The organism is Psychrobacter sp. 1U1 (genome assembly GCF_051847535.1).
GTDB classification, from domain to species: Bacteria; Pseudomonadota; Gammaproteobacteria; order Pseudomonadales; family Moraxellaceae; genus Psychrobacter; species Psychrobacter saeujeotis.
Window position 1 is genome coordinate 461370 of record NZ_JBPYDD010000001.1, and the last position, 115343, is coordinate 576712.

Consider the following 115343-nt stretch of genomic DNA (forward strand, 5'->3'; position numbering starts at 1 on the left):
TGAAGTGATCAAACAAAGCCGTTAGCAGAGGCTAACATTAAGAAGATATAGCAAGCGTAATCATCAGCTAGCTGAGCGATAAAGTACTAAGTTGCGTATTTATCAGTGAGCATTTATTAATAAACATTTGGCTTTTATTTAGCGTTAGAGGATAGGTAATCATGGCGAAAAAACGAGGATTGGCTGCCAATCGAGGTTTAGATGCCTTATTAGGATCAATCAAAAAAGAAAAGCAAATTACCGCCTCTGCTTTGCAAGACGATTCTGTTACACATGATGGTGACGATACGGTTACTGCCAGCTCTAGTGCTCAGACATCAGAATTATCTACTGCGCAGAGCAAAATTCAGACGACAAAAAATAATAAAAAAGTAGCTACGGACACAAGTGAGCCTACCACGCCGCGTACTACCCGTAATAGCGTAAAAACCCGTCATAATTCTAAACACAATACTAGAACCACAAGCGATGGAATAGATAGTGGTGCCTCTGAGGACCAAATCAGTTTGGTACAAATTGCAGTAAGCCAACTGCAAGCAGGTAAATACCAACCTCGCCGTGATATGAGTGAAACGGCGTTAGCGGAGCTGGCATCTTCTATCGAACAACATGGAGTGATGCAGCCTATTGTCATCCGGCCGCTACTTGCAAATGAGGATAAAAGTACAGTCGATGTGACTCACGAAATCATCGCAGGCGAGCGTCGTTGGCGTGCAGCAAAAATGGCAGGTAAGCCTGTAATTCCAGCGATTGAGCGTGCTTTATCTGATGAGCTGGCGATTGCACTTGCTTTAATTGAGAATATTCAACGCGAAGATTTGTCAGTCATCGAGCAAGCAGCAGCATTACAGCGCTTTCATACTGAGTTTGGCATGAGTCATGCAATGATTGCAGATGTGGTAGGCAAAGCGCGAACGACGGTATCAAATTTACTACGTCTTAATCAGTTACATGACGCGGTAAAAGATCATCTGGCAAACAACGCTTTAGACATGGGACATGCGCGTACGTTATTGGCGTTATCCTCTGAGCAGCAGCCTATCATTGCACAAAAAATTATTGATGGTGGAATGACTGTAAGAGAGGCTGAAAAGCTGGTCAAGTCAATCTTAAATCCTGTATCCAAAGCCGATCGTACTGAAAAATCACAGTCTCACGATGCTGAGCGTTTAACGCAGCACCTCACAGATATGCTAGGGGCAGAAGTAAAACTTAAGCATAAAAAAGATGGTCAGGGTAGTGTGGAGATATTTTTTCACAATCAAGATGAGCTTGCAGCGTTAATCAAACAGCTAGAAGCGCAGCGCTAATGCACTCATTGAAACTGACGTATTAAAAACAACATACTTAATCAGTGTGTCAATGTTGTACTGTGGTACATGCTGCGCTAATAATGAATTTCATTACATAATGGTCGTAAGCTTTTGGACGTTTTAGATAAGATATAAGAGAGTCATTATGTGGGAGTTGGTAAAAGCAGGTGGTTGGCTGATGATGCCAATCGTCATATGTTCGATAGTTGCGCTTATCATTATCATTGAGCGCAGCAGTACGCTACAGTTTAGTAAAATCGTACCTGGCAGATTACGTGAACAACTAATAACGCGCCTACGTGAAAATGGCGATATTAGTCGCACTCAGTTAATGAATGTTAAAGAAAAAACCCCATTGGGCGATATCTTGGCGACAGGATTGGTATATCGTCAGTATGGTCTAGACTCAATGACTATGCACATGCAAAATAGAGCCAGTGTACAGATACATCAGCTCGAAAAAAACATTAATATGCTCGGTACAATAGGAGCAATTGCTCCACTACTTGGTCTATTGGGTACTGTACTGGGTATCATATCTTCATTCTTAGCCATTACAGATGGTGCGATGCAGGATCCTACTTTGCTGGCCGCCGGTGTCTCGCAAGCTTTGATTACCACGGCAGCTGGTATGGTCGTTGCGATACCAGCGCTCGTCGCTTATCGCTATTTTCAGCGCCGGATTGTAGATATTAATGCTAGGTTTGAGACTGAAGCTGGACTAATGATTCAAGAGCTTTACGACTATCAGCTCTTGGCTGATGCTCGTTTACCGCTCAATCAACCGTCCGCTACGATAGTAAAAAGCCAACATACAGACGATGAGCAGTTAGGTGATACATTGGGTTTTGATACTGAAAATACGCACCAACCTGCATAGAAGATACTTGTATTTTCGCCTTCTAGCCTTACGTCATCAGAGAATTAGCCATGCGTTTTAGAAAGCCTACCGTTGAACCACTAGAAATCAACTTAACACCTATGATTGACTGCTTACTGTTTTTGATCGTGTTTTTGTTATTAGCAACGTCATTCAACCACTTTAGTCGCTTAAATATAGTTTTGCCTGAAGCGGAAGGTGTGGCACTCGTTGAGCCAGCCAATAGTATTGAGGTGGCGGTACAAGAAGATGGCAATTATATGGTCAATGGTATGAGCCTTGCTAATAATAGTGAGGCTGAGCTGACCAATATGTTGCAACAAGAAGCGGGCAGTGAGCGGGACATTTTGTTTGTTATTGCTGCCGATGCCAACGCCACTCATCAATCTGTGGTAAAAGTGATGGATATTGCGGGCAAGCTAGGCTTTTTAAATTTGAATATCAGTACGGTTATGCCGCTCGGTCAAACGTTGCCATAGTAGGCAGTGGTGAGCTATTTATTTTCTCATTACTATAGTTAGTTCGCTATAAAAACGATACAGCGAGACTGGTATAAATTTTTTGTAGCCTCTGTCAGCGTAGACACAGCAAGCAAGAAAAATTTATACCAGTTGCATATTACGTTACAATGTATCGGTTTGATTCGGTATCGACTATACATCCATATTCTTTTACATGTAATGACGCTGCCAATGCGATGAATGTCATAAATCCATCTACCAATATTTGACCCGAGGCTTTTATGAGTCAATCTGACGTAACTAAAACCTCTGCCAATCTTAAACTTGAACAGCCATCGAGTCCGCCTAAGCGTAAGACGTTGCTGCGTCTGTTAAGATATTTAAAACCCTACTGGTGGGCACTTCTTTTAACCGTAATAGGGTTCGCTATCAATGCGGCTACAGAGATCTGGATTGCCAAACTATTACAATATATTACCGATGCTATTAATCAAAACAATCAAGCAAAGCAAAATTGGTTTCCTGCTTTGATTATTGCACTATTCTTTGTGCGCGGTGTTGGTAGCTTTTTGGGTAACTATTATTCTGCATTAGTCTCACGGAATCTGGTTTACGAGCTACGGGTACAAGTGTTTAATAAGTTATTACGCTTGCCAAGCTCTTTTTATTTGGCCAATCCTGCAGGAACCATCTCCTCCAAACTAATATTTGATGTCGAGCAGGTAACGGCGGCTAGTACCGACTCTATGAAGACTGTGTTGCGTGATGGCTTAACAGTCGTCGCTTTGATTGGTTTTTTACTTTATAGTAATTGGCGCTTGACGTTGATTTTGTTTTTGGTATTGCCACCGATCTTATGGTTGATTCGTTTTGCCTCTAAACGTTACCTAAAGCTGTCCAAAGGTATCCAAGAAACCATGGGTGATGTGAGTCACATCACTAATGAGGTGATTGGCGGTTATCAAGTAGTAAAAAACTATGGCGGGCAAGCTTACGAGGCTCAACGCTTTAACGTCACATCAAAAAAGAATCTGCGTCAAGGTATGAAAGTGGTCGTTACCAATAGCATCAACACTCCAGCGGTGCAGCTGTTGATGGCAATGGCGATGTCTGTGGTAGTCTGGCTTGCTCTGCGCCCGTCGGTGATTGACAATATCTCAGCAGGCGAGTTTATATCCTACATTGCAGCAGCAGGTCTTCTAAGTAAACCTGTACGTTCATTGACCGATGTCAACCAAAAACTGCAAAAAGGTATCGCTGCAGGTGAGTCTATATTTGCATTACTTGATGAGCCTGAAGAGCGCGATACGGGTACGCTTAGTCCCTCATTGTCAGGTGAGATTCAGTTGGATAACGTTAGCCTAATCTATCCTGACTCAACTGTCGCGTTGCAGGACTTTAGCTTAGATGTACGGGCAGGTGAGACTGTCGCATTGGTTGGTCGTAGTGGTGCTGGCAAGTCATCCTTGGTTAACTTACTAACGCGCACCTTAGCCACAACTTCAGGGCAGATTACGATGGACGGCATGCCTGTTGAAGACATTACTTTAGAGAGTCTGCGTGCGCAAATTGCTATGGTTAATCAACAAGTGGTACTATTTAACACCACCGTTTTTAATAACATTGCTTATGGCAGTTTAGCGACTAAGTCGCAAGCTGAAGTTGAAGCTGCTGCTAAAGATGCCTTTGCTCACGACTTTATCATGAAAATGCCGCAAGGCTATCAAAGCCAGATTGGAGCAGAAGGCTTGCAGTTGTCTGGTGGTCAACGCCAGCGCCTATCGATAGCACGCGCCCTATTAAAAGATGCGCCAATCCTAATATTAGACGAGGCGACCAGTGCGCTTGATAATGAGTCAGAGTATTTTATTCAGCAAGCGCTCGACAATGTCATGAAAGATCGTACTACTTTAGTCATTGCGCATCGTCTCACAACGATTGAGTCAGCAGATCGTATTGCAGTGATGGACGGCGGGCAAATCGTTGAAATTGGTACCCATAATGAGCTTATGCAAAAGCAAGGTTATTATGCGCAAATGTATGATCGAGATTTTGAATAATAAACAGTTTGGGTTACAAATTACGGGCAAAACCAGATGGATGCTAAATAATGAGTATTGAGACGACAATTACTCGTGCTTGGCAGCAAAAAGCAGCTTGGCTTTGGTTACTATTGCCGCTTAGCTGGCTATATGGCTTGCTTGTTTGGTTGCGCCGGCAAGCCTATAGACTGAGAATACTGTCAAGTTTTCGTGCGCCTGTACCAGTTATGGTCATCGGTAATGTTACGGTTGGCGGTAGTGGCAAAACGCCTTTAATTATCACTTTGGTCAGTTATTTGCAGAAGCAAAGCATAAAGGTTGGCGTGATTAGCCGTGGTTATGGCGGCGATACATCCCAAATGCCAGCGTTAGTAACCAAAGAGAGTTTGCCAAATACAGTAGGCGATGAGCCGTGTTTGATTGTCAACACCACTGCTGCGCCAATGGCAGTATGCCCAAACCGCAAGCAGGCAATTACGACTTTGCTAAACGCGCATCCTGACTTACAATTAATTATCGCTGACGATGGTTTACAGCATTATGCGTTGCAACGTGATATCGAATGGATAGTAGTAGATGTAGCACGTGGATTTGGCAATCAGCAGCTATTACCGACAGGGTTTTTACGTGAACCGATAGCGCGATTAAAGGATGCAACCGTTATCTATCATGAGAAACCCAACGTAGTACCAGCTCTTAACGATAATGAAAACTTAGTACAGCGTTTAACGATGCAGTTACAGCCAGATGAGTTATATCCTTTGTTGTCTGATGGTGAATTAGTCGAGTTGAACGCTGCAAAGTCAGCCATACCTTTGTCATCTAAGGTAGTACCGTCACAAGGTGATAAGGTACATGCGATTAGTGGTATCGGCTATCCTCAACGTTTCTTTGCCACGCTAAGCACGCTTGGTTTTGATGTCATAGGGCATCCTTACCCAGATCATCATAATTTTAGTCTGACCGAGCTACTGCAATACACTGAGCATCCTATGATTGTGACGACTAAGGACGCTGTAAAAATTCGAACAGTGCTATTAACAGAGCTTAGTAAAATAAATGCTATAAAATCCACTGAATCCATTGACAGTCACAATGGCAATGATATTAGAGCCTTGATAAACAGGCTATGGATACTACCTGTGACTGCCACACTATCTGACGCTTGCTATCAGACATTGCAGCAGCAATTGACCGCACTTGACATCAAAATGGCTACGTCAAGTCACAGTTAAGATTGTCGATGCATATAGTTGTTTTTATATCTAAGCGTTCGTCTAAATTACCCGCTTATTTATATATTACCTATTTAAATTTATGAACTGTTTGTTATAGGAATTATGTATGTCATCCGCTTTAGCACCCGCCAAAACTCATATCGTTATTCCTGCGCGCTTTAAGAGTACACGTCTACCAGGCAAGCCTTTGTTAGATATTCATGGCAAACCTATGATTCTGTGGGTCGCTGAAAAGGCTCAAGCCGCGCATTTTGCCGATGATATGTGTATTGCAACCGATGATGAGCGTATCGCTAAGGTTTGCTCGGATGCAGGGTATGAAGTGGTAATGACAAGTGCTGATCATGCTTCAGGCACAGATCGTTTGGCTGAAGTTGCGACGATTAAAGGCTGGGCTGAGCACGACATTATCATTAATATGCAAGGAGATGAGCCATTAGTGCCGCCGCTCTTACTACAGCAAGTCAAAGACTTGTTGGTACAAGATGATGACAGCGTTATGGCGACTTTATACGAGCCCATTGAAAATTATCAGACGTTCATAAAACCGTCGGTAGTCAAGGTTGTGAGTGCAACTGCCGATGACACACAACGCGCGCTGTACTTTAGCCGTGCACCGATTCCTTGTGATCGTGATGTGGCGTTGGCAGTGGCTGCGGGTAATTTAGATATAGCAGAGCTACCCGCCCCAAAAGAGGCTTACCGACATTTAGGATTGTATGCTTATCGGGTAAGTTTGTTACAACAATTTGTCCATTGGTCTCAAACACCGCTTGAAACGCTTGAGAGCTTAGAGCAATTACGCATTTTAGAAAACGGTGGCAACATAGCTATTGCGGCTGCAAAAGTTCAGCTACCTGCTGGCGTGGACACGCAAGAAGATCTGGATCGTTTAAATGCAATAAGTGTCAATAAGTTTACAAGCAATACATAATAAATAGCCTAAGCGTTTACTTAGCAATTGATATTTGAAAGTGTCTATAAGATAGGATAAGTACTAAGCTTAGTAAATTTTAAACAAAATAGTAGGCAACAAGCGTGAATCGTATGACAGACAATATTTATTTTGCGCCACTATTACCATGGCAGCAAGCATTGTGGACGCAGCTTACAAGTCGTGTACTATCACCGCCCCATAATTTGCCGCATGCATTACTTGCTGCTGGTATGCAAGGAATGGGTAAGCGTGCTTTTGTTTGGCGACTGATAGCTTGGCTATTATGCCAAGAGCGTCAGCAGCATCCGCTTGGAGCCTGTGGTCATTGTCAAAGTTGCCAATGGCTTAGATCTGGTACGCATCCAAGCTTACAAGTATTGCCTATTACCAGTATGCCTATCAGCACTGAAAGTCAGGAAAATAACCAATCTGTCAGTAATAATAAAAAAACGAAGACCAATACCAAGTCGGTAAAAGCAACCAATAGTGCTGCGTTGACAGTAAAGGTAGATGATATTCGCGCATTGCAACCCTTTATCTATCAGGGCGGACAGGGGATGCGCATTTGCGTGTTAGATCATGCTGAAAAAATGACTATCGCTGCCGCCAATGCGCTTTTAAAAACGTTAGAAGAGCCGCAAGCACAAGTCCATCTGTTTTTAATCAGCGACGTGCCAGCAAAACTACTGCCAACGATTAAAAGTCGTGTACAGCAGTTACCATTGCAGGGAGTAGAGCCCGCTATTGCAAATGACTATGTGGCTCAAGAGCTTGGCAACATGATCAATCGTGAAGTGGTAAGTCCGATACAAATTACGCAGTTGTTACAGCTAGCAAATGGTGCGCCGCTTGCAGCAATAGAGCTGGCAAGAGCTACCTGGTATAGTAAACGCGCTCTATGGTTGACCACATGGCAAGCTTTACGTAGTGGTAAGCGTAGCAGTATAGCTGCTAGCGACTATTGGCAAGCCGAGGTTGATCTACCAGACTTTCTCAAGCTGACTGAGCTTATGTTGATTGATGTTCGGCGTGTTTGTCTTGGTCTTGATAGTAGCCAAAAAGATATTGCTCTATCAGCCGCTTTAGAAAAATATCAGCCTACAGACAACGCATTAGAAACATTGCTAAGCCAGTTGCGGCAAACAAAAACAGCCCTTCAACAAAATGTGCAAGAAAAATTTGCTTATGATAAGCTGATGCAAGACTTGGCTTATCTATAGAATCTACCTGAGCATATAGACTCTATATAGTAAAACTAAAGTGACAATCAAGCGATATCTAACCGTATATCAAAATTAAGGATTTTATTATGGCAATGCCAGGACGTGGCGGTATTATTACCTGTCATATTGAAGATGTCGAAAAACTATACGCCAGCTATCTATCTTTTGTAGATAATGGCGCCCTTTTTGTACCTACCAACCGTGTACAGGAGTTGGACGATGAAGTTTTTATCGCTATTACTTTGCCCAATTCTAGCGAGCGTTTACCAATGAATGGTAAAGTCGTTTGGATCAATCATAAAGCACAGGCCAACCGTCCCGCAGGGTTTGCCGTCCAAATCGGTACGGACGTTGCAGGACAAAAGATAAAGCATGAGGTTGAACGTTTACTAGCAGGCAAGATTGATAGCCAGCAAGCGACTTATACTATGTAAGACGGACTATAGTGTAATACAGACTATAGTAAATCACTTTATATAAGTAAACGTATTACAAGCTATCAATATAGTATTACAATGGTCTAATAACGGGGTGGAACGTACATATCATCTGGAATAGGCTCTCGATAATATTCGTCGTCGCGCTTACGTTCAGGTAGTTCTACTTCCTCGCGCGGCACTTCTTTGTAAGGTATTTGTTCGAGAAGATGAGCGATGCAGTTTAGACGCGCACGTTTTTTATTATTGCCCTCAACGACCCACCACGGTGCTTCTGGAATATGAGTACGCTCAAACATAGTCTCCTTGGCTTTGGTATAATCTTCCCAACGACGCCTTGATTGCAAGTCCATTGGCGACAGCTTCCATTGTTTAAGCGGATCATGAATTCGGCTCATAAACCGCGAATGCTGCTCGTCATCGGTAATAGAAAACCAATACTTGACTAGCCTAATACCGGAGCGTACGAGCATACGCTCAAACTCAGGCACAGATTGAAAAAACTCCTCGTATTGTGCATCGGTACAAAAGCCCATTACACGCTCAACACCGACACGGTTATACCAACTTCGATCAAATAATACAATCTCACCAGCGGCGGGCAAATGCGCCACATAGCGCTGAAAATACCATTGTGATTGTTCACGCTCGGTCGGAGCCGGCAGGGCAGCAACTCTACAAACACGGGGATTGAGACGTTGAGTAATGCGCTTGATAGCGCCGCCTTTACCTGCTGAGTCACGCCCTTCAAATATGACAACGATGCGCTCACCGCGATCGACTACCCAATCTTGTAGTTTGATTAGCTCACGCTGTAAGCGCACCAATTCTTGAAAATAGGTACGACGAGCAAGCTTTTCTTGCTCTGTCATCTCAAGTCCATCAAAACGAAAGTCACGTACATAATCATCTATTTCATTTTCAAGCTCTTCATCATAAGCGTCGATTAAGTCCTGATGCATTTTACGGCGTAGCTCATCGTTGAATACTTCTTTATCCATGCGTGTAATAAAGTTGCTTTGTTCAGGTTTGCTTAGCTCATTGTGTTCCTGCGGTGTTAAAGACTTTGGGTCAATTGCCGAGGGAATCTTACTCATAGAAAACTCCTAATAACTATTCTTATCATTGTATTCACCTTAGTCTCTACTTTAGCATATCTGTTGATGAAGCTAATCGATGACTGTGCGATGACTGTGTTCTATTATTGTGCAATGTAATCATGAATTGCTCGTTATCGCGCTAGCAGATTTGTCACTGCATTTAAGAATAAGGGAGCATAAAAAACACCCTTTAATCAAACGATTAAAGGGTGTCAAAAATTCAAAATATCTAAGCTATTTGTCTATTAAGCAAATAAATACCAGATTATTTTTCTAGGATACAAGTGACGCCTTGACCGCCAGCGGCGCAAATCGAGATAAGCGCACGACCTGAACCTTTTTGATCCAATAATTTGGCTGCTGTTGCAAGGATACGTCCACCAGTTGCCGCAAATGGATGTCCAGCAGCAAGTGATGAACCATTGACGTTTAGTTTGCTACGATCAATAGAGCCCAGCGGTGCATCAAGACCTAGGCGCTCTTGGCAAAATGTCTCATCTTCCCAAGCGGCAAGGGTTGAAAGAACTTGTGAAGCAAAGGCTTCATGAATCTCATAAAAGTCAAAGTCTTGTAGAGTAAGACCAGCACGCTCAAGCATACGCGGTACTGCATAGGCTGGTGCCATTAATAAACCTTCTTTGTTACCAGATTTACCAATAAAATCAACAGCTGCTGTTTCTTGGTGAACGATATAAGCTAAAGGCTTAAGACCATGTGCTTCTGCCCACTCATCATTGGCTAGCAGTACACAAGAGGCACCGTCAGTCAGTGGTGTTGAGTTGGCCGCTGTCATGGTCGGGTTGGCATTCTTTTTACCAAATGCTGGTTTAAGCTTACCCATTTTTTCAAGAGTAGAGTCTGGGCGTAGGTTATTATCGCGTGTCAGACCCTTATAAGGCGTAATAAGATCATCAAAGAAGCCTTCATCGTAAGCACGTGCCAAGTTTTTGTGACTATTAAAAGCCAATTCGTCTTGATCTTCACGGCTGATGTTCCATTCAAGAGCAGTAATCGCTTGGTGTTCACCCATAGATAAGCCAGTACGCGGTTCACCGTTTTGTGGTGATTCAATTAAGTCTTTTGGGTTCAAACCCATCAGTGCTTGCAAACGCTGTTTGTTGTTTCTTGCTGCTCCTAACTTTAGGATGACTTTGCGTAGGCCATCACCAACCGCGAGGGGCGCGTCTGAAGTCGTATCGACACCGCCCGTAATGGCTGAATCGATTATTCCTAAAGCAATTTTGTTGGCTGAGGCAAACGCAGATTGAAGGCCAGTGCCACAAGCTTGCGAGACATCATAAGTAGGTGTGTGTGGGTCTAGAGCAGTATTTAGAGCCGCTTCGCGTGTTAAGTTAAGATCACGGCTAAGCTTTAAAACGGCGCCGGCGACCACTTCACCCACATGCTCATCTTGCAAATTATAACGTTCGATAAGACCGTTAAGTGCAGTGGTTAACATATCAATGTTGCTAGCATCAGCATAAGGTCCATTTGAGCGAGCAAATGGAATGCGATTGCCCCCTAAAATGGCAACGCGATGTTGGCCCGAGCTTAGTTTGGTAGCGCGGCTCTTTTTAGAAGCAGTATTTGGCTTGCTAGTCTTAGCAGCTGCCTCATCGGTATTATCATCAGCACGATCCTCTGATTTTACTGATTGGTTTTGTGTATTGTCTTCATGCGTTTTGGCCGCTTCAGACTTTGCTGTAGTATCAAATACATTGAGGTCTTCTGATTCACTCATATTAGACTCATTAACTAAATCTTCTTTAATTTTTGCTTTTTTCTGCGCTTGATCGTTTTCAGAGTTGTCATCAACTAGATTGCCGTCAGCATCAACAATATCAGTGGCTTTTTTTAACTCAGCAATTGAATCGTAATGGTCATTGTTCTTTTGGACATCTTTTTGTGATTGAGGGTTTTTCTGTGTGTCGTCCACTGTTGGAGTGTTACCTTTGATAACTGTACTCTCAACGACTGGGCTATTCTTTTTGTTACTCATAAAGTTATCCTTAAAACGAGTGAATGTAGTAGATAATAAGGTAATAAAATATTGTCATAAACAAAGTAGGTCATCAATATAGAAGATGGTAGCCGTTTATCGTAATAGTTTTTACCCTGTTATTGTATACCTTTAGCAATTCAGGTAACAAAGACTCAAATTTACATAAGCCAAAAATACATAGACTGAGCAGTATTACTTATTAGTATTGCCTAAATGGCTGTCTGATAATATATTGTTATCAGTATATGAATGAGTCATAACTTCTAGGTTTTATTTTAGCATATAAGTTTGTTTTTCAAAGAAAGAGAAAGTAACTGCTGCGTTTGTAAGTCTGCGCGTTTACTCATGTTTATATCGTTGACTTTTGGACTTGTTTAGCTTAGGCGTGTATAGTTATGTCAACTTTAAATTCACTTATTAAAGACCCCTCTGTTTTCATTCATTATTGTTTTAATTTTAGATACAGGAGTATTTTATGTCAGACCGTTATGGTGATTTTGTTCAATCTTCTATTGGTAAAAAAGTGGCTAAAAACTTAGGTCTACCGCTACCAGTAAGTCTTGATCGTTTTGAGAGCGGACAACGTCTTGTACGCGGCAGTGTATTAGTTGGTTCAGCCGATGGTAATGACAATCGTGTGAGCAAGTCTATGGCGCGTATCTTGTCAGAATTGCATGCTGAAGTGTTTGTCAATAGTAGAGACAGTATTAAAGATGCCCTTGCTGATGCAAACGTAGAAGCAAAGGCCAATACAGGCAGTGAAGACAACTTTAAGGTATTATTATTTGATGCCAGCAATATCAGCAATGCAGATGAACTCAAGCAAGTCTATGAGTTCTTTCATTTTGTGGCTCGCCGCGTAGAGAAGTCAGGTCGCGTCGTCGTTATTGGTCGTCCACCTGAAGAAATCACTGATGTAGAAACAGCTTTAGCCCAGCGTGCGCTTGAAGGATTTGTGAAGTCTGTCGGCAAAGAGTTCAAACGGGGCATTACCGCTCAATTGATCTACGTCGCTGAAGGCTCTGAAAACAATCTTGATTCAACATTGCGCTTCTTTACCTCAGCGCGTTCAGCTTATGTATCAGGACAAGTCGTACGTGTCGGTAAGGGTAATGCGGTTGAAGTAGACTGGACGCAGCCATTAGGTGGCAAGACGATGTTAGTCACTGGCGCCAGTCGCGGTATTGGTGAGGCGATCGCTCGCGTATTGGCTCGTGAAGGCGCACATGTCATTTGCCTAGATGTACCACAGCAACAAGCTGACTTACAAAAGGTTGCAAGCGAGATTAGTGGATCGACTTTGATGGTTGATATCACTAGTGATGATGCCGGCGAGCAAATCGCTGAAGCTGCCAAAAAGCGTGGCGGTCTTGATGCTATCATTCATAATGCAGGGGTTACTCGTGATAAAACGCTTGCCAAAATGGATGAAAAAAAGTGGGATATGGTTATCAATATTAACCTTGCCAGTATTGCTAGATTGAATCGTTATTTACTTGATAATGATGTATTAAAAGAAGATGCTCGCATTGTATGTGTGTCTTCAATCTCTGGTATCGCAGGTAACCTTGGTCAGACCAACTATGCTACTTCCAAAGCTGGTGTCATTGGGCTGGTCGATGCGACTGCAAAACAGTTGGCAGACAATGACAAAGGCATGACGATAAATGCGGTTGCTCCAGGCTTCATTGAGACTCAGATGACTGAAGCCATTCCATTTGCGATTCGTGAAGCAGGTCGCCGTATGAATTCGATGAGTCAAGGTGGATTGCCAGTTGATGTGGCTGAAACGATTGCGTGGCTTGCTTCTCCTGCATCAGGCGGCTTAAATGGTAATATCGTACGTGTCTGTGGTCAAAGCTTGCTAGGTGCATAATATTTATATATAACTGTTGTTTTTCATACATAAAATATATAGATATTAATTCTGTACTAAGTTGATGATGTTACTATTGATTTATTGTATAAATCATCGTTACTTATGACAAATTTGCTAACTTATTGTAATAAAGCTGCCTATGGGTGGCTTTTTTATGTTAAAACCACAAGGTTGACAAGGTTAATAAAAATTTTGTTTTTAATAGATATTTTCATGTTTGTCTTTAGTTTTGTTTATTTAGTAACTTTTTAGTTCTGTATTTTTGAGCCAAGATGTTGCAAAATAAGCGACTAAACAGCCAATGGATGTGCTAAAAATTCGCTTAAGCCTCAATCAGGATAGATTTATGTCAGATAAACACTATGATGCGTTGCCAAAAGCGCATACCACTTACGCTAATATTATAAAGAGCCTGTTGCCTATCGGTGACAACGCAAAAGTTGGCAAAGATGAGCTGCCACAAGCGACCTACTATGTGAATGATTTGCACATCGATCAAGATAATTTAGAAGATTACCGTAAGATTTGCGGCTTCGCTGATGATGGTAAAATCCCTATTACCTATTTTTCTGTACTATCGCAAGCGTTACAGATGAATATGATGGTTAAAGAACCATTTCCTTTTGCAATGTTAGGGCTGGTACATGTAGATAATAGTGTGACGCAGTATCGTCCTATTGGCGAGCGTGAGACGATCGCTATGTCAGTGTCTTTCGATAACTTACGTGATCATGCGCAAGGTCAGCAGTTTGACTTTGTGACTACGGTCAAGTCACAAGATGATGTCATTTGGGAAGGGGTATCAACTTATTTAGCTCGTGGTAAAAAACCTGCTAGTAATGCAAGCAACAAAAACAAGCCGCGTCCCGCTACTGTCAAGCCAATGGTCGATGAAGAAGGCACCCATGCGGTCTTTGAAGTGCCAGAAGATATTGGTCGTCGTTATGCCTTTATATCTGGCGACTTTAATCTTATTCATTTACATCCATTATCAGCACGCGCTTTTGGATTTCCCAAAGCAATCGCTCATGGTATGTGGTCTAAGGCTAAATGTTTGGCAATGATGGGCGAACTACCCGATGCATGTACTGCTGAGGTATCATTTAAGCTACCTATATTTTTGCCATCTGAGGTTGAGCTGATTGCTGAATCCCTAGCAAAGCTTGAGAGCAGTGATGACAGCTGTAATTTTGGTTTGTATAGCGCCAAAAACGATAAGCCGCATCTTGCTGGTGTTGTTAAGTTAATTTCAGAAGATTAATCAGTATAATCTTAACTCAAATCTTAATATCTACCAATATATATACGACTATGACTCTAAATACAAATGCCCAATCCTTTACAGATGAACATGATAATCAAGACCCGGTAGCTGACAATGGTATGAATCTTTCAGAAGTACTTGAGCCTTATTTTCGCCCTGATGAACAGACAATCGTTTGCGGTGCGCTTGATGAGTCCAAAGTAAAAGCGTTAGCAGCTGCAGGGGTTGAGCTTGTTATTAATTTGCAGCCTGATGATGAGCTTAGTTTCGATGAGTCAGGGGCAGTAACGCGCGCTGGTATGCATTACGAACAGCTACCTATAAGTGGCGCCAAAGATTTAAAGCAGCTCAATATATTAGCGTTTGATAATATACTGCGCCAGTACCATGGTAAAAAAACCGCATTGCATTGCGGGTCAGGAAATAGAGCAGGGGCAGCGATTGCCCTACGTGCTGGCTGGTTACGCGGGCGTAAGATGGATACTGCTATGGAGCGTGGGCGTAGTCATGGACTGGCTGGTCTTGAGCAAGAGGTACATAATCGATTGCTAGTACCGCGTTAATGTGATAGTAGGGTTAAAGGTGTGTTTTAGAAGGCGACCAATGGGTGGCCTTTTTTATTATTGTCTAGTAAAACTATCTATCATCAAAAACCAAGTGATAATTAATAAGTGAGTAAAACGACAATGCCATATACTGCTAACAACTATGATCGAAGTGGTAGGGTTGATACCAAAATACAGCAGCGCCTACAACAATTACTGACCGATCTACAGCTAGATGACGCGCCAGCAGGTGGGTCAATAGTCGTTTATCAAGCTGGCAAGTGTATTGCGCAGGCCAGTGTCGGCATGGCACAACCTGATGTCTCATGGCAACCAGAAACTTTATCCCTAAATTTTTCAACGGGCAAAGGCATATTAGCAACGTTGGTCCATGTTTTAGTGTCACAAAAACTACTTGATTATGACAGACCAATTGCCAACTATTGGCCTAAGTTTGCCTCCAATGACAAAGCTGATATCACTTTACGCTCATTAATGTCGCACCAAGCCAATTTGTTTTCGATCAATAGTATTGATGCTGATAGCGAAACCTTGCTCGAATGGGACAGTATGCTTGCTAAGGTCGCTGCAATGCCCATAACCTTGCCTGAGGATGCAACGCGATATGATAGTGCTTATAGTGCGCTGGTTTATGGCTGGATATTAGGAGGTGTCATAGAAGCGGTCACCGATATGACGCTGGCCGAAGCGTTACGTTGTTATCTAACGGAGCCGCTAGGTATTGCTAATAGTTGCTACTTTGGTGTGCCAAGCGATAAGGTAGATAAAGTGGCTGTATTGGTAAAAGATTTTGAAACCTTTAAGCAAGATCATAGTGTAGAGCGACCTAAGCTTAGTTCTCATCGAAATAAGCCAGTATTAAAACCTGACTCTAAAAATACATTGCGTACCTATGCAAATCTGTCAAGTTATAAATGCTGGAAGCAACACGCTGCAAAGCTTCAAACAACTAAAGAACATAGTGATGACAAAAATACAGAAGAATTTTCGATACTAGATACCGCTCAGATCAACCGTCTATACCTTAATACAAGTCAGCTAAATTTAAAGAACTATAAGGCTGCACTTATACCGGCCAACAAGCAACCTATAGATTACTATAATCGTCAAACGCTACAGGCAGTTATTCCAGCTGCCAATGGTGTGGCTTCAGCACAAGCCTTGGCGACCATCTATGCTATGTTAGCAAATGCTGGTAAATGGCAAGGTCAGACTCTAATCGATGAGGCAACATTCGAGCAGCTATCTACTCCGCAAGTCACAGGGATGGATGCAGTAATGCCTGCTCATATGCATTGGCGCTTGGGTTATCATCGTCTGTTTAGCGTTTGTGCTAATACCGAAGCGGGTTTTGGACACATGGGCTACAACGGCTCAGTCGCTTGGTGTGATCCTGCTCGGCAGCTGTCTTTCGCTTTTATACATAACTTTGATGTAACTATGCTAAATGATGTCCGCCAGTTTGCCCTGACGGAAGCGGTATTAGATTTGATCAATACAGATTAAACATACGAATTGAGATTACTAACTTGAACTATGAGCGTGGTTTATTAGCTGTCATTTTTAGTAATTTTGGCGCACTTAAACCATGCATAAAGATAGAGGATAAGATAACAATAGAGCATACCACCCAAAGCTTAAGCGCATCTTCTTCTCCAAAAAACCCGTGATTAAGCGCATAAGACAAATAATATAAAGTACCAATACCTCTAATACCAAGGGCGGATATTGCATATTTTTCCGTTCGAGGTAGGTTTAGTCCCGTCAATGCGATAATACCACCTAGCGGACGGATAAGTAGTAAGAACGCAAAGCTTACAATATAAACCCGCCATGTTAGCTCAACACCTGATTGTAAGCCTTGTCCAATAAGCATGCCAAAAGCTACCAGCACTAAAGACATCAATAAACCTTCTGATTGCTCGGCGAAATCATGCAGTTTTTTATGATAACTGTGTTCATGCTCCGAGCGGCGAAAGGCAAAAGCGGCGATAAAGACAGCAATAAAGCCATAACTATGTATATATTCAGCCAAGCCATAAGCTAATAATGTCAATGCAATGACTACATAACCTTGAGAGATGGTAGTCTCACGAGTATGCTTAGAAAACACCACTTTTGCCAAAGTCTTTCCGACGACTATACCGACGACTAAACCTGCACCAATCTTCCATAATACGTCGTGTGTAAACCACGTCCAAAGTAGCTCACCTGAGAACCCTTGACCTTCATTATAAGCTTCAGCTATTTTGATGGCCAAATACACAAAGGGGAATGCTAAGCCATCATTGAGCCCGGCTTCTGATGTTAAGGTAAAACGTGGGGCGTCTTCGCCCCCAGTATTAGGCGGTCCAACTTGAATGCTAGATGCTAATACAGGATCGGTAGGAGCAAGTACAGCCCCTAGTAGAATCGCTGCACCTATAGTCAGACCAAAGGCGTAATAGCCTAAGACAGCCATTGCAAAAATGCCAATAGGCATAGTAATAAGTAATAGCCGAGTGGTAGGACGCCACAAACGCCAAGATAGTGGCGTATCGATTTTAATACCTGCTCCAACCAGTGATACCAGTACCACAATTTCGGTCAGTTTTTCGATAACAACGCCATTTTCCATAGGGTCTAAAAATGACAATGAGAGCCATAGATAGCCAACTACAATGCCAAAAGTAACTTGAAGCATGGGTAGAGATACAGGTATAGGCTTAAAGACAATAGGAAAAATGGCACCGAATAAAAAGGTGATGCCGCAGACTAATAAGAATAAATTATAATTTTCGATCATAAGGTTTATGCATGCCGCTTGGTCCATTTAAAATATTTTTAAAATTTAAAATGGAAAGTTGATAATAGCAATCTGTAGAAGTTGTAAGATGTAGAACATAAACGTAATCTATGAAAGCGGTCAAAAACCTATAGTGACGAAAAAACGCAATAAGTTTCGCAAAAAATCGTTATCAAAACGTCAGCTACGTTGTTTTTTGGTGAAAAAAAACCAGCATAAAAGCTGGTTTGATTCAAAAATTTGGATAGCTGCTCTGTAGTTAGCGCTCCACTTGACTCACATCTCGTATCGCACCCGTATCTGCACTGGTGGTCATAGCAGCATAAGCACGTAGGGCAGGTGTGACATAACGCTCACGACTCACAGGCTTCCATGCATCGCGGCCACGTGCTTCCATTGCGGCGCGACGTGCTGCTAGATCTGCATCGCTGACTTGCATATTAATAGTACGGTTTGGAATATCGATATGGATGGTATCACCTTCTTCGACCAGACCAATCGCACCGCCTTCAGCAGCTTCTGGACTAGCGTGACCAATAGATAAACCTGAGGTACCACCAGAAAAACGACCATCAGTTAATAATGCACATTCTTTACCCAAGCCCTTTGACTTAAGATAGGTGGTTGGATATAGCATTTCTTGCATTCCAGGACCGCCTTTTGGTCCTTCAAAACGGATAATGACCACATCACCTGCTACAATTTGATCGTCAAGGACGGCTGCTACGGCAGCGTCTTGTGATTCAAAAATACGCGCACGACCAGTAAAGGTTAAAATACTCTCATCGACGCCTGCGGTTTTGACCACGCAGCCACGCTCAGCGATATTGCCATACAATACTGCCAGACCACCATCTGCTGAATAGGCATTCTTGACGCTACGAATACAACCCGACTCACGATTGACATCAAGGTTAGGCCACTCTTTTGACTGTGAAAACGCCTCAGTGGTACGTACGCCGCCAGGAGCAGCAATGTAGCGAGCACGCGCCTCAATATTATTAGGATTCATGATATCCCATTTATCGATGGCTTCTTTCATCGTCGGACTATGAATAGTCGGTATGTCAGTGGTGAGCAATCCTGCTCGATCAAGCTCAGCAAGTAATGCCATTACTCCGCCAGCACGGTGCACATCTTCCATATGATATTTTTGTGAAGCAGGAGCCACTTTTGATAGGCAAGGTACACCACGACTTAAGCGGTCAATATCATGCATTTTAAAATCGACTTCTGCTTCGTTAGCTGCCGCCAATAAATGCAAAATAGTGTTGGTCGAGCCACCCATGGCGATATCTAGGGTCATGGCATTTTCAAACGCAGCTTTGGTCGCGATAGAGCGTGGCAATACCGAATCATCGTCCTGCTCATAACGGCGTTTGGCTAGTGAAACAATAGTGCGCCCCGCTTCTAAGAATAACTCGCGGCGTAGCGAATGCGTCGCTAGTAGCGAACCATTACCAGGCAATGCCAAACCTAAGGCTTCGGTCAAGCAGTTCATAGAGTTGGCGGTAAACATGCCAGAACATGAACCACAAGTCGGGCAGGCCGAGGCTTCAATAGCAGCTACATCTTCATCACTAATGCTATCATCAGCGGCATCCATCATCGCATCAACAAGGTCAAGCTTACGAATCGCATTGCCTTTACTGTCAGTAGTATGGACGTCGCTACCGCCATCGTTGTTGTGACTATGAGCCACTGTGCTGGCAATGACTTTACCTGCTTCCATCGGGCCACCTGATATAAACACCACAGGGATATTTAGGCGCATTGCAGCCATTAGCATGCCAGGGGTAATTTTATCGCAGTTAGAGATACAAACCAAAGCATCAGCGCAATGAGCATTGACCATGTATTCTACTGAGTCAGCGATGAGGTCACGGCTCGGCAGTGAATACAACATACCGCTATGACCCATTGCGATACCGTCATCGACGGCGATAGTATTAAACTCTTTTGCCACACCGCCCGCTTTTTCGATCTCACGCGCGACCATTTGTCCAAGATCTTTTAAATGCACATGTCCAGGTACAAACTGCGTAAATGAGTTGGCAATAGCGATAATCGGTTTGCCAAAGTCGCCATCAGTCATGCCAGTGGCGCGCCATAGTGCACGGGCACCTGCCATATTACGACCACCAGTAGAAGTTTTTGAGCGATAATCCATATGATATTCCTTACAAATAGGCGAGGCTCGTTAAAGATATAGCCTCAGCTTTAGCTTTGATGTTTATAGTGTGCTTTTTATACAAAGTGAATACTAGTGAATAATACTAAGACGTTACCATACCATTAGATATGAATAACTAAAAACAATTCATGGGTAATGTGAAGGCATCTTACATAAAAACTGGCGTCACATTTTTAAGCGATTCGTTCTAGAATGGCTGCTTCAAACCAAGGCAATTCTGCTTTATCCGCTTCTAGCTTAGCGACAATCGTTAAAGCATGAGTAGCCAATAGCTGTTGATAGTCTGTACTAGCATTAATGATGATTAGCGGCTCATCATTTGCGCTTTGCTCATCAATGCTGACCAAATCTTGCTTGTCATTTTTATACAGTACATCCACACGGCCAAAAAACTGCCATTCTTCAAAAGCCGCTGTCGTAGCATCGTCTGCGTCTTTGGTATATACCTGCTGCGTTGCTTTGCCCGTATTTGTCCAATGTAGGCGTACCGCTAATTGCAGAGCTTCGCTAAACACAACCAGCGAGCCGATAACTTTTACATGCCACGGGCTGGTGATAAGCGCCTTATCAATACCGATGAGCTTGGCGGCCTCACTGGCTGTCATGGGTGTATTAAACTGAGCAAGTAGGGCAGGTGTTAACGGATGAGTCTGTCTGATCGCGTCATCTAAACTGTCGTAGTAATATAAAAACGCCAAAGGCATATCTTGAGTGAGCGTTTTTTCACTAATTTTACAGTTATGAATGCGCCAGCTGATGGTTGTATCAGTTAGAGCGTCAGCCAAAATAATGGCATTTGACGCAATAGTCTTTGTGACGGCACCGCTTTCTGATGACACTATATCATCTGATGATGCAGATAATAGTTTATCAGAGTCAGAAAATGTATCGGCATTAGAATGGGATGATAACTGAGTAGGTAGGGTAGTCAAATTCATAAACCTAGCATTGGCAGAGTGAAGGTTTAATATAACATTTAAAGCACATACATCGCGAACAAAATAAGTGTTTAAACGATCGATATAACGATTTAATATTTGATGACTACACCGTGTTATAAATGATAATAGTGAGAAGGTATCTTGTACTCAGACTCTATTTCGTCCACTATATATGGCAGATGATAGGTAACTAGATAAGATGATGTATTAACTGCTAATGAATATTTAAGGAATAATATAATGAGTCAGGAAAATCAGGTAGTCAAGTACGATGACAATAACATCTTTGCCAAAATGTTAAACGGCGATATTCCGTACCATAAGGTGTACGAAGACGACAAAACGCTCGCCTTTATGGACATCATGCCGCAGGCAGAAGGTCATGTACTGGTCATCCCTAAGCAAAAGGCCATTGATTTGGCAAATCTTGAGCCAGAATATGCAGCAGCTGTGTTGATGACTTCTAAAAAAGTCATGCAAGCGCAGCGTCAGGTATTTGCGCGTGAAGGTATTATTCAGATGCAGCTAAATGGCGCACAAGCAGGGCAAACAGTGTTTCATTATCATGTACACCTGATACCAGGAAACATACATGAATTGGGTATTCATGCTGCCAAACAAGCGGATGGCGAAGCGCTTGCTAATATGGCAAAGAAACTTGCAGCAGCGATTTCAGATTTTTAATATAGTGCTATTGTTTTTGGTTATATAAATTAATTACATCAGATAAAGGCGTTAAGTCCTAACAAACTTACCATAGATATAAAAAGGTAGCTGACAAGCTACCTTTTTTATTGCTTGGTAATAGTCATGTAACAATCGTTAAATTAGTGTTACAAGACAAGCTTATATCTGGGGTTTGATCGGATAGTGTGGTAAAAAATATGTTTTATTGGGCGCGTTTGTTCTACTTCACCTATACGAATGAGTTTTTCGTTCGATAAAAGTGCCTTTAATTTGAGGACAATGTCTTTTATGAGTAAATTACCTCGCTCCACTATTTTGTTGCCAGTATTTGTACCAGCTGCTGCCATCATGCTGCTATTGGTAATTGGCACCGCAATCAATCCAGAAGCTGCTGGCGAGTTATTTAGTTCAGTACTGGCGTTTACCACCGATACTTTCGGTTGGTTTTATATGTTGGCAGTCGCTATATTTTTGATGTTTATTATTGCTTTAGCTTTTTCACCTTATGGCGGTATTAAGCTGGGTCCTGACCATGCGGAGGCTGAGTACAATTTTCTTGAATGGTTTGCCATGCTATTTTCAGCAGGTTACGGTATTGCGTTGCTATTTTATGGCGTTGCTGAACCTGTACTACATTTTGCCAGTCCACCACTCTCAGAGCCTCAAACGATTGCTGCTGCTAAAGAGGCGATGCAGATTGCCTATTTTCATTGGGGATTCCACATTTGGGCGATATATGGCGTGGTAGGTTTGTCATTGGCATATTTCTCTTTTCGTCATGGGTTACCATTGTCAGTGCGCTCAACGTTATATCCTTTAATTGGTGACAAAATTCATGGGCCTATTGGGCATACGGTTGACGTGTTTGCGATTGTAGGCACGATGTTCGGTATCGCCACCAGTTTGGGTTTATCGGTAGCGCAAATCAATGCAGGTTTGAATTACTTATTACCTAACACGGTGCCAGTAAGCACGACAGTGCAAGTCATTATTATCGCTTTGGTTACGGCAGCGGCGCTCGTCTCTGTACTGGCTGGAATGGATAAAGGTGTTAAACGGTTGTCTATCCTAAACATGGTCTTGGCAACAGCGCTGATGCTATTTGTATTTGTCGTCGGTCCATCAGTATTTATCTTAAATGCCTTTATGGAAAATACGGGTAGCTATTTGGGCAATATTGTTGAGCGTACTTTTAGTTTGCAAGCTTATCGGTCGAGTGATTGGATTGGTAGTTGGACGTTATTTATCTTTGCTTGGACGATTGCATGGGCGCCATTTGTCGGTTTGTTTATTGCTAAGATTAGTCGCGGTCGTACCATTCGTGAGTTTGTACTAGGTGTGATGCTAGTACCAACGCTGTTTACGTTCTTTTGGTTTTCAGTATTCGGTGATACCGCGCTACATATGATTATGGTTGATGGTTACGATGCTTTGATTGGGGAGGTGCAAAATAACCAAGCGATAGCATTGTTTAAATTATTAGAAAATTTGCCGTTTACACAGATAGTTTCATCATTAACGGTTCTATTGATTATCACCTTTTTTGTGACGTCATCAGATTCAGGGTCGCTGGTCATTGACTCACTTGCTGCAGGTGGTCGCAGTGATACGCCGTGGTGGCAGCGTTCGTTTTGGGTGGTAACTGAAGGTGCAGTCGCGGCAGCGCTACTGATTGCTGGCGGTCTGAGTGCCCTACAAACTGCTGCTATTGTCAGCGCGCTACCCTTTGCGGTCATCATATTGATCTCTACATTTGGCATGTGGCGTGCGCTACGTATCGAAGGGCATCGCAACGAGAGCTTAGCCAATGACAATCATCTCCCACCGCATTTACTCAAACTAGATGCATGGCGCGACCGTATTGATTATATAACCCATCAACCAACGCGTGATAAGGTACTAGACTATATTAAAGGCACGGTTTTATCTTCAATGCATGAAGTTGCAGAAAAGTTTGAAGAGACAGGCTGGTTGCCTGATGTAAATTATGATGAGGTTAATGATCGTGCAGTGCTTGAATTAAGACGTGGTGATAACGTTGAGTTCTGGTACGAGGTTCGTTTGTCCGAGCATGAGATTCCTGATTATTATACTGAAGATATGGCTAATACATTACCACAAGAACATCATCATCGTGCTGAGGTATATCTGCGCCGTGGTGGTCAAACCTATGATTTGTATGGTTATCAAACAGAGTCAGTGATTAACGATATTATCGATCAGTTTGAAAAATATCTACACTTTGTCAATGTGTCGCCAGACATTTTGCCTTGGCGCATGCAAGAGCATGATGATGATATTACGCTTGAGCAAGGTAGTGTGTTTGATAAGTAAGTATCGAATCATTTGATTGTCACTAAAGGCAGCTAGATGGCTGCCTTTTTTCTATAGAAAACACCCTTTTCATTATAGTTTAAAAGCGCTATGGTTAACGCTATTCTAAACTATCGCTTACTAGGCTTAGGGATGAATGAATTGTTGACAAGCGTTATTTATGCATACTAAAGACATATAAATACTTTAAAAAAACAGATGTTATATAAGCGTATCATATACCCATTCAAATTTATGATTTTTGAGAACCCTTTATGAGTAAGCTATCTCGTTCGACTATTTTGATGCCGGTATTTATACCGACTGCTGTGGTCATGGTATTGTTGGTGATCGGTGCTTCGGTCAATCCACAACTGGCAAGTGGTTTGTTTGCACAAGTGCTGGGCTTTACTACCGAGACGTTTGGTTGGTTTTATATGCTGGCCACAGCGCTGTTCTTGATGTTTATCGTGATTCTGGCGTTTTCGCCTTATGGCGGCATCAAGCTAGGACCTGACCATGGCACGGCGCAATATAATTTTATTGAATGGATCTCTATGCTGTTTTCGGCAGGATACGGTATCGCCTTATTGTTCTATGGTGTTGCTGAGCCTGTGATTCATTTTGCTACGCCGCCGCTGTCAGAGCCGCAAACTATTGCTGCAGCCAAAGAGGCGATGCAAATTGCTTATTTTCATTGGGGTTTTCATATTTGGGCCATTAACGGTGTGGTGGCACTCACCTTAGCTTATTTTGCTTTTCGACATGGTTTGCCTTTGTCAATGCGCTCGACGCTGTATCCGATAATCGGCGAAAAAATCCATGGCCCCATCGGTCATGCGGTTGATGTATTTGCTATTTTGGGTACTTTGTTTGGTCTGGCAACCAGTTTGGGTATCTCTGTCTCGCAAATTAACACTGGCTTGAACTACTTGGTGCCGAGTATTCCAGTTAATACCACCGTACAGGTTATTGCAATCACCGTAATAACAGGCTTGGCCTTGATATCAGTGTTGGCGGGTATGGATAAGGGCGTCAAACGCCTGTCTATTTTAAATATGACACTCGCGACCTCCCTGATGCTGTTTGTATTTATCGTCGGTCCTTCAGTGTTTATTCTAAATGCCTTTATGGAGAACACAGGCAGCTATCTGGGCAATATCGTTGAACGTACCTTTAGTTTGCAAGCCTATCAGCAAGGCGATTGGATCACCAGTTGGACGCTGTTTATTTTTGCATGGACGATTTCATGGTCACCGTTTGTCGGCATCTTTATTGCCAAGATTAGCCGCGGGCGTACTATTCGTGAGTTTATCGCCGGTATAATGCTAGTACCGACTATCTTCACTTTCTTTTGGTTTGCCGTGTTTGGTGATACGGCGCTAAATATGATTATGGTACAAGGCTATGAGTCACTAATTACTGAAGTACAGAACAACCAAGCTATCGCTCTATTTAAGCTGCTTGAAAACCTACCATTTACTCAAGTGGTATCTGGTCTAGCGGTCGTACTTATTATTACCTTTTTTATCACTTCTTCTGACTCTGGATCGTTAGTGATTGACTCGCTAGCTGCAGGAGGGCGTAGTGACACGCCAGCATGGCAGCGTACGTTTTGGGTGGTGATATTGGGTGTTGTCGCCTCGGTGCTGCTGCTGGCAGGTGGGCTACAAGCTCTGCAAACGGCAGCCATCGTCAGTGCTTTACCGTTTACGATGATTATCTTGATTGCAATGTTTGGTATGTGGCGGGCGCTGCGTATTGAAGGTCACCGTGATGAAAGCTTAGCAAATGAAAACCGTTTGCCACCGCATCTGCTTAAGCTTGAGTCATGGCGCAATCGGATTGATTACATCACTGAGCAGCCAAGCCGCGAGGATGTTTTGGGCTATATTAAAGGGACGGTCATGACATCGATGAAGGAGGTGGCGGAGAAGTTTAAGGAAACGGGTTGGAATCCTGAAGTCAATTACGATGACACCAATAACCGGGCAGTATTAGAACTACAGTATGGCGATGATGTGGAGTTTTGGTATGAAGTGCGGTTGACGCACCAAGACATACCTGATTACTATAAGGACAGGGTCAGCAGTGAGATATCGCAAGATCACTATTACCGTGCCAAGGTCCATTTGCGCCGCGGTGGTCAGGTTTATGACTTGTACGGTTATCAATCAGAGTCGGTGATTAACGATATCATCGATCAGTTTGAAAAATATCTATACTTTTTAGAAGAGTCGCCTAATAGCTTACCTTGGCGTATGCAGGAACATGATGACGATATTACGCTAGAGCAGGGCAGTGTGTTTGATAAGTAGCATGTTTGATAAATAGTTGGTTTCATTGTTGAAACTGAATGTTTATTGTTGCAAGTTATTCACCTGAATGGCTTGCATTAAAACCAAGAACCCTTAGAATAACGGCTTGTTTTCTATGCAAATCAAGCCGTTTTTTATGTCTATAAATAATCCAGCCCACGCTGAATCGGTCGTACAATCTGCCAGCGATCATCCATTGTTGCAGCCGCTTAATATTGGCGGTTTGTCGATTGAAAATCGTCTGATGGTCGCACCTATGGCAGGGGTGACGGACAATCCTTTTCGTAGGCTGTGTAAGTCGTTTGGCGCAGGTCATGCAGTCAGCGAGATGATTATCGCTGATACAGCACTTTATGCGCGCAAAAAATCTCTCTATCGTGCCAATTTTGATAATGAAATCGCGCCAATTTCTGCGCAGATAGCAGGAGCTGAGCCGGATAAACTTGCCGAGGCAGCGCATTATCAGATTGATAATGGCGCGCAGATTATCGATATCAATATGGGCTGTCCTGCCAAAAAAGTCTGTCGCAAGCTGGCAGGTTCGGCGTTGTTGCAAGACGAAGACTTGGTCGCGCGTTTATTAGATGCTGCGGTAAATAGCGTCAATGCGCCGGTGACATTAAAAACGCGCTTAGGTTTTGAAAATGGACGAGAGAATATTTTGCGCGTGGCGAAGCGAGCAGAGCAAGCAGGCATTGCTGCCATTGCTATTCATGGGCGCACGCGTGAGGATATGTATACCGGTGAAGCGCGTTATGAGCTGATACGAGAAGTCAAAGAGAGTATTAGTATTCCCGTCATTGCCAATGGCGATATCGATAGCGCGCAAAAAGCCCAACAGGTCTATGAGATGACAGGATGTGATGCGGTGATGATAGGACGGGCCGCCCAAGGACAACCGTGGTTATTTCGGGATATTGAGCATTTTTTACGTACTGGTGAGAGCCTTGACGCGCCAAGTGTTAGCGAGATAAAAGACATCGTACTGGCCCATCTACAAGAGTTATATGATTTTTATGGTGAATACTCAGGTTGCCGTATTGCCCGTAAGCATATCGCTTGGTACACCACTGGCATTCCCAACTCTAATGCTTTTCGCCAAGCAATGTATGGCGAGGAAAGTACCGCTGGACAGTTTCGCGTGGTCGAAGATTTTTTGCAAACGCACGAATAACTTAAATAAATGTCATACCAAAAGTATTATCTATAATCCGCATTTTGAGTCTGAGCTTAAGGGTCTAAATCTGGGCTTGGATTTAGATTATCAGAATTTTCATTATAAAGTTTTTGATTCACACGCTGTGCCCCCTGCGGTGATTTTTCTTTTTGCCACGGGAAGCGTCCTTCTAGCTCGACTTGTAGTGATAAGCTTAAAAAAGTTCGAATGAGTACAATAAAACCTAATACTAAAACGCCGCGTAACGTCGGCTCTGTGACCACGGTTGCCATAATGTCGGCAGCGATGAGCACCTCTAAGCCTAATAAAATAGACTTACCAACGGTCTGTCTAATCTCGACATAGGTATCATGATTGAAGCCATTAGTTAATCGTATGCCGCGATAAAACGCAAAGAACAAACCGAAAAACATAATAAGTACACCAATGATTTCAACTACCTTGGCAACCAAATCGATATAATGGGCTAGCATTTCTATCAAAATATATCCTTATTATCAAAAATCTTAGTTAAGTAAAGAACTAGTTAACCAAAGACCCGCCATAATATCCAAAACAATCCTGCCATGATGGCTGCAATCACTAAAAGCCGCTTAGCCAAATAAGGGATGAGCGGTTTTTTATAGCCTATATCATCCAATTTACTATCGACGCCTTTTTGTAAGCTTCTAAAACCTTGCTCAGGTTGCGTTGTTTTGACGCGGTGCTTGACAAGCGTTTCAGTCGTGGTCTCTACCTCTGGTTCTCTATCGAAACTTAAAGCTTCATTTGGGATGCCTTGTCTATTGGCAATTGTAGTTAGGTTTTGATGTTGTTTATTCTTAATCTCGGTCTCATAGGCGTCAATACGTAATTTTGCTGCGTCCATGCTGATGTTTTCGTCTTGAGCCAACGTCTTGATTGCCATCACTAGATTGCCTTTTTCGACCATCATACCAATAGACTTGGGTAGCTTTGCACTGACAGGTTTTGAGTTTGAGTCGGAGTTAAACATGATGGTCCTTGCTATTTGATGACGTTAGAGCGCTTGTTAAGAATGCCAACCATTATAGCAATGTTATCTCTATAAAATTATTGTTCGATGGTATCGTTAATACTAAATTAAATGGATACACCAGATTATGACGCGAGACTGGGAAAAAAATTTCTTGCGTGCTGTGTCTACACTGACAGAGACTGCGCAAAACTTGTCCCAGTCTTACTGACTCTCTTTTTATTGGCCTGACTATAAAGCAAAACCTTTACAACTTGATAGTTTTTCAATATGACCTAAATTTACACAAAAAAATACCGCCGTCATAAAGATGATTGCGGTATTTTAAATAATGCTTACTTATCACCTAAAGCAGTAGTTTACATATCTTTCCAGCGTTGGATAGACTCTTTGATGACTTCTTTCGCTTCCGTGACATCACCCCATGATTCGACCACGGTAGTACCTGCTTTTTTCAGGTCTTTGTAGTGGCTAAAATGGAAATGTAGCTGCTTAATGAGCTGTTCTGGCAAATCTTCTAAGCTGTTGTAGGCATTACCATTGTTGCGATCATCAGCTGGTACGACAACGATTTTGTCATCTACTTCGCCATCATCGACGAACTTCATCACACCAATAACCTTGGCTTTTAAGAAAATACCAGTCGTTAATGGCTGCTCTGTAATAAGCAGTGCGTCAAGCTCATCGCCATCTTCATCAAGGGTTTGCGGGATAAAACCATAGTTGCAAGGTTTGGCAAAAATCTGTGGATCAATACGATCAAGCTCGAACACAGCCAATTCGCGATTCCACTCAATTTTGTGACTGCTGCCAGTTGGGATTTCGACTACGACATTAATAATGCCGCCATCAACATCGCCTGCGTCTAAGATTTTATTGAAATCTGCCATAAAATACTCCTATCTGCTCTTGTTATAAATGCTTGATTGGCTAAAAATGTTTACAGGATGATATGTGGCGTAGGATGTGTATCGCTGCGCCTCATCTGTGCCGCCTGCGAGTATAGCAAGTTTGACTTAAATTTTCTTGTTAAGCTTAAGTCTAAGAAGGCACGATATTATGCAAAATAAGACTCAATACTTTAGATTGGCATAAAATAATTAATATTTAATATAAAGTAGTAAGGCAGCTGCTATTTATAAGAAGCAATCGGGCGCAAATCGATCAAACCAGCATGACGTTTGGCGACATTATCGATAAACTTTTGGGTAATTTGCTCATAACTCAATGCTGCTCCTATTTGCTGGTCTCGCTTTGCATCATTATTCATTGTCACAAAATCCGCTAATCGTAGCATTTGCATGCCAGCATAACCGCAAGGGTTAATCGCATTAAACGCTGACAAATCACAATCTAAATTAAGTGCAATGCCATGATAGCTAAAGCCATGTTTAATCTTAAAACCTAATGAGGCAATTTTACCTAACATAATAGTGTCTTCTACTGACGAGTCAGATTGTTTATCTATATCGCTATCATCATCAGTATCGCCATTGGACGTATGAGACATGTTGGCATATAAATAGACACCCGGCGCATCACGGCGCGAATGAGCGCTAATAGTGCTACTAACATCGTTACTATCCGTTGGCGGCAGGATTTGTAGACAGTCGTTGACGACATCTTCTATCGCTTGTTCGGCATGTGATACTAGATTTCGAACACTCCAGCCAAGACTGTGTAAGTCAAATAGCCAATATACTACCAGTTGTCCATGGCCATGCCACGTGACTTGTCCACCGCGATCGGTCTTAATGATAGGCGTGTCTGTATGCTGTAGTATGTGCTCTTCTTTACCTGCCTGACCTAGGGTATAGACATCATTATGATCAACTATCCATAACTCATCAGGCGTACGTAAGCTTTGCTCTTTCTTTAAAGCAATGCGCTCAAGTGTGCGCTCAAGCATCGCATTATGAGTTGCATTATAGTCTGCAGAAGATAATGACTTACTGACAAGCATATCGCTTATTTGTGAAGCCTGTTGCGATGTTTCTTGTGAGGTTGTTTGCATAGTTTTTAGTGTGTGCTTTGGCATGAGGGTCAGCTTCTTATTGTGGTAGGTGCAATTTGTCGTATTTATGATTTGTTTAAGAGAGAATAATACATAATTAAAGATAATAACGAGTTTAGCAGTTTTTGCTATTATCACCCAGTCTGTAGATGACAGCTTATTTTATAAATAGGTTAATGTAGCCAAGTACTGCTTTAAAAGACAGCTGGTGCAAACCTATCAGTATGTGAATCAACCTTTTCATTCCTCACTCGATACGCTACATTAAGTAGCAACTGGCTAGAGTGCTTTCACTTTAGCATGTATGACAAGGAAGCAACATGACAGATAATGACCAAACTATAAACAGCGAAGCGATAAATAATCAAACGTCAATTGACTCTCAAAAGCCATTGAGTATTATTACGACGATAGCGCAATTACAAGCAAATTTTTCGCGCCTACAAACCTTGAGCCGTCATCAGCCCATTACTGATTGGAGCACGCGTGAGAGTCAGTTAGACAATCTAGAAGCGCTATTGAGCGATAATCAAACAACCTTAGCCAAGGCTATTAGTGCAGACTTTGGCTATCGTAGCGAGTCAGAGACGCAGTTTGCAGAGCTATTCCCTAGCTTTACAGGTATCAGTCATGCCAAAAAACATGGTAAAGCTTGGATGAAAACCCGCCGCGCATCCATATCAGCTTTATATATGCCTGCGCATAACGAGATTCAGCCGCAGCCCTTAGGCGTGGTCGGTATCATGGTGCCATGGAATTACCCATTATATTTGGCGATAGGGCCGATGATTGATGCCTTGACTGCTGGCAATCGAGTAATGGTTAAAATGAGTGAGGCTGCACCAAAATTTGCTGAGGCATTTGCTAAAGCAGTCGCGCATTATTTTTCATCAGATATGGTCTGTGTCGTACTGGGAGAAGTCGATATTGCTGAAGCTTTTAGTAAGCTGCCGTTTGATCATCTGCTTTATACTGGCTCTACTGCGGTCGGCAAAAAAGTCATGGCAGCAGCAGCACCGAACTTAACACCAGTGACACTTGAGCTGGGCGGTAAGTCGCCAGTCATCGTGCTCGATGATGTGAATTTAGAGAACGCAGTCAATCGCGTAATGATGGGCAAGACCCTTAACGCTGGTCAAACTTGTATCGCGCCTGATTATGTGTTGATTCAACGTCAATATCATGAGCGTTTTATTAGCCTAGCAAAAGAGTGGATGCAAAAACATTATCCTAATATTGGTAACAATCAAGACTATAGTCACATTATTAATGACGACCAGTTTAAGCGTGTAGCAGGTTATTTACAAAAATTGCCAGAAGAACGTGTACAGCCGCTTACTGATGTTAAGGCAAGTTCTGAGACACGTTTGATGCCTCCGGTTGTCGTTACTGATCCTGAAACGGACAGTGACGTGATGCAGGAGGAGATTTTTGCACCGATTCTTCCATTAATGGACTACGAAACACTTGATGATGCCATTCGTTTCATTAACGAGCGACCTCGTCCGTTAGCATTATATGTATTTGGTAATAATGATCGCGACGTTGATAAAGTACGCACGCATACGGTGTCGGGTGGTGTTTGTATTAACGAGGTCATCTTGCATGTGGCCCAGCATGATATGCCATTTGGCGGAGTAGGTCACTCAGGTATGGGGGCCTATCACGGTAAAGCAGGATTTGAGCGCTTAAGTCATATGAAGCCTGTCTTCGTACAATCGAAGCTTAATGGTATGAATTTGTTGTTGCCGCCTTATGGTGAGCTATTTAAAAAAGGTATGGCTCTGCTGTTAAAGTAGTTAATATTTAAGCTTCGTTATTTAAAGTATCAAAGCGTCTATTAGCATAGGCGCTGTTTTTTTATTTGAAATATAGTCAGTTTTTAAAAAAAGAGCTAAAACCATTAGCATGTACTACCAATTATAAGCTTTTTTTAGTCAAAAAAAGCACTAGTGATGAATAAGTAAGCGTTTGTCATCAATACTATAAATCGCTACACTTCGTAATATTACTAGATGGTAGTTGTGGTAAATTTATATTTCTGGTTAGCAATAAACTTTAATATTGATAATGACTGGCTAAAATAATAATAAATAGGACATAACATGCGCCAATGGATTGCGTTAAGTTTACTTTGTATGAGCGCGTTGTTACTGCCAATATCGGCATCAGCAGCCTGCCAATCACCTATCAAATTTGGCGCGCTGACTTGGGAGAGTGGTCAGTTTATCTCTGGTGTGCTTAAGTACATCACTGAAGATGGCTATGACTGTACGATCGAAGAAGTACCAGGAGCAGGCCCTGCGCTTGAGACGGCATTGTCACAGGACGATATTCAAGTCATTGGTGAGCAATGGGTTGGACGCTCGCCGATTATGGAACAAGCCATTGAACAGAATAAAGTGGCAGTCATTGGCGATACGCTCAAGGGCGGCGCAACTCAAGGTTGGTATGTACCCAAATATGTCTTAGAAGAAAACCCAGGTTTACGCAGTTATCAAGATTTGCCTAAATATGCTGAGTTATTTCCAGACCCTGAAGAACCTGGTAAGTCACGTTTTATGAACTGTCCATCAGGCTGGGCATGTGAGGTTTTTAATACTCGTTTGCTCAAAAATACTGGTTTAGACAGTACTTTTAACAATGCCCATCCTGGTACTGGGGCAGCTCTCGATGCTGAGATTGCCTCTGCGTTTGAGCAGCACAAACCGCTATTATTTTATTACTGGCAGCCTACGGGCTTGATGGCGAAATATGACTTTGCGTCATTAGAGTTCCCAGCTCATGATAATGCCTGCTGGCAAGATCTGTTACGAGCTGATGGTACCGCTGATTGTGTGTCTGGCTTTCCGGTGTCTCCTTTAGGTATTGCAGTATCCACGCCTTTTATAGAATCTAATCCCGAACTGGCTGAGGTCTTTAAACGAATTCAGTTTACCCCTGATGAGCTTAATGGCGCTATCTTAGAGATGAGTGAGACTAAGCGTAGTGGGGATGAGCAAGCGTTAGCGTTTTTACGTGATAACCCAAATGTTTGGCAAGAGTGGTTGTCTGATGAAGCAGCTAATCGTTTAGCTGCTAAGTTGGGTATAAGCTTAACAGGCGCGGCTGTTACTAATACTGGCGTTGTTAATGACAGTGCAGCCAGTGACAACCGATTAGGTCTAGCATCAAGCTTCCCTTCGTGGTCACTTGAGACTCCGCTGAATAATACTTTAGCAAGCGTCGTTCAAAACTATGGTGATGTGTTTCGTACCATCAGTACGATGGCGCTGACCTACTTGTTGCTCCCCATTGAGCGTCTGTTAACTATTATTCCCCCATGGATCATTATCGCGCTCGTGACGATACTGGGATGGTTTGGTGTCCGCAAAATATGGTTTGCGCTAGCCTGTGGTGCAGGGCTATTTTTAATTGGTGCTTTTGGTCTATGGGGCGCGCTCATCGATACCTTAGCGCTACTGATTGTATCAGTATTGGTTACGGTAGTGATTGGTATTCCTATTGGTATTGCCATGTCAGGTAGCAAGATACTTCGTAAGATTGTGACACCTGTACTAGATGTGATGCAGACCATGCCAAGCTTTGTTTATCTTATTCCGGTACTTATGTTGTTCGGGATTGGTAAAGTACCGGCGCTGTTTGCCACAGTCATTTATGCACTGCCGCCACTCATACGTCTAACGACTTTGGGTATTACTCAAGTCAATCATGAAATGGTCGAGGCAGGACGCTCATTTGGTAGCACTCATTTGCAGCTGCTTGTCTGGATTAAGCTGCCCCAAGCACTGCCTAGTATCATGGCGGGGATTAATCAAGCAGTAATGATGTCGCTTGCTATGGTAGTACTGGCTTCCATGATTGGTGCACCTGGTCTTGGCGAAGATGTCTTGCAATCTATCCAAACGCTCAATATCGGTCAAGGCTTACAAGCAGGTACCGCTATTGTCATCGTTGCTATTATTATCGACCGTATTACTCAAGCTTTTGGTCAAGGTAAGCGTGCGCGTCAAAAAACCATTGAAGGGGGCAAACGTCCGATTGGTTAGGAGTTTGCTTGGCGTTAAGGTGCACATGCCCCGTTAAAAATGAGCGTAACAAACAGCGAAATTGATAATAACGAAAACCATAACAACGACAACAATAAATACCAATAGCGAGAACCACGATGAATCATATCCAATTAGAGAATATCAGTAAGATTTATAATGCCAATAGTACGCAAGCACAGTCTGCACTGACGTTACTGGCTGAGGGTATGGACAGCATTAAGGTGAAAGAGCAAACTGGCTATTCAGTTGGGCTATATGATATTAATCTGAATGTTAAAGCGGGCGAGCTGCATTGTATTATGGGTTTGTCAGGCTCTGGCAAGTCAACATTGATACGCCATATCAACCGCTTAATTGATCCAACCAGCGGCAAAATATGGGTAGATACCTCTATCAATGCAAAAAATATCAATACAAAAAATACTCCCAATGTGCAGCCAACTACAATGACTGCTGACAACATTAAAGACCCAGTAGGATCTGAAAAATCATCTTCTGCGATCAATGTGTTAAAGCTTGACGATAAAGGGCTACAACACTATCGCCAGCAAACCGTTAGCATGGTGTTTCAGCATTTTGGCTTAGTGCCTCATATGACCGTCATGCAAAACGTCGCTTATGGTTTGCGCGTCCGTAAAATGAGTGTCAGTGAGCGCCATGAGGTTGCCCGGCACTGGCTTAATGAAGTGGGCTTGCAAAATTTGGAACACAGCTATCCTGATGAGTTATCAGGTGGTATGCAGCAGCGTGTTGGGCTTGCGCGCGCGCTGGCAACAGACAATCCTATTTTGCTGATGGATGAGGCGTTTTCTGCACTTGATCCACTGATCCGTGCTCAATTGCAAGATCAGCTGCTTGAGCTACAAGAGCGGTTGAATAAGACCATTGTCTTTATCACGCATGATATCGATGAAGCGGTCAAAGTCGGTCAACGTATTAGTATCTTAAATGGTGGGCGCTTAGTGCAAACGGGCACACCGCATGAGTTACGCTACCATCCAGCCGACGACTATGTCGCCCAGTTTATGAGTGCTAAAGCCTAAAGTAAGTAAAACATCTATAAACTAAAAAGAATGTAAGCCAGCTAAAAGCAATTGTCATAGTTTTTGGAAAAGCGTATAGCCAACAAATAAATTTTTCTCAGTTATGTATGTTTATCTATTTTATTTGGGACTGACGATATCAATGGTATTGACTACTCCAAAATGAAAATTAAGGAAATCATCATGGATAATTTTGAAGAACTAAGACAGCAAATGATAGATCGCCAACTTGCAGCTCGCGGCATTCACGATCAAACAGTGCTTAATGCGCTAGGTACGGTACCACGTGAAGCATTCATACCTACAGATCTCATCGAGTTTGCTTACAAAGACTCACCCCTACCTATTGAAGAAAACCAGACTATCTCACAACCCTTTATCGTTGCTTTGATGACGGCGGCACTTGAGTTGAAGTCAGACGACCGCGTACTGGAAGTCGGTACAGGGTCGGGATATGCTGCAGCTGTGCTTGCAGAGATTTGTGAGCATGTCTATACGGTTGAGCGCCACAAAGCTTTGGCAGATACTGCCCAGATGAGACTAAAAAAATTGGGGTATACCAATGTTCAGGTCAAGCATGGCGATGGGACAATTGGGTGGGTAGATTATGCTCCTTTTGATGCCATTATAGTTGCAGCAGGAGGACCTGAAGCGCCGCAAATCCTCAAAGAACAGCTCGCCATCGGCGGACGTATGGTCATTCCCGTTGGCTCAACATTGAAGTCACAAAAACTGGTTCGTATTCGGCGTATCAGTAAAGATGAATATGAGACAAAAGATTTGGGAAGTGTTCGTTTTGTACCTCTGATTGGTGCAGCAGGTTGGAAGGAGAAAAGGGATGAAAGCTAATAGAGCTTTGTCTGAATTGATTGGTCAATCAAGTGAACATTTTGCAAGTATTGATGACGTCAATCTAGATAATCTCATGGAGCGTATTGGAGACAGCCGTGTTGTATTGCTTGGCGAGTCATCACATGGCACGGCTGAATTTTATGAGATGCGCGCACGTATTACCAAAGAGCTCATAGAAAAGAAAGGCTTTACTATTGTCACTGCTGAAGCGGACTGGACAGATGCCGCACATATTAATCATTATATTCATGGAAGAGAGCAAGATGCTTTGCTACAGAATAAACCTTTCTCAAGATTCCCTACTTGGATGTGGGCCAATCAATCTATGCTTGAGTTTACCCATTGGCTTCATGCATACAATACTAAAATTGAGAATGCTAAAACTGAATCTTCAGAACAAAAAGTAGGTTTGTATGGTCTGGATTTATACAGCTTATACAGTTCTATTGACAGAGTATTGGACTATTTGCAAAAAGTGGATCCGAAGACGGCAGAAATTGTCCGCGGGCGTTATGATTGTCTGATACCTTGGGCAGATGACCCTGCTTTGTACGGCCGTGCAGTGATGACCGAGCAACATAAAAGTTGTGAAGCAGAAGTACTCAAAAATCTGCAGGATTTACTCAAAACAGAGTTAGAGCATTCTAAAGCTAACGAAGAGCAGTTTTTTGACGCCAAGCAAAATGCTCAGCTAATAGCCAATGCCGAACGCTATTACCGTACCCTATATTATGCTCAAAACAACTCATGGAACCAGCGCGATCAGCACATGTTTGACACACTACAGGCAGTGCTTGAGTTTAGAGGCACCCAATCAAAGGCAGTTGTTTGGGCACATAATTCCCACCTTGGTGATGCTCGAGCAACCCAAATGAGTACACGTGGCGAATTAAATATAGGCCAATTGGCGCGTCAAGAATATGCTGACAAAGTTTATAATATAGGTTTTGGTACTGATCATGGTACGGTTGCTGCTGCGTCTAGCTGGGGCGGGCCCATGAAGATAAAACAAGTACAGCCATCACATGTTGACAGCTATGAACGTATTTTTCACAAGGTCGCTGCTGATAATTTTCTTTTACCACTGCGCTATCCACTACATAAGGACATTCGTAAAAAATTGCTTCCAGAGCGATTAGAGCGAGCGATAGGCGTCATTTATAGACCTGAAACTGAGTTACAGAGTCATTACTTTTATGCCTCTTTGCCAGCCCAGTTCGATGAGTACATCTGGTTTGATAACACGCGTGCCGTTGAAGCGCTGCCAAAACAGCGAGAGGAAGGATCATTCGATACCTTCCCGTTTGGTTATTGAGAATACGCTCTAGGCAATCGTAGTAATTTTGCTGCAATCAACAGCGAATTCTGAAAAAAACAACAAACTTCGTTATACTTGACCTTTTATTGATGACTCATGAACAGTAATCATTTTGAGCTTATCAATCACCTATTATGTCGCTTTAAGTGTTAGGTGACGTTTATTTCTTATTTTTGCGTTTTAAGGCCCTAGCATGACCGTTACCTATGCACCTATTATTACCTCGTTACTTGATAACGATTTGTACAAATTCACCATGCTACAAGCCATGCTACATCAGTTTCCACAGACGCATGGGGTTTATCGTTTTCGTTGCCGTAATAATAAAGACACCGCTTATCCGCTAGCAGATATTAAAGCGTCACTTGAGCAGCAGCTCGACAGTTTATGTGAATTGCGGTTTTTAGAAGACGAGTTGGAATATTTACGAGGGTTGCGTTTTATTCGTTCAGACTTCGTTGATTATCTTGAGCTGTTTCAGCTAAAGCGTCGATTTATTACGGTCAGTACTGACTCAAAAGGCAGGTTATGTATTGATATTGAAGGACCGATGATACAAGCGATGTTCTTTGAAGTGTTTGTATTAGCCATCGTGAATGAGCTATATTTTAATGCATTGTCTGATCCTAGTGTGATTAAAGAAGGCCAGCGTAGACTGGATGCAAAAGTTGCCTTGTTGCATAATTATGCAATAGAACAAGCCCAATACAGTCATGACACACCGCCTTTTATTGTCGCTGATTTCGGTACTCGCCGGCGTTTTAGCAAAGCTTGGCAAGCGCATGTAGTTGAGACTCTACACAAAGCTGCTCCAAAAATAGTTGGCGGTACCTCTAATGTATATTTGGCAAAAGAGCTGGGAATGACGCCAATCGGCACGATGGCACATGAGTTTATGCAAGCGTTTCAGGCACTAGATGTGCGTTTGCGTGATTCACAAAAAGCGGCGCTTGAGGCGTGGGTACATGAGTATCGCGGCGACTTGGGCATTGCTTTAACAGATGTCGTTGGTATGGATGCATTCTTACGCGACTTTGATTTGTATTTTGCCAAGCTATTTGACGGCCTGCGTCACGACAGCGGAGATCCCTATATTTGGGGTGATAAAGCAATCACTCATTATAAAAAATTAAAGATAGACCCCAAGACCAAAATTTTGACCTTTAGTGACGGTCTGAATCTCAATAAGGCGTGGGAGCTGCATCAGTATTTTAAAGATCGTATCAAAACCAGCTTTGGCATCGGCACCAATCTCACTAATGATATGGGCATCACGCCAATTAATATCGTTCTTAAACTGGTTGAATGCAATGGGCAGCCAGTTGCTAAGTTGTCTGACAGCCCAGGTAAGACGATGATCAATAATGATACGTATCTTGCCTATTTGCGCCAAGTCTTTGAGGTCGATGAGCCAGAGTAACGACCGTCTAAAGATCGTTATTCTCTGTTTTCTCTTCCTCAGCAAATGCTGCATCTAATGCTTGTTGCACGGCATTGATACGAGTTTCGCATACGCGATAAGCGGCGATTGACTCTTCAACGGTTGTCATTAGGTTATCAATATCAGGCTCATCTTGTTGTTGTAGTTCAGCTGCATTGGTCTTTAGAATATCGTAAGCCGCCTTAAAGGTTTTTGGGGCGGCTTTTTTGCGTCGGCGAGCAGGGGTTGTCATAAGGTTTCCTAGTTTCTTGTAATGGTCTAAGTAGATAATATGGTTTGAGTAAGTAAATAATTATTAAAAACTGTTTTATGATTCGATTAGCGTATTAGCAGATTCTGTCATCTTGTTATTAGTTTTGATATCAATAATCTGCGCTTTTGCTTTACCGTCTTTTAAGACAATATGAATGGTCTGCTCGGGATAAAGCTGCGTACTGCTGGTCAATATCTGCTTATCTTTTGTATCAGTCAGCATGGTATAGCCTTGTTTGAGTACGCGAGACGGACGATGTAGTAGTACAATATCACGTAGATGCTCGCTGTTACGCTGCGCTTGTATGACGCGCTGCTGAGCATTTTGCATAACAGTTTTTTGATAATCCTTACTATTTGTAGCAGCCGTTGCCAACTGCTGATAAGCTGAGGATTGGGTCTGCGCGCGTAGCTCACTAGTTCGTCTTGCTGCCTGCTTAACTTGGCGCTGTGCGCTTTGCTGAATGCTACGCCACGCATAATCGCTGTCTTTTCGCAGTGCGGTTAGCTGACCGACAGTTTGCGATTGTATTTGGCTCAGTTGTCGTGACGTTCTTTGCTCAGCCATATTCAACTGCCGCTTTGCTGCTTGCTTAATCTGTGCTTGGTATTGCAGCGTCTGAGTGACTAGCTGGGCTAAATGCGCCATTATAGCTGCAATCACTTTAGATGGCGTATCAAAGCTAGTATGCGCGACCTCATCTAAGATAACTTTGTCACGCTCGTGACCAATACCGACCCACACAGGGATAGGCTGCTCAGCGACTAGGGCCGCTAGCTCATAATCATTGAGATAGGCTAAATCACCAACGGCACCGCCGCCGCGAATAATCACTAACAAATCTGGTAGACGCTGATAAGTATCTTGGAATTGCTGTTGGACGCTAACAATTGCTTGGCGGATCTCGCTTGGGGCATGATTGCCCTGAAAGGTAGCATGATGATAATGAAACTGACACGCACCGGTACTGGCTAAGCGGTTTGCGTCGGCTTGAAAATCACCCAATCCTGCGGCCTTTTCGGGTGCGATGACCAGCACATGCTCAATATCAAATGGCGTAGGCAGCTGCTGGTTCAGGTGTAACAAACCTTCACCGGTTAAGCGGTCGATCATCTCGGCATATTGCCGCGCCAAGTCGCCTAACGTATAGCTGGGATCGATGTCTTCGATAGTAAGCGAGAAGCCGTACTGTGCATGAAAACCTGCCGATACTTTGAGCAGTACCGTTAAATCGCGCTCAAGTGGCATGCCAGTTGCGCGCTCAAACTTTGCTAAGACGCGGGCGGCTTTAAAACGCCACAGGTTGCCACGGCAGCTTGCGATAACTTTACCATCGTCGTCTTTTTCTGCCAATTCAAAGTAATAATGTCCACCTTTGCTAGACAGGTTGCGAATCTCCGCTTTTACCCACACGCGATGATTAAAGGTTTGCTTGATAACCATATCAACTGCTGATAGATAATCGCTAAGACGCAGAACGGTGTCTTCTAAATTGACTTCAGGACTGTTTTCTTGCTCAGCAAGTTCAGCCTCCAATGTCGCCAAATCCTTAGCAGGAGCCAATACTTTCGCTTGTTTAGTATTTGAGAGATTGGGTTTGCGCATAATAATAAACCAAAGGTAAGGAGAGATTAAAAGCTGGGTGTTTGTAGTCTGTTTATTTATAAATTGATTGTTTTAGACGAAATAAGATGGGTCAAACATTTGACACGACAGTTTAACCCAAAAACGGACATACAAAAAGAGAGAACAGTAATGCTGCAATTAACCCATCTTGTTGGTTATAGACTGACTGTCAATCACTGACAACGAAAGTTGATCTTGTACTCATAATCGTCGCTACGGGACAAATCTGGCGTACCAGTGCCGAAGATTGAGCCGATAACCGCACCAGCTTGTCCAACCATACGTCCAGTGCGCTCATCCAAGATACCGTTATACGTCACTTTGTCATCGACGATAATCACTTGCTTACTCTTGCAAGTCTTTTGCGCGCTGTCTATCGCATTTTGCTGAGCCTTTACTTTGGTATCTGCGATACCAGTCGTTTCATAAATAGAGTTAGCACGCTGGATAACAGGTGATGAAGGCGTACTTTGACACGCACTCAAGGTGAGGGCTGCGGTGACAGTAGCCGTCAATACTGTGGTTTTACTAAGGGTCTTCATAAATTATCCTTAATTTTTGTACATTGTTTCTAGATGATAGGCACGAAAATTCACTAATTACTCAAAATGATGGATTATAACAAGCAAAAGTCAAACAAACAGCAACAGTACACAGCAAATCACTTGAAATATAAATCATATCTAGGATAATTAACCTATCTATTCTCAGTTTATAAGTAAATCTATGCAATTGATTCCTGCTCCGGCTGGTGTGCTTGAAGTTGACGCACTATGGCAACAAGATAACCCTAATGATCCAGATACCGATACAGTGGCGCTGCTTTGCCATCCCAACCCACTTTTTGATGGTACGATGAACAATAAAGTGGTCACGACTATGTATCGTTTTGCTCGTGACAACGGTATGCATGTAGTGCGTTTTAACTTTCGCGGAGTCGGGCAGTCGACTGGTGAGCATGATTATGCCGACGGTGAAGTAGTAGATGCAATGACCGTGCTACAATGGATTGCAGAACAAAGCGCTGCACGCAAGCTATGGCTTGGTGGTTTCTCTTTTGGTGGCTATGTGACAGCGCGCGTCGCTGAGCAAATACTTGAAGCCTCTCATATTTGGGGGTTGAGTGATTTTGAAGTTGCAAAAATCGCCCTTATCGCACCATCAGTGGAGAAGAACGACAGCAGTGATTTGTATTTACCAGCCGACAAGACCTTTGAGATTTATGGTAATGCTGATGAGGTGATTGAGCCTGCCATTATGCAGGCATTTGCTGAACGCTTAGGTATCAGTGTTAGTGTGGTGGACGGTGCAGGGCATTTTTTCCATGGACGTTTATCTGAGCTTAAGGGTTTATTAGAAGAGCACAGCTTTGGTAGTGATACATAGATTTTACTTAATAGTTTTATCTATCAGTATTACTCTTAATTATAACTGGTTCTCAGTTTTGCCGAGATGTGGTGAAGCAAGATCAACAGTTTACTTTATTATTTATTTTGTCTAACGATGAGTCGCATTATGAGATTATCGCCATTGCAACGCTACGAACAAGCGATTAGTACTGATGAGTTTACTCGAGATGAGCAACAATATCAGGCTATGAGCTACCTTGATGATCTTTATCATCAGCTTAATAGTAGTGCCGAACAAAAAAAGGGCTTTTTCAGTTTTTTAAAGTCAAAACCTGCCGTACCAAAAGGTCTATATATGTGGGGCGGCGTTGGCCGCGGTAAAACATGGATGATGGACATGTTTTATGACTCTTTGACGATTGAGCGTAAGATGCGTCAGCATTTTCATCATTTTATGCAGCGCGTACATAGCGAGCTAAATACGTTACAAGGTCAAAGTGATCCGCTAGAAAAAGTCGCTGATATTATTCATACAGAAGCGCTGATTATCTGTTTCGATGAGTTTTTTGTCTCTAACGTCTCTGATGCAATGATCCTAGGGGATCTGTTTACTATGTTGTTTAACCGCGGTGTTACCTTGGTTGCCACTTCTAATATTGAACCATCGGGCTTGTACAAAGATGGCTTACATCGAGATCGTTTCTTGCCTGCCATTGCTGAGGTTGAGCGTCATACTACCGTGATGAATATTGACTCAGGCATTGATTATCGTTTGCGTGTATTACAGCAAGCAGAGCTGTATGAGTCGCCGATGACCAAAGCCAATCATCACTGGCTTGCCAACCGTTTTGCCAGCTTATCTAATAATCAAAAAATCAGTAACGAGCCCATCGTTATCAATGGCCGTGAAATAAAAATCAATGCTCGTACCGAAGATATTTTGTTCTGCGATTTTCGTCATCTGTGTATGGAGCCGCGTTCTGCCTCTGATTTTATTGAAATTGCTAAGCGATTTAACACTGTGCTGGTCAATGCAGTACCAGCACTAGACGATGACTTGCGCGATCCTACTCGTCGTTTTATTTATCTGGTAGATGAGTTTTATGATCGCCGTGTCAAGCTACTGGTACGAGCGGAACAATCGATTCTAGAGCTGTACCAAGGAGAAAAGCTCGCGTTTGAGATCGAACGTACACGTTCACGCTTGCTTGAGATGCAATCAGAAGATTATTTAAAAATGCAGCATCGTGTTGAAAACGTTGACGCTGCGTAGCTGTTTTTTGATTTAACTATCAAGTATTTAGTTGTAGAATACCACTCATACTGAGCGACAATAATGATAATAATTAAGGATAGATGATGAATGTATCTGACGAAAATAAGAATAATAAAGAGATAGTTGTTGATGATAAAGGAGTTGATAATACAGACATTACTGGTGAGCAACTAATCAACTGGATTAATTCAAGACGCAGTATGGGAAATCTGGATGCTCCAGCACCAACTCGTGCCCAAATCCAAGAGGCTATTGAATGCGCTGCAACTGCGCCTGATCATAAGAAGCTTCGCCCATGGCGCTTTATTGTGACGGAAGGCGATGCTCGTCATGAGCTGGGTCTTGCCCTTCTTGAAGCTGCAAAGACAAAAGCGGGGCAAGATGGCGAGGACTTGTCTGAAAAAACCATCAAAAAAACTCGAAATATGCCATTACGCGCCCCCCTTATCATTACTGTTGCGACTCAAATGCAAGCACACAAAAAAGTCCCACCTTTTGAGCAAATGCTAAGTGCTGGTGCTGCTGTACAAAATTTGATTTTGGCTCTAAAAGCGCAAGGTTTTAGTACCGTATGGCGCACAGGGTTACTGTGTAACGAGCCTGCGGTAAAAGCGTATTTCGATGTCGGTCCAGATGATTATGTCACCGCTTTTGTTTATATTGGCACTAGTTCCAAAGATGAGCCAAAACGTAAACCGATCGATATCGAACCGTTAGTACGCTTTGAATCATAAGCGTCATTTTATTGGTTTTAATCATAGCTGGTGTGGTGATGTATCAGAACTAAAGCATCATATAACGCTATACCTTTTTATGCAGACAGTGTAATCTGCCTCAATGATATAAGCAGTCAACACGGATAATTAGATATGACAAGCTCTACCAAAAACAATACATCCAACGAAAAGCCAAATAAAGAAGCTGTCGATACAGTAGCGCCCAATCAAAAGACAGACGACATAAGTTTGGATACCGCTAGTACTGAAAAGTCTAGTGGTCTGCTGGCAGGTATTATTGAGCGCGCAACTAAATCAGGGCTTGGCCGAAGAAAGCTTAATCCTAGTGCCGTTGAAGCCGATGTCGCCAAAAATATGGAACAAGTACGTGATAATCCAGATCAGCTACGTTTGGCGTTTTTAGGCGGCGGTAGTTTTGGTACAGCGATGGCAAACTTAGCCGCCCGTAATGGCTGTGATACAACCCTCTGGGTTCGTAACAAGCGTACGGTTAAATCTATGGCTAAATCGCAGATGAACAAAAAATATCTGTCTGGTTATAAGCTAGATGAAAGCCTTAAATACAGTCACGATTTAGCATCTGCCGTCAAAGATAAAGACATTATTTTTCTTGCAGTACCGAGCTTGGCATTTCGTGAGACGCTTAAGAGTATTGCGCCATTTATTACAGGACAGTCGGTTGTATCTTTGACCAAGGGCATGGAAAAAGACACCTTTGCGCTGATGAGTGACATCATTAAAGATGAGCTGCCAGAAGTAAATTTTGGGGTGATGTCAGGGCCAAATCTTGCTATTGAGATTATGAAAAACATGCCCTCAGCGACAGTAATAGCCAGTCATTCTGAGCCTTTGCGTCATGCAGTGCAAGCTGCACTACACAGTGCGTTTTTTCGAGTATTTGCCAGTGATGACATACGCGGAGTAGAGCTTGGCGGGGCGCTCAAAAACATTTATGCCATTGCCATGGGTATGGCTGCTGCATATGATGTGGGCGAAAACACCAAAGCCATGCTACTAACCCGAGCGTTGGCTGAAATGAGTCGTTTTGGGGTAGAAGCTGGCGCCAATCCTTTGACATTCTTAGGCTTATCAGGCGTTGGTGATCTGTACGCTACCTGTAGCTCGGAGCTGAGCCGTAACTATCAAATTGGTAATATGCTCGGTCGCGGTATGAATATTGATGCAGCGGTCAAAAAACTGGGACAAACTGCCGAAGGGGTTAATACGATCCAGCAAGTGCATGAAAAAGCGTCCAAAGACGGTATTTATATGCCGATAACCCATGCTTTGTACGCTGTTATTTATGAAGATAAAGCAGCGCTTGGTGTAGCACTGCACTTGATGGAAGCAGGGTTTCGTAGCGATGTCGAGTTTGTCATGCCACACGATTATAGTAATGCGGCGCTTACTGCACAGATGCAAGCGGCTGCTAGTAATCCAGATGACCAAGAACAAGATTCTGACTCTAAAAACGATGCTGAAAACGTTACTAATACTGACGATGATTCGGTTGAAAATAAAGATGCTAAAAAAAGTACTGCTAAAAATGACAGTGCTAGCAAAGACAAAAAATAAGTTTGCTAAAAGTTATGTAATAAGCGGTAATAAAGGGATATTATGAAGATTATATTAATGCGTCATGGACAAGCAGAAGATGAGACTCGTCCAGATAGCGCACGGCAATTGACTGAGTATGGTCAACAGCAAGCAGCACAAACGGCTGAATATATTATTGAGCATTATGCGCCAGACCATTTTGTAGTAAGCCCTTATAAACGCGCGCAGCAAACATTGGCTGCGCTACAATCGCGTGCTACTGCAGTGCCGTCTATAGTACAAGACAATATTACACCGTCCGATGATGCCCATATGGCATTAGCAGATATTGCAAAGATTGAAGCCGAGTGTTTGGTGGTGGTTTGTCATATGTCTATCATTGCCTACCTTGCTGGGTTATTAACTGGTGATAATCCTGAGTCGTTCGCTTTGGCTGAAGCACGTGTCTTTGAGATGGAATTTGTCATGACTGGTATGGCAAACGAAATAGACCGTTTTGTGCCGCAGCAGCCCCATTGATATTATAAAGGCGTAAGTCAATACCGCGCTTTGATTTAACTGGCGACCATGACTAACTACTGAAATGTCTGATGGTTGGTTTTATTTTAATAATTTATCTCATAAGTTAAGTAAGGACACGCTTGGTGTTACATGTTTGGATAAGATCGCAGCATAGTCCGTTAGCAGTTTGGCACGCTGATACAAAAGAATGGCAGTCTGTGACCGGCTGGCAACAGCTGTATGATATTTATGGTAATAACAAAAACAGTGCTCCATCACTTTGTCTTTATTTTCCCTCCAGCTATCTGTTGCAAGTCGATACGAAGCTAAATGCAGCCCAGCTAAAACAGCTTGGTAACACAGGTAAGCAGTACTTATTTGAAGAAGCTTCTTTAACTCCAGTTGAGCAATTGGCAATTAGGCAGATTGGCGATACGCATGCACATCACATTTATGCGCTGGCTGAAAACAATATAGAGTCATGGCAACAAAGCGCAGCTTTAGTCGGCCTAAGTATCAACGCGCTACTGCCGGACTTTTTACTGTTGCCAATTCCTGAAGAGGGGGCCGCTCAGCAGATAATTTTATATCAAGATGAATATACTGCTTTATTACGACAGTCACAATATCAGGGCTTGGCAGTAAATTACTTGCCACTTATTTTTGAGCGCTTGCCGCATTTGAGTGAAGTTTGTATATTGCCTTCGATATCATCGGCTGATTTAGCATCTATTAGCGCTCCAATTGATGCATTTGATGACTTGACAGATAATAGCAATAACTTGCAAAAAACTGACTTGGAGTCAGGCTTTACATCAGACTCTATAGCAGAAACACGTATCGCGACAGAAACGGCCAACTTGCTGGCAGAACAGCAGATATTATCAACGCCTTTATCTACAGTCCCTATGCCAATAGAGATACCAGAACGCCACGCACTTAACTTTTTCATCAAGTCATCAACCACAAATCTATCGCCCTATTTACGAGTGGCGATGATGGTTGCATTGTCAGCATTGGTATTGCAAATGGCAACTGATGCCTTACAAACTTATCGTTATAATACTGCCGCTGATGTCGCACAGATGGCAACCGCGAAGCAGTACCAGTCATGGTTCCCAGATGAGGTGCTCAATACCAGTCGCACCAAGCTGCAAGTGCAGATGCAACCAAAACTACGTAGCGACAGTCAAGAGTCGGCTTCACACTTAGCGGTATTGGCGCGGATATCACCGCTTATTAAGCAGTCATCGTTACATGCACAGGCATTGGTTATGGAGCCATCTGTCTTAAGTTTTACCTTAATAGCGCCAGACCGTGGTAGTCTTGATAAGTTCGCCAGCACATTGACGGCACAAGGTATTCAAGCAAGCCTAGAGCGAGTCAACAGTAATGAGCAAGGACAGTTTAGTGGACAGATTACCATCGATATCGCCAATGATCCTGCGGCCGTAGACAATATGGCACAATCTTAAATTTTTAGTTTTTAAATTTTATACCATCCATCAAGGTCAAGTGATGAAACTATTACAGCGCCGTACCACCCACAGATCGTTAGCAACCAATGCCTTGTCAGCACGTGTGAACAACTATCAAAACGCACTATGGTCACGCTGGCAAGTACTCTCTTCTCGTGATCAGATGGCATTGGTTATTTTGCTGGTGTTTTTATTGTTATTTGTTGGTGGTTACGGTGGCTATAGTGTTCATCAAGCCGCTAAAGAGAGTAAGTCTAATTACCAAGAGCAGGTCGCTGATTATTTTTGGTTACGCTCACAAGCAGCCAATATCGACCCCAATGCATTAAATGCTGCTAGTAATCAAGATGGTGCTGATGCAATGCCACCAGCAAGCCGCGTGAATACTGCATTAAACAGCTCAGGTATCGATAATGCACAAGTGGTGGCTAATGGTGCAGGGGTGCAATTGAGCTTTAGTCATCCGAGCCAAGCGACCGTCAGTGCTGCACTTGGTAAGCTTGAGCAACAAGGCTGGCAGTTTACAAAGCTGTTGATGCAGCAGGATGTGGCGACCAAGCAGGTGCAAGTACAAGCGACTGTCACGTCTTAATAAACCTTATTTTTGAAAACTTGTCTCAAAGGCTCTTTACATATTCATCTACGTTTAACCGTTACTGTAAGTTAGATTATCAGGACATGGTAATTTTCATCTTGAAAGCGACGCTATTTGCCACAATTGAGTACTTAATGGCTACTGTCAGTTATGGATAAAAATTATGAACCAGTCTTCTAACGATAAAACCGATAAGCATTCATATACAAAAACACGGACTACCGAACCCTTTATTGACTCACAAACGACACACAGAATTATGCAGCAAGAGAGACCACTGTTGACTCAAAAAGAGCAGCGCGCATTAATCACTTATAATCACATCACCTATCTGCTTTATGTGATCAGCTATTTTACGGCAGGGCTGCTGTGGATTGTGCCAATCATAATGAACTATGGCAAACGCCGTGATGCCGAAGGTACATGGCTTGCGACACACTTTGACTGGCAGATTAAGACTTTTTGGTACAGTATAGTCTTTTTTATCATAGGAACGATTATCATAACGTTTGCGCTCGGTGGCGTTGGCGTCAGTATGTTGGCTGATAGTGGTAATATAGCTATCGGTTCATTTTTGTTGGCCGGGTTTGGCGCGTTACTGATGCTCTTTACTTTTATTTGGCACCTATACCGTATTATCAGAGGCTGGATCGCGCTTACTGACAATCGTCCTGTACCATAATTTAGTTGACTACTAATGCGTCCGTCTATGCTTGTCAAAACACAGCTAGTATTCAGTCGTTGCCCATGATATTAAGAATGAAACTTTGGTCTTATTATTGTTAAGCTGATATAATTGCAGCGCTTTATGACGCTCAATGTTTCATCCATCTTATTTCATTCACTATTTCTATCCAGACCGGGTTTATCGTTATTATGTCTTACGCCTTGCTTCGCCCTTTTTTGTTTAAGATGGATCCTGAACATGCTCATGATATGACTCTATCTTTACTGGCAAAAGCTCATAAAGCACGGGCTTTGGGCTTGGCTTATGGCCAATCTATGCAACCTACGAACTGTATGGGTTTGCAGTTCTCTAACCCTGTTGGTCTGGCTGCAGGATTGGATAAAAATGCCGATTACATTGACGCACTGGCTGAGCTTGGATTTGGCTTTATTGAGGTGGGTACGGTCACGCCAAAGCCGCAAGTTGGGAATGATAAGCCACGTCTGTTTAGAATAAGACAGGCAGATGCTATTATTAACCGGATGGGTTTTAATAATCAGGGTGTCGATTATCTGATTGAAAATGTCAAACGCTGTAAATATAAAGGCAACATCGGTATCAATATTGGTAAAAATGCCAGTACGCCCGTCGAAAATGCGGCTGACGATTATATTTACTGTCTAGAACGTGTTTATCCCCATGCCTCATATATTACAATCAATATCTCATCACCTAATACAAAAAATTTACGTGATTTACAAAGCGGCGAGGCGTTAACGCAGTTATTAGACGTGATTAAAAATCGTCATAGCCAGCTTGCGACAGAGTACGGGTTCTATGTGCCGTTAGTATTAAAAGTCGCCCCTGATTTAGAGCCGCTACAAGTTGATTATATCTCGCAGCAATTGTTAGATTTTGACATTGATGGTTTGATTGCAACCAATACGACCTTGAGCCGAGTGGGGGTTGAGGATCTGACCGATGGCGATCAAGCAGGTGGTCTATCTGGCCGTCCCGTCAGTCATATTAGTACTCAAATTTTGCAACAGTTCTCAGATCAGCTAGAGGGTAAAGTGACTATTATAGGCGTTGGTGGCATCGATAGTGGCGAGAAGGCAGTTAAAAAGATTAAAGCTGGGGCAGATATGGTTCAGCTTTATACAGGTCTTATCTATCGAGGCCCAGGCTTGGTACAGTCTTGTATTCAAGCTATTGGCGGCTATTATGATGCCCAAGACATTTGATTAAGATGGTCCTATAAAGCCATGAGGCGGTAAGTATGAGTGGTCTAGATATCGTCATTGCCATTGTGGTCCTTATTGGCTTATGGCGTGGTTTTCAAATAGGACTTGTCAAGACGGCGGTTGGCTTAGTTGGTTGGTTTATCGCTTTGATTGTTGCGACTCGTTTAGCTGGTCCTATTGCACCGCAGCTATCGGGGCTGACCCAAAGCTCTGTATTACAAATGGCAATGGCTTTTTTGCTCATCGTAATCGTAGTGTTAGCTGTGATGCATTTAGTAGCGTTTGTATTTTCAGGAGTGCTTAAAACTTTAGGCTTGGGCATGGTAGATAAAATGGCAGGCGGTGTATTAGGGGCGGCCAAAAACACTCTTGTGGTTTTAGTCATTCTTAGTGTCAGTGCGCCGTTATTAGTACAGCTTCCGCAGTGGCAAACTTCTGTACTGGCCCCTGAGCTACTTCCCTATGCGCCAATGGCAAAAACGCTTGCATCAGATGTATTAGGCAGTGCGTGGGAGCAGATGAATCAGTCTTAATTATGGTAAAATTAAGGGCAAAATTAGTTCTAACGACTCTAGTTACGACAAGTGATACCTTGATAAATTGGCATTCATCATTATGTAACATCTGTGGTATCTACAATTTAAATCGCCATTGTTGATAATGCACTATCTAAATATTGTCGTTAATATGTCATCATATATAATATCTTTATTCTTAAATCAATCAGTATCTTTATTCTTAAATCAATCAGTATCTTTATTCTTGAATCAGTGAGTTAGAGCCAATAAAATGCTCAGTTCAGTGAAATAAATATCAGTAAATATATATCATCAGGTCATCGGTCAACTGATAGGCGACACTGCTATTCAGTTTGCCGTTATAGTGTTACTAATGTGTGGTTTTAAATAGGACATAACTATGTGTGGAGTCGTTGGGGTTGCAGCTCATGAGCCAGTCAACCAAATTCTTTATGATGCCTTAACTATGTTGCAACATCGTGGTCAAGATGCGGCAGGTATTGTGACCTTGCAGGATGGTCGCCTATATCTACGTAAAGAAAACGGTATGGTTCGTGATGTCTTTATGAACCGTCATATGGTCAGACTGGTGGGTAAGTTCGGTATTGGCCATGTTCGTTACCCTACTGCGGGTACTTCAAGCAGTGCAGAGGCACAGCCATTTTATGTAAACTCACCTTATGGCATTACTTTGGCGCACAACGGTAACTTGACCAATGCTGAAAGCTTGGCCAAATCGTTATATCAAGATGATCGTCGTCATTTAAATACTGACTCAGATTCTGAAGTACTATTAAACGTTCTTGCTCATGAGATGCAAAATCTAGGTAAGACTCATCCAACGTCTGATGATATTTTTGAAGCGGTAAAAGCGGTCTACGCTCGCTGCGAAGGCGCTTATGGCGTAGTAGCGATGATTACTGGTCATGGCTTATTGGCGTTTCGTGACCCAAATGGCATTCGTCCACTAATCTTTGGCGAACGTTTAGCTGCCAATGGCGGCACAGAGTATATGGTTGCCTCTGAGTCAGTGGCCCTAACTGGTTGCGGTTTTAGTATTATTCGTGATGTCAAACCTGGTGAAGCTATCTTTATCGATTTGGATCACAATCTACATACGTATCAATGCGTAGAGCAAAAAGAGTATACGCCTTGTATTTTTGAGTATGTCTATTTTGCGCGTCCAGACTCTATCATGGACAATATCTCTGTCTACAAATCGCGCCTTCGTATGGGCGAAAAACTGGGACAAAAAATCCTCGATGAATGGGGCGATGACCACGATATTGATGTGGTGATTCCGATTCCTGATACGTCGCGTACTTCAGCGATGGAGCTGGCACTGAAGATGAATATTAAGTACCGTGAAGGGTTTATGAAGAACCGTTATATCGGTCGCACCTTTATCATGCCAGGTCAACAGCAGCGCAAAAAATCAGTTCGTCAAAAACTTAGCGCCGTGCCGTTGGAGTTCAAAGACAAAAACGTTTTGTTGGTTGATGACTCTATCGTCCGTGGAACCACCTGTCATGAGATTATTCAAATGGCACGCGATGCAGGGGCGAAAAAAGTGTTTTTTGCCAGTGCTGCGCCACCAGTAAAATATCCTAACGTATATGGGATTGATATGCCGGTACGTAGTGAGCTTATCGCTTCAGGGCACAGTGTGGAAGAGGTACGTAAAATCATCGGTGCTGACCGTCTGATTTTTCAAGATTTAGATGATCTTATCGATGCGGTAAAAGATACAAAGCATAGCCGCGTTGAAGGTTTTGATTGTGCTGTATTTAATGGCTGCTATATCACTGGACAAATCAATGAAGCTTACCTTGATCACCTGCAAGAGCAGCGTAGCGAAATCGCTAAAGCTGGTAAAAAAGGGGTACAAATTGTCGCAGATACGCCTGTCGATATGATGGGTGTAGAAGAGTCTTAAATAACCATTTTTAGTCAGTATAGTCGATATCGAATAAAACCGATGCGTTGTAATATGATACGCAACTGGTATCAATTTTTCTTGCTTGCTGTGTCTACGCTGACAGAGACTGCAAAAAATTTATACCAGTATCGCTGTATCGTTTTTATAGCGAATTAACTATAGTATGACTTAAAGGTATTATATAAAATAAAAGGCTGGATTCTTAATTGAATTCAGCCTTTTTTATTATTTTTGTTTACTAAGTATTAAGGGATAATCTATCAACTTATGAATACGATTAACCCAAAACGTTGGTTAACATCCAAAGTAGGCCGTTAATTGCTGCAATACCCACGACCATGCTTATTAATAACTGACGGCTAATATGATAGATAATTAGCACTAATAACAATGCGCCAATTTGAGCAAGTAATAGTTGCACCTCAGCGCTATTTAGCCCAGTGCTGGCAGACAAGTCTTGATAGGAGAGACTGGTCAAAATCAATAAGACCATGACAGATAGCGGTAAGCTCTCATTGAGTCGATGTAGCCAAGGCGTATCAAGAAGCTTTTTTGGTATTAATGCTGGAATAGCACGAGTAATAAAGGTAACTCCAGCCATCGCGAAAGTGGCTGCAATCAAATAGCTACTATTCATCGTTCTCTCCTGTCACTTTATGTTGTACCCAAAAACCACGTGCCAAAATCATGAGCATACAGATGGTAATCGCTACCAGAAGTAACCAATTGCTGGTGAATAACGAGGCAATAGCCAAAGCAACGACCGCGATGCCAATAGGGAAGTAGCGTTTAATACTTTGAAATTGCTCGTAAGCTAAGATTGCAAACAAACAAACCAACGCAAAATCCAAATGCGGCACCAAGTCACCAAGAGTGCTGCCGATCATTACCCCAATAGCGCTTGCCAATACCCACCAGCTCTGGTTAAACAAACTAATGGGTAATATAATCGCACGCCGTATTTCATGTGGTAAGCTCGTCATCACTGAAAATGTTTCGTCTGTTAGCGCAAATAAACAATAAGTTTTGGCTATTTTGTTTTTTGGTAGAGACTGTAGCAGCGGCATCCCATAAAATACGTGACGCAGGTTAATGGCTGCAATGTTAGTTGCAATATTACCTATGGGCAGGCCGGCACTAAGCATGGGTAGACAAGCGTACTGAGCCGCCCCTGCATACAGTACGATACTGAGCATAATCGTTGCCCATATCGGCACACCAGCGATTTGTGCCAAGACACCAAAAGCGATACCTGCAGGTAAATAGCCCATAGCGACTGGAATGCTTTTTTTAAAGCCTTCAGCCCATTGATAAGCGGATTTTTGCTGTTGTTCAGAGTAAGTATTCACAAGATATCCTAAGATCGTCAAGCTTAATAGATTGGTCGAAATATTGATTTATAGACATGATGGTTTGTAAACAATGCTTCTTACTATATGCGTTTATAATATGGATAAAAGTATATTTAATAACTCATCAAATTGGTTGTAATTCTTCATAACTGCCAGTTCTATGCGCATAGTACAAAAAACCACTAAGAATTAGCATGCGTAATAACAACAGGCACCATACACTAAGCCAAATACCAGTCATGTCCCACTGCTGATAAAGTAGCCAGCTAAGGGGGAAAAATATGATAGCCAGTATCAAAGCGGCATTGCGAATGACATGTCCTGCCGTCAAACCAAAAAATATACCATCAAGCCAATAAGCACCCACACCGACGATTGGGAGTAGTATGGCATAACCTTGATAACTATTAGTTAAGGTAAAAACCGTTTCGATATTGGTCATCAAATCTAAATAAGTTGGCATGGCAAGCCACCAAATCGTACTTAATAGTAAAGCAAGAGCATAGCTGACAATGCCTGTACGCTTGACAATAACACGAAAGCGCAACCAGTCACGACGTCCCGCTGCTTGTCCACTTAAAGTCTCAGCTGACACTGCTACGCCATCAAGTGCAAAGGCTGAAATGCTTAATACTTGCAATAATATTGCGTTAGCAGCCAATACTAAATCGCCGCTTTGAGCAGAGAGGCGAGTAATCCATGCAAAGCTCACTGTTAAGATAAGCGTACGAATAAAAATATCTTTATTCAAAGAGAATAACCTAAGCATTTTATCTTTAGTAAAATGCTGCGGGTCCACTTGAAAGAAAGTAGGCCAAGTCAATTGTAAATGTCGGCGACTAAGCCACAAGGCCAATACAACCCCTGACCAAAATGCAATGGTAGTCCCTAACGCAACGCCAGCGATTCCCAACTGCATACTGTAAACAAAAAACAGTGTCAAAATAATATTAAATACAGCAATAAATCCTTGCTGATAGAGCATATAACGCGTTTTGCCTTGACCTGCAAACCAGCCAATAAAAGCAAAGTTCATCAGCTCAGCAATGACTCCCCAAAAACGTACATCTAAATAAATCTTGGCAGCAGCGCCACTATCAGGATTGGCAGACAACGCTTGCAAGCCAAAGTTTATGAGCCAAGGCTTCGCTAGTAGTAACACCAAACCAATGACGACGGCTAATAAGAGCGCACGCTGCAAAATAGATAGCAGTGGCGATGCTTTTTGCTGCGAGTTTATAGAGTTGCTACTATCTGAAAGTTGCCCCAATGCCTGTGCAGATAAACCAGAAGATGCATATTGTAAAAAGTTAAAGCTAACAAGCAGTAGGGACAAAAGCTGTATTGCCAGGCCCATGCCTGCAAGCTTTGCGGCATCATTCATATTGCCGACGATGGCAGTATCAATCACACTTTGGAGCGGCATGGCTAGATTAGCTAATAAAACTGGAACAGCAATCGCGACAATACGCCTGTAGCGTGTGTCAATAGGCGACGTGACTGTTGATGGGGTAGACGTTGACATAAGATGATCACTTCTGCGTAAACACAGCTAATAATACCCGCCCGTTTGCTACATGACTGCGGGATGAGCTTTTACTACTAAATATATTGGATGGTCATACAAAGATAAAAGCACCTAACGGTTAGGTGCTTTTACTCGATTCTTTAGTCGTCTCTTAGTCAATACTACTATTATTAAACACCGTTATTGAAGCCAATGCTATCAAAATAGGTGTGTACCATTAGTCTTGTTCAAACATCTTTGGATCATTGAAAGTCACGATTTCTTCTTCAAACTCAGGCTTCACTTTTACAACGAAGTCATCGCGTGATAGACCCATTCTAAGAGGGATAGAGCTTGCAATATAGGTTGACGAATAAGTACCAGCAAGCAGGCCAATGAATAGCGCTACTGAGAACCAATACAGTCCGTCACCGCCTAAGAACATCATGGCTAATACAACTAATAGCACTGTTGAAATAGTCATAATGGTACGGCGCAGCGTTTCTGTTAATGACAAATCAACCGTCTGACTGGGACTAATCCCGCGGACACGGCGGAAGTTTTCACGAATACGGTCGTAGACGACAATCGTATCGTTTAGTGAATAACCGATCAATGCCAATATGGCTGCCAATACGGTCAGATCAAAGGGGAAACCAAATAATGCAAAGACACCGATAGTAACGATAGCGTCATGAAACAACGACATGACCGCGCCAAGTGACAGCTTAAACTGAAAACGTAGAGCGACATATCCAAGCATACATACTAATGCTAGCCCTAACGCCATGACTGAGTTTAAATACACCTCGTTACCGACTTGACTGCCGATAATGTTAACGTTACTAATATCAGCAGTGTTATTAGGCAAAGCTAAAGCTTGAGTTAAGCTGGCGCTTAGACCGTCAATATTGTCAGATTGTGGTGGCAAGCGTACAAGCAGCTCTTGACGCGTGCCTAGATACTGTACGACAGCATCATCAAAACCATTATCCGCCAATGCTTGTACGACTTCAACTTGCTCAGCGGGCTGCTCATAACGTACATCTGCTGAAACCCCGCCCGTGAAGTCCAAACCAAGATTAAGACCATTGACCGCAATCGCAATAATACTAGCAATGACCATGAATAAAGACAAAATTGCCATAGGCTTTTCTATCTTCATAAACGGAATAATACGCTGATTACCAACTGCCTTGATACCGCCTTCTTTTGCAGCAGCGTCATCAGCAGCGCTATCGATTATTTGGTTATGATCGTTATCGATAGCAGCATTGTCTGCTTGAGTCGCCAATGCTTGCTCATTTTTTGAGCTTTTGTTAGTCCCATGAGACTTACCTTTGCCAGCTTTTGCCGTCGTAGGATTATTGGCTTTAGCATTGCTGCCTTTACCATCACGACGCGGCTTACTACGGCGGCGACGTTTTTGGTTGTCATTAGGGTTATTGCCCGCACCGCCTGAGCTACTAGACGTCGGCGTATTATTCTCAGGATTGTTATTTTGTTCAATCGCCATGTTATTCTCCTAGCCGATACTCAAACGTTTGATAGATTTACGCTTACCATAAGCAATTTGTACCAGTGCACGTGTTACCAAAATCGCGGTAAATAGTGAACTGACAATACCAATAGCTAAGGTGATCGCAAAGCCTTTAATCGGACCAGTACCAATCGCAAATAAGATAAACGCGACCAATAACGTGGTGATGTTGGCATCAAAAATACTACTAAAAGCACGATCAAAGCCTGCCACGATTGCAGATTTTGGCCGTACCCCGTTTGCCAGCTCCTCTCGGATACGCTCAAAAATGAGTACGTTGGCATCTACTGCCATGCCGATGGTCAAGACCACACCAGCAATCCCAGGTAGAGTGAGCGATGAGCCTAAGATCGACATAATCGCAATAATGATAATGACGTTTACTGCCAATGCTACATTGGCAATGACCCCAAACAGGCGATAAAAAATAATCATAAAGACAAAGACTAGTAAGTAACCAATCTGAGTTGAAAACAGACCTTTAGCAATGTTTTCTTGTCCTAGTGACGGCCCAATGGTCCGTTCTTCAACAAAATACATTGGGGCTGCAAGTGCGCCTGAGCGTAGTAATAGAGCAAGCTCAGCCGCTTCAGCATTGCTATCTAGTCCAGTAATACGGAACGATGAGCCTAGTACTGCTTGAATATTAGCGCGGTTAATGACCTTGGTCTCAGCGTAAGGGGTACGCACTTCAACAGATTCCCCTGTAGTTGGGTCTTCTTCATACGTAATTCTTTGTTTATTTTCGATAAACAATACCGCCATTTGATCGCCAACAGCGGTACGGGTTGCATTTTGCATAAGCTTGCCGCCCGCACTGTCCAAGGTAATATTGACCTCAGGACGGCCACTTTCATCAAGACTGGTTTGGGCGTTAGTAACTTTGTCACCAGTGACGATGGCTTGACGCTCTAACAGTACAGGTGGACCGTCAAGTGTCTGGAATGGAAAGGCTTCGGTACCAGCAGGAGGGATACCACCCATAAAGTTTTCGCTGTCTTTGGCAACCAAACGGAACTCAAGGTTTGCAGTACGTCCAAGTACACGTTTGGCTTCCGCGGTGTCTTGTACGCCAGGTAATTCGACGACGATACGGCTAGCACCCTGAGACTGTACTAAGGCTTCAGTAACTCCAAGCTCAGCAATACGATTACGTAGGGTGGTTAAGTTTTGATTGACTGCATAACTGTTAATCTCATCCAATGTCGCATCATTATAAGCCATGATTAGCGCAGGACCTTGATCATCAATAGAGGACTGTAAGGTAAAGTTATTGCCCATCGAGCCTTGAAGAATATTCTGTGCACGGTTACGGGTATCTGTATTAGCGAAATGTAATACAATACCTTGTGACTCAGACTTAATACCCTTAACTGCAATACGCTCAGCACGTAGCTCACGGCGCACATCACGACTGGCACTGGACAGACGCTGCTCTAAAGCTTTGTCCATATCAACTTCTAGAACGAAACGTACCCCACCGCGCAAATCCAAGCCAAGCTTCATCGGTTTTGCACCAATATCACGTAGCCACTGCGGCGTTGTCTGCGCTAAGTTGAGCGCAACCACATAATCGTCACTAAGGTTCTTTTTGAGGACCTCTTGTGCTTTGAGCTGAGCATCTGGATTGTCTAAGCGTACCAGGGCGCTGTTGCCCTCAAAAGTGCCATCGTGGTGGCTTACGCCAGCTTCTTCTAACAGGCTCTCTGACTGAGTCAAAATACCTTCAGATAGCTGTGTACCTGCTGCTGCACTGGTAATCTGCACAGCAGGCTCATCAGGGTAGAGGTTGGGTGCAGCGTACAGACCAGCGATGATCAGTACGACGGTGATAAGTAGGTACTTCCAAGCGGGATATTGCATAATCACTTCTTTAAGTTGATAAGATACTGGCGATGCAGGCCACAGATTAGCAGATGGAGTGTTTACATTTATCATGAACAATGATCATAATCAGTATGAAGCATCATTCATCATTGCAAGCATCCGCTATAATAATAGAACGCTAAGCATTATAGAACGACTAACTTTTGAGCCGCAATACGCAGATAAAAGGTAAGTTTGCTACAATGAATCGACTAACTAAAAGGCAACGGATTAACCTAGAAACTAACGAGGAATCAATGTGTCATTAATTTGGCAGTCTAGTAGCAGAAAATGACCGTAGAGTATCAACGGTCATTTTCATCGATGTATGAGTCAAGGCCATAATGATAAATGCTAAACGCGATGATCCATCATCGATATTTATATGCTTTCTATTTATACACTTTCTATGGTGCCTGCAGGTAATACTGAAATAACAGAAGCTCGTTGTACTTTAATGTCAGTATTGTTGTTTAAGCTAATAATAGCGTAGTCGCCTTCAAGGCTTTTGATGCGGCCCATAAGCCCACCAGCGAAAATCACTTCGCTGCCAACAGTTAAAGCATTTACCATAGCACGATGCTCTTTGGTACGCTTCGATTGAGGACGAATGACTAAAAAGTAAAAAATTGCAAAAAAAGCTACTGGCAATAGAATTTGACCAAACAGTGATGCGCCGCCTGCGGCTTCAGGAGCAGCAGCATGGGCAGCTTGAATAAATAAGCTCATAATTTCTCTCAATAAGTCATAGGGAACGATAAAATTAAACGCATAGTAACAAAAAATCCCAATCTTGGTAACTGTTAATCATGGGATGAAGGTATTTTCCTTAACGTACTGGCATACTAGCAGCCGATATCTAGTGCGACAATCCCTTTAAGCAGTAACTAACTAAAATAAAATGACGATATATTGAAATATACTAAGTCAGTAGATATTGAATTTGTGTCAATTTGACACCACCAATAAGAGCATTACTCATACAATTTTATTACTATGTTTTTTATTTAAAATAGGGTGTTTTTTGGACAGGTAGATAGCACGACATTTAATTGTTAAATATAAGCATCAGTGCTAATATCAAATGATTGATTATATCGTCTGTTAGCGTAAGGAGTCGCGGGTTTGTCGTTCTTATTATATAGAGCTATTTTATTCGTTAAGCTTTGTTCATTGTGAGTTAAACGCGAGCAGTCACTGTATTTACTAGCAATAAAGCTCATTGTATTTTATCCTTTTCCATTCTTTTTTCATTGTTTAGGTTACCTAACTTGTTCACCATTTTTTCGTTTACACCTCGTCTATGTTGTCCACGCGCTCATCGTAAAGAAGCGCCTGCTGAACCTCCCCCGACGACGCGTTATTCTCGTCCTAGCACAAAGGTAGTATTTGGTCTATCAGCATTGATGACTGTATTAATCACTGCTTTACCTCATTCAGCACAGGCGGCTTTATCACAAGCTGCTGAAACCCCAGCATCAGCGGCACCAACAGCTACCAGCATTTTTTTACTTATACTTTTTGTTGCTATCGCTATTGGTATATCGTTTATTTGTTCTTTAGCAGAGTCCGCATTACTCAGTATGACCCCTTCGTATATCGCTGATGTCGAAGAAAGCAATCCTAACAAAGCAAACATGTTAAGACGTTTAAAGATTGACAATATTGACCAGTCTTTAGCGGCTATTTTGACATTGAATACGGTTGCCCATACGCTAGGTTCGATTGGTGCTGGTGCACAGGCAACGATTGTCTTTGGCAGCGCATGGTTTGGTCTATTTTCTGCAATCATGACTTTGGCGATTTTGTTCTTATCTGAAATTATTCCAAAAACATTAGGAACGGTTTATTGGCGTCAGCTAAGCGGCATAGTAGCTTACTTTGTACGCGGTATTGTTCTTATACTCTATCCTCTGATTTGGTTTTCAGAACGTTTGACAAAATTACTAGTACGCAGTAAAGAGACACATGTTTTTAGCCGCCGTGAGTTTGCTGCGCTTGCCAGCATAGGTGAAGAATCTGGCCAGATTGATCCATTAGAGTCACGAATTATTCGTAACTTACTCGCCTTTGGCGCCATTAAAGTCGAAGACATTATGACACCGCGCTCAGTCATGCTTGCGTTTGAACAGAATAAAACGGTCGCTGAAGTATTGGTTGATCGTCCAAAACTGACGTTTTCGCGCTTACCTATTTATGATGGCGATTTGGATAACATTACCGGTTTTGTCCTAAAAACGGACATGCTATTAGCAAAAGTCAATCATGCGATGCATAAACCTTTGACGCAATTTGAACGAGAAATTACCTTTGTATTTTCAAAAATGAAGTTGTTTGATTTATTAGAATTGATGCTAAAAAATCGTATTCATATCGCTATCACGGTAGGTGAATATGGTGAAGTTAAAGGTTTGGTGACATTAGAAGATGTCTTTGAGACTCTCTTAGGTCTTGAGATCGTCGATGAGATAGATCGTGTCGAAGACATGCAGGCACTGGCTCGTCAAATGATGGATAGGCGAGTGGAGCGTTTAGGTATGAAGCTTAACGATGATGAAGAAGCGATACATGACAATACCAAAGCTTAGTAAATGTATAAAAACTTCATAAAGACTTATACATGAGCCTATAAGGGTAAAGCGTTTAGGATGTAATAGTAGGATACTAGGTAGGTATACATGCAATAATTACACATGGCGTTACATAGGTGTGAGTATTTAGTGATAGGCTAAAAATACCATTAATAGAGTGTCAATTACTCAACACAATTAGATAATAAGAAACACCTTAAGGATTATAATGAAACAACTGTGGAATAAAGGGCTATTGGCTCTGTTTATAAAAAGCGCGAGCGTTGCTACGTTGACGGTAATGGCCGGTACTGCTGCTATTACTGCTCAAGCTGCGACCATGAATGAGAGCTTGGTACAAAACTATGCTACTGCGATGAAAGCAGCAGCTAATAATAATGACATCAACCAAGTTGCCCGTTTGGTATCTGATGATGCACTGATCTCCTTATCTAGAAAGGGGAAGTCTACCAGTCTCGATAAAAATGCGTATTTAAAATTATTACAAGACAGCTGGAGCCAAACGTCAAATTATCGTTATGATATTAGCATCAACAATATCGTTACGACTGGCTCACAAGCAAAGGCAAACGTTAGAACCGTTGAGAGCTGGGTTAAAGACGGCAAAAAGGTCTCATTTGTGACTACATCAAGAGTCACACTTACTTTGTCGACTGGCAACGCTGTGCTGCTACGTGCAGTTTCCCAAGTAGCGATTGATTAATTTAATTTAAATTTTGCAGATCATCTTCTATAGAATGATGGTCTGTTTCTTACATTGTATATTATACTGTCGATTATCTTCATTACTTCTTGTCGCTAGGAACCTTCTATCATCATGTCTACTGTGTCATCAAAACCCCAATCATTTATAGCTTTACCATTGACCCTTGCAGTGTCAACCCTACTTATCAGCGCCTGTAGCAATACGTCAACGGTAAAAAATACCAGTGCTACCAATAGCTCGTCTGTTGTGAATAAGCGCCCAGTCAAACAGTCTGGAGCTGCTCGCCCAAGTACGAGTGATGACTACTCAACTGCATTTTTGGATGCAGAAAGCTTAGATGAGTTGGCAGACTTATTAGAAGCGACTGATATGACCATGGTTGAAGACAATAAACTGGCTATTCAGCAATATGGTGATTTGTGGAATCGTCTAAGAGCTGGTTATCGTATGAATGGCGGTCAGCCTATCTACAATCAACGTATTGAAGGGCAAAAAAGCTGGTTTACTAGCAGACAAGATTACTTAAACAGGTTGACTGCGCGTGCCAGTCGCTATATTTACCATACAGTACGTGAAGCTGAGCGTCGCAATATTCCAACTGAGCTTGCCTTATTACCAGTAATTGAGAGCTCTTATGATCCAAGCGGCACCAGTAGTGCAGCGGCAGCAGGTTTGTGGCAGTTTATTCCAAGTACGGGACGAATTTATGGTTTGAATCAAAGCAGCACCTATGATGGTCGCCGTGATGTGATCGAATCAACACGTGCAGCCTATGACTTTTTGACAGCGTTATACAATCAGTTTGGTAGCTGGGAGCTGGCACTAGCAGCTTATAACGCAGGTCCTGGTCGTGTACAAAAAGCCATTGATGCCAATGCGGCTCGTGGATTGCCCACTGACTACTGGTCGCTTAGACTGCCTACTGAAACAATGAATTATGTACCACGCTTTTTGGCGGTAGCAGAAATCGTCGCTAAGCCTGAGCAGTACGGTGTTTACCTGCCAGCTATTGCCAACCGACAGCATTTTCGTAGTGTACCAGTCAACTATGGTGTCAGTTTGGCTGAAGTGTCGCAAGTAACTGGCGTTAGTTACGATGAATTAGAAAGGCTGAATACAGCTCTAACATCAGGACGTGTTGATGCCTCAGGCCCGCAGCGTATCATCATCCCTAATGATATTAATACCAATCTTGATGCCAAGCTTATATCGTTAAGAGGCAATGGTACGAGTAACGTTATTGCCTCAAGTAACACCAGTAGCCCAAGTAGTACTGCTACGCCAAGCTATAATAGTCGACCATATACCAGCTCGTCATTACCTTCTACTGGTGGCGGCTTGGCAGATTACGCTGCCAGTGCAAGCGTGCCGCAGCAAACGACCAGTTATATCTCTCCGGCATCGTCTAGCGGCTCTGGATATAATAGTAACTCGACTGTTAGCACTGAGCCACCTATCACAAGTAAAGAGACCAGTAAGATTAATGCTGAACTGCAACGCAGTAATAGCTTACCGACGACCTCTGCACAGATTACACAAAACAATACCATTGTCCAAGAGCCTCCACTTAGTAAAGAAGAGCGCGACTTTATCGCCAATCAGATACGAGTCAAAACACCAGAAACCGAGGTCATTAACGCTGATGGCAACATCAATCTATCCGCGGTACAGACACAGCAGTCTATTTTGGAGGCCAGTGGTGAAGATAAAAAGTTGAGCTTTGCAAAAACGCCAGTCAGTAAGCCAAAACCTCAGGGCAAACGTACAACTTATACGGTAAAACGCGGCGATACCTTATCAAATATCGCCAGTCGTGCAGGCGTCAGCTGGCGTGATATTACTGAGTGGAATCAAATAGATGCCGAGGCAAAGTTGTTGTCTGGTAGTACTCTATATTTGTACGATGCCAAGACTATTGAGCCATTGAGTAGTGCAAATACACAAACCAAAGATCAGCCAGACAGTTACGTTGTACAGTCGGGCGACACGCTTATCGATACGGCAAATCGCTTTGGTCTATCAGTGACACAGCTGGCAAGTTATAACAATTTAAGCAGCCGTTCTGATTTGCTAAGAGGTCAGAAACTGTGGCTAATACCTGGTAAAGTCAAGGCCCCAGCGACAACGCCTGCTGCACCATCTACTAAAGCTCGCAAATCTAGCAACGCGACTCAAAACTACAAAGTAAAACCTGGTGATGGCCTCATTGCATTAGCACGCCAGTTTGACATGTCAGCCAATACTCTAGCCAGTCTTAATGGTATTCGAGCAACAGACTCTTTATACGTGGGTCAAACGCTCAAAATACCTGATAGCGTCGATCTTTCTACCAATAGCAATTCTAGTAGTACAAATACCAGCAGTGCTAACAGCTCAGTCTCTAGCAGCCGTTATACAGTAAAATCAGGAGAGACGTTAATTGGTATCGCAAATAGTATCGGGGTCAGTGCAAAAGAAGTCGCAGCAGTGAATAGTAATTTTAATGCTAACGCGCGCTTGCAACGCGGACAAACCATTAGAGTGCCTGTATCAAAAGCAGAAGTAAATCGCCAATTAAACAATCAACCTATAAGCTATAAAGTACAGTCCGGCGATAGTTTGACAGGGGTAGCCAGTCGCTATAATATCGGTATCAGTGATTTGGCGGCAGCAAATGGCTTAAGTACGACGTCAAACTTATTACGTGGTCGTACTATTACTATTCCAGCAAGGGGCAGTGCTCGCGTAACTAGTAATAATACAAATGCTAGCAGCCAAAGTACGGCAGCCAGCAGTAGAAGTGGTAATGGCAAAGTACTTGGTAACACTGAACGTTATAGAGTACAGTCAGGCGATGGTTTAATCGCTTTGTCACGTCGTTTTGGTATTGCAGTAGAAGATTTGGCAGCGACGAATAATATGGCGACCAATGCCCAGCTACAGCGCGGCCAAATCATCAAAGTCCCTAAGGCAACAGTGCGCTACACGGTTGGCTCTGGAGATAGTCTTATCGGACTGGCTCGTAAATATGGGGTCTCAACTCAAGAACTTGCTGATATGAACAATATCGCGGCAAACACTATGCTACAACGTGGTCAACGTCTGACAGTACCTAATCGCTAACTCATCATTGATTATGATTAATATGATTCAACAATAAAAAAGCTGCTCTTGCATAAGAGCAGCTTTTTTGTGTTTTTTCTATAAACTCACATGCCTAGACCATACGAGTTTTAATCGTTTCAAGATAGCTTCTGATATTACTTACATAATGCATCGCCTGCCCATAACGGCTATTGGAAGCTCTATTTTCTGATAAATATGTATAGACGTTCGCCCAGCTTTTATCATCGATACCGGCAGCATTCAATTTGCGCTGTATACGTTTGACTGCATTAGGGCCCATGTTATAAGCCGCAAGTGCAAACCAGATTCGATCAGTCTTTGGCACATCAGCGAAGTCAGCTTTCATCTGTTCTAAATAACGAGCGCCGCCGCCGATGCTTTGATAAGGGTCAACACGATCTGAGACCCCCATTGCTTTTGCAGTGTTGTTAGTGAGCATCATCAAACCACGTACGCCTGTCGGCGATACGGCATTGGCATCTAAATGCGACTCTTGATAACCCATCGCCACTAGCAGCTCCCAATCATGATTATAATTGCGGGCTTGTTCTTCAAAAGAAGATTGGTAATCAGGCAACTTTTCAGTCAACGTTTTTTTAAAATGATCTTGACTGTAGGCATCTTTTAGTAAGTTTTGATTATAAAACGCGGCAAGCTTTTGCGTGTTTTCAAGCTTGATACTATCACATAAGAAGTAACTGGCTTTTTGTGATAACGGATCATCGGCTTGGTTAAATGTCCAGCTGACTTTAGGATGTAAGCCATTTTTTGTTAGGCTAGCATCATAGCCGCAACTAACATTAACTGAAGACAAATTCAGCTGACTCTTTAGCTGCGTACTCGCTGTCGTCAATGCCATATCAGCGTCACCTGATTTTATTGCTCTCAATGCCGCCTCTTCGCTAGCATAAGCCTTTAAATCAATCTCAACGCCTAGCTCATCAGCATAACTACGTATCAAATCAAAGCCAAAGCCGTGCTGAAAGCCATCGGTCGCAAAATAAGTGCTGTCTCCTGGGACAGCTGCGATGGTAAGAGTCTCCTCAAGCATCACCTTAGCATAGGCTGGTACTGTTGAATCCATCGTAATCAGGCTCTCAGCAGGTAAGGAGAGAAGGGCAATACTAGATACTTGTGCCATCTTTTTTGTTTTGGCAAAACGGTTCAATTTGGTAGGGGTAACGGATGAAACGAGGTTACTTTTGGTGCTAAGTGAGCGCTTGGATGGACGCAGTAAATAAGAAATACGACGTTTGGCACCTTGCGCAGATACTTTTACACGATAAGTAATACGCTGCATGGATGTCTCCTAATATTAGCCATCCTGCTTACCAGGGAGCTGCCATCATCTCAATGTGTACGTAAATGATAAATAAACATTTTGAAGGCAGCTTAGATGTTACACAGCTCATTAATCTAAATCGCTAATAGAGATCTTAGTGTTATGAGCATTACAACACCTTGATTAATATAATAATAAGTTTATAAAACAGCATAATAAACCGTGTGCTACCGTTCTAAGCATGTCAAAAATAACATCGCTCAAATAAAGCTACACAGATAAAGAATAATGACAGTTATGTCACCTTTATCGATAATGGCTGAAAATACACTTAAATTATTATATTAACTATAGGTAAGGTCATGAATAAGTTATTGAGACAAAAATAATAAACATACGGTAAAATCAAACAATACGGTAATATCTAACCGTTTGATTTTACTTGCAATATTATATTGTCCAGCAGTATTGATAACGAATTATACGAGCTTTGAGACATCAATCACTTATAATGTAAATGACATCGCACCTCATAAGATCGAATTATACAATCGTTGCAACGTCTCGCTAAAAAGTATCAAACGTAATTTATAGTAAATGTACGCATCATTATTAAATAGCTAGGCGTTATAACCGGAGGCCATAGTAAATGGGAAGTTTCATGACAAAACATTCTCTTTCTAGTTGACTTTATAGGGCTTATAAGGCCATTATTCAAGTAAAGTTAATTAAAGAGTGATAAAACTTAACAATTGAGTAATAGACGGTCAAAAACAGCTATTATATTCATATAAACGAATAAAGTCTATTTTATCGCCAGTCAGGCGGTACTATGTCAATATTTTTCGAAAAGGCCCTATTTTTGAGAAAGTTCTACGGCGTAGCGTTAAGCAGGGTTATCGATATCGATAAATGTCACTGGTAGTCCAAAGTGCTGAGCAACCATCTCCCCAAGCGCCTGAATACCACCTCGTTCTGTCGCATGGTGGCCACAAGCAAAGTAATCAATCCCAAGCTCTCGTGCGCTATGTGTAGTACGTTCAGATATCTCGCCAGACAGATAGGCATCGCATTCCATTATAGCTGCCTGCTCAATCATATCTTGCGCACCGCCTGTACATAAGCCGATACGTTCGATCATTTTTGTATTGTTTGTTTCATCTTCGTTTGTGAAACGACAATCGCTTGAAATATGTAGAGGCACGCGGCCGAGTGCTTGAGTAATCGTCTGAATTAGGGTTTCGGCACTTTGCGGCGTACAAATAGCGATATTGCCCACAGGATGGGTCTCATGAGGGTAGAGTGCTTCAGTGATCGTCAGTCCTAGCGTCTCAGCGAGCTTTGCATTGTTACCGATGATAGGGTGTGCATCAAGCGGTAGGTGATAGCCAATCATCGAGATACCATGCTGCATCAATTTGCGAATACGCCGACCCTTCATACCAGTAATAGGCTCAGGTTCACCTTTCCAAAAGTAACCATGGTGTACCATAATCGCGTCGGCTTTCGCCTCGATAGCAGCATCGATCAAGGCCTCACAAGCAGTAACACCGGTCACAATACGTCTGATAGGCTGCCCGCCATCTACTTGCAATCCGTTTGGAGCATAGTCTTTAAAGGCATTTGCAGATAAATAGTCATCGCAAAACTGCGTTAACGCTTGGGCAGTAATCGCTACATTTGATGAGTCGTATGATGGGTCTTTTGCTGACATTGGGTGTCCTTATGATTTAAGTTGAAACTATTGTTCTAGCTGACCTTGTTTGAGCCAATTTAACAATCACCGTTCATAAATTTGTAGTAATCATTTTAGCATGATGTTGCAAATGAGTAGATAAACCCCATAACTGAAATGGTACACGATACGTTACTATTTTGATGTATGGGCAGTTATAATTTACATACGTGAGCCTACTGGATGAATAGGTTTTAACGGGTTGTGTGGTACTTAATAGCAAGCAAAAAATAGTCGTCATCCCATTGTATTCAATAACGTCTGTTTGATTAAATTTATAGAGGTTTATATATGTCGTCATCTCCAAACACCAACAACAAGGCAACACTGTGGAAGTGGTTACCTTGGGTTTTATTGCTGGTAATAATTGCAGCGTTTGTCTGGTTGTTTATGAGTATGAAGACACCATCGAAGACAGCGTGGGAGCCACCAAGAACGACCGCGGCTGAGCAAGAAGCTATAGCACCTGCATCTGATAAACCTGAACCTATTGACTCGTATCATAATGCGGTCGCTCGTGCCTCGCAGTCGGTGGTCAATATCTATACCACTCAGACCATGGCCGAACATCCTTACATGGATGATCCTGTGTTACGTCGCTTTTTTGAGTTCCATGGTGGGCCACAAGGTCAAGGGCAGGGGCCAACCAACCTTGGCTCTGGTGTCATCGTGTCGGAGGATGGCTATATCGTTACCAATGCTCATGTGATCGAAAAAGCAGATGAGATTACGGTGGCTTTCAACGACGGGCGTAAAAATCGAGCCAAGGTCATCGGCACGGATCCCGATAGTGATTTGGCTGTGATCAAGGTCGATATGACAGGGCTTACGCCGCTTGGCTTTCGTGAAGAGCCTAGCCGCGTTGGTGATTTAGCATTAGCAATTGGTAATCCGTTTGGTGTCGGTCAAACGGTCACTCAAGGGATTATTTCGGCAACTGGTCGTACGGGTCTTGGGGTCAATAAGTTTGAAGACTTTATCCAGACTGATGCTGCTATCAATCCGGGTAATTCGGGCGGGGCACTTGTCGATGCTCGCGGAGAGCTGGTCGGTATTAATACAGTGATTTTTTCGCGCTCTGGCGGCTCGATGGGGATTGGCTTTGCTATTCCAACTGCCATCGTTGAGCAAGTCATGAATGCGCTTATTAAAGACGGTAAAGTCAGTCGCGGCTGGTTAGGTATCGAGATTCAATCACAACTACGTGATCCAACGCGCCTTGAAACCTCGACAGGAGTAGAAGTCTTAAATGTCGTCGCTCAAGGTCCCGCTGCCAAAAGTGGCCTAAGAGTCGGTGATGTTATCTTGACCATCGATGGTATCGAGATGACAGATGCCAATACTTTGATTCAGTATGTGGCGCGTAAGGCGCCAACGACTGAGCTAAACGCTCAAGTATTGCGCAACGGTCAAAACAAACAAGTTAAGATTATGCTTGAAGAGCGTCCTGTGCAAGAAGTCGTAGAAGTTCAGACACCTAGAATCTTGCACGATGACAGATTAAACGGTCAAGGCGGTACAGGGGCTCAAGGTGAAGAGCAATACTATGATGATCCAGATGCGCCGATGATGTCAGAAGAAGAGCGCAACCGTATGCGTGAAGAGCTGCTAAAACTGTTTGAACAAGACACCGCGTCGCAATAAGCAAGACGGGCATGGTAATTACCCAATAAAAAGCGCGCTATCTTATCTAAGGTAGCGCGCTTTTTATTGGGTATTTTTATTTTCATAAATGAGTGGTTATTTCACGATAGGCTCATGATTGATGTAAATGACTCCTTGCACACGGCAACAGCAAGGCAGGATTTCATCTTCTTCGATCATAGCAAGCGGTGCAAACGGATAATCAACCACATGTGAGCTGGCTATGCGCTTGACTCGGCAGCTACCACAATAACCTTCACGGCACTGATAATTGACCTCGTGCCCTGTACGCAGCAGCCCATCGAGCAGGCTTTCATCATCATGCAAATAAAACTGTTTTTTACTGGTCATTACCCAAGTCATAGTCTATCCCAGTAGTACTTTGTTATCGTTGTATCCATCTACGCAAAGCATATTCTATCTTTAAGACTCAAAACGGTCTTAAAGCTCAAAACTGTATTAGAGCTCAAAATCATCAAAATCGCTTTCTGATAGATCCGAATCAATCTGCCCGACCAAGTATGAGCTGATCTCTGTCTCTTGCGGGGCAACTTGTACGTTATCAGACGACAACCATGTATTGATCCATGGAATCGGATTTGATTTCGAATTTGGGAACGCTGATGGCAAGCCGACCGCTTCCATACGCAAGTTCGTAATGTATTCAATATATTGACAAAGGATGTCTTTATTTAGACCGATCATCGAGCCATCTTTAAACAGATAGCTGGCCCATTCTTTTTCTTGCTCGGCCGCCTTACGGAATATCTCAACACTCTCATCATAGCACTCGCTTGCAATCTCGACCATCTCAGGATCGTCTTTGCCGTTACGCATTAAGTTAAGCATGTGCTGCGTGCCAGTTAAATGTAGCGCCTCATCACGAGCGATAAGCTTAATAATTTTGGCATTGCCTTCCATCAATTTGCGCTCAGCAAAAGCAAACGAGCAGGCAAACGACACATAAAAGCGAATGGCTTCTAAGACATTGACTGCCATGATGCACAGATACATCTGTTTTTTGAGAGACTTTAAATCGACAGTGATTTGCTCGCCATTGATATTATGCGTACCCGGCCCGTATAAGCTGTATAACTGCGAGTTACGATACAAGTCGTCGTAGTATTTGGCAATGTCGGACGCACGCTCCAAGATGTGCTCATTTTGCATAATATCATCGAACACAATACCCGGGTCGTTGACGATATTACGAATGATATGGGTATAGCTGCGCGAGTGAATGGTCTCGCTAAACGACCATGTCTCAATCCAGGTCTCAAGCTCAGGAATCGAGACCAGTGGTAATAGCACCACGTTTGGGCTACGGCCCTGAATAGAGTCGAGTAGGGTCTGATACTTGAGATTGCTAATAAAAATATGCTGCTCATGTGAGGACAAGTTACCAAAATCGATACGGTCACGTGAGACATCGACTTCTTCTGGGCGCCAAAAAAACGACAGCTGCTTTTCAATCAATTGCTCAAAGATAGGGTGTTTTTGTTGGTCGTAGCGGGCAATATTGACCGGCTGACCAAAAAACATCGGTTCTTTTAGGGCATTGTTTGGCGTTTGAGAAAAAATCGAGTAAGTCATGGGACTGCCTTTATAAGTTTTACGGTTGTTAATCAAAAGTTTGAAAGTCTATTTTTAAAAATATAGATTTAAAAGTATGAGCAAAAATACAGTCGATACTAAACAAAATGGTTACGTTATTTAATGACGCGAAAATGGTATAAATTTTTCTGGCTTGCTGTGCCTGCGCCGACAGAGGCTGCAAAAAATTTACCCCAGTCTCGCTGTATCTTTGTTATATTGCACTAACTATACATCATAAATTCTCTAGTGATATCTGCGATGACTCTTGTCCATCGTTCATATAGGCTTTGAATATTTCGCTCAGCTCACTATCATCGAGCGCTTCCAATTCATCGAGTGCGCTTTTACGTAAGGTACTCACATCAGACTCTTCCGCTGCTGTTTTTACGTCTTTTTTAGCGGGTCTTGATGTTGATTTTTTGGCTGCTTTTGCCACGCTTTTTTTGGTGACGGCTGGCTTTGGTGCTTCATCTACACTTAACTGCTGACGCACCTCTGCAATATCAACCTCGACTTGTACGATATGCGAGCCACCATCGTTTAGGTCTGAAAATACGTTTGGGATAAACAAACCACCGTCTTTGATGATTGCGGTATATTGCACGTTTATGACCTCCGTCGTTTTAGTTCTGTCTGTGTTTTAATCTTGCGCACCAATAAGATAAAAATGATGTTTAATGGTGCGCTCAGCGCACCTTACAACTTTTCCTTATTACCATTAAAACGGTATATCAACATCAATAACTCTTCTAATCCTATCTAATCTATGCCAAACATGATTCATAATTATTTTTTGTTTTTCTTTAGATGAGTTGCTCAAAAACTTATGAAATTTGAAAATAGCATCTACTTCTAAGTTTTCCCCTCCATTGTATGAGAAACTTCCTCTTATAAAGCACTTTATTAAGCTTGAATTATTTTGTATATAATCTTCTAAAATAGAATTTTTGTATAAAGTTCCAATATTCCTTACTATTTCTGATATATCAGTTGCATATATAGCAGTGTCATTAATGCTGACTAAAGATTCTTCTAAACCATTTGCAAATGTTTTATAAATATCTTTTTCATAATCACTTATAGGTTCTTGTAAGATGGTTGCATCTATTATCTCTCTTTCTATATCGAAGAAAGTGTCTGTTCTATAAGAATAGTCTGTCTGAGTCATTTGGTTTAAAATGTTTGAATATTTGAAGGTACTTAATTGGTTAGTATGAATAATTTCTTCAAATAGCTTCCCGACAAAATATATTTCCGTCTTAAAATCATATCTCTTTTCAGAGAAATCTAATGGAAGAGAGTATCTCCAGTTAAGTTCAATACTTTTGTCAAAATCTGAATCAATATTTACTTTTTTACTAAAACCAAAATCAATGATTTTTACAATACCTTTGTTAGAGATTAGTATATTGTCAGGTCTAATATCTCTATGTAAAATACCTGCTTGTTCTAAATGAACAAATCCACCTACAACTTGTTTAAATATTTCATTAAGTTTATCAGGATTCTCAATTAAGTATTCATTAATGTTTTGACCCTTAATATGTTCCATTAAGATGTAACCTGTATGATGCTCTGGATACAAATAGTAGTTGAATACACGAACGATATTTTTATGATTTAGTAGATGCAAAAGTTTAATTTCATCTTTAAAATTACCAAAAAATATTTGTTTATGCTCTTCATAAAAAGGTGAATACTTCTTACAAACAAATAGTTCATTAATGATTTCGTCTTCGAGTAGAACCGTACGTCCAGTACCACCTTGTCCAATTTCTTCTATAAACTTGTAATCTTTCTGACGAATAAATTCGATTAATTTACCTTGCATGTAGTTACTCTCTGAAAAGTCATTCCAGTGACTTTATAGTAAATAGTGACTTGAACTAGAAAACAGCGAGCTCAGCCTAAAAGCTAAACCCGCCACCTATCAATAGCTTAAATCTTACAAGCACCGCCAGCACAATCATCTTCCATATCCGCTTGAGCATCGTTCGCACCATCACGAGTGTTGTGATAATACAACGTCTTCACACCCATTTTATAAGCGTTTAGCAAGTCTTTTAGCAATATCTTCATCGGTACGCGACCACCTTCATAACGAACAGGATCGTAGTTGGTATTGGCAGAGATACTTTGATCGACGAACTTTTGCATGATAGCGACTAGCTTTAAGTAACCGTCATTGTTCGGCATTTGCCATAGTAGCTCGTACTGATGTCTCAGCGTACCGATATCAGGGACAACTTGCTTTAAGATGCCATCTTTTGACGCTTTGATAGAGACCAGACCGCGTGGTGGCTCGATACCGTTAGTCGCGTTGGCAATCTGACTAGAAGTTTCAGACGGCATCAAGGCAGTTAGAGTAGAGTTGCGCAGACCGTGAGTGGTAATCTCAGTGCGTAGCGTTTCCCAATCGAGATGTAGCGGCTCTTGGCAGATGTTATCCAAATCTTTTTTGTACGTATCAATCGGTAAGATACCTTGCGAGTAGGTAGTCTCATTAAAAGCAGGGCACGCGCCTTGCTCTTTTGCCAACTTGTTTGATGCTTTTAAGAGATAATACTGCAACGCTTCAAAGGTTTGATGGGTCAGACCAAGCGCACTACCGTCTGAATAGCGTACGCCATTCTTCGCTAAGTAATAGGCATAATTGATGACACCAACGCCCAGCGTACGGCGGCGCATACTGCCGTTTTCAGCTGCTTTGACAGGATAGTCTTGATAGTCGAGCAGGGCATCAAGCGCACGAACGATGAGTTCTGCTGGCTCTTCGATATCGCTGACGTTTTCGACTTTACCCAAGTTGACCGCTGATAGCGTACAAAGCGCGATTTCGCCTTCTTCGTCGTTGATATTATCAAGTGGCTTGGTCGGTAGCGCGATTTCCATACATAGGTTTGATTGGCGAATCGGAGCGATGCTCGCATCAAATGGGCTATGGGTGTTGCAGTGGTCGATATTTTGAATATAAATACGTCCAGTGCTGGCGCGCTCCTGCATCATAAGGCTAAATAAGTCAGCGGCTGGCACTTGACGCTTACGAATAGAGTCATCTTGCTCGTATTTGGTATATAGCTCTTCAAACTTGTCTTGATCTTCAAAGAAAGCATCGTACAGGCCAGGAGTATCACCTGGAGAGAATAGCGAGATGTCTTGTCCTTTAATCAGACGGGTATAAAGCGTTTTATTAATCTGAACGCCATAGTCCATATGACGAACACGGTTGTCTTCGACGCCGCGGTTGTTTTTGAGTACGAGTAATGATTCAACTTCTAAATGCCAGAGTGGATAGAATAGTGTCGCTGCACCGCCGCGCACGCCACCTTGTGAGCAGCATTTAACTGCAGTTTGGAAAAGCTTATAAAAAGGAATACAGCCAGTATGCTGAGCCTCACCGCCACGGATAGGACTACCAAGGGCACGGATACGACCAGCATTGATGCCGATACCAGCACGCTGTGAGACATAACGCACGATGGCGCTGGTGGTAGCATTGATAGAATCTAGGCTATCACCACATTCGATCAAGACGCACGAGCTAAACTGACGCGATGGGGTACGCACACCCGACATGATAGGCGTCGGTAGAGAGATTTTGAACTGTGAGGTGGCATCATAGAAGCGTTTGACATAGCTTATGCGCTCAGCTTTGTCATAGTTGGCAAACAGACACATACCGACCAGCATATATAAAAACTGCGGGCTTTCATAAACGGTCTTGGTGACGCGATCTTGCACGAGGTATTTGCCTGCCATTTGCTCAACGGCTGCGTAGGCCAAGTTCATATCGCGCCAATGATCGAGGTATTCTTCCAATTCATCAAACTCGCTACGACTATAATCGGCTAGGATATGCTCATCGTATTTGCCAGAATCTGTAAGAGTTTTAACGTGGTCATATAGGTGCGGCGGTGTAAATTTGTTATAAGCAATCTTACGCAGATGAAAGATTGCCAAACGCGCGGCCAAATATTGATAGTCAGGAGTATCTTCAGAGATAAGGTCGGCCGCTGACTTGATGATGGTCTCATGAATGTCACGAGTCTTGATCCCTTCATAAAACTGAATGTGCGACTTAAGCTCAACTTGTGAGACTGACACATTATCCAAATCATGAGCTGCCCATGCGATAACCTTATGAATTTTATCTAAATCAATAGGTTCTAAACGTCCGTCGCGTTTGGTCACTTGAATCTTATCGATATGTGTCATGTTGCCCTCTATTATTGATTGCTGATATGTACTTTACGTCGATTAAATCTCGCAAAGTTTTTTATTCTGCTATAACAAGGTGTTACGACAGCTGAAGGTTTTTGGACAACAGTTTGCCGTAGCACATAGTGATGAATAAAATCACCGAGCACTAGATATAGCGTTTGTATTAGTAAGTAGGCACAATATAGCGGGAAAATTTTGAAAATGCTATATTGATTTTAGGAGAAAACTATGTTGCTACAAGGTAGTAGCATGTCCAAAATTTGGCAAAGGACGATGGGATAAGGGTTAGACGCGATTGTCTCAAATAATAAAATTTTTTGTAAAAAAGTGGTTATGACTTTATTTTTATTAGTCGACAATTTCTTGATTATTTAGAGATAGAATCGAGTCAATCATCGCGGTGCTGATTGTACAGTAGACCCAAAAAAATCGCCACCCATATGAGTGACGATTACGATATTAAAATGCTAAATTTGGTTTTAAATATTTTATACGACCATGCGCACAGTTTTAGCGTTATCAAGTGCGGCATATAAGCGATTGACTTGCTCAACTGTCGTCAGGTATAAGTTGACACGCACTGAATGAAAGCGGCCTGTCTTTGAGGGCTTGACATCTATAGAGGCCAAGTCAAACTCAGGGAACTGACTGCCAAGGATCAGCTTGACTTCGTTAAGCAAAGTCTCGTGTTCGCCTTCGTGACCAATAATGCTCATAGGGTAGTCCATCGGGAATTCCCAAAGCTCAGGGTTTTGTACGTCTGTTTTTTTGCCTTTTAAGATACCGTCATTAGCGACTAACTCAGTGACTTTGACATCTTTTTTAGACGCATGGTCTTGCTCGCTATGGTTTTGATTGCTGGTGTCTTTTGGGTCATCACTCATGATGGGATCCTTATTTTTTATGGAAATATTGGCTTGCATAGTGTTTTCATCACATAAAAAACCTGAGACGCGCTCAGCTCTTTAGTTGATGTCATTTTTAAATGAGTACATTTTTTATGGGCGGTCGCTGTATTCACTATTTATAGTGGCATTTGGATATTATTCAAGTGCTGTGCTGATTATGACAAGGCATTATGAAATGATAGATGGTATGAGCGATTTAAAATCTTTTCATCAGATATTAGCTATACTATGATGCAGTACATTAACTGCGTCTTAGTACGTAAGAATTAGTACTTGAGGATTAGTGCTCAAGAATTAGTACTTAAGAATTGATATTTAAGCCGCAGTACAGTTTTATTTTTACAGTATTTACAGATAACCTCGCTAGGAAGCTGACATGATTGTCCGGCAAACACCCAATGCTCTCAAGATATTTTTTACCCTTCGCGGTTCAATCATTCCAAAGATCTATCCGCAAATTTTGTTGGTTACTTTACTAAGTACGCTTATAACCGTTATTCAGCATGAGTTTTCACGCTCTTTTCCCTCCTACACCATGGCGCCTTTTACGGTGTTTGGGATTGCTTTATCGTTGTTTCTTGGCTTTCGTAATAATGCAAGCTATCAGCGTTGGTGGGAAGCACGAGGATTATGGGGGCAGCTGGTCTATGAGGCTCGCAGCTTTAGCCGTCAAGTGCTCTCGTTTATAGATGAAAAAGATGAGCAAGGGCGAGACTCCCAGCGCTATATGATTTATCTTACGATTGCTTTTACCCATGCTGTGCGCCATCGACTACGTGGTACGGCGCCTTGGCAGGATGTTGAGCGTTTTGTGGCGCCTGCACATCATGCCGGCATGCGTCAGTCGCAAAACCTGCCTGATTATTTGATGCGATTGCTGGGTCAGCGACTTGGTGATAGTCGGCGTCAGCGCTTATCATCGGAGCAGATGATACAAAACATGGACGAGCGCCTTACCTCCATGACTATCGTCTTAGCCGCCTGTGAGCGCATCCATAATACGCCCTTACCATTTGCCTATATGCTTTTGGTACATCGTACGACTTATCTATACTGCTTTATGTTGCCTTTTGGCTTGGTTTCCTCACTGGGCTGGTTGACTCCTTTTACCTGTGCTGTGATTGCTTATACCTTCTTTGGTTTAGACGCGCTTAGTGAAGAGTTAGAAGAGCCGTTTGGTTTTGCAGCCAATCAGTTACCTCTGACGGCTTTGTCACGCACTATCGAAATCAATTTGTTAGAGGCACTGGGAGAAACCGATCTGCCACCTGATATCGCCCCTAAAAATGGCTATCTACCATAGCCAAGTACTTAAAAGCCAAATACTTAAAAACTGGATAATTAAAAGTTAGATGCTAAAAAACTAGGTGCTCGAAATCTTAAATGCCGTTTAGAAATGACAGTAATATATTTTTTTGCTCAACAGACAACTGCTCAAAACGTGTTTTTGCACCTTCTGCTTCACCGCCGTGCCACAGTATCGCCTCAGTCAGACTGCTGGCGCGACCATCGTGCAAAAAACGCGCGTCCGAGTCTTGTGCTACGATTCCAATACCCCATAATGGCGGTGTACGCCATTCAAAACTTTCAGCATTCTTTTCTTTTACGCCATCATCAAGTCCTGCGCCCATATCATGAAGTAATAAATCGGTATAAGGGTAGATGGTTTGTTGCGATAACAATGGAAAACGGTCACTATCGCCAGTCTTTTGCTTGGGTGTATGACAGCCAGCACAGCCGACTTGGGTGAAAAGATTGGCACCTTTATTAAAAGTTGATAAATTGCTCACCCGCCGCTCAGGAACTGCAAGCGCGGTCATAAAGTCAGTCACAGCATCCAAACTGCTGTCTGAGACCTCTGGCGTACCGCCATTGGCGGCTGTCCAACAAATTGGCTGATTAGCGGTACAGTTAGGGTCCATAAATATCGAAGTGGTTAAGCCCATATCTTGCGACATGGCGTTGGCGTTTTGGGTACGCAGACTTGAATTAATCGCTTTCCAACCAAAGCGGCCAATTCGCTCATAAGCACCTTCGTTAACCCAGTGCACACGGCCACTGATTTCATCTTTATTGTCATCGTTAGCATCGGCGGCAGCGATAATACTGGCTTCAGGGATGAGATTAAGTAAGCCCATACCGACCAGTTGCGGCGAGATACGTCCGCTAATAGCGGTATCTCCTAAAGGTTGGTTGGAGTCCGTTGGGGTAAATTCGAATCTGATACTTTTAGAATTTTTATCGTCTTCAACAGTAGCGATATAGCGCATTTTACCTTCGGTAGCGATACTGGCGTCGATACTTTGATGCTGCATTTGCTCACCATAATAAGCATGAGCCAGTCCTTGTTTATCGCCTAGTCTAAATAAAATAGCGTCGCTTAGCTCACCGTCGCTAGCATAGATAGGTTTGCGCCCCTCTGCGCTATGGCACTGAGTACAGGCATTGGCATTAAACAGTGGCCCGACACCATCAAATAACACGCGGCCTTGATTGGCGGGCGTCCATTCGGTGATAAATAACTCACGCCCAGGCGAAACGCCGCCTAAGGCACTACTCGGTAAATTGGGCATGATCTGCAAAAACGGCTGCGAGATATCAGCTGTGATAGTGGCGCTGCCGCCTGCTGGTAGCCAATCGGTATCGGCTTCTGTCTCATCAGGTGTATTTGATGAGGGAGGGTTGCTAGGCAAGCTGGGGCTGCTAACTGTATTATCCTCATTATCGTCTGAGCCACCGCAAGCGCTCAGTACCAGGGTCGTCGCTAAGCAGAGCAGGGCATTACGCATAGCGGGTAGTGCTGATATGGGTAAAATGGTTGGTCGATGGAGGCAATAAGACATGGAATTACCTAAAATAGTCATAAATCAGTACAATCAAGTAATGAATAAAAATGAGTAAGCTTGATCGTTAATTAAAAAGGGCGACATAAAATATGCAGCCCCTTTTTTTACTTAACGATTATGTTTTTTTAGCTCTTTATAAGTGTTAATCAGCAAGTTTGAAGGACATAAGCCATCGTTGCTTATAGCTGACTTGGCAAGTTCACAGGGATAGGGGTGTTATACATCCAGACATGCGTGGTGTCTTTATTACCCAATGAACCCTCAAAGCTCCAGCCCCACGTAAATAAAAAACCATACTGAAGAGATGGACTGTTATCTGGGTTGAGCGACTTTTCATGAGCAACAAGATGCATAGCGCCCATTGCCATATTGTCGATGTTGTTTAGATTGGGCAGTTTGTCAGTTGGCTCATCTAGGTCATTATAGATGGTTTTACCTGCACCATTTGTTTCGCCAAACATGCCCCAAGGGTATACCTTGCCATCATCTAGTAAGGCGTAGCTGGCATTGCCATTAGCATAAATACGGCGAATATCTTTACCCTTGAACCATGGTAGTTTGGTAGGTGTTGCAACGATATCGTCCCAAGCTTTTTCGGTATCACCAAATAGCTCACCGTTGTAGCCTATTTGGCTTGTGGCATTGAGTCCCCAACCATAAACCGACTCTTTATTGGTCAAAGCCAATACATGGTCACGGCCAGCGGCAAGTTGAGTGACTTTTTCTACCTCTTTAGCAACACTATCATCAGCGATTTGAGTATCATCACTTTGACTGTTTTTAATGATATTTATAAGGACAGGGGTTGCATTGATATTGACGCAATCATTGGCACTGGTACAGGCTTCACCTTTTCCAAAATTGGCATAAGCGTCGCTACCCCAGCCCCAAACTTGTCCTTTATCATCTAAAGCGTAGGAGCTATTGGCACTGGCAACTACTTGCACGATATGTCCAATGTCAGTTGCTGCTGAGAAGTCTACTTTGACCGGTATGCTACTACCGTCTGTACTAGGAGCAGAGTCATTACCAAGCTGTCCTACATCGTTAGCACCAAATGCCCATATACTGCCATCTTTGGTCAGTACTAGATTGTGCTTGTAACCGGCTGCCACCATGATTGCATCCTCGATACCTTGAACAGCACTGATATCAAGGCGACAGTCTTCAACTTGACTACAGCTATTACGACCTGTTTCGCCGCGTCCCAATTGCCCATATTTATCTTCGCCCCAGCTGTAAACTTGTCCGTTTTGGTCAATAGAGAGCGAATGGTTTTGATTAAAACTAACAGATATTAGGTTTTGTGGCGCATTGTTTATGAGCATCGGTGTATCTGGGTGTCCCATGACATCTGTTATTTTCGTGGTCAGTCCAAGACCGGTTTGACCATAATTGTTTCGCCCCCAACTATACAACTGTCCGTCACGAAGGGCAGCAGTATGTGAGCCACCTGCCGCGATATTATCGCCTAGATAGATGGTTTTGGTAGAGCGCATAATGTTACCAGCGTTATCCGTCGCTTCTAGGGTTATTTTATTGTGGCCCAACGCTAAAAAAATAGACTCATTAAAATAGCCTTCAGCATCGATCTTCAGCGTATGGACTGGCTCTTCATTAAGTTGATAAGTAAATGACTTGATCCCGCTGTTATCTTGCACTTGTCCTGAGACGAATACGGCGGCAACGGCACTATAACCATCGGAAAAATTGCTGTCGGTCGTCAGTAATGGCGGTGTCCCATCGATAATAGGGGTTGTCGCTTTTTGGTCATCGCCACAAGCGGCTAACCCCAGTACAGTAGTAACAATGGCTAGTGCTCGAGCTAAATGGGATAAACGCATAAAACCTCAATAAGTGCAAAATATATGCAAAGTAGGATAAATATCAGGAAAGATATTAGAAATATTAGATGCGAATAATATTACAAATAAGAATCATTATCAATATAAAAATAAGAATGGGGATAAATATAGTAGCTTGGCTATTATTTTGTATTAAGCATACGTCTCCAACAGACACAAAAAAGCTGAGACATGCTCAGCTTTTTGGTTTAATTCTAAGAACGTTTTTATGCCTTTAACAATGCCTGAGTAAATCAGTCGTTTTCTAAGAAAGAGCGCAAGTGCTCAGAGCGTGAAGGGTGACGCAGTTTACGCAAGGCTTTTGCTTCAATCTGACGAATACGCTCACGAGTCACATCAAACTGCTTACCGACTTCTTCTAGGGTATGATCCGTTGGCATATCGATACCAAAACGCATTTTTAGGACGCGTGCTTCACGTTCGGTCAAGTTGCCAAGTACATCACGAGTGGCTTCTTGTAGGCCAGCTGCCGTGGCGTCATCGACAGGACTTGAAATAGTACCATCTTCAATAAAGTCACCTAGGTGTGAGTCTTCATCGTCACCAATAGGAGTTTCCATAGAGATCGGCTCTTTGGCGATTTTTAGCACTTTACGGACTTTAATCTCGTCCATCTCTAAGCGTTCGCCCAATTCTTCAGGCGTTGGCTCGCGGCCCATTTCTTGTAGTAGCTGACGTGAGACGCGGTTTATTTTGTTAATGGTCTCAATCATATGTACAGGAATACGAATGGTACGTGCTTGGTCAGCGATAGAGCGGGTAATGGCCTGACGAATCCACCATGTGGCATAGGTTGAGAACTTATAACCGCGGCGATATTCAAACTTATCCACCGCTTTCATCAGACCAATATTACCTTCTTGAATCAAATCCAAGAACTGTAGGCCACGATTGGTATATTTTTTGGCAATAGAGATGACCAAACGCAGGTTGGCCTCGACCATCTCTTTTTTGGCACGGCGGGCTTTGGCTTCACCAATCGCCATACCGCGTGCCACATCTTTCATATCGTTGATTTCCATGTCGAGCTTTTGCTCGTAATCACGGATTTTACGTTGTAGCAAAATGACATCATCGATGACTTTTTCTAAGTTTTCAGCAAAAGCAGGCTTGCCTTTTAGGCGCTCAGTGAGCCAATCTACGTTGGTTTCGTTACTTGGGAAAGTCTTACGAAATTCAGAGCGCGGCATACGACCACGGCGGATTACCAAACGCATGATCTGACGTTCATGCTTGCGCACGTCATCATACACATCATGCATGATAGCCATGACTTGATCTGACATACGGTTATTAAGCTTCAACATCATAAAGCGGCTGGCAAGCTGCTCATAGGCTTCGTCAGCTTGTACGCTACCGCGGCCGTAATCAAGCAGTGCTTGTTTGGCTTTGATAAATAAATGTTCAATCTCTTCTAAACGTAGGCGTACTTCTTCTGGATCGATACCGCCCGTTTCTTCTTCAGCCTCATCGCTGTCATCAACCTCTAAATCATCGCTGTCTTCATCATCGTCGTCATCATCTTTTTCCGCCTCAGCTTTTGCATTGGCTTTCGTTTTCATGACTAAGATTTTTTCTTTTTCTCGCTCTTTTTCTTCTTTAGCTGCGGCGATGTCTTCGTCTGTTTCAGGATCTAAAAAACCAGTGATAACGTCAGAGAGTTTCTTTTCGCCGTCATGTACTTTTTGATATTCATCAAGAACGAATTGTACCGTACCTGGCCAGTAAGCCATCGCATGCTGTACATCACGAATACCTTCTTCAATACGCTTGGCGATAGCAATCTCGCCTTCACGGGTCAACAGATCAACTGTACCCATCTCGCGCATATACATACGAACAGGATCGGTAGTACGGCCGGGCTCAGTTTCAACAGAGGCCAATACTGCCGCTGCTTCATCAGCTGCCATATCATCATCGCTTGAATCATCGTTCATCAAAATATCATCAGCGTCAGGCGCAGCCTCAAATATTTTGATGCCGACGTCAGTGAGCATTTGGACGATGTCTTCGATCTGATCGCTTTCTGTAATAGAGTCAGGCAGCTGGTCATTCACCTCAGCATAGGTAAGATACCCTTGCTCTTTGCCCATTTGGATTAAGGTGGCCAGTTGAGACGTGGAATTGGAAACTGACTTGTCGCTCATAAATACTCACTTGCTTGCGTCGGGCATTTTCGTAAAATAACAGACTATCGCTTGTAGGGTGCGTTGATCTAATCAGTAGATTGATCATATGAAAAGCGTAGAAAATGTCAATAATAACGAAAATGAGTTGATATGAATAAAGGCTCAAAAAACTACAATATAACGGCTAAATAAAAACTTGCTAAAAATACTACTCAAAAATAAAGCAATATGGCTATCTTTAAAAACAACGGTATTTAAAAATAGTGTGACTCAAAACAACAGCCAATATTGACAACGGCATAGTTTAACACAGACCACCGCTTTCAAGCACAAGACAGCCAATCAGTTGCTGCATATATTATAGTCCATGTGTGCTTGCCATAATCATAGATGATGGGGGCAATAATCTATGTTTTAAAGGGCAAATATTTTATCTGCTATTGAATCACCTAAAATGGTCTTAAATTAAGACTAAACGCTGATCATTGATGCAGATTGCTCTGCTTGCTGTGCTCGCATCCAATCATTTAGAAGTTGCGTCTGTTTGCGTACGATCGCAAGTCTAACATGATCCGGATTCTTGATAAGATCTTGCATCTTTCTTTGCATATTAAGCTTGAGTAGCTGCATCACTAGGTTTTCGATCAACTCATCAACGCTTAAAATATTTCTTGTGGTCAAGGTCTTATAAAAAGCGCCCCAACTACGGCTTAATGTTTCTTGAGTGATAGGCTGTAGGTTTGACATAATAAAATGCGCAGCAGCGTTGGCATCTGTTGGTAAATAAAACAAGCAGCGTTTGATTGTATTGACAACATCGAGCAAAGCGGTATCCTGCAAGTCCTCCCATGCTAGCGGACGAAAAGCATCTAAAGGTGCTTTTTGCTTGATATGGGCAGGGAAGTCTAAACGATTGATACCTGCTTTTTGCCAGATTGACTCAATGGTGTCTTCTTGCAGTACGCGGGGCTGAAACAAAAAACACAGCTGCAGCTGTTGGCTGATGGTCATGTCACCATCAAAATCAAGCAGCGCGTCTTTGGCTTCGACATTTTGGCTGCGCTTACCACCCAGCTTTTGATATATATCGTTATTTAGCAAATACCGAAAACTACTGCCTTTCGGTAACGCAGTGGTCAAGCTGCGCACTTGTGACATTAGCTTGGCTTTGCCTTCTGCCAATGCCAAATCGTAACGCTCACTCAAATAGGCAAAAATGTATTGTGACAAGGGTTTGGCATTGGCGATTTGTTCACGCATGGCCTCACTGCCGTTTGCTTTTATAAAAGTATCAGGATCATGACCGTTGGCCAAGGTCAAAAACCGTAGTTCCTTATCATCAGCGAGTACTGGTAGAGCAACCTCAAGTGTGCGCCAAGCCGCTTTTTGTCCTGCGCTATCACCATCAAAACTGAGCGTTAGTGTGGGGTTTAGGGTCAGTAAACGTGAGATCTGGCTTTCATTGATGGCGGTACCCATAGAGGCTACTGCGCCATAAATACCTGCTTGGTAAAGGGCGATCACATCCATATAGCCTTCGACCACTAGCCAGTGCTCTGCACGCTGCTGGCGTGATTCGTAATAGCCATATAGTACATGTTGTTTATGAAAGACAGGCGAGTCAGACGAGTTGATGTATTTGGGCTTCACGTCATCGTCTAAAGCGCGACCACCAAACCCAATCGTGCGTCCTTGATTGTCTCGAATCGGAAAGATAACCCGATCACGGAGCAAATCATAATCACGTCCAGACTCTGACTGCCGTACTAAACCCAAGGCTTTAAGCCCTTCGATATCTTGCGGGAACTGATGCTCAAGATGCTGCCAACCAAATGGCGCATAGCCCAGCCCAAAAGTCTCAAAAGTTTCTTGGGTAATACCGCGGGTCATAAAATAATGCTTGGCATGGGGATGCGTGGTTAGATTGTGCTGATAAAACTGTTGAATCTGATTTAATAATTCATATAAGTTACCATCTTGCTCAGCATGGCTACTGCTGTCGCCAGACAGCCCCATTGCTGTCTCTGTTAACCACGCCGGTGGATAGCCATTTTCGGTATCGTTTTGATACTCTGCGCCATAAGTGTCTATTGGGTAAGGAGTTGAGTCGTAAGGATCTAACGGTGGATAATCATCGTACCCATTGCTGTCATCGTAAGCGGGTTGGTCGTTATACCCGAGTTGACTTGCGCCTTGATTACTTAAGTTAGATACGACAGAAGGAGTATGTGCGGTCTGTGCTGCGCTGTGACGGTCCACAGTCGGACTGGGCACTGATGGTGGAATAGGCTTAGATGCTCGGCGTTGATAACTGACGTTACGTTGTTCATCTTTTGGCACTTCAATGCCAGTTTGTTTTGATAACTCATTGACCGCTTCGATAAAGGTTAAGCTTTCATAATCGCGCAAAAAGCTAATGGCGTTACCGCCGACATTACAGCCAAAACAGTGATAAATGTTTTTTTGTGGATTGACATAAAACGAAGGCGACCTTTCGCCGTGGAACGGACAGCACCCTTTATATTCACTGCCAGCACGTTTAAGCGTGGTGTGACGACCAATGATACTGATCAAGTCAGCTTGGCTGTTTAATTGTTCAAGAATATGATTGGGGATACTCATGAGAAAGGACAGTTTATCATAGAATAATACAAAAGTTATTTTAACACTTTTATTCTTTGCAATAAGTACTTATAGATTATTAATGTATATGTAACACACAATGAGTGCTACTTTACATGAAGAAATAGCCTAAGTAGCTAAAAAATTGAACTTATGACTCATAGTCTAAATTTTATGTATTAATACACAAAAGACAAAGCTCAGCTAATGACAAAATAATGATAAATGAGGTTTGTTAAACCAACAAGCAAATAAGACCAACTATATAGTTGATCTTATTTTTAATAGCTCATAGACGAGTATAAGAATAGCAGAACAAGTGTAGCGAGCGTTTAGTTATTATCATCCAAGTCTACCGTATTGCTATCATTTGGTAGTGTGGTACGGCGCATGGGGTTCATGTTTTGTGGGTCGACACTTGCTTCTCTAGCGGTAGAACCTGTGCTGGCCTGATTGGTCACGCGCTCAGTTGCGCTTTCAGGTAGACCCAAACCTACATTTACACCGCTGTTGCTGCGGGTTGGTGCGCCGTTAGCGGCGGGGGCAGCAGCATTATCAGCTGGCAATCTGAGCTGAGTGGCCGCTCGAACGGTTTGAGTTTTGGTGGCGCCAGTATATTCACCGTTGTTCATGGGCACATCTTTTAAGCTTGCACGACCAAGCTGACCAAAGGTTAGCTTATTCAACCATGAGCGGTCAGTTTTGGTAGAGAGTCTGACACGGCCATCATTCGTGAGCCATTCAGGGTAGTTGATTTGCAGTAAAGTTTTATACTCTTGTGCCAAATCAGTTAATCCTAACTGCTGATGACTATAAGCAAGAATAGCAACCGCCTCTGGTACCGCTTCACTAAGTGGGTAGTATTGAAATACCCATTTGGCACGGTTAACCGCGGCGACGTGTGCTTCACGTTCGATATACCAGTTGGCTGCGGTCAGCTCACTACGGGCAAACTGATTGTAAATAAAAGTCATACGCTGCGCTGCGTCTGGCGCATATGGGCTGTTAGGGTATTTATTAATCAACTCTTGAAAATTGGCAAAGGCAATACGTAAATAGGCAGTATCGCGCTCAGATTGATCCATTTTGAACAGCTTAATACCCTCAGATGAGCCTTGCATATTGGCCACACCGCGTACGTAATATGCGTAGCTTACTTGCGGGTTAGCAGGATAGAGATTGATGAAACGATCTGCACTTGCTGCCGCTGTCTCAAAGCTACCACTTGCATATTGAGCATACATAATATCAAGGAGTGCTTGTTCAGCATATTGTCCCGTCGGGTAAAAAGTACGTAAACTGGTCAGATCCTCAATCGCCTGTATGTAGCGGCCTTTATCAATCTGAGTAATAGCATCGTTATAGTAATCTTGCTCTGATTTTTCAGCGGTTTCGACCGCGTCACTGTCTGTATTCGTCAGATTTTTAAAAGTCTGACAGCCAACCAAGTTTACACTTAGAGCAAGCAAGGTTACTGACGAGATTTTGATAAAGGTGTTGCCAATAGGGCGCATACTTCTTCTCCGGCACAAGGCGCACAATAGCGGTGACGCTATCGTACTAATAACAAAGTTAATGATAAAAGGCTAATTATTAAATTATAAGGTAATAACGTCCAAAACAGCAAAGCAACGAGACATAAAGTAACTAGTGGCTTATAGTTGAACATAGCATACAGCAAAATCACGTTTACTTTATAGAATAACGTCTGCTTCGTCTATTCTTCTGTGCGCTATTTTGTAGCCAGATAGCACAGCAAAGTCTGACACAACAAATTTTGGACAGTTTAGCATGAGCGTCTTTTATGAGCGATGACAATTGTGGCTATTCCACTATAATATACAGTAAATTACGGCAACGTTATATTATAGAGAGTTACTATTATGGCTATTTATTTGGCAAATTTTTAGTAGTAAAGAAGAGATAACTGTCTGTAAGCATAGGGGGAAAAGCGCTTAGCATGGTACACTATGACGATGTTTAACCAGCTTTTTATTGAGAGTCTGAAAGTTCTTACTTAAGCATCTAATGAATTGCGGCTTTATCGCTTTATAAAGTTAATCCTTATGACCTGCTCATTTGTGAATTAGGTCACCTACGAATCTGCTATGAATAATAATGCTATGACCACAAATATAACACCGAAACAAACGTCTGATACCGAATTGGTGGCGCAACAGTCATCTATAGAGGATGGATTGACCACCAATGGCTCAAGCCTTGATGTTGACTCGCTTGATGAGAATTTGTCTGATGATGAGCAAGCATCTGATTATGAAGAAATCAACGACGATGAAGATCAAGATGAATACGCCAGCTCTATAGCTGGGCAAGTCTTACCGCAAGTGATTGACATAACGCATACGGTAACTGAGAAGGAAGCGGGTCTACGTATAGACAAGCTTGCCTCACAGGTTTTTACTGACTTTTCACGAGTGCAGTTACAAGGCTGGGTTGGTGATGGTAGTTTGTTATATAACGGTAGCGTACAAAAGCCCAAACAACGTGTCAAAGCGGGAGATGTGATACATCTATCTACGACATTGCAGCAGCATAGTGAAGATCAGCCAGAAAATATCGCCATCGATGTCGTTTATGAAGATGATGACGTACTGGTGATTGATAAGCCTGTCGGCATGGTGGTTCATCCAGGGGCGGGCAATCAGACAGGCACTTTGGTCAATGCTTTGCTATACCATTATCCTCAGCAGCATCACTTGCCACGCGCAGGCCTTGTACATCGAATTGATAAAGATACCTCAGGGCTCTTACTGATTGGTAAAACCAAGCCTGCGCAAATGGCTTTGATGGAGCAGCTCAAAGACAAATCTGTTTATCGTCACTATCAGTGTGTCGTAGCAGGGGATGCAGCAAGCTTACTGCGTCATCGCCGTATCGATGCACCAATTGGTCGTCATCGCAATCAGCGCACAAAGATGACGGTGATGACCGCTGGACGTGAGGCCGTAACGCACTTGTTAAATGTCACACCGCTTAATGATAATTACTGTTTACTGGACGTCGGTCTTGAGACGGGTCGTACCCATCAGATTCGTGTACACCTAAGCCATATCACTTATCCAATAGTTGGAGATCGTGTCTATGGAGGACGTCGCCAACTGCGAGCAGGGTTGACAGAAGAGCAGCGCCAAGCGATTGGTAATTTTCCAAGACAAGCGTTGCACGCATATACTTTGGGGTTTGTCCACCCAACGACGGGTGAAGATATCGAAGTGACCACTCCTATTCCTGAAGATATGCAAAAACTCATATCAGTGCTAACTGATGGTTATGATGACGAATAAAATATGACAGATAAACTTCCCCTGACAATGCTGGCACAGCTCAATGAAGTGACAGTATTCCAAACAGCCGCCTATCATACCGCTGGTTTTGTGCATGCTGATATTAAGCATAAAACGCTTGAAGATCAAAAACATCAACCAATGCTGCAATCAAAACAAGCAAGCTATGGTGAGTTAAATCTTGGACTGCACGTTGCTGATGATCCTGTACAGGTATTGGATAATCGTATGCGTTTGCTAGCGACTATCAATCAGCAACTGACAATCCAACGGCGTGCTCCTATCAGTAGTGTGTACTGGGTAAATCAAGTTCACGGCAAGCAGATCTATGATGTAGACGCAAGCCCGCTTAGTATGCGTCCAGTAGATGCTGATGCAATGGTCAGTAAGCGAGATGGTTTGGGACTTGCTATCATGACAGCCGATTGCGTACCAATCGTATTATATCAACCAGCAAGCGGCCAGATTGCAGCGATTCATGCAGGCTGGCAAGGACTTGCCTGCGGGGTCATTCCAACGACGATAAAGCGTTTTACAGAGTCTGGCGAAATCAAAGCGTGGATAGGCGTTTGTATCAGTCAAGAGAACTACGAGGTTGATAGTCAGGTTCGAGATAAGCTGCTAGCAGGTTGCATCGAAAATCAGTCGTTGTCAGTACAAAGTATAAGTAGTACTGAGCGCTTCGATCAGTTATATGCGGTAGATTCCGACGTTCATAGCTCGACTAATACGGACTTGTATACAGATAAAATTAAGCTTGATTTACCAAAGATAGCTGCCGATCAGATAAGCAATGCTGGCGTGACATTAGCAAATGAAACCTCGATAAGCTGTAGTTACGCTGATTCTAGCTATTATTCGTATCGGCGCCAGACGCATTTGCAGCAGCCAGCAACGGGGCGTATGGCATTAATTATTGTGCGTAGTTAAGCTAAAGCACTAACAAAAAGTGTTTAGGCAGTAATAAAAAGAGCAGGCTAAAACCTGCTCTTTTTATTGCCGTTTCAACAGACTCATTTATATTAGCATACAGAATCATTGGACTTTGGTACCGAAAGCCCGAATAGCGGACGTAAGTATAAGGCTAAAAAAGTACCGGCCATAGCAAGTATGCCCCAAATGTAGCCATGCAAGCTAAAAGATGCGATGCCGCCGAAGTAAGCGCCAATGTTACAGCCAAATGCTAAACGTGCACCGTAACCCATCATCAGACCACCAATGACTGATGCTGCAAAATTACCCACAGTAATCTGAGTAAACTTGAATAGACCGCCCGCCGCTGACGCAATAAACGCACCAATGATAATACCGATATTCAATACAGTCGTTGAGTCTGCAAAAATAGACGCATCAAGCGCCGCTGCATTCGCCCCTTGCCAATAGCCCCAGCTAGCGACATCAACGCCCAAGCCGCTCGCTATCTTGGAGCCCCATAAAGTAAATGCTGAGGTAATGCCCCAAGGCTGACCGCGCGTCAGTAACGTCAAGGCATTGAGTAGAGCAAGAACAATCGCTGCTGCAAATAGAGGCCAAGAACCACGAAAGATGCGCTTCCAGCCAGACTCAGATGGTACAGGTGCCATCTTAGGTGCGGCTCTTTTTTTCTCAACGACCAACGTAACCCAAGCGATTAAACCAAATAACGCAAGCGACACCAGCCAGGCGCCTGTATAACCAAGACCTGTAGAAGTGGCTAATGAATAGGGGGCATAAGCTGGCATCTCCTCTGTCCAAAATGGCAGATGATAAGCGCCAATCGTAGCCCCTATTATAAAAAAGATAAAAGTGATGAACATAACCGAACGTCCACCGCCTATCGCATAGAGTGTGCCAGAAGCACAGCCGCCACCAAGTTGCATGCCGACACCAAAAACAAAAGACCCAACTAAGAGGCTGACACCCAATGGCGCCACATAACCTGCGACTGGGCCGCCAAATATTGTGGTGCCATAAGCAAGAATAGGAGCAAACAATGTTACCGCGACTGCTAGCATTAGCATATGAGAGCGCATCGCCTGTCCATTACCGACAGCCATGATACGTCTAAATGCTGAGGTAAAGCCAAAACGTGCATGAAAGAGGGTATAGCCCAGCAAAAGACCAATACCTAGTAGCAAAGATTGGGAGATATGCTGAGTGTCAAGTAAATGAATGAGTAGTAGCAGGCCTGCTATTACGCCGCCGGCTATTAATACTTTTTGCGGTGCATTGAGTGCCAGACTACCTCTTACAATGGGGTCTTTTGCATCATTTACAGGCTGAACTCTAGTGGTGGTATTTAACGTATTCAAGGCAATGACATCCTTCTCCGATGCATGTGATCGAATGTGATTTGTATAAGTATTTATATAAGAATAGGAAGTAGGGTTATGAGACTCGTTTGATGCTTTTAATAGTGTATAAGTAAGCGCTCCATCATAATCTTATTGTCATCAAAGTAAATATTAGCGCATTAGAAGAATAAGAATAAGTATATGACAATATGGAATAGGCTGTTTATTACTGACTATTTAACATTGATAGACGGTGACATTGCTTATTAATTCTTGCTTGCTGATGGATAAAGCGTAGTATCTATTACACAAGAATAATTGATAATGTGTAAAATATCGCTACAGTGTGCATTAATAAATGATGAGCAGTAATAAGCTGGTACTCATTAAAACATGCCTGTTACAATATGCTTGAATTTACCGAAGTCTACCGCATATCAGGTAACAAGCATTTGCACTAGCTATACTGGTAACTTGTCCCATCATATTTTGAGGGATTTAGAGCAACAGTACCCTACCGCTGAATCAATTACTTATTATCCATTATTAGAGTTTGTATGAATACACCAACCAAAGCATTTTTATCTACCAAAAACGCGCCGAATGTATCGATTGCTGTTATTTTTCATAGTAACTATGGACATACCAAGCGCGTCGCAGAAGCGATCGTACAAGGCGCACATAAACAACTGCCAACAGCGCAAGCAAAAGCGATCGATGTCCATGATGTCGATTGGGATTTTGTGGATCAAGCTGATTTGCTGGTATTTGGTAGCGCGGTATATATGGGCAGTGTTACCGCTGAATTTAAGACTTTTATGGATGAAACCTCAAAGCGCTGGTATCACCGCAAATGGGAGGGCAAGTGGGCAGCGGCTTTTGCCAACTCAGGCGGACTAAGTGGGGATAAGCTTGCAGTGTTGCAGCAGATTTCATTGTACGCTATGCAGCATGGCATGAACTGGATTGGTTTACCATTGATGCCGACAGGCCATGAGTCTCACGACTTAAACCGTTTATCGAGCTTTTTAGGATTGATGACCCAATCGCTTGATGGTCCACCTGAAAAAACCCCAGGTAAGGGTGATATTGATACCGCTATTTGGTTCGGCGATCACTTAGCAAAGACAATTATCAAGCATCAGCCAGTTAACGAAACCTCATAGTTTAAAATTTCGTATTTATAAGTAAGCAACCATTAAAACATAAAAAGCAGACGTCAATATTGATGTCTGCTTTTTTGTGAGCTCAGTTAATAATGATCTATATCCGTGGTGGATAAATTAAGGTTGGAAGTCACAGGGATAGGGCTATCAAAAAGTAGCAAGGACTGACAGCCAGTAAAAAGCAGCATCGGTATCAACATGCAAAAAAGGTTAAAGGGTTTCATAGTGGTTTTTAGCCTACCTTTCATAAAATTTGAATTAAAGCTTGAATAAAGACCTGATTAATCGTACCGAAATGACAGTTTTAAACCATGACTGAAGCTACAGCGTCTGGTGAGCCTCCATCATAATCCAAACATAAGAATATGCAACCATCTACTTTCACTCAAGAATTTTTTTGCTAAAAGTAGCTAAATTAATTTAAAACAGCATTTTTTGTCTTTTTAGATTGTATAAGTTGGTAACTTGTGATTGTGAGTTTTTCTTTGGAAAACTATCTACAGCCTTTGTATGTATTGTGTGTCTGCTATTGTTACTATAATTCGTATATATGAATAAATACGTAAGATTTTATATGATTGTTAAATGTACGTTATATAAGTTATCGGGTAGTTATTTTTCTTAGTTTATGTTTTTAAAGACTTTTTTATCTAAATTTTGAATATTATGTATTTTATTAACTTGAAATCTAAAGTTACTTAGTATTTCGGCATGATTTTTTAACTTTTGTAAAAAAATGAGATAAATAGGTTAATATTCAAGCAATGTTAGCGAAATAGTTTTACCTTTATATGAGTAAACAGAAGCTAATTGTCATACTAACGCAATAATTAACAAAAGCTAGCTCCTTACGGATAAGCAGCTGGCACTTAAAACAACATAAGCTTTCACCATGTTTACCTTATATTTATTAAACAATTAGAACATTAATAAGCTATTCACTGTTAAAGATTGCTGGGTGTTTTGCTATTGTTTTTATTTGACAATATTGTTGTATAACGAATTGTTGTCTAACGACCTTAGTTCTGCCAGCCATTATGTGCCAGCTATATGAGGATATTATGAAGCCACTTTCTATGATGTTATCGGTGCTTGTTATTGGTTTCACTTCCAGTACGGTAATGGCTGAAGGTGCTAGTCTATCAAGCGCCAGCCTACCCAACGTAAGCCCTGCCAATAGCGATTTGGTCAATCGAGGAGCGTATATCGCGCGTGCAGCTGACTGTATGGCTTGTCATCGCGAAGACTATACTGGCGGTGTCGCACTTGAGACCCCAATGGGTAAGATTTATGCAACCAACATTACGCCATCGAAACGTTATGGTATCGGTAACTATACCGAAGCCGATTTAAGAAAAGCCCTCAAAGAAGGTCGTGCGCCTAATCATATGCTTTATCCAGCCATGCCGTACCCTTCTTATAATGGTATGAAGGATGAAGATATCAGCGCACTATTTGCCTATCTACAAACGGTTCCTGTCGTAGATGAAGCGCCTGATTATGAAACCGATCTACCGTTTCCGTTTAACTTTCGCAGTCTGATGTTAGGCTGGAACATGCTCAATGTCCCTTCTACAGAGAGCCGTGAAGGATTGACACAGACGCAGCAGCATGGTGAGTATTTGGTTAATAACCTTGCTCATTGCGGGACTTGCCATACCCCGCGTAACAGTACGATGGGTTTTGATAACGACAATTATTTGTCAGGAGCGCAGCTTGGGACATGGTATGCGCCCAATATCACTCCTGATAAATCAAGCGGTATAGGCAATTGGAGTGAGCAAGACATCGTCACTTACTTGCGTACAGGTGAGCTGGATCAACGAGTCTTTGCTGGTGGACCTATGGGAGAGGTGGTATCGCACAGTACTCGCTATTTAAAAGACACAGATCTAAACGCAATTGCCTCTTATCTTAAGACCGTACCTGTCGTACAAACAGATGATAAGGTTCATCCGGTCAATGCATCCCGTCTGACAGCCCCACTCAATGAATCAATCACTCATGACCTGCTTGCCCAAAAGGACTACTTAGCGCAGGCGAAAGCTGAGGTTCAAGGTGGTAGTAATTCGCCAGAAGCATTATACCTTGCTGCTTGTGGTAGCTGTCACGGTGTTGATGGTTATGGCCAACCGGATGCTCGTTATGCACCTATTGTGGGTCTAAGCAGTATCCGCCGTGAAAAGCCGGATGGTTTAATCAATGTTATTCTTCATGGTGTTGATGGCGCAACCAATACCAGTCCTAAGATGCCAGGCTTTTCAGAAGAGTTAAGTAGTGAGCAGATCGCTGGTATTAGCAATTATGTACGTGTCAAATTTGGTAGTTTAAATAGCAGTGATGTCAATGCTGCTGATGTCGAGCGCGTGGCAACGACTGGTGCCGATCAGCCTTTTTTGATTAGGTACGCAGGTCTGCTTGCGATACTAGGTATTATCGTAGCTATCGTCATTATCATATTTATTGTACGAGCGATCATACGTTCTAGGCGTCATAGTTAGTTGAATCAATGAATTTAACTAGCAATACAGACAACTTAATAAACGCGTGTTAGGCGCTTATTATAAGACATAGATTCAGTGTAGGTCGGTAGAGTATTAAAGCTTAGCATCATAGATAAATTATATGAGCTGAACCAATAATAAAAGTGAGTACCTACCGCCATACACGAAAGTCTACTTTAAGGATATTACTATGAAAGACATGCTTCAATCACCAACGCGGCGCCAACTGCTCTCGATGATCGGTAAGACGGCTGGTGCAACTGCGATGTATCAAGCAATGACTACCTTAGGATTTGCATCTGAGTCTAGCTTTAAAGAATCGATGGACCTAAAAGGAGCGCCTCCAGGAGCGAGTATTGTCATTCTTGGTGCAGGTCTTGGTGGTCTCACTGCAGCTTATGAGCTACGTAAAGCCGGTTATGATGTTAAAGTGCTTGAGTTTCAAAATCGCGGTGGTGGACGTAGCTGGACGCTCAACAGTGGTGACAAATATACCGAGCTTGGCGGTGAGGAAGTTACCTGTGATTTTGAAGAAGGTAACTATTTTAATGGCGGGCCTTGGCGTTTACCAAGTCATCATTATGCTGTATTTCACTACTGCAAGAAGTTTGGTGTTGAGATGCAACCTTTTATTCAGACTAACGACCGAGCTTATCTGCATCGCTCTACGCACTTTGGCGGGGTGCCGCAGCGTTTAGGAGATGTAAAAAACGACATACAAGGCAATGTGGCTGAGCTGCTATCAAAGGCCGTCAACGTTGGTGGTCTTGATCGTTCAGTGAATACTGAGGATAAAGAAAAGTTGCTTGAGGGCTTAAAAGGCTGGGGCGTACTAGACAAAGACTATCGCTACAGAGCCAGTAATGAGACTACCAAGCATCGCGGTTTTAGCGTCTTTCCTGGTGGTGGCCTGATGCCCAACGAAAAACCCTCGAAGCCTCTACCTATCGGTGAGATATTGGACTCTGGCATGTGGTCAGATATTTATGCCAATCACATGACTTATGGCCATCAACCAACGATGTTTCAGCCAGTAGGCGGTATGGGCAAAATCGGTGATGCGTTCACTCGTGAGTGCCGCGATATGATTGAGTTTAATGCCAAAGTCACTAAGATTCATCAAGACGAAAGTGGTGTAACTGTCAATTATGTCGATAGCAATAGTCCAGATGGTGCGACCAAGACCATACGTGCTGACTGGTGTGTCTGCAATATTCCGCTAACGGTATTGACTCAAATTGATATCAATGTCTCAAAGCCGATGAAAAAAGCAATGGCAGCCGTACCTTATGATACCTCTTATAAGGTGGGCCTCGAGTTCAACCGCCGCTTTTGGGAAGAAGATGAGTGGATCTATGGCGGCTTGACCTATACTAATATGCCCATTACGCAAATCGCTTATCCTTCAGAAGACATGTTTAAAACAGGTACTGGAGTGTTATTAGGTGCTTATGGTTTTGGCCCGACCTCTTATAAGTTTAATACATTAACACCAAAGGAGCGTATTAACGTCGCCCTTGCTTATGGCAAATACATCCATCCACAGTATCCAAAAGAGTTCCGTGCAGGTACGTCAGTGGTATGGCACCGCATTCCGTGGACCTTAGGGTGTTATGGTATTTGGAGCGAGTCAAGCCGTGAGCAGTATTATGATCAGCTGTGTAGTATCGACAACCGTATTGTATTAACGGGCGAACATTGTTCACATATTCCTGCATGGCAAGAGGGCGCTATTTTATCCGGCATTGATGCAGCAAATCGTCTGCACAAAAAGGCAAAAATGCTTGGGTAACGTTGATAACCATAATAAATTCAGAGGCTGTCATGGATAATATAAGCATGAAGAAAACAACATTTAAGATGCTGACTGTGATATCACTTAGTATGATAAGCAGTGTAGCATTGTTAGGCTGTAGCCAAAAATCAGAGGATGTAGAGACAATAGCGAGCAAGCAAGACGCTGTACTGCCAGTTAATAATCAAGCCAGTCGTAATACTGGCGCTTGGGGAGGCGTCTATATGACTCGCGATGAGCTAAGAGCGCCTGATATCAATATCGTTGATGATAGCTCATTACCGAGCATGGAAAACGATCCCAGTCTTGCAAAGTGGGAAGCTAAGTTTGAAGGTCAAAATGCCTTTATTACTACTAATGGTAAAAAGCTATATCATGACTCATGTGCAGGCTGTCATATGCATGAAGGCGAGGGTGCTCAAGGTGCAGGTTATTACCCACCATTAGCCAATAACAGCAAAATGCAGTCGAAATACTACATTATTGATATATTGATTAATGGCTTTCGCGGTATGCCGTCATTTCATATGATGATGGACGATGAGCAAATGGCCGCTGTCACTCAATATGTCGTCAATGATTTGAACGGTTTTAAACAGACGGTCACTGCCGAAGATGTGGCGCAGCTAAGGCATGCCAATCCACCAGGTTATGATCCAAGCGAATAAGTGCATCACAACCAATCTTAGGCAATAGCTACTAATCGTAATGTATAAAAAAGCGCCCGATAATATGATCGAGCGCTTTTTTATTTGTATTAAGTAAGAAATAAGCCGGTATTAAAGCGATAAGTTTATAGAGTTAAAGACTTATTTAGGACTTGATGACCATACTGGGGAGCGGATAACGCCTTGACCAGACTTACCAAATGACTTACCTCCATTTAGGGATTTAATGGTTAAGACCCCTTTACCGCCTTGGGTTGAGGCATAGACCACACGCTTGCCATTAGGAGAGAAGCTTGGCGCCTCGTCGATACCTGTGCTACCAAGGTTGGCAGTCACTGCACCGTTGCTATTCATAATTGCAGCTGAGCGTCCGTTTAAAAACGCGATTTGTGTGCCATCACTACTAAATTGCGGACTGGTTGCATAACCGCTATTAGAGACTTTGGTCGTCCGACCTGAGCCAAACTCATAGCGATATATCTGCGGTTTATTAAAGCCTGCTCTATCAGAGACAAACACAAAAGATTTGCCGTCTGGCGCGTAGTTTGGTTGGACTTCACTGCTTGGCCAGTTTGTCAGTTTTTTAAGGTTACCGCCGCCTGCGTTCATCTCATAAATATCGGCACTACCTTCAAAGCTGCTAGAGAAGAGTATCTTGCTACCATCAGGGGAGAAAGAAGGACTTAGGTTACTGCCTTTATAAGGGGTAACGACGGTCGCTGCACCGCCGCTGACGTTTTGTACATATATTAACGGATAAGATTTATCGCGCTGTACGGTATAGGCGATACGCGAAGCATCGGGTGACCATGCAGGCGAAAATATGGAGCCTGCTACCTCAGTAATGGTTCTGGCGTTCTCGCCATCGGCATCCATAACTTTTAGGCGAGATATCTTGTCTTTTCCGCGTCCTGTCTCCTCGATATAAGCAATACGTCCTGAAAAGTCACCTGGTGTGCCAGTAATCAGCTCATAGACTTTATCAGCGATGACGTGCGCAGCATAACGTAAGCTTTCTTGATTATTATCAGCGCTTAAGCTTTGCTTTCCTTGAAGTACACGACCAGATTTGACATCAATCACCTCATAAGTAGTCTCAATTTTACTGCGGTTGGTACGGGTGCTACCGACTACTAAATAGGGGATACCTAAGCTTTGCCACACTGGTAATGTCTCTGCCAGCTCACTACTGCTACGTGGCTGCTGCGGTAGATTCTTGCTAGTCACATTCAGCTCAGTTCTACTCAAATCATTTAAGATGATGGGTGAGAGTACAGAGTCGCCAGCGAAAGGCACAAAGGCGACTTGGTTTTGTTGTACTGGAATCTCGTAGTCTAACTCTAATACGACGGGAGCCGCATATACGCTAGAAGCGATAAGTAGACTTGAGGTGCTAGCAAGTAAGCTAAGCAGCAGTTTTTTGTGAGTACGCATGACTGGATTTGGCTCCTAAAATGATACAACAATCGTTTTTTATATACTTTAATTGAGTATTACGGTAAGACAATATTGCTATTGGTGCAAGTTTTTTAAGATAAAACCAACAATAAATCAGCTGTCTATTCTCTTATTAATTGCTGCCTTTAAACCTTATGGTAAAGGTGGGGTATTTAGGATCGTCAGTATCAATCGGTAAGTGACGAGTATTTAATACCGCTTGCTTGGCCGCTTCATTGACAGCTGAATCGGGCCCTGAGACAGAAACATTAACCACATCTCCATTACTATTGACCGTTATGGTCAAGGTTGCCTGCTGAGTTGAGCCTTTAGCTGCTACCGGTGGGTTATAGTTGCGCTTAATCAAGCTTACAATCTCACTATTGCTTGCCCCGCGACTACTTGCTGATGCACTACTACTGTTCGTTGATTGCCCAGAAGTGATGGGGCTTCCAGTGACTGTCGATTTTCCATCTGCTTCTAGGCTAAAGGTTTTGTTAGCATTATTTGTACTACCCGTTTCTATCTCCAAATTGGCCTGTGTGTTATTCGGTCGTTTGATTTTAGGCGGATTATTCTCTGTATGACGAAAAGACTTTAAACGCGCGCGCTCAGCATCAAGCTGGTTTTGTTTGTCTTGTTCTACTTGGTTCAGCTCTTCTAGGGCGGTCTCATCTAGCCGCGCTGCCAGCTCGGCCATATTACGCTCATACTCTTGCATCTGCTCAATACGCCGCTGATGCTGCTCTTGACTCATTAATACTGGTTGGTCCGCTGGAGCATCGGAGCGCGTAAATACAGACTCTCTTTGCAGGCTTGATGAGGCGTTTGTTTGACTGACATTATCGTTGTTATCTGCAGTTATAGGCTCACTGGTCTCTGTATTACTACTAGCTGCCTGCGCTTGCATCGCTGCACGGTTGGCCAATATTTGTCCTTGCATCTCAGCCAACTCTTGCGGCGTGACCATAGTGGTTTCAATATTGCCAACGGTTTCTAATTCGGGCTGCTGGTAGGTATAGACCAGCAAGCCAAGTACGATGCCATGAGCCAATAGACTTAATAGCATAGGTAGGGTCAGCCCATCACCTTCAGGCGCAGTTGGAATATAGACGGCAGGAGCATTATTCATGGTTGTGATACTCATTGACGTGTGTCATCAGGTTGTCTACTTATTCAAATCAAGTTGTAAAAGTAACTGTTTTTGATTTAAGCTCATTATAACGTAGGCGCAGGTAGCGGAGCACCTGTTAATAGCCCGACCTTCTGAATACCTGCTTGTTGCAAATTGGCCATCAAAGCCATGATGGCACCGTATTGATTATTTTGATCGGCGTTAATCATCACCTGCAGAGGGGGCACACCAGCGTTACTATTTTGCGATTGCAAGTTGGATAAGGTGTTAATCAATTCAGGCTCACTAATAGGCATGTCTATGTTGTTTTCATAGCTGATAAAAATCTCACCGCTACTTGTCAATGACACGATGACAGGCAGCTGGTTTTGGCTCATCGTATTGGTCTGCTCTTTTGGTAAATCGACATCGACCCCAGTAGTCAGCATTGGCGCTGTCACCATAAATATCACCAGTAGCACCAGCATAACATCGATATAGGGTACAACATTCATCTCAGCGTTGAGTGCTTTTTTCTTGCGGCTATAGGGGTTTGGTTTCATAGCCCTGTCACCTGCGCTGTGCCAATTTTGGACTCATTACTTTTATGCCCTTTATTTAGTGCATTTTGAGTGCTGGTCTCACGCTGTAGCATCCCTGTCATCTCATCGCAAAATAGAGCGCGTGACTCATATAGCTGGCCTGACTTTGCCGTAAAATGGTTATATGCCAGTACGGCTGGAATAGCTGCAAACAGTCCCATCGCCGTGGCAATAAGTGCTTCAGCGATACCGGGAGCAACTGAGGCAAGGGTCGCTTGTTCTGTCTGCGAGAGACCCAAAAACGCATTCATAATGCCCCATACCGTACCAAATAAACCCACATAAGGCGCTACCGAACCGATGCTGGCAAGGGTGGTAATACCTGACTCAAGTAGCTGCTGCTGACGACCCAGTCCAACGCGTAGTTTACGCTCGACGCCATCGATAATGTCATCTTTGGGTTGACGTTTTTTGTGCATTCTTAAGTATTCAGAAAAACCAATATAAAAGATCTGCTCAAGCCCTTGACGCTCAGGCGAGCCTTGGACACCCTGATAAAGTTTGGCCAAATCCTCACCTGACCAAAACCACGTTTCGAACTGTTCATCGAAGTTTTTGGCAGTACCGAGGCGTGCACTTAGACGAAAGATAATAACCCAACTAACCAAAGAAGCTAGTAATAGCAATCCCATCACCATCTGCACGAGCAGACTTGCTTGAGTAATAAGATCGATAATGTTTAATGATTCAGGCATGTAACAGGCTCACTGATGATTAACAACAATTGACCAAAGCTTAGGCTCTGATCAAATAACCCTAAAAGGTACAAATTATGTTTATTGTATGATAGCTAATAAATATACTTTATTATTTATTTCAATAACTTAATAAGAAGGCCGCGTTTGAATGATAGTATCTTCTTTATGACAATAATATCTCAACCCCTTAGTTTACTGTTAAATAGACAAAAGGTCATTATTAATATGTTTAATGGGCAGTAGAGAGTTTTTAGATTAATAGTTTGATAAAGTGTTTTTACCGTGTACTATTGTTTGTAGATCACATTTAATATTGATTTTAGGCGTGTAAGGCATGGGTAATGATTGAATTTGTGCACGGGTTTCTCTAGAATGTTGCGCTTTGTTACCGTTGTCTTTTTTTATGACGTCATCATTGCTTTGTTGACGTCATCTTTATTTTAGACACAAATAAACTTGTTCTTTTCACTGGCCAGTTGGGATTGACCCTTATGAATGCAATTGAGCGCTATTTTGGAATTAATGGTGACAATACGACGATAAAAACGGAAATTGTTGCCGGTATAACGACATTTTTAACGATGGCTTATATCATTTTTGTCAACCCCAATATATTAGCAGAAGCGGGCATGGATAAAGGGGCAGTGTTTGTTGCTACTTGTCTTGCCGCTGCGATAGGCTGTTTTATAATGGGTCTTTATGCGCGTTTGCCAGTAGCTTTGGCACCCGGCATGGGTCTTAACGCCTTTTTTACCTATGGTGTGGTGTTAGGGATGGGTTATGCATGGCAGACAGCACTCGGTGCTGTTTTTTTGTCGGGGTGCATATTCATACTATTAAGCTTATTTAAAATTCGTGAATGGATTATTAATTCTATTCCGATTGCTCTTAAACAAGGGGTTATCGCAGGTATCGGTGCATTTTTAGCATTTATTGCACTGCAAAGCTCTGGCGTTATCGTTGGGCAAGATGCAACGCTAGTGACTCTTGGTGATATGACATCATTTGGTCCTATGATGGCATCCATAGGTTTCTTTGTTATCATCGGGCTATCGTATAAAAAAGTTCCTGGTGCTGTGACGATTGGCATTTTACTGGTCGCCTTAATTAGCCTGCTAGCAGGTCATACTGAGTTTGCTGGGATTATATCTACGCCGCCCTCCGTTGCGCCAACCCTTATGCAGCTTGATATTGCTGGTGCGTTTGATGTCACTATGATCAGTGTCATTTTTGCTTTTTTGTTCGTTGATTTATTTGATACCGCAGGTACGCTAGTGGCGACGACAAGCCAAGCGAAATTGATTGATAAAGACGGTAACATACCTAATATGGGCAAAGCATTGTTAGCAGATTCGACAGCGACGGTGACAGGTGCGATGCTTGGTACTTCATCGACCACCAGTTACGTTGAGAGTGTGGCAGGTATTGCTGCAGGCGGGCGTACGGGACTTGTGGCGGTAACGGTCGGAGTGATGTTCTTATTAAGTACTTTTTTTGCACCGCTGGCTGGTATGATTCCAGCGTATGCTACCGCTGGCGCTATCTTTTACGTCGCTGTACTGATGTTAGGTACGCTAAAAGACATCAATTGGGCGGATTTGACAGATGCAGCACCCGTTGTCGTCGTGTTGTTATTTACGCCGCTGACATACTCTATCGCTGATGGCATTGCGCTTGGTTTTATTACCTTTACCGCAGTTAAGCTGATGTCTGGCAAAGTCAATGAAGTGACTCTACCAGTATGGGTGCTAACAATCATCTTACTTGTTAAGATTATATGGCTATAACTTATTTGGACGTTTATTTGCGCTATGTCTGTCGATATTTAAACCAAGGCAGGTTGAATATAGTGTAAACATACACTGCCAATAAGCATTAATGACAACTACTTTTTACCCTCCTTATCTTTGATTGATAAGGAGGGTTTTTTATGCAGAGTATAAAAGTTTTTGACCAAAGGATTAACATTATGGCTGCAAAAAACCTTATTAAATAACCAATAATCAACAAAAGACCATCAATTAGAAGCTAGCTATAATTTCATACCGCTAACTATTTGTTTTTAAATAATATATTTATTAATATAAATGAGCGATATTGTTAGTTTGAAAAATTGTTTCATGATAATATGGCGGGGTTAAGCGCATCACCTCAATCAACGCCGTAGAGGTTTTTCTTACAGTGAATTAGCGTCATACAAGATCATCATTTTGGTTCAATCAGCTTATATAAAAGCCAGTAAATGTTGATCGCACTCCTTTCACTACAAACAAGAAGAAGGCACTAATGCCGCTTAACTGTTCGTTGTTGCCTTTGAATTGTTCACGTAGCACTTTTTTTAACAATCGAACGACCTACTTAACCCTCTCCAGCTTATGCTGGATTTGCTCGTTTTGTGATGGTGCCGTTTGGTCTCCTATAGATAGCTGTTATTGGCTGTTTATTGCTGCTATTTGGCGGAATATTTAATTGCTTTATCCTAAATATTTGCGTTATTAAGAGTCCACAAGCGCCATTTATTATGGTTTTTTTAACGATAGTTATGGAGTTGGTATGAACCCAATAGACCAGTTTACCCCCAAAGAGCCTATTTTATTTAATCCTATCGATTTGCTTGCACCTGAGTATATTACTCAGTCAGCAGATGACCTTTATGCGCGTATATCACCGTTATATAGTGTCGATGAAGACCGTTGGTTGAACAGATTGCTACCGCTAGCTAAGCCTAGTGATAAAGAGCGAGATGATGCTAGCGAGCAGACACGTAAACTGGTTGAATACGTGCGTAATGATGGTAAAGCGATCAAGATGGTAGATTCATTGCTACTTGAATATAGCCTTGATACTCAAGAAGGTATCTTGCTAATGAGCTTGGCTGAAGCGTTGATTCGTGTGCCTGATAGCTATACCGCTGATGCGCTAATCCGTGACAAAATGAGTGTAGCCGACTGGAAAAAACATCTAAAAGATGACAACGGTTTTATGGTCAATGCCTCAACATGGGGCATGATGATGACTGGCCGTGTTGTCAGTATTGACAGTAGTACCACCGCCTCTGGATTTTTGGATCGCATGACCAAAAAGATGGGCGAGCCAATGATTCGTGGTGCGATGCAAAAAGCCATGCGTATTATGGGCCATCAGTTTGTATTGGGTGAGACCATTGAAGAGGCCAATAAAAACAGCCAACCTTATCGTAATAAAGGCTATACCTATTCGTTCGATATGCTAGGCGAAGCGGCCATCACTAATAAAGATGCTGAAAATTACTTCAATGACTATCTACATGCAATCAAAGCGACTGCCAATGTTAAAGTCAAAGAAGGCATGCCTAAGCCCTCTGTATCTATCAAGCTGTCCGCCTTACACCCACGCTATGAAGCAACGCAAGAAGCGCAGGTCTTAGGGCTACTACGTCAGCGCTGTTTGCTGCTTATCGAAGCGGCACGCGAAGTCGATGTCGATATCAGTATCGATGCAGAAGAAGCAGACCGTCTTGAGATCTCTTTAAAGTTATTTGAGTCACTATATCGTGATGCATTGACCGCAGGCTGGGATGGTCTAGGATTAGTCGTTCAAGGCTACTCAAAACGTGCGATTGCGATATTTGCGTGGCTTGCGCGTTTGGCCAAAGAAGTGGGCGACCGTATTCCGCTACGTCTCGTCAAAGGCGCTTACTGGGACTTTGAGATTAAGCTTGCGCAGCAAAAAGGTCTGTCAGGCTATCCAGTTTGGACCCGTAAAGAAGGCACAGATACAGCCTATCTTGCTTGTGCACGGTTTTTATTGTCAGAACACTTACGTGGTTTAATTTGGCCACAGTTCGCAACTCACAACGCGCATACTTTGGCATCTGTCATGACCATGAGTACGCACAGAGACTTTGAGTTCCAGCGTCTACATGGGATGGGGGATGCGCTTTATGATCATATTTTACAGTCATACAGTATCCCTGTACGTATCTATGCCCCTGTTGGTGCTCACCAAGATTTATTGCCATATTTGGTACGCCGCTTGCTCGAAAATGGCGCAAACAGCTCGTTTGTACATCAGCTATTAGATAAGTCGTATCCAATTGAGAAGCTCACAGTACATCCATATGACAAGCTATTGGCCAATGAGACTCTGCATAATCCCGAGATTCCGTTACCACTAGATATCTATGGCGACCGCCTTGCTAGTTTTGGACCTAATATATTTGTAGAGTCGCAATGGCAGCCGTTCAAAACAGCGATTGATAGTCATTTACATAATACATGGTCAGCGGCACCGGTTATCAATGGTCAAGCGGTCAGCACATTTGAGCAAGATGGCACAAGTCATCAGCTTGAGAGTCATACAGTGCGTGCGCCTTGGAACCATGAAGTTGTGGCTGGCAAAGTACAATATGCCAATGCAGATTTGGCTCGTCAAGCCATCGATGCCGCTGTCGCTGGACAAGCGAGTTGGCAAGCAGTACCGGCTTCTGAGCGTGCGGCTATCTTACGCAAAACCGCTGATTTGTACGAAGAAAATTACGCTGAGCTAATGGCGTTATGCCAAATTGAAGCGGGCAAAACGACACAAGACAGCATTGATGAAATCAAAGAAGCGGTCGATTTTTGTCGTTTTTATGCCGATGAAGCGGAGCGCTTGGACGATATCATCCATGAATTTACAGACTTAGCTGGCAAGCAGTCGCGTCAAGTGTATAAGGCGCGCGGCACCTTTGTATGTATTAGTCCATGGAACTTTCCATTGGCTATCTATACAGGTCAAATCGTTGCAGCATTGGCCGCGGGCAATACGGTGGTGGCAAAGCCAGCTGAACAAACCAGCTTGATTGCACACTTTGGTGCCCAGTTGATGTATCAAGCTGGCGTGCCAAGTGAGGCGCTACAGTTTGTCACTGGTGCAGGTGAAGTAGGTGGCGCGCTGACAGCAGCAGACAATTTATCTGGCGTGATATTTACAGGCTCAACGCAAACCGCACAGCGTATCAATCAAAGCTTAAACGATCATGCGCAAGCAAATGGCGAGCTGCCAATTTTGATCGCCGAAACTGGTGGACAAAACGCCATGATTGTCGACTCAACGGCATTGCCTGAGCAAGTGGTCAAGGATGCCGTGCTATCAGCATTTGGTTCGGCAGGACAGCGCTGTTCTGCCTGTCGTATCTTGTGTGTACAAGAAGATGTGGCAGATGGACTGATTGAATTGCTACAAGGTCATATGGCAGAGCTAGTCGTAGGTAATCCAACTTACGTTGCAACAGATGTTGGCCCAGTGATTGATGCTGATGCTAAGCAGGGTCTTGAGAGTCATATTGAACGTATGAAATCTGAGCCGACAGCCAACATTTTGGCACAGACGCCTATGAGTGCCAGCTCAGTAGTCAGTGAAGAGCAATCTACCTTTGTATTGCCGACAGCGATCGAAGTGCAAACCATTGACGTTATTGGTGGCGAGCATTTCGGCCCGATATTGCACGTACTGCGTTATAAGGCTCGTGAGTTGGATCAGCTTATCGATGCGATTAATGCGACAGGGTTTGGTTTAACCTTAGGTATCCATAGCCGTATTGAAAACATCGCTGAGCATATCGAGCGCCGCGCTGTCGTGGGTAACACTTATGTCAACCGTAACCAAATCGGTGCTGTAGTCAATGTTCAACCTTTCGGCGGCTGCGGCTTATCAGGTACGGGCCCAAAAGCTGGTGGCCCGCATTATGTGCCGCGTTTGATGAAGCTAAGCTCTGAGTCTTTTAGCTCAGCAAAACCAAACGCTACAAAACTGGCTACCGAAGCATCTAGTACTGTAAACAATACGACATCAACCACTCAAACAGAGCTTGCATAAGGAGTAGCAACATGACGAACGAATTCAAAAAAAATCATGCTCAAGTTTGTGAAGCTTGGCGATTACTTGGTGCCGTACAGCGTGCCACTTATCTAGAAGCTGCTGTTCCTAAGCTTGCATTGTTCACGGGAGACGCCAATAAAGCGCGTCGCTTGTTCAATCATCTGCTGAGTGCAGCGCCCAGCCTAGATGAGGTACATCGTATGACGGGTGCTACAGGCGAGTCTAACGATCTTTATGTGACTGCTCGTGGTAAAACAATGGTTGTCGGCGGCGAATCAGCCAAAACAATGGCGGTACTCGGTCAGCTTATCGCAGCACTATTGACAGGAAATGAAGTCATTTTGCATTGTCCAAGCCAAGAAGAGATGTGCGTAGAAGCCGCCAAAGTACTTTATGACACTGGTATCAGTGATGATGTGCTAAGTGTGGCAAACGACTCACAAACGATTACTTTGCTACATATCGACCGCCTTGCTCAAGTAGCGGTTGCAGGTAGCGCTGCTGAAGTACAAGAAGTCAGTCAAACATTGGCCGATACTGATGGTATCTTAACCCAAGTAATCGCAGTGACAGATATGGAGGGCTTATCAGACATGCTAACGTCAGATTATCTGCATCGTTTTGTAACTGAGCGAGTGATAACTATCAATACGACAGCTATTGGTGGTAATGCAAGCTTGCTTGAGCTTGGAACATAGCAAAACTTAAAAAATTAATAATTAAGTCATTAGATAGAACTTAGTGTCATATAAGTAACGGTTAGTGTTTGTTTACGAGGTTTTAAACTGCCTGTAAATAATCGCTAACCGTTTTTTTTGGAAATTTTAAAGTATTTTATAACTTATCAGATGGGTTTTAAAAGTTTGGATAAACGATATTTAATTGCTTGTAGGCAAGCAATAGGGGTGATAATATAAATAAAACCTGACTGAATAGTCACGTTTATAAAGGTGTCAGGCTTATGTTCTATTGAACTTTTAATTTGTTGAAGTTCAGAATATCGTCCTATAACTATATTTTATAAAGCTCAATTTGTTAGCCGAGTCCTGCTATGATTAGTTTTTATCTAAACGAAAAGCGCCACGAGATAACCCAACTCAATCCAAACACGACGGTACTTGAGTATCTGCGCTCGTATGAACGTCAAACTGACACTAAAGAAGGCTGTGGTAGTGGAGATTGCGGTGCATGTACAATCATGGCGCAGCGTCTCCCCAGTCATGCAACCAGCGAGTCTAGTGACAGTACTCCTTTTTATACCTTCAATTCCTGTATTACTCTATTGTCGCTCATGGATGGTCATCATCTGATGACCGCATCTTATCTAGCGGATAATCCAACACATCACCCAGAGCGTGCGCTATTACATCCTGCACAGCAGGCAATGGTTGATTGCCATGGCTCGCAGTGTGGGTTTTGTACCCCTGGTTTTGTGATGTCGCTTGCAAATGTATATGAAAACCATCGCATGCAGCATAACCATGTTAAGCCAGTCACTGCCAAGCAAGACATTATAAACGGTGAACAAGGCGACAATGATTTAAGCTATGATGATATCGTCGCCTCAATATCAGGGAATCTATGCCGATGTACTGGCTATCGACCCATCATTGAAGCGGGTCTAATGATGGGTAAAATCGGCCAACAAAGAGACGCTGATCAGACAGTCGCAAAGGACTTGACCATAAGTCTAGTCACCGACGTCATGGCAAACGACAAAAAATCGCTACCCAAAAGCACAGCGACAAATATAGTAGATCAGGCGTCAACTAATACGCTGGCATTAGCTGAAGGTATACGGCAGCTATTTATTCCAAAATCAATGGACGAGCTCGATGAGCTATTAGCCTTATACCCAACGGCGACTATTTGGGCGGGTGGTACGGATTTAGGATTGAGTATCACTCAGCACTTAGTTGACCATGAAACAATCATTCAGCTATCGGCCATTGACGAGCTAAAATCTTGGTCACTGTCTGATTTAGAGCCTCAATCTACATCAGATAGTGTTAATAATACCAGTGTAGAAGCGAAAACTTTGAGACTTGGTGCAGGTATGACCTATCAGCAAATGCTGCCGATACTTGAACAGTACTTTCCTGCCTTTGCTGCGCTATTTGCCAGAATTGCGTCACCGCAAATACGTAATATGGGTACGCTTGGCGGTAATATTGCTAATGCCTCGCCTATTGGAGATCTGCCTCCCATTTTGCTCGCGTTAGATGCTCGCGTTCATTTGCGTCATTGTGGTCCTGATAATAAAAATGACAGTGCAAAAAAGATGAGTGATAAAGATACAGTCAATAAAAATGAATATGATAAAAAGTCTTATATTGACGAGATAATATCTTTAACGGAATTTTTTGTAGATTATAAAAAGACCAAGCTGCGGGCAGGCAGTTATATTGTCGCTATTGATATACCGCTTATGCAGGATAATCAGCACCTGTTTATTCATAAAATCAGCAAGCGTTATGAAGATGATATTTCTGCTTGTTTGGTTGCTATCAGTGTCGCTCTATCAGCAGATGGTAAAAGTGTCGATCATGCAAAGATTGGTCTAGGCGGTATGGCTGCAATACCTTTATTAGCAAAAAATTGTCAGCAAGCACTTTTAGGGCAGCCTCTTGAGGTCGCAAGTTTTGAGAGCGCTGCAAAAGCATTACCGATGGATGTCTCGCCGTTAACAGATGTTCGAGCCAGCCGTGAGTATCGCTTGCATGTAGTGCAACGATTATTGATTAAATGTGGTAAGCAGCTGATAACAGAGACGCAAACTGAGAGAGAGTCATCATGAGCCATCAATCATCCTTATTTGACAGCTACAGTATTCGCCGTGTACGTCCGCCTAAAAACAAAATCGGCACTTCTGCCAAGCATGATAGTGCGATAAGCCATGTCATGGGTACGGCTACTTATGTGGATGATATCTTAAAGCCACAGGGTACGCTACATCTGGCTGTTGGTAAAAGCAGTCACGCTCATGCTCGGGTAACCAGTATGGATCTTAGCGCAGTCAAAGCAGCTGATGGGGTGATTGATGTTCTAAGCTTTAAAGATTTGCCTGCCCAAACGGACATCGGAGCGGTATTTGATGGTGAACCATTGATGGTGGATGAGATCACACAATACGTGGGTCAGACGCTGTTTTTGGTCGTGGCAACCACTCATCGTGCCGCAAAAAAAGCCGTACTTAAAGCCATGATAGAATATGAACCATTGTCAGCAATATTAAGTGTTGATGAAGCTTTAGAGCAAGAGCAATTTGTACGTCCAAGCCATTTTATGCAGCGCGGTGATACCGATGCAGCACTTGCGAATGCGCCCAAGCGTATTGCAGGCCATATTCACATGCTCGGACAAGAGCATTTTTATCTTGAAGGGCAGGTGTCGTATGTGGTGCCTTGCGATGATGGTGGGCTTGAAGTTTATACGTCATCGCAGCACCCAAGTGAGGTGCAGCAGCTGGTCGCTGAGGTGACAGATCTGCCATTTCATGCAGTCAATACAGTTGTGCGTAGAATGGGCGGCGGTTTTGGGGGCAAAGAAACCCAAGCAGCTGCTTGGGCCTGCTTTTGCGGTATCATTGCCAAGCGTCACAATGTCCCTGTCAGTATGCGCTTAGATCGCCAAGATGATATGGTTGTGACCGGTAAACGCCACGAATTTGTCAATCGTTATGAGGTCGGTGTTGATGACTCAGGGCAAATCCTAGGTGTCGATATGCAGCTGGCTGGTCTATGCGGTTATGCACCAGACTTGTCCGATGCTATCGTTGATCGAGCGATGTTCCACTGTGACAACGCTTATTATTATCCAGCTGCGCAAGTGGCAGGACATCGCTGCAAAACGCATACGGTATCGAACACGGCCTATCGTGGTTTTGGCGGGCCTCAAGGTCTGATGACTGCCGAATATATGATGGATCAAATTGCTTATACATTGGGCAAAGACCCTCTGCAAGTACGCTTGACGAACCTCTACCAAAATGGCCAAAGTACTCATTATGGTCAGCCAATCGAGCATTTTGATCTGGCAACGATTATGGATACGCTGGCATCAGACTGTGATTATGATAAGCGCCGCCAGCAGATCATAAAAGTCAATGAGCAAGCCGAAGCTGCAGGCAGTGACAAACGTCTTGGTATTGCCCTAACACCTGTGAAGTTTGGCATCTCGTTTACCGTACAGACGCTCAATCAAGCAGGTGCTCTGGTACATATTTATACCGATGGCAGCATCCATCTCAATCATGGCGGTACAGAGATGGGGCAAGGGCTATTTGTCAAAATCGCTCAAATCGTCGCCAATGAGTTTGCCGTGGATTTGGATACCGTAAAAGTATCCGCAACGCGTACTGATAAAGTGCCTAATACGTCACCGACAGCGGCTTCATCAGGCACCGATATCAACGGTAAAGCCGCGCAAAACGCTTGCTTAACTATTAAGGCACGCATTGTCGAGTTTGCCGCTGAGCATTTTGCAGTGGCGCAAGAAGATATACGCTTTGAGCGCAATCATGTCTACATTGGCGATAAGGAAGACTTCACTTTTGCGGAAATGGTGCAGTTGGCTTATCAGCACCGCGTTAGCCTATCTTCTACGGGTTATTATAAAACGCCCAAGATATTTTATGACCGCTCTAAAGCGTGGGGTCGACCTTTCTTTTATTTTGCTCTAGGTGCTGCATGTACTGAGGTTGAAATAGATACGTTAACTGGTGAGTACCGAGTTCTACGCTGCGATATCTTACACGATGCTGGACAATCAATTAACCCAGCTATTGATATTGGTCAGATTGAAGGCGGCTTTGTGCAAGGTATGGGATGGCTCACAACAGAGGAGTTGACTTGGGATAAAAAGGGCACACTCGCGTCTAATAGCCCCGCCAATTATAAGATTCCAACGTCGCACGATTTGCCAAAACAATTCAACGTTAAGCTATATGATCGTAAAAATGAAGAGCAAACCATTTATAATTCTAAAGCAGTTGGTGAGCCGCCTTTTATGCTGGCAGCGAGTGTTTGGTGTGCTATTAATAATGCAATCGCAAGCTTGAGTGATTATAAAAAGAACCCGGATCTTACGATGCCTGCGACTCCAGAGGCAGTATTAAAAGCGGTGATGCGTATGCAAGGTGAGGCGTGGGAGATCGACACAAACGTAAACTTTGATGCGCTTGATAGTTTGACCGAAGATGAGGACAACTGCGGTATTGACGACGATAAAGTGAAGCCACAACTAGTGCCACACGCTACAGATATCAATCCACCGGAGGTTGAAGGTCAGACAGTCGACGATCAGCCAGAAGCGATAGAGCATCCTAACGTAGCGGGTTCAAGAGGCCCTGCACATAGTGAACCTACGCACAGTGAGTGAGTTATTAGCAGCTCCCACGCGCTGGTATGACGGTCTAGCACAGTATCAGCATCAAGGTTTGGCACACGTGTTAGCGACTGTCGTTGCGGTTAATGGCTCAGCACCGCGAGCACTACAGGCGAAAATGGTAGTCACACAGGATGGCTACTGCGATACGCTTGGTGGCGGCGGTCTTGAGCATGATGTTATCACGACGGCAAGGCAACTGCTAAATGACGAGATAGACATAACTGTACCAAAGGTATCCAAAAGAGACAAAAACGCTAATGATGATATTGATAATGATAACATTCGTGAGTCAAAGCCAACGAAAGCAGTCAGACGCGATGCTGTCTATACCAAGCATTATCCGCTAGGTGCGAAGCTAGCGCAGTGCTGCGGTGGTAGTGTCACGGTTATGTTTGAATGTTTTAATGTGACGCCACCGATGTCGATATTGGTATTTGGAGCAGGGAATGTGGCGGCAGCATTAATGACGATACTAGCAGAGCTGCCTTGCCAGGTGGATTGGGTAGACAGTCGTCCTGAAATGTTTGAGCGTTATTTATTAGACAATTCTAATTTGCCAAATAAGTCTATTCAAACCGAAGATTTGTCTCAACGATTAAACGCTCAGCCTAATTTAAATCAGCCTAAGCTTTACAAGCTTCCGGCTCATATCCGTCCGCATATTGATGATGATCCTGTTGATTTTATCCGCCCGTTTATTGAGCCATTTAGCCACCAAAGCGCTCAGCGTTTTATTTTGGTTATGACTCATGATCATAGTCTGGATTTTGAGTTAGTACGTGCCGCATTGGATGCTGGTTCAGACGCAAACAGTTTGGCAACTAATCCTAATAATAGTTCAGAAGTATCACTGCCTTATATTGGTTGTATTGGCTCGGTAACTAAAGCTGAGCGTTTTAAAGGTCGTCTGCTGCAGCGTGGTTATGATAAGCCGATAGTCGATAAACTAACCATGCCAATTGGATTACCGATTGGCGGCAAAGAGCCTATGGCCGTTGCTGTATCTATTGCCGCACAGATTTTGCAGCATTATCATCAAAAATAAGTCATAAGCTATAGATCATCGATACTGACTTCTATCTCTATTATTAACTTAAATTCTACTAAAACGTTCGGTATAACCAAGTGACGGGAGATTTACCCATGGCTCTACATATTTATCAAGCGCAGCTCCTACACTATCTTACCGAAGATGATCTGAATCAAAGGGCTGAGCGTGCGCACACTGAAAACTCTCACTCAACATCTTCTAATTATCCAAATACAGCAACAGTTGCAACTGTTGATAAAAATATAACGCTATTACCAGTCATCGCGGGCATGAACGTTTATCCTGAGTATATTGCTAATGGTGCGCTGGTTGTCGACGATGTGACAGGTCACGTTGTGGATTATGGTAGTAACGAAGCTATGCTGGCAAGCTATGCTCAAACGAATGATCAAGCACCGGTAAATATTCATAACTATCAAGATAAACTGATTATGCCAGGTTTTATCGATACCCATGTGCACTATCCGCAGATAGATATGATGGCAGCTTATGGTGAGCAGCTACTCGATTGGCTTAATAACTATACCTTTGTCACTGAAGCCAATTTTGCCGATCCAAAGATTGCATATGATACCGCCAAGTTTTTTTTAGAGCAGTTGCTCGCTAACGGTACAACCAGCGCCATGGTGTTTTCTACGAGCCATCCTGAGTCTGCAGAAGCCTTTTTCACTGAAAGTCATAGGCTTAATACTCGCATGATTACGGGTAATGTGTTGATGGACCAAAACGCGCCGGAGCATCTGTGCGTGCCGGCTGAACAGAGCATTCAAGACAC

The 115343-nt window shown here is 42.9% G+C and carries 88 protein-coding genes (2 of these 88 cut by a window edge); 52 read left to right on the top strand and 36 right to left on the bottom strand.

Going from position 1 to position 115343, the window contains the following annotated elements:
- The 9 genes from ACS8FB_RS01835 to ACS8FB_RS01875 form a co-directional block, all read left to right on the top strand.
- On the top strand, window positions 1-25 hold the 3' end of the coding sequence (locus ACS8FB_RS01835; protein WP_299216098.1) for a ParA family protein. Its footprint begins 755 nt before the window's first position; the window shows 25 of its 780 coding nt (coding positions 756-780); its start codon lies off the left edge, out of view; it ends in the stop codon at window positions 23-25.
- 136 nt (window positions 26-161) lie between these two features.
- Window positions 162-1310, top strand: coding sequence for a ParB/RepB/Spo0J family partition protein (locus tag ACS8FB_RS01840; protein ID WP_439260734.1), 1149 nt, complete (start codon window positions 162-164; stop codon window positions 1308-1310).
- 148 nt (window positions 1311-1458) lie between these two features.
- A complete protein-coding gene (locus ACS8FB_RS01845) occupies window positions 1459-2193 on the top strand; it encodes a MotA/TolQ/ExbB proton channel family protein (RefSeq protein ID WP_439260735.1) in 735 nt (244 codons plus the stop codon).
- 50 nt (window positions 2194-2243) lie between these two features.
- A complete protein-coding gene (locus ACS8FB_RS01850) occupies window positions 2244-2672 on the top strand; it encodes an ExbD/TolR family protein (protein WP_439260736.1) in 429 nt (142 codons plus the stop codon).
- 263 nt (window positions 2673-2935) lie between these two features.
- Window positions 2936-4714: a lipid A export permease/ATP-binding protein MsbA gene (msbA, locus tag ACS8FB_RS01855; protein ID WP_439260737.1), complete on the top strand. Its 1779-nt coding sequence runs from the start codon at window positions 2936-2938 to the stop codon at window positions 4712-4714.
- A gap of 50 nt (window positions 4715-4764) precedes the next feature.
- The gene (lpxK, locus tag ACS8FB_RS01860) at window positions 4765-5931 is read left to right on the top strand and encodes a tetraacyldisaccharide 4'-kinase (protein WP_439260738.1); all 1167 of its coding nucleotides are present in this window, start codon (window positions 4765-4767) and stop codon (window positions 5929-5931) included.
- A gap of 109 nt (window positions 5932-6040) precedes the next feature.
- Complete coding sequence (kdsB, locus tag ACS8FB_RS01865) at window positions 6041-6868, top strand: 3-deoxy-manno-octulosonate cytidylyltransferase (RefSeq protein ID WP_439260739.1); 828 nt, start codon at window positions 6041-6043, stop codon at window positions 6866-6868.
- A 104-nt stretch (window positions 6869-6972) separates the two neighbouring features.
- Window positions 6973-8091 carry a DNA polymerase III subunit delta' gene (locus ACS8FB_RS01870; protein ID WP_439260740.1) on the top strand — a complete coding sequence of 373 codons (1119 nt, stop codon included), beginning with the start codon at window positions 6973-6975 and terminating at the stop codon, window positions 8089-8091.
- 89 nt (window positions 8092-8180) lie between these two features.
- Window positions 8181-8528 carry a PilZ domain-containing protein gene (locus ACS8FB_RS01875; RefSeq protein WP_439260741.1) on the top strand — a complete coding sequence of 116 codons (348 nt, stop codon included), beginning with the start codon at window positions 8181-8183 and terminating at the stop codon, window positions 8526-8528.
- Window positions 8529-8614: 86 nt separating this feature from the next.
- Here ACS8FB_RS01875 and ppk2 read toward each other — a convergent pair whose 3' ends face one another.
- Both ppk2 and ACS8FB_RS01885 read right to left on the bottom strand, forming a co-directional pair.
- A complete protein-coding gene (gene ppk2 / locus ACS8FB_RS01880) occupies window positions 8615-9628 on the bottom strand; it encodes a polyphosphate kinase 2 (protein ID WP_439260742.1) in 1014 nt (337 codons plus the stop codon).
- Between the two features lie 268 nt (window positions 9629-9896).
- Entirely contained in the window at window positions 9897-11372 is a 1476-nt protein-coding gene (locus ACS8FB_RS01885) for an acetyl-CoA C-acetyltransferase (protein ID WP_439260832.1), read from the bottom strand.
- A gap of 736 nt (window positions 11373-12108) precedes the next feature.
- On the opposite strand from ACS8FB_RS01885, the gene ACS8FB_RS01890 reads away from it, so the two are divergent.
- The 4 genes from ACS8FB_RS01890 to ACS8FB_RS01905 all read left to right on the top strand — a co-directional run bounded on the left by ACS8FB_RS01890 (window position 12109) and on the right by ACS8FB_RS01905 (window position 16848).
- Window positions 12109-13509, top strand: a complete 1401-nt coding sequence (locus ACS8FB_RS01890; RefSeq protein ID WP_439260743.1) for a 3-oxoacyl-ACP reductase — start codon at window positions 12109-12111, stop codon at window positions 13507-13509.
- 349 nt (window positions 13510-13858) lie between these two features.
- Window positions 13859-14773, top strand: coding sequence for a MaoC family dehydratase (locus tag ACS8FB_RS01895; protein ID WP_439260744.1), 915 nt, complete (start codon window positions 13859-13861; stop codon window positions 14771-14773).
- A gap of 50 nt (window positions 14774-14823) precedes the next feature.
- Window positions 14824-15339, top strand: coding sequence for a protein tyrosine phosphatase family protein (locus ACS8FB_RS01900; protein WP_439260745.1), 516 nt, complete (start codon window positions 14824-14826; stop codon window positions 15337-15339).
- Window positions 15340-15462: 123 nt separating this feature from the next.
- Window positions 15463-16848, top strand: a complete 1386-nt coding sequence (locus ACS8FB_RS01905) for a serine hydrolase domain-containing protein (RefSeq protein ID WP_439260833.1) — start codon at window positions 15463-15465, stop codon at window positions 16846-16848.
- A 28-nt stretch (window positions 16849-16876) separates the two neighbouring features.
- Here the strand turns inward: ACS8FB_RS01905 and ACS8FB_RS01910 are convergent, their stop codons facing one another.
- From ACS8FB_RS01910 to ACS8FB_RS01920, 3 genes are all read right to left on the bottom strand, one after another.
- On the bottom strand, window positions 16877-18127 hold the full coding sequence (locus ACS8FB_RS01910) for a cation:proton antiporter (protein WP_439260746.1): 1251 nt from the start codon (window positions 18125-18127) through the stop codon (window positions 16877-16879).
- A gap of 259 nt (window positions 18128-18386) precedes the next feature.
- Window positions 18387-20297 (bottom strand): dihydroxy-acid dehydratase, encoded by a 1911-nt coding sequence (ilvD, locus tag ACS8FB_RS01915; RefSeq protein ID WP_439260747.1) that lies wholly within the window; start codon window positions 20295-20297, stop codon window positions 18387-18389.
- Window positions 20298-20494: 197 nt separating this feature from the next.
- Window positions 20495-21259 carry a hypothetical protein gene (locus ACS8FB_RS01920; protein ID WP_439260748.1) on the bottom strand — a complete coding sequence of 255 codons (765 nt, stop codon included), beginning with the start codon at window positions 21257-21259 and terminating at the stop codon, window positions 20495-20497.
- 243 nt (window positions 21260-21502) lie between these two features.
- Here ACS8FB_RS01920 and ACS8FB_RS01925 point away from each other — a divergent pair, with 243 nt between their 5' ends.
- The 4 genes from ACS8FB_RS01925 (at window position 21503) to dusB (ending at window position 27754) form a co-directional block, all read left to right on the top strand.
- Window positions 21503-21946, top strand: a complete 444-nt coding sequence (locus tag ACS8FB_RS01925; protein WP_439260749.1) for an HIT family protein — start codon at window positions 21503-21505, stop codon at window positions 21944-21946.
- A 291-nt stretch (window positions 21947-22237) separates the two neighbouring features.
- Entirely contained in the window at window positions 22238-24283 is a 2046-nt protein-coding gene (locus ACS8FB_RS01930; protein ID WP_439260750.1) for a BCCT family transporter, read from the top strand.
- 254 nt (window positions 24284-24537) lie between these two features.
- Window positions 24538-26580, top strand: coding sequence for a BCCT family transporter (locus tag ACS8FB_RS01935; RefSeq protein ID WP_439260751.1), 2043 nt, complete (start codon window positions 24538-24540; stop codon window positions 26578-26580).
- A 136-nt stretch (window positions 26581-26716) separates the two neighbouring features.
- Window positions 26717-27754 carry a tRNA dihydrouridine synthase DusB gene (dusB, locus tag ACS8FB_RS01940; protein ID WP_439260752.1) on the top strand — a complete coding sequence of 346 codons (1038 nt, stop codon included), beginning with the start codon at window positions 26717-26719 and terminating at the stop codon, window positions 27752-27754.
- A 56-nt stretch (window positions 27755-27810) separates the two neighbouring features.
- Here dusB and ACS8FB_RS01945 read toward each other — a convergent pair whose 3' ends face one another.
- The 4 genes from ACS8FB_RS01945 to ACS8FB_RS01960 all read right to left on the bottom strand — a co-directional run bounded on the left by ACS8FB_RS01945 (window position 27811) and on the right by ACS8FB_RS01960 (window position 30765).
- The gene (locus tag ACS8FB_RS01945) at window positions 27811-28230 is read right to left on the bottom strand and encodes a DUF1622 domain-containing protein (protein WP_439260834.1); all 420 of its coding nucleotides are present in this window, start codon (window positions 28228-28230) and stop codon (window positions 27811-27813) included.
- A gap of 53 nt (window positions 28231-28283) precedes the next feature.
- Window positions 28284-28751, bottom strand: a complete 468-nt coding sequence (locus ACS8FB_RS01950) for a hypothetical protein (RefSeq protein WP_439260753.1) — start codon at window positions 28749-28751, stop codon at window positions 28284-28286.
- A gap of 359 nt (window positions 28752-29110) precedes the next feature.
- The gene (locus ACS8FB_RS01955) at window positions 29111-29641 is read right to left on the bottom strand and encodes an inorganic diphosphatase (RefSeq protein ID WP_439260754.1); all 531 of its coding nucleotides are present in this window, start codon (window positions 29639-29641) and stop codon (window positions 29111-29113) included.
- A gap of 242 nt (window positions 29642-29883) precedes the next feature.
- Window positions 29884-30765, bottom strand: a complete 882-nt coding sequence (locus ACS8FB_RS01960) for a lipoyl protein ligase domain-containing protein (protein WP_439260835.1) — start codon at window positions 30763-30765, stop codon at window positions 29884-29886.
- Window positions 30766-31085: 320 nt separating this feature from the next.
- On the opposite strand from ACS8FB_RS01960, the gene ACS8FB_RS01965 reads away from it, so the two are divergent.
- The 6 genes from ACS8FB_RS01965 (at window position 31086) to pncB (ending at window position 39450) form a co-directional block, all read left to right on the top strand.
- The gene (locus ACS8FB_RS01965; RefSeq protein ID WP_439260755.1) at window positions 31086-32564 is read left to right on the top strand and encodes a coniferyl aldehyde dehydrogenase; all 1479 of its coding nucleotides are present in this window, start codon (window positions 31086-31088) and stop codon (window positions 32562-32564) included.
- 306 nt (window positions 32565-32870) lie between these two features.
- A complete protein-coding gene (locus ACS8FB_RS01970; protein WP_439260756.1) occupies window positions 32871-34814 on the top strand; it encodes a glycine betaine ABC transporter substrate-binding protein in 1944 nt (647 codons plus the stop codon).
- Between the two features lie 119 nt (window positions 34815-34933).
- The gene (locus ACS8FB_RS01975; protein WP_439260757.1) at window positions 34934-35860 is read left to right on the top strand and encodes an ATP-binding cassette domain-containing protein; all 927 of its coding nucleotides are present in this window, start codon (window positions 34934-34936) and stop codon (window positions 35858-35860) included.
- 183 nt (window positions 35861-36043) lie between these two features.
- Window positions 36044-36709: a protein-L-isoaspartate(D-aspartate) O-methyltransferase gene (locus ACS8FB_RS01980; RefSeq protein ID WP_439260758.1), complete on the top strand. Its 666-nt coding sequence runs from the start codon at window positions 36044-36046 to the stop codon at window positions 36707-36709.
- Window positions 36699-38027 carry an erythromycin esterase family protein gene (locus ACS8FB_RS01985; protein WP_439260759.1) on the top strand — a complete coding sequence of 443 codons (1329 nt, stop codon included), beginning with the start codon at window positions 36699-36701 and terminating at the stop codon, window positions 38025-38027. Before ACS8FB_RS01980 ends, ACS8FB_RS01985 begins: the two co-directional genes overlap by 11 nt.
- A gap of 196 nt (window positions 38028-38223) precedes the next feature.
- On the top strand, window positions 38224-39450 hold the full coding sequence (pncB, locus tag ACS8FB_RS01990; protein WP_439260760.1) for a nicotinate phosphoribosyltransferase: 1227 nt from the start codon (window positions 38224-38226) through the stop codon (window positions 39448-39450).
- Between the two features lie 7 nt (window positions 39451-39457).
- Here the strand turns inward: pncB and xseB are convergent, their stop codons facing one another.
- From xseB to ACS8FB_RS02005, 3 genes are all read right to left on the bottom strand, one after another.
- Window positions 39458-39703 carry an exodeoxyribonuclease VII small subunit gene (xseB, locus tag ACS8FB_RS01995; RefSeq protein ID WP_439260761.1) on the bottom strand — a complete coding sequence of 82 codons (246 nt, stop codon included), beginning with the start codon at window positions 39701-39703 and terminating at the stop codon, window positions 39458-39460.
- A gap of 75 nt (window positions 39704-39778) precedes the next feature.
- A complete protein-coding gene (gene xseA, locus ACS8FB_RS02000) occupies window positions 39779-41329 on the bottom strand; it encodes an exodeoxyribonuclease VII large subunit (RefSeq protein ID WP_439260762.1) in 1551 nt (516 codons plus the stop codon).
- A gap of 194 nt (window positions 41330-41523) precedes the next feature.
- On the bottom strand, window positions 41524-41892 hold the full coding sequence (locus ACS8FB_RS02005) for a hypothetical protein (RefSeq protein WP_439260763.1): 369 nt from the start codon (window positions 41890-41892) through the stop codon (window positions 41524-41526).
- A 184-nt stretch (window positions 41893-42076) separates the two neighbouring features.
- Between ACS8FB_RS02005 and ACS8FB_RS02010 the strand changes: the two genes are divergently transcribed.
- The 11 genes from ACS8FB_RS02010 to purF all read left to right on the top strand — a co-directional run bounded on the left by ACS8FB_RS02010 (window position 42077) and on the right by purF (window position 53208).
- Window positions 42077-42736 carry an alpha/beta hydrolase gene (locus tag ACS8FB_RS02010; protein ID WP_439260764.1) on the top strand — a complete coding sequence of 220 codons (660 nt, stop codon included), beginning with the start codon at window positions 42077-42079 and terminating at the stop codon, window positions 42734-42736.
- A 129-nt stretch (window positions 42737-42865) separates the two neighbouring features.
- The gene (zapE, locus tag ACS8FB_RS02015) at window positions 42866-43972 is read left to right on the top strand and encodes a cell division protein ZapE (RefSeq protein ID WP_439260765.1); all 1107 of its coding nucleotides are present in this window, start codon (window positions 42866-42868) and stop codon (window positions 43970-43972) included.
- Window positions 43973-44058: 86 nt separating this feature from the next.
- Window positions 44059-44709 carry a nitroreductase family protein gene (locus ACS8FB_RS02020; protein ID WP_439260766.1) on the top strand — a complete coding sequence of 217 codons (651 nt, stop codon included), beginning with the start codon at window positions 44059-44061 and terminating at the stop codon, window positions 44707-44709.
- 135 nt (window positions 44710-44844) lie between these two features.
- Entirely contained in the window at window positions 44845-46287 is a 1443-nt protein-coding gene (locus ACS8FB_RS02025; RefSeq protein ID WP_439260767.1) for an NAD(P)H-dependent glycerol-3-phosphate dehydrogenase, read from the top strand.
- 42 nt (window positions 46288-46329) lie between these two features.
- Complete coding sequence (gene sixA / locus ACS8FB_RS02030) at window positions 46330-46788, top strand: phosphohistidine phosphatase SixA (RefSeq protein WP_439260768.1); 459 nt, start codon at window positions 46330-46332, stop codon at window positions 46786-46788.
- Window positions 46789-46913: 125 nt separating this feature from the next.
- Window positions 46914-48245: a type II secretion system protein GspL gene (gene gspL / locus ACS8FB_RS02035; RefSeq protein ID WP_439260836.1), complete on the top strand. Its 1332-nt coding sequence runs from the start codon at window positions 46914-46916 to the stop codon at window positions 48243-48245.
- 43 nt (window positions 48246-48288) lie between these two features.
- On the top strand, window positions 48289-48840 hold the full coding sequence (gspM, locus tag ACS8FB_RS02040; RefSeq protein ID WP_439260769.1) for a type II secretion system protein GspM: 552 nt from the start codon (window positions 48289-48291) through the stop codon (window positions 48838-48840).
- A gap of 166 nt (window positions 48841-49006) precedes the next feature.
- A complete protein-coding gene (locus ACS8FB_RS02045; protein ID WP_439260770.1) occupies window positions 49007-49525 on the top strand; it encodes a DUF4870 family protein in 519 nt (172 codons plus the stop codon).
- 194 nt (window positions 49526-49719) lie between these two features.
- Window positions 49720-50754: a quinone-dependent dihydroorotate dehydrogenase gene (locus ACS8FB_RS02050; RefSeq protein ID WP_299215995.1), complete on the top strand. Its 1035-nt coding sequence runs from the start codon at window positions 49720-49722 to the stop codon at window positions 50752-50754.
- A 35-nt stretch (window positions 50755-50789) separates the two neighbouring features.
- Window positions 50790-51287 carry a CvpA family protein gene (locus ACS8FB_RS02055; protein ID WP_439260771.1) on the top strand — a complete coding sequence of 166 codons (498 nt, stop codon included), beginning with the start codon at window positions 50790-50792 and terminating at the stop codon, window positions 51285-51287.
- A 385-nt stretch (window positions 51288-51672) separates the two neighbouring features.
- Window positions 51673-53208 carry an amidophosphoribosyltransferase gene (gene purF / locus ACS8FB_RS02060; protein ID WP_299215990.1) on the top strand — a complete coding sequence of 512 codons (1536 nt, stop codon included), beginning with the start codon at window positions 51673-51675 and terminating at the stop codon, window positions 53206-53208.
- Window positions 53209-53488: 280 nt separating this feature from the next.
- Here purF and ACS8FB_RS02065 read toward each other — a convergent pair whose 3' ends face one another.
- The 6 genes from ACS8FB_RS02065 to yajC form a co-directional block, all read right to left on the bottom strand.
- On the bottom strand, window positions 53489-53848 hold the full coding sequence (locus tag ACS8FB_RS02065) for an AzlD domain-containing protein (protein ID WP_439260772.1): 360 nt from the start codon (window positions 53846-53848) through the stop codon (window positions 53489-53491).
- A complete protein-coding gene (locus ACS8FB_RS02070) occupies window positions 53841-54482 on the bottom strand; it encodes an AzlC family ABC transporter permease (RefSeq protein ID WP_439260837.1) in 642 nt (213 codons plus the stop codon). The genes ACS8FB_RS02065 and ACS8FB_RS02070 overlap by 8 nt, the downstream gene beginning before the upstream one ends.
- Window positions 54483-54687: 205 nt before the next feature.
- The gene (locus tag ACS8FB_RS02075; protein WP_439260773.1) at window positions 54688-56088 is read right to left on the bottom strand and encodes an MATE family efflux transporter; all 1401 of its coding nucleotides are present in this window, start codon (window positions 56086-56088) and stop codon (window positions 54688-54690) included.
- A 220-nt stretch (window positions 56089-56308) separates the two neighbouring features.
- Window positions 56309-57586: a protein translocase subunit SecF gene (secF, locus tag ACS8FB_RS02080; RefSeq protein WP_439260774.1), complete on the bottom strand. Its 1278-nt coding sequence runs from the start codon at window positions 57584-57586 to the stop codon at window positions 56309-56311.
- A gap of 9 nt (window positions 57587-57595) precedes the next feature.
- The gene (gene secD, locus ACS8FB_RS02085; RefSeq protein WP_439260838.1) at window positions 57596-59473 is read right to left on the bottom strand and encodes a protein translocase subunit SecD; all 1878 of its coding nucleotides are present in this window, start codon (window positions 59471-59473) and stop codon (window positions 57596-57598) included.
- 399 nt (window positions 59474-59872) lie between these two features.
- The gene (gene yajC, locus ACS8FB_RS02090) at window positions 59873-60205 is read right to left on the bottom strand and encodes a preprotein translocase subunit YajC (RefSeq protein WP_058368608.1); all 333 of its coding nucleotides are present in this window, start codon (window positions 60203-60205) and stop codon (window positions 59873-59875) included.
- Window positions 60206-60747: 542 nt separating this feature from the next.
- Here yajC and ACS8FB_RS02095 point away from each other — a divergent pair.
- The 3 genes from ACS8FB_RS02095 (at window position 60748) to ACS8FB_RS02105 (ending at window position 65875) form a co-directional block, all read left to right on the top strand.
- Complete coding sequence (locus ACS8FB_RS02095; protein WP_439260775.1) at window positions 60748-62064, top strand: hemolysin family protein; 1317 nt, start codon at window positions 60748-60750, stop codon at window positions 62062-62064.
- Window positions 62065-62275: 211 nt separating this feature from the next.
- Window positions 62276-62770 carry a hypothetical protein gene (locus ACS8FB_RS02100; protein ID WP_439260776.1) on the top strand — a complete coding sequence of 165 codons (495 nt, stop codon included), beginning with the start codon at window positions 62276-62278 and terminating at the stop codon, window positions 62768-62770.
- Window positions 62771-62884: 114 nt separating this feature from the next.
- On the top strand, window positions 62885-65875 hold the full coding sequence (locus tag ACS8FB_RS02105) for a lytic transglycosylase (RefSeq protein ID WP_439260777.1): 2991 nt from the start codon (window positions 62885-62887) through the stop codon (window positions 65873-65875).
- Between the two features lie 94 nt (window positions 65876-65969).
- On the opposite strand, the gene ACS8FB_RS02110 is transcribed toward ACS8FB_RS02105, so the two are convergent.
- Together ACS8FB_RS02110 and ACS8FB_RS02115 are read right to left on the bottom strand one after the other, a co-directional pair.
- On the bottom strand, window positions 65970-67178 hold the full coding sequence (locus ACS8FB_RS02110; RefSeq protein ID WP_439260778.1) for a transglycosylase SLT domain-containing protein: 1209 nt from the start codon (window positions 67176-67178) through the stop codon (window positions 65970-65972).
- A gap of 868 nt (window positions 67179-68046) precedes the next feature.
- Window positions 68047-68874 carry a Nif3-like dinuclear metal center hexameric protein gene (locus ACS8FB_RS02115; protein ID WP_439260779.1) on the bottom strand — a complete coding sequence of 276 codons (828 nt, stop codon included), beginning with the start codon at window positions 68872-68874 and terminating at the stop codon, window positions 68047-68049.
- A 312-nt stretch (window positions 68875-69186) separates the two neighbouring features.
- Between ACS8FB_RS02115 and ACS8FB_RS02120 the strand changes: the two genes are divergently transcribed.
- Window positions 69187-70539: a S1C family serine protease gene (locus tag ACS8FB_RS02120; RefSeq protein ID WP_439260780.1), complete on the top strand. Its 1353-nt coding sequence runs from the start codon at window positions 69187-69189 to the stop codon at window positions 70537-70539.
- A gap of 96 nt (window positions 70540-70635) precedes the next feature.
- Here ACS8FB_RS02120 and yfaE read toward each other — a convergent pair whose 3' ends face one another.
- The 6 genes from yfaE to ACS8FB_RS02150 all read right to left on the bottom strand — a co-directional run bounded on the left by yfaE (window position 70636) and on the right by ACS8FB_RS02150 (window position 77240).
- Window positions 70636-70902, bottom strand: coding sequence for a class I ribonucleotide reductase maintenance protein YfaE (gene yfaE / locus ACS8FB_RS02125; protein WP_299187604.1), 267 nt, complete (start codon window positions 70900-70902; stop codon window positions 70636-70638).
- Window positions 70903-70998: 96 nt separating this feature from the next.
- Complete coding sequence (gene nrdB / locus ACS8FB_RS02130) at window positions 70999-72132, bottom strand: class Ia ribonucleoside-diphosphate reductase subunit beta (protein ID WP_439260781.1); 1134 nt, start codon at window positions 72130-72132, stop codon at window positions 70999-71001.
- A gap of 235 nt (window positions 72133-72367) precedes the next feature.
- Window positions 72368-72739 (bottom strand): hypothetical protein, encoded by a 372-nt coding sequence (locus ACS8FB_RS02135; RefSeq protein ID WP_439260782.1) that lies wholly within the window; start codon window positions 72737-72739, stop codon window positions 72368-72370.
- A 114-nt stretch (window positions 72740-72853) separates the two neighbouring features.
- Window positions 72854-73966, bottom strand: coding sequence for a protein kinase family protein (locus ACS8FB_RS02140; protein WP_439260783.1), 1113 nt, complete (start codon window positions 73964-73966; stop codon window positions 72854-72856).
- Window positions 73967-74073: 107 nt separating this feature from the next.
- On the bottom strand, window positions 74074-76350 hold the full coding sequence (gene nrdA / locus ACS8FB_RS02145; RefSeq protein WP_439260784.1) for a class 1a ribonucleoside-diphosphate reductase subunit alpha: 2277 nt from the start codon (window positions 76348-76350) through the stop codon (window positions 74074-74076).
- Window positions 76351-76844: 494 nt separating this feature from the next.
- Entirely contained in the window at window positions 76845-77240 is a 396-nt protein-coding gene (locus ACS8FB_RS02150; RefSeq protein ID WP_439260785.1) for a YbeD family protein, read from the bottom strand.
- Window positions 77241-77640: 400 nt separating this feature from the next.
- On the opposite strand from ACS8FB_RS02150, the gene ACS8FB_RS02155 reads away from it, so the two are divergent.
- Entirely contained in the window at window positions 77641-78567 is a 927-nt protein-coding gene (locus ACS8FB_RS02155) for a bestrophin family protein (protein ID WP_439260786.1), read from the top strand.
- Between the two features lie 76 nt (window positions 78568-78643).
- Here the strand turns inward: ACS8FB_RS02155 and ACS8FB_RS02160 are convergent, their stop codons facing one another.
- From ACS8FB_RS02160 to ACS8FB_RS02180, 5 genes are all read right to left on the bottom strand, one after another.
- Window positions 78644-80107 (bottom strand): di-heme oxidoredictase family protein, encoded by a 1464-nt coding sequence (locus ACS8FB_RS02160; protein ID WP_439260787.1) that lies wholly within the window; start codon window positions 80105-80107, stop codon window positions 78644-78646.
- Between the two features lie 182 nt (window positions 80108-80289).
- Window positions 80290-81954: an RCC1 domain-containing protein gene (locus ACS8FB_RS02165; RefSeq protein WP_439260788.1), complete on the bottom strand. Its 1665-nt coding sequence runs from the start codon at window positions 81952-81954 to the stop codon at window positions 80290-80292.
- A 254-nt stretch (window positions 81955-82208) separates the two neighbouring features.
- The gene (rpoD, locus tag ACS8FB_RS02170; RefSeq protein WP_439260789.1) at window positions 82209-84122 is read right to left on the bottom strand and encodes an RNA polymerase sigma factor RpoD; all 1914 of its coding nucleotides are present in this window, start codon (window positions 84120-84122) and stop codon (window positions 82209-82211) included.
- 453 nt (window positions 84123-84575) lie between these two features.
- Entirely contained in the window at window positions 84576-86726 is a 2151-nt protein-coding gene (locus ACS8FB_RS02175) for a DNA primase (protein WP_439260790.1), read from the bottom strand.
- Window positions 86727-87058: 332 nt separating this feature from the next.
- Window positions 87059-88240: an outer membrane protein assembly factor BamD gene (locus tag ACS8FB_RS02180; RefSeq protein WP_439260791.1), complete on the bottom strand. Its 1182-nt coding sequence runs from the start codon at window positions 88238-88240 to the stop codon at window positions 87059-87061.
- A 609-nt stretch (window positions 88241-88849) separates the two neighbouring features.
- Here ACS8FB_RS02180 and ACS8FB_RS02185 point away from each other — a divergent pair.
- Window positions 88850-90031: an RluA family pseudouridine synthase gene (locus tag ACS8FB_RS02185; protein ID WP_439260839.1), complete on the top strand. Its 1182-nt coding sequence runs from the start codon at window positions 88850-88852 to the stop codon at window positions 90029-90031.
- A 3-nt stretch (window positions 90032-90034) separates the two neighbouring features.
- Window positions 90035-90961, top strand: coding sequence for a polyphenol oxidase family protein (locus tag ACS8FB_RS02190; RefSeq protein ID WP_439260792.1), 927 nt, complete (start codon window positions 90035-90037; stop codon window positions 90959-90961).
- A gap of 92 nt (window positions 90962-91053) precedes the next feature.
- Here ACS8FB_RS02190 and ACS8FB_RS02195 read toward each other — a convergent pair whose 3' ends face one another.
- A complete protein-coding gene (locus tag ACS8FB_RS02195) occupies window positions 91054-92322 on the bottom strand; it encodes a YeeE/YedE family protein (RefSeq protein ID WP_439260793.1) in 1269 nt (422 codons plus the stop codon).
- A gap of 539 nt (window positions 92323-92861) precedes the next feature.
- Between ACS8FB_RS02195 and ACS8FB_RS02200 the strand changes: the two genes are divergently transcribed.
- The 4 genes from ACS8FB_RS02200 to ACS8FB_RS02215 all read left to right on the top strand — a co-directional run bounded on the left by ACS8FB_RS02200 (window position 92862) and on the right by ACS8FB_RS02215 (window position 98437).
- Entirely contained in the window at window positions 92862-93470 is a 609-nt protein-coding gene (locus ACS8FB_RS02200; protein WP_439260794.1) for a flavodoxin family protein, read from the top strand.
- A 1061-nt stretch (window positions 93471-94531) separates the two neighbouring features.
- Window positions 94532-95971: a cytochrome c gene (locus tag ACS8FB_RS02205; RefSeq protein WP_439260795.1), complete on the top strand. Its 1440-nt coding sequence runs from the start codon at window positions 94532-94534 to the stop codon at window positions 95969-95971.
- A 193-nt stretch (window positions 95972-96164) separates the two neighbouring features.
- Window positions 96165-97766, top strand: a complete 1602-nt coding sequence (locus tag ACS8FB_RS02210; RefSeq protein ID WP_439260796.1) for a flavin monoamine oxidase family protein — start codon at window positions 96165-96167, stop codon at window positions 97764-97766.
- Between the two features lie 47 nt (window positions 97767-97813).
- Entirely contained in the window at window positions 97814-98437 is a 624-nt protein-coding gene (locus ACS8FB_RS02215) for a c-type cytochrome (RefSeq protein ID WP_439260797.1), read from the top strand.
- Between the two features lie 141 nt (window positions 98438-98578).
- On the opposite strand, the gene ACS8FB_RS02220 is transcribed toward ACS8FB_RS02215, so the two are convergent.
- The 4 genes from ACS8FB_RS02220 to tolQ all read right to left on the bottom strand — a co-directional run bounded on the left by ACS8FB_RS02220 (window position 98579) and on the right by tolQ (window position 102285).
- Window positions 98579-99871, bottom strand: a complete 1293-nt coding sequence (locus ACS8FB_RS02220; RefSeq protein WP_439260798.1) for a translocation protein TolB — start codon at window positions 99869-99871, stop codon at window positions 98579-98581.
- A 136-nt stretch (window positions 99872-100007) separates the two neighbouring features.
- Entirely contained in the window at window positions 100008-101021 is a 1014-nt protein-coding gene (locus ACS8FB_RS02225) for a cell envelope integrity protein TolA (RefSeq protein ID WP_439260799.1), read from the bottom strand.
- Window positions 101022-101092: 71 nt separating this feature from the next.
- Window positions 101093-101551 (bottom strand): protein TolR, encoded by a 459-nt coding sequence (gene tolR, locus ACS8FB_RS02230; protein WP_299215903.1) that lies wholly within the window; start codon window positions 101549-101551, stop codon window positions 101093-101095.
- Window positions 101548-102285 carry a protein TolQ gene (tolQ, locus tag ACS8FB_RS02235; protein WP_439260800.1) on the bottom strand — a complete coding sequence of 246 codons (738 nt, stop codon included), beginning with the start codon at window positions 102283-102285 and terminating at the stop codon, window positions 101548-101550. Before tolQ ends, tolR begins: the two co-directional genes overlap by 4 nt.
- A gap of 494 nt (window positions 102286-102779) precedes the next feature.
- Between tolQ and ACS8FB_RS02240 the strand changes: the two genes are divergently transcribed.
- The 7 genes from ACS8FB_RS02240 to guaD form a co-directional block, all read left to right on the top strand.
- A complete protein-coding gene (locus ACS8FB_RS02240; protein WP_299187664.1) occupies window positions 102780-104075 on the top strand; it encodes an NCS2 family permease in 1296 nt (431 codons plus the stop codon).
- A gap of 766 nt (window positions 104076-104841) precedes the next feature.
- Entirely contained in the window at window positions 104842-108126 is a 3285-nt protein-coding gene (gene putA / locus ACS8FB_RS02245) for a bifunctional proline dehydrogenase/L-glutamate gamma-semialdehyde dehydrogenase PutA (protein WP_439260801.1), read from the top strand.
- An 11-nt stretch (window positions 108127-108137) separates the two neighbouring features.
- Complete coding sequence (locus ACS8FB_RS02250; protein WP_439260802.1) at window positions 108138-108827, top strand: 1-pyrroline-5-carboxylate dehydrogenase; 690 nt, start codon at window positions 108138-108140, stop codon at window positions 108825-108827.
- Window positions 108828-109180: 353 nt separating this feature from the next.
- On the top strand, window positions 109181-110926 hold the full coding sequence (locus ACS8FB_RS02255) for a xanthine dehydrogenase small subunit (protein WP_439260803.1): 1746 nt from the start codon (window positions 109181-109183) through the stop codon (window positions 110924-110926).
- Entirely contained in the window at window positions 110923-113508 is a 2586-nt protein-coding gene (gene xdhB, locus ACS8FB_RS02260) for a xanthine dehydrogenase molybdopterin binding subunit (protein WP_439260804.1), read from the top strand. Before ACS8FB_RS02255 ends, xdhB begins: the two co-directional genes overlap by 4 nt.
- Window positions 113486-114562 (top strand): XdhC family protein, encoded by a 1077-nt coding sequence (locus ACS8FB_RS02265; protein WP_439260805.1) that lies wholly within the window; start codon window positions 113486-113488, stop codon window positions 114560-114562. The genes xdhB and ACS8FB_RS02265 overlap by 23 nt, the downstream gene beginning before the upstream one ends.
- A 98-nt stretch (window positions 114563-114660) precedes the next feature.
- Window positions 114661-115343, top strand: the beginning of a protein-coding gene (gene guaD / locus ACS8FB_RS02270; protein WP_439260806.1) for a guanine deaminase. It continues 757 nt past the right edge of the window; the window shows 683 of its 1440 coding nt (coding positions 1-683); its start codon is at window positions 114661-114663; its stop codon lies beyond the right edge, outside the window.

Excerpts from the sequence above, each read along its gene's own strand:
- pncB (WP_439260760.1), top strand. The coding sequence starts at position 38,224 with ATGACCGTTACCTATGCACCTATTATTACCTCGTTACTTGATAACGAT.
- ACS8FB_RS01950 (WP_439260753.1), bottom strand. The coding sequence starts at position 28,751 with ATGTTTAACTCCGACTCAAACTCAAAACCTGTCAGTGCAAAGCTACCC.
- ACS8FB_RS02180 (WP_439260791.1), bottom strand. The coding sequence starts at position 88,240 with ATGCGCCCTATTGGCAACACCTTTATCAAAATCTCGTCAGTAACCTTG.
- ACS8FB_RS01905 (WP_439260833.1), top strand. The coding sequence starts at position 15,463 with ATGCCATATACTGCTAACAACTATGATCGAAGTGGTAGGGTTGATACC.
- secF (WP_439260774.1), bottom strand. The coding sequence starts at position 57,586 with ATGGCGATTGAACAAAATAACAATCCTGAGAATAATACGCCGACGTCT.
- ACS8FB_RS02165 (WP_439260788.1), bottom strand. The coding sequence starts at position 81,954 with ATGCGTTTATCCCATTTAGCTCGAGCACTAGCCATTGTTACTACTGTA.
- ACS8FB_RS02020 (WP_439260766.1), top strand. The coding sequence starts at position 44,059 with ATGAATGTATCTGACGAAAATAAGAATAATAAAGAGATAGTTGTTGAT.
- ACS8FB_RS02190 (WP_439260792.1), top strand. The coding sequence starts at position 90,035 with ATGACAGATAAACTTCCCCTGACAATGCTGGCACAGCTCAATGAAGTG.
- ACS8FB_RS01885 (WP_439260832.1), bottom strand. The coding sequence starts at position 11,372 with ATGAGTGAATCAGAAGACCTCAATGTATTTGATACTACAGCAAAGTCT.
- ACS8FB_RS02220 (WP_439260798.1), bottom strand. The coding sequence starts at position 99,871 with ATGCGTACTCACAAAAAACTGCTGCTTAGCTTACTTGCTAGCACCTCA.
- zapE (WP_439260765.1), top strand. The coding sequence starts at position 42,866 with ATGAGATTATCGCCATTGCAACGCTACGAACAAGCGATTAGTACTGAT.
- xdhB (WP_439260804.1), top strand. The coding sequence starts at position 110,923 with ATGAGCCATCAATCATCCTTATTTGACAGCTACAGTATTCGCCGTGTA.
- ACS8FB_RS02225 (WP_439260799.1), bottom strand. The coding sequence starts at position 101,021 with ATGAGTATCACAACCATGAATAATGCTCCTGCCGTCTATATTCCAACT.
- ACS8FB_RS01900 (WP_439260745.1), top strand. The coding sequence starts at position 14,824 with ATGACTCTAAATACAAATGCCCAATCCTTTACAGATGAACATGATAAT.
- kdsB (WP_439260739.1), top strand. The coding sequence starts at position 6,041 with ATGTCATCCGCTTTAGCACCCGCCAAAACTCATATCGTTATTCCTGCG.
- ACS8FB_RS01895 (WP_439260744.1), top strand. The coding sequence starts at position 13,859 with ATGTCAGATAAACACTATGATGCGTTGCCAAAAGCGCATACCACTTAC.
- secD (WP_439260838.1), bottom strand. The coding sequence starts at position 59,473 with ATGCAATATCCCGCTTGGAAGTACCTACTTATCACCGTCGTACTGATC.
- ACS8FB_RS02050 (WP_299215995.1), top strand. The coding sequence starts at position 49,720 with ATGTCTTACGCCTTGCTTCGCCCTTTTTTGTTTAAGATGGATCCTGAA.
- xseA (WP_439260762.1), bottom strand. The coding sequence starts at position 41,329 with ATGCGCAAACCCAATCTCTCAAATACTAAACAAGCGAAAGTATTGGCT.
- ACS8FB_RS01975 (WP_439260757.1), top strand. The coding sequence starts at position 34,934 with ATGAATCATATCCAATTAGAGAATATCAGTAAGATTTATAATGCCAAT.
- ACS8FB_RS02155 (WP_439260786.1), top strand. The coding sequence starts at position 77,641 with ATGATTGTCCGGCAAACACCCAATGCTCTCAAGATATTTTTTACCCTT.
- ACS8FB_RS01910 (WP_439260746.1), bottom strand. The coding sequence starts at position 18,127 with ATGATCGAAAATTATAATTTATTCTTATTAGTCTGCGGCATCACCTTT.
- ACS8FB_RS02250 (WP_439260802.1), top strand. The coding sequence starts at position 108,138 with ATGACGAACGAATTCAAAAAAAATCATGCTCAAGTTTGTGAAGCTTGG.
- putA (WP_439260801.1), top strand. The coding sequence starts at position 104,842 with ATGAACCCAATAGACCAGTTTACCCCCAAAGAGCCTATTTTATTTAAT.
- msbA (WP_439260737.1), top strand. The coding sequence starts at position 2,936 with ATGAGTCAATCTGACGTAACTAAAACCTCTGCCAATCTTAAACTTGAA.
- ACS8FB_RS01845 (WP_439260735.1), top strand. The coding sequence starts at position 1,459 with ATGTGGGAGTTGGTAAAAGCAGGTGGTTGGCTGATGATGCCAATCGTC.
- tolQ (WP_439260800.1), bottom strand. The coding sequence starts at position 102,285 with ATGCCTGAATCATTAAACATTATCGATCTTATTACTCAAGCAAGTCTG.
- ACS8FB_RS01920 (WP_439260748.1), bottom strand. The coding sequence starts at position 21,259 with ATGAATTTGACTACCCTACCTACTCAGTTATCATCCCATTCTAATGCC.
- ACS8FB_RS01955 (WP_439260754.1), bottom strand. The coding sequence starts at position 29,641 with ATGGCAGATTTCAATAAAATCTTAGACGCAGGCGATGTTGATGGCGGC.
- ACS8FB_RS02055 (WP_439260771.1), top strand. The coding sequence starts at position 50,790 with ATGAGTGGTCTAGATATCGTCATTGCCATTGTGGTCCTTATTGGCTTA.
- ACS8FB_RS01970 (WP_439260756.1), top strand. The coding sequence starts at position 32,871 with ATGCGCCAATGGATTGCGTTAAGTTTACTTTGTATGAGCGCGTTGTTA.
- ACS8FB_RS02105 (WP_439260777.1), top strand. The coding sequence starts at position 62,885 with ATGTCTACTGTGTCATCAAAACCCCAATCATTTATAGCTTTACCATTG.
- ACS8FB_RS02205 (WP_439260795.1), top strand. The coding sequence starts at position 94,532 with ATGAAGCCACTTTCTATGATGTTATCGGTGCTTGTTATTGGTTTCACT.
- ACS8FB_RS01930 (WP_439260750.1), top strand. The coding sequence starts at position 22,238 with ATGAGTAAATTACCTCGCTCCACTATTTTGTTGCCAGTATTTGTACCA.
- ACS8FB_RS02255 (WP_439260803.1), top strand. The coding sequence starts at position 109,181 with ATGATTAGTTTTTATCTAAACGAAAAGCGCCACGAGATAACCCAACTC.
- ACS8FB_RS02010 (WP_439260764.1), top strand. The coding sequence starts at position 42,077 with ATGCAATTGATTCCTGCTCCGGCTGGTGTGCTTGAAGTTGACGCACTA.
- ACS8FB_RS02115 (WP_439260779.1), bottom strand. The coding sequence starts at position 68,874 with ATGTCAGCAAAAGACCCATCATACGACTCATCAAATGTAGCGATTACT.
- rpoD (WP_439260789.1), bottom strand. The coding sequence starts at position 84,122 with ATGAGCGACAAGTCAGTTTCCAATTCCACGTCTCAACTGGCCACCTTA.
- ACS8FB_RS02025 (WP_439260767.1), top strand. The coding sequence starts at position 44,845 with ATGACAAGCTCTACCAAAAACAATACATCCAACGAAAAGCCAAATAAA.
- lpxK (WP_439260738.1), top strand. The coding sequence starts at position 4,765 with ATGAGTATTGAGACGACAATTACTCGTGCTTGGCAGCAAAAAGCAGCT.
- ACS8FB_RS01890 (WP_439260743.1), top strand. The coding sequence starts at position 12,109 with ATGTCAGACCGTTATGGTGATTTTGTTCAATCTTCTATTGGTAAAAAA.
- ACS8FB_RS02175 (WP_439260790.1), bottom strand. The coding sequence starts at position 86,726 with ATGAGTATCCCCAATCATATTCTTGAACAATTAAACAGCCAAGCTGAC.
- ACS8FB_RS01945 (WP_439260834.1), bottom strand. The coding sequence starts at position 28,230 with ATGCTAGCCCATTATATCGATTTGGTTGCCAAGGTAGTTGAAATCATT.
- ACS8FB_RS02110 (WP_439260778.1), bottom strand. The coding sequence starts at position 67,178 with ATGCAGCGTATTACTTATCGTGTAAAAGTATCTGCGCAAGGTGCCAAA.
- ACS8FB_RS02005 (WP_439260763.1), bottom strand. The coding sequence starts at position 41,892 with ATGAAGACCCTTAGTAAAACCACAGTATTGACGGCTACTGTCACCGCA.
- ACS8FB_RS02240 (WP_299187664.1), top strand. The coding sequence starts at position 102,780 with ATGAATGCAATTGAGCGCTATTTTGGAATTAATGGTGACAATACGACG.
- dusB (WP_439260752.1), top strand. The coding sequence starts at position 26,717 with ATGTCTATAAATAATCCAGCCCACGCTGAATCGGTCGTACAATCTGCC.
- ACS8FB_RS02045 (WP_439260770.1), top strand. The coding sequence starts at position 49,007 with ATGAACCAGTCTTCTAACGATAAAACCGATAAGCATTCATATACAAAA.
- ACS8FB_RS02150 (WP_439260785.1), bottom strand. The coding sequence starts at position 77,240 with ATGAGTGATGACCCAAAAGACACCAGCAATCAAAACCATAGCGAGCAA.
- ACS8FB_RS01840 (WP_439260734.1), top strand. The coding sequence starts at position 162 with ATGGCGAAAAAACGAGGATTGGCTGCCAATCGAGGTTTAGATGCCTTA.
- ACS8FB_RS01925 (WP_439260749.1), top strand. The coding sequence starts at position 21,503 with ATGAGTCAGGAAAATCAGGTAGTCAAGTACGATGACAATAACATCTTT.
- purF (WP_299215990.1), top strand. The coding sequence starts at position 51,673 with ATGTGTGGAGTCGTTGGGGTTGCAGCTCATGAGCCAGTCAACCAAATT.
- nrdA (WP_439260784.1), bottom strand. The coding sequence starts at position 76,350 with ATGACACATATCGATAAGATTCAAGTGACCAAACGCGACGGACGTTTA.
- ACS8FB_RS02100 (WP_439260776.1), top strand. The coding sequence starts at position 62,276 with ATGAAACAACTGTGGAATAAAGGGCTATTGGCTCTGTTTATAAAAAGC.
- ACS8FB_RS01980 (WP_439260758.1), top strand. The coding sequence starts at position 36,044 with ATGGATAATTTTGAAGAACTAAGACAGCAAATGATAGATCGCCAACTT.
- ACS8FB_RS02070 (WP_439260837.1), bottom strand. The coding sequence starts at position 54,482 with ATGGGCTATTTACCTGCAGGTATCGCTTTTGGTGTCTTGGCACAAATC.
- ACS8FB_RS01935 (WP_439260751.1), top strand. The coding sequence starts at position 24,538 with ATGAGTAAGCTATCTCGTTCGACTATTTTGATGCCGGTATTTATACCG.
- gspM (WP_439260769.1), top strand. The coding sequence starts at position 48,289 with ATGAAACTATTACAGCGCCGTACCACCCACAGATCGTTAGCAACCAAT.
- ACS8FB_RS02065 (WP_439260772.1), bottom strand. The coding sequence starts at position 53,848 with ATGAATAGTAGCTATTTGATTGCAGCCACTTTCGCGATGGCTGGAGTT.
- ppk2 (WP_439260742.1), bottom strand. The coding sequence starts at position 9,628 with ATGAGTAAGATTCCCTCGGCAATTGACCCAAAGTCTTTAACACCGCAG.
- ACS8FB_RS01960 (WP_439260835.1), bottom strand. The coding sequence starts at position 30,765 with ATGCAAACAACCTCACAAGAAACATCGCAACAGGCTTCACAAATAAGC.
- sixA (WP_439260768.1), top strand. The coding sequence starts at position 46,330 with ATGAAGATTATATTAATGCGTCATGGACAAGCAGAAGATGAGACTCGT.
- ACS8FB_RS01965 (WP_439260755.1), top strand. The coding sequence starts at position 31,086 with ATGACAGATAATGACCAAACTATAAACAGCGAAGCGATAAATAATCAA.
- ACS8FB_RS02215 (WP_439260797.1), top strand. The coding sequence starts at position 97,814 with ATGAAGAAAACAACATTTAAGATGCTGACTGTGATATCACTTAGTATG.
- ACS8FB_RS01850 (WP_439260736.1), top strand. The coding sequence starts at position 2,244 with ATGCGTTTTAGAAAGCCTACCGTTGAACCACTAGAAATCAACTTAACA.
- ACS8FB_RS02200 (WP_439260794.1), top strand. The coding sequence starts at position 92,862 with ATGAATACACCAACCAAAGCATTTTTATCTACCAAAAACGCGCCGAAT.
- yfaE (WP_299187604.1), bottom strand. The coding sequence starts at position 70,902 with ATGACTTGGGTAATGACCAGTAAAAAACAGTTTTATTTGCATGATGAT.
- nrdB (WP_439260781.1), bottom strand. The coding sequence starts at position 72,132 with ATGACTTACTCGATTTTTTCTCAAACGCCAAACAATGCCCTAAAAGAA.
- ACS8FB_RS02140 (WP_439260783.1), bottom strand. The coding sequence starts at position 73,966 with ATGCAAGGTAAATTAATCGAATTTATTCGTCAGAAAGATTACAAGTTT.
- xseB (WP_439260761.1), bottom strand. The coding sequence starts at position 39,703 with ATGACAACCCCTGCTCGCCGACGCAAAAAAGCCGCCCCAAAAACCTTT.
- ACS8FB_RS02160 (WP_439260787.1), bottom strand. The coding sequence starts at position 80,107 with ATGTCTTATTGCCTCCATCGACCAACCATTTTACCCATATCAGCACTA.
- ilvD (WP_439260747.1), bottom strand. The coding sequence starts at position 20,297 with ATGGATTATCGCTCAAAAACTTCTACTGGTGGTCGTAATATGGCAGGT.
- ACS8FB_RS01985 (WP_439260759.1), top strand. The coding sequence starts at position 36,699 with ATGAAAGCTAATAGAGCTTTGTCTGAATTGATTGGTCAATCAAGTGAA.
- ACS8FB_RS02075 (WP_439260773.1), bottom strand. The coding sequence starts at position 56,088 with ATGTCAACGTCTACCCCATCAACAGTCACGTCGCCTATTGACACACGC.
- ACS8FB_RS01875 (WP_439260741.1), top strand. The coding sequence starts at position 8,181 with ATGGCAATGCCAGGACGTGGCGGTATTATTACCTGTCATATTGAAGAT.
- tolR (WP_299215903.1), bottom strand. The coding sequence starts at position 101,551 with ATGAAACCAAACCCCTATAGCCGCAAGAAAAAAGCACTCAACGCTGAG.
- ACS8FB_RS02120 (WP_439260780.1), top strand. The coding sequence starts at position 69,187 with ATGTCGTCATCTCCAAACACCAACAACAAGGCAACACTGTGGAAGTGG.
- ACS8FB_RS02210 (WP_439260796.1), top strand. The coding sequence starts at position 96,165 with ATGAAAGACATGCTTCAATCACCAACGCGGCGCCAACTGCTCTCGATG.
- yajC (WP_058368608.1), bottom strand. The coding sequence starts at position 60,205 with ATGAGCTTATTTATTCAAGCTGCCCATGCTGCTGCTCCTGAAGCCGCA.
- ACS8FB_RS02185 (WP_439260839.1), top strand. The coding sequence starts at position 88,850 with ATGACCACAAATATAACACCGAAACAAACGTCTGATACCGAATTGGTG.